Below are 115,343 nucleotides of genomic sequence, written 5' to 3' on the forward strand. Positions count from 1 at the left end.
GGAACCAGTTCGCCCCGGCCGATTTTTACCATTCCAGCCAGTTGCCCGGCATGGCCAATACATTCGACATGGCCTTCAGCCACGAGGTCATTTATTTGTTGCCGGATTTACACGCCCATGCCAAAGACATGGCGCAGGTTTTGAAGCCGGGCGGGGTGTATTACGCCGCAACCGGGTGCCATACGGATAACCCCCATTGGGCCGATTGGCACAAAGCGATCAGCGATTATTCGAATATTACCGTGCCGCATTACGCGTTGGATGATTACGCGAGCGCATTTGCCGCGAACGGGTTCGCGATCGAGGCCAAACAATTCCGCAGTGATGGGTTCATCGCGGTGGAGCCGGATGACACGGTGTATTACCCGAAGCTGATCGACAAACTGAATTATTACAGCCAGACGAAAATTCTGTTCCGCTTTGTAAAGGTATAGGGCCGATGAAAAACGCATTCCCGCACACAGGCATGGTTGATGCCGCCGATGGTTCAGGGTACCGGATTTATTTTGAATCCTATGGCCCCGCCGACGCGCCGGCCTTTGTCATGGTGCATGGAAATTCCGGGAATGTGTTTGATACGTCGAAATTGTCGATGTGGGATTTGTCATCCCAGCGTGTGATCATCATTCATGCGCGCGGCGTTGGCCTGTCGACCCCGGCGGGAAGCGTGAAGGAAAACCTGTATCCCAATCTGGCCGATGATATTGAAACCGTTCGCACCCATCTGGGTTTGGGTTCGGTCAGCCTGTTCGGCTGGTCCGCCGGGGCGGCTGTGTGTGCCATTTACGCCAATAAATATCCGCAAAATGTGCGCGACATCGTGTTTTACGGTGCGTTCATGGGCGGACGAAAAGAGCTGGAAAACTATTACCAGCGCAGCCAGCAACAATACCCTGATGGATGGAAAAAATTCTGCGCGAATTTCGGGCCGCAAGGCGCGTTTTTTGCCGTTCTATCCGCCAATACGTTCCTGCTGTGGGGAACGGCGCAGGAAAAACGCGATGTCGCATTGGCGTATGAACGCATTTTCGGCCCGTGCAATGCCAGTGGGGCTGATCTGGACCGTCTGGTCGCCAACCGCGTCGTTTTCGCCAATATGGTTGACCAGAATTTCGGTATTCCGTTCCGGGCCACACTTCCCGTTCCGCCAAACGCCAAATTCATTCGCGGGGCCAATGATTACATCGGCACGCCCACAGCCGGCGAAACCATCATAGACAATGCGGGCCATGATGTGCATGACCCGCATGTTCAGATGGTTTTGAAAGGCGTTTTGGCAGGCCTTAGCGCGCCAGCTTCGCCTGCACCTTCTCTACAACCGCCTCAGCCGTAATGCCGAAATGTTTGTAGAGGATTTCCGCCGGTGCGGATTCACCGAAGGTGGACATGCCGACGAAAATGCCATGCGGGCCGATCAAACGGTCCCACGGCATGCGGATGGCGGCTTCGACCGCGACCTTGATCGTGTCGTTGCAGACGAAGGACATGAAATATTCCTTGTCCTGTTCCATGAACAAATCCAGGCACGGGACAGACACGACGCGGGTCGGTGTTCCGGCGGCGTCCAGTTTTGCTTTTGCATCCATCGCAATTTCAACTTCGGACCCCGACGCGAAAATCGTGACCTTTGCATCCTTGGCATCGGCCAGAATATAGGCCCCGCGGGCGGAGAGGTTTTCATCCGTGTGCGTGGTGCGCAGGACTTTCAGGTTCTGGCGGGTCAGCGCCATGATGGACGGAGCAGTCTTTTTGTTGATCGCCAGTTCCCAGCATTCCGCTGTTTCCACACCGTCGCACGGACGGAACGTGTAGGTGTTCGGAATGGCGCGCAAGGCGGCCAGATGTTCCACCGCCTGGTGTGTCGGGCCATCTTCGCCAAGGCCGATGGAATCGTGCGTCATCACATGGATGACACGCTGTTTCATCAATGCGCCCAGACGAATGGACGGGCGGCAATAATCGGCGAAGGACAGGAATGTCCCGGCATACGGAATGATTCCGCCATGCAGGGCCATGCCGTTCATCATCGCGGCCATGCCGTGTTCGCGTACGCCGTAATGGATATATTGGCCGTTATAATGGCCGGGGGTGATGTTGGCGGGGCCTTTGATCTGGGTCATCACCGACCCCGTCAAATCCGCCGACCCACCGATCAGCTCGGCCACAGCCGGAACCAGTTTTTCCAGCACTTTGCCGGATGTTTTGCGGGTGGCGTCGGCTTTGGCATCGGCACTGAATTGTTTTTTCAGCTCATTAACCAGCGGGGCAATATCCTTGGATACATCACCAGCCAGCGTTTTAACGAACGCAGCCTTCTGGGCCGAGGCGTCCAGCCGTTCATTCCATGCAGCATAGTTGCTGGCACCACGGCGGCCAGCATCGCGCCATGCGGCCAGAACATCATCCGGAATTTCGAACGGAGCGTGCGGCCAGTTGAGGTTTTTACGCGCGCCCGCAATTTCATCGGTGCCCAACGGTGATCCATGGGATGATGATTTGTTTTCCTTCGTCGGTGCGCCAAAACCGATTTTTGTTTTGCAGCGGATAATGCTCGGCTTATCGGTTGTTTTGGCATGGGCGATGGCGTGTTCAATCGCGGCCATGTCGTGACCGTCAACCGTTTGCACATCCCAGTGATAGGATTCAAATCGTTTGGTTACATCATCGGAATAAGACAGCGATGTCGGGCCGTCAATCGAGATGCCGTTATCATCATACATAACGATCAGTTTGGAGAGTTTCAGGTGCCCGGCCAGTGCGCAGGCTTCGTGGCTGATCCCTTCCATCAAATCGCCGTCGGACGCGATAACATAGGTCCAGTGATTGACCAGATCATCGCCAAAGCGGGCGTTCAAAATCCGTTCGGCCATCGCAAAGCCCGGGGCGGTTGAAATACCCTGTCCCAGCGGGCCGGTGGTGATTTCAATGCCGGCGCTTGGCATCACTTCCGGGTGCCCGGCGGTAATGGCGTGCAACTGGCGGAAATTTTTGATCTGGTCCAACGTCATCTTCTCATACCCGAGGAGGTAGAGCAGGGCGTATTGCAACATCGACCCATGCCCGGCGGACAGGATGAAACGGTCGCGGTCGGCCCATTCCGGATGTTTGGCGTCAAAATTCATGAATTTGGTGAACAGCACCGTGGCCACATCGGCCATGCCCATCGGCATGCCGGGGTGGCCGGAATTGGCTTTCTCCACGGCATCCATGGCCAGGGCGCGAATGGCGTTGGACATGGTTTTCAAATCGGGGGCGGCATTGGTCATGATCTTGGCGCTCGTTTGGGTCATTGGGGCCTCGTTTGCTGAATTGTGGACATACAATGCCGGGGGGAAAGCCCCCGGTCAATAAGGTGTGTTTCCGCCATTTTTCACAGGCCTGTGGATGCAATTGTGGACAACGTCCGCCCGGTCTTGACCCGGCGGCTGGAAGGCTGATAATGGCCCGGTTTTCGGGTGTTGTATTACCGTTTTTTGAGACGATTTAGAGGGGCTTTCACGTGTCCACAGCGATCCTTAATGCTTTGAGTGGCCTTGACGATGTGATTGACCGGCTGGAGCAAAATATGGCTCGCCGGGAAAAGGAAACCAAAAGCGCCGTATCCAAAAAGTCCGGCCAGCCGGATTTGTTCAGCGTTCCGCAACCGCGGACCAGCGGCACCGTTGTCACGCTGGATTCCGCCGTTTTGGCACGCAAACTGGATGTGGCGATCAGCCGCGTCGAAGAATTGCTGAAAGAGGGTTAAGAACATGGCCGAGGTCAGCCTAGCCATTCATGGAAAAGCCTACGGCATCGCATGCGATGACGGGCAGGAAGCCCGCGTGCGTGAGCTGGGTAAGTATATTGACGCCCGCATGCGTGAAATCGCCTCCGCTGGCGCGGCGACCAACGAGCCGCATTTGCTGGTTCTGACGGCGCTGGTTCTGGCGGATGAGGTGTATGATCTGCGTGGCGCGCTGCAGGCCCAGATGGCCGCCCAGCACCAGCAAGAAATGGCCCATGCCGCCCAAATGGATTCCGAAGAAGAACGCCAAGTTGTTGATGCAATTAACCATTTGGCCGCCCGCATTGAATCCGTTGCGGCCCGGTTGCAGAAGATTTAAGCAAAAATACGAAAGCTGAACGTGTTATCCCGGGGAACGCCTGTGCGTTGATCCGGGATTTTTGCTATTGGGAGACTGTTTTATGAAGAAAATTATGGTTTTTACGGGATTTAACCTATAATCATAAGCAGGCAAAAGGACCGCTGGGGCTCTCGAACACACCTTAATCCCTCGGGCCGATAGTCTTTTCGCGCGGGTGCTGCCTCTGTCCGGACCGTGGTCTGGTTATGTGGTGCCCAACCTGGTGAGTTGGGCCAGTAGCGGATAAGATGCATGTGTACGGTTCGCCTGGCACCTTTTGCTCCTTTCTAATCATTTCCTGACGCCAGATTCCAGTTTATGACCGAAAACCCCAAGGACAGTATGCGCCGCGAAGCGAAGCGCCACCGTGACCGGATTGATCTGGTCGATGGCGATGCGGACCGGGCTGCCGATTTGTTCATGGAAACAATCGCGCCAAAACCGGACCAGATCGTCGCCCTGTACTGGCCCAAGGGGCGTGAATTCGATACATTGCCATTGATGGAACGGCTGCTGGCCGCGGGGATAATCTGTGCCTTGCCCGTGGTGGTAAAGGATGAATGGCTGTTGCGTTTTGTGGCGTGGAATGATGGTGATGCGCTGGCCGATGGTCCGTATGGATTGAAACAGCCACCCGTCGATGCCAATACGGTCTTTGTCGACCCGGATATTTTTATCGTGCCGTTGTTGGCCTTTGATCGGCGTGGAAATCGCCTGGGATATGGCGGCGGATATTACGATGAAACGCTCCGCCATTACCGTGCCATGAAAGACATTGTTGCGGTTGGGTATGGCTATGCGGAGCAGGCGGTGCTGTTCAACCTGCCCGCCGAAGACCATGATCAGAAACTGGATTACATGATTACGCCGCTCGGTGTGCAGCGGTTCACGGATTGAATACTTCATAGCCTTGTGGGAGGGCATCAACATATTCCCCCTCCCAGAGGGAGGGGGTTAGGGGGAGGGGATCGCATGTCGCCATAATTGGCGCGGCCTTATCCCCCCACCCCAACCCTCCCCCTTTAGGGGAGGGAGTAACGAAGAGAAAGAGAACATAATGCGTATTTTGTTTATCGGCGATGTGTATGGACGAACAGGGCGTGATGCGCTGGCCAAACATTTGCCAACATTGCGGGAAAAATTGAAGCCCGATGTTGTGATTGTGAACGGCGAAAACGCCGCGCATGGTATTGGGATTACCGAAGCCATCTGCAAAGAATTTTATGGTATCGGTGTGGATGTCATCACCACGGGCAACCATGTATGGGACCAGCGCGAAATTATTTCCTATATCGACCGCGACCCGAAATTGCTGCGCCCGTTGAATTTCCCAAAAGGCACGCCGGGCAAGGGGGCGTATAAACACACGCTGTCCGATGGTCGTTCCATTTTGATTGTGAACGCCATGGCGCGTATTTTCATGGACCCGCTGGATTGTCCGTTTGTGGCCATGAATGAATTGATCAATTCCTATCGCATGGGGCCGGGCGGTGTGAACGCCATCTTCCTCGATTTCCACGGTGAAGCGACCAGCGAAAAAATGGCCATGGGCCACCATTTGGATGGCCGTGTTTCAGTTGTTGTCGGCACGCACACCCATGTCCCAACGGCCGATGTACAAATTTTCAACGGTGGCACCGCCTATCAATCTGACGCGGGCATGACCGGCGATTACGACAGTGTGATTGGCGTGCGCAAAGACATTCCGATTGGTCGTTTCATCCGCAAAATGTACACGGAAAAATTCGCTCCAACCGATGGCGAAGCCACGGTGTGCGGATTATTTGTTGAGACGGACGATCGCAATGGATGGGCGAAAAATGCCGGTGCCGTGCGCATTGGCCCGCGGTTGAAGGAAGAAATTCCGGCGTTTTAACATGTTCGTCTTATCGGCGATCTACACCCGATTAATATAATCCAAATCCACCCCATATCGTTCCGGGTGCTTGTCAAAGTATCGGGCGCACGCATCGTTCAGAGCGTCGATCAATTCGCGCCCTTGTTTGCCACCATGTCCCGTAACACCGCCCAGGATAATCGCGCGGATGGTCGCGTGGAAAGCGGTGACGATTTCCATGGCGTCGGGGTCGGGGTTTTCGATGACTTCCAGGAATTGCACCAGACGGTCGGAAATGCTGGTGATCAAAGCATAATGAAACATGCCGCCATTGGCCTTTAACTGCATCACCGGATAGATGACGCCCGCGATCAATTCTTCCGGATCGTCGCTGGGTTTGCGGGCTTTGACGCGGTCAATGCCCTTCATCAGGGAGGCCAGATAAATTTCCGCCAGTGGCGCGAAATCAACCGCGTTGTTTTCCAGCAGGGTTTGCGCCTTGTCCAGAATGTCATCGCCAATCCCGCCCGTGCCGACTTTTTCCTTCAACAGGTTTGGCGGGCGGATAAACTCGGCCTTGCGGCGTTGGGGTTGGGAAAAATGCGGGGTGTTGGCGTTGTCGTCCATCATATGGGCCTTCCGCTGTTTAACGCTTAAATAAAATCAATATCTTCGGGACGTAAATTAAAACGGTCGCCTTTGCCCATGCCGGCACGTTCACGAATGCGGCGCAGGTTTTCGTGGGCGTCGCTCACTTGCTGCTGGCGCATGGATTGCATCAGAACGGCGCTTGGGCTGTCGGTATCGCGGCGGAACGGACCGGAATGAACACCGCCGGGTGCGACACGGTTGCGGCGGCGATCGGGGCCAAAGAAATTGCCGGAACGGACAAATTGACGCGGGCGTTCAATCACCTGCGCCAGACGTTTGTACAAATCGCGGGCGTTAAAAGGTTTCACCAAAAATTCGGTGACCCCCGCATCGCGCGCCTGTAGCACGCGGCGACGTTCGCTGAACCCTGTCATCAGGATCACGGGTACATATGGGTTCGGGCTTTTCGGATCGTTGCGGATCTTGCGGGTGAAGGCGATGCCGTCCACCGGTTTCATCATCCAGTCGGCGATGACCATGTCCGGGTTATATTTGCAAAATTGTTCAAAGCCGGATTCGCCGTTCGGGGCGCTGATCACCGTGCCGACACCAAAGGTGGTCAGCAGGGCCTTGGTAATTTCCAGCATCGGCTGGTTGTCTTCAACAACCAGAATGGTGATGCGGTTAAGCTGATACGTCATGATCTGACCGCTTGTCGTATGGTTTTTGCGTGAATGTGAAGATACCCGGCCCACTTCTCCCTTTATATTAAAGGGGTTAGCTTGCCAGAGATTTAACGATTACGGAAAACAGGAACGCGGCACACAAAAAATCGTACCACATTTGTGTGGGTTGGCAAACGTGCTATTCTGAAAGGGCCTTGCGAAAGGCGCGGGAATCCGGCATTTTTGGCCGTTTCCGGTGATCCGGATTCTCTTTTTGTTCACGGTCTAAAACCCCCAATACAAGATACGCACATGGCAGGTCATTCCCAGTTTAAAAACATCATGCACCGTAAAGGGCGTCAGGACGCCAAGCGGGCAAAGGTCTTCACAAAAATCGGGCGCGAAATCATTGTCGCGGTCAAGGGCGGTGGTTCCGACCCCGGCGCGAACCCGCGTTTGCGGGCGGCCATGTTGTGGGCGCGTGAAGAAAACATGCCGAACGACCGCATCAAACGCGCGATCGACAGTGCGATGGGCGTGGGCGCGGACGATAACTACGAAGAAATTCGTTACGAAGGTTACGGCCCCGGCGGTGTCGCCATTGTGGTTGAAGCCCTGACCAACAACCGCAACCGCACGGCGGGTGATGTGCGTGCCACATTCTCGAAATACGGCGGCAATTTGGGTGAAACCAATTCGGTCAGCTTTATGTTCGATCATGTCGGGCAAATTTTGTACCCGGCCAAAACAGCCAGTGCCGACGCCATGTTCGAAGCCGCCGTTGAATGCGGGGCCGACAATTGTGAAAGCACGGACGATGGCCATGAAATCACATGCCAGCCGGATGATTTTGCGGCTGTACGCGATGCGCTGGAAGAAAAACTGGGCGCGCCGGAGAAATCCGCCCTGGTTTGGAAACCCAATGTGATGGCGGAAGTGAGTGAAGAGCAGGCAAAAACATTGCTGAAACTTCTCGACGTGCTGGAAGATAATGATGACGTGCAAAACGTCACCACAAACTTCGAAGTATCCGACGAAATCATGGAACGGTTGCTCGCGTCTTAACCGGAAGGGGTCCCGCATGCGTATTTTGGGCATTGATCCGGGTTTGCAACGCACCGGGTGGGGCGTGATCGAGGCCGAGGGCAATCGCCTGCAATATATTGCGTGCGGAACCATCGCAACCACCCCAACCCTGTCCACCGCCGAACGTCTGGCGGAAATTGATGCAGGCTTGGTTGATGCCATCAACACATGGCAACCGGACACGGCCGCAATTGAAGAAACATTCGTCAATCGCAACCCGGCATCGGCGCTCAAACTGGGCGTGGCCCGTGGGGCCGCCATGGTGGTTCCGGCGCGGATGGGATTATCGGTGGGTGAATACCCCGCCAATCTGGTGAAAAAATCCGTGGTCGGCACCGGGCATGCAACGAAAGATCAGATCGGCATGATGATCCGCACATTGTTACCGTCCGCCGGTAAAATGGGCGCAGATGCGGCGGATGCGTTGGCGATTGCCATTTGCCATGCCCACCATTATTCCAGCCGCATGAAAATGGGCGGTATCATGAACGGAGGCGTACGATGATCGCGAAACTCAGCGGTATTCTGGATTCTGTTGCGCTTGATAGTTTGATTATCGATTGCGGTGGCGTGGGGTATCAGGTGTTTGCCAGTGGCCGCACCTTGTCCCGTGTGGGCCAGCCGGGTGATGTGGTCAGCGTGTTGATCGACACGCATGTACGCGAAGACCATATTCATCTGTTCGGTTTCTACGATGCCGCGGAACAGGCATGGTTCCGCCTTCTGACCAGTGTGCAGGGCGTTGGTGCGAAGGTTGCGCTGGCGATTTTGAGCGTCTGTCCGCCGGACAAGCTGGGTTACACAATCGCGGCGCAAGACGTCAGTGCATTGCGTCAGGCCGATGGTGTTGGCCCGAAACTGGCCACGCGCATTGCGACGGAATTAAAAGATAAAGCAGGCAAAGTCGATTTAACCCCGATGCGTGGCGCGGTGAAGGCACCATCCGTTAAAGCGGATAAGACGGCAAGCGATCAATCCGGTGTTGATGGCGATGCCGTATCGGCATTGGTCAATCTGGGGTATGGTCGTGCCGAAGCGTTTGCGGCCATTGCGCAATTGCGCGCCGCCGGAACGGCAAATGATAATAGCAGCCTGCAAGACCTGATCCGTCTGGCGTTGAAGGAGTTGTCGCAATCATGATGAAACAGGCAACTGAACGCAATCCGGACCTGGAAACCATCAAAACCGAAGCCGATGTTGAGGATGCTGCCATCCGCCCCGCACGGTTGGAAGATTTTGTTGGTCAGGACAAACTGAAAGACAATCTGCGCGTCTTTATCGAGGCGGCTAAAGGTCGGGGCGATGCACTGGACCACGTTCTGTTCTTTGGTCCGCCGGGTTTGGGTAAAACCACACTGGCGCAAATCGTGGCGCGGGAATTGGGCGTGGGGTTCCGCGCGACATCCGGCCCGGTGATTGCGCGTGCGGGCGATCTGGCCGCGATCCTGACCAATCTGGAACCGCATGATGTCTTGTTCATCGATGAAATTCATCGCCTGAATACGCATGTCGAAGAAGTTTTGTATCCGGCCATGGAAGACCGCAAACTTGATCTGGTAATCGGCGAGGGGCCAGCGGCCCGGTCGGTTCAGATTGACCTGCCGCCCTTTACTCTGATCGGTGCAACGACGCGCAGCGGAATGATTTCAAACCCGTTGCGGGATCGTTTCGGCATTCCGTTGCGTCTGGAATTTTACGAGGCGAAGGATTTGTGCCGCATCGTTGCGCGCACGGCGGGTATTTTGAATATGAATTTGGCCGATGATGGCGCGATGGAAATTGCGCGCCGTTCCCGTGGCACGCCGCGTATTGCCGGGCGCTTAACGCGTCGTGTGCGCGATTTTGCGCATGTGTCCGGGGCAGGGCGCATTGATGCGAAAGCGGCGGATGCCGCGCTTCAACGCCTTGATGTCGATGCGCAGGGCTTGGACGGGATGGACCGTCGTTACCTGACCTGCATTGCCGATAATTACGGTGGCGGTCCGGTTGGGGTTGATACGCTGGCCGCGGCGTTGTCGGATCAACGTGATGTGATCGAAGATGTAATCGAACCATATCTGATGCAACAGGGGTTCGTGCAACGCACACCGCGTGGGCGGATGTTGGCGGAGAAGGGGTATGCCTATCTCGGCCTGACACCGAAAAAGCCGTTGCAGGTTGATTTGTTGGACGAGGCTTAAACCATGGCCGCGCATGAAATCACCGCCCGTGTGTATTACGAAGACACCGATGCCGGGGGCGTCGTGTTTTACGGGAATTATATGAAATTTGCCGAACGCGGGCGGACGGAATTGCTCCGTGCTATCGGGTTTGAAAACAGCACATTGGCCCGGGATGCCGGGGTCTTGTTCGTCGTCCGCCGAATCACGGCGGAATATATGAAGCCCGCCCGGCTGGATGACCTTTTGACTATAAAAACCGCCTTAAAAAAGGTGAATAATGCCAGTTTTGAGATGTTTCAGTCGATTTTTTGCCAGAATCAGATGATATTCTCCATGGATGTAACGCTGGTGACCATCAATATGGATGGAAAACCAGTCCGCCTGCCTGATGACCTTCGGGATAAACTATCCAATTTTTCTGTTTAAGGATGAATGACGATGACACAAGCTGTCGAACGCGCTGTTGATGCAACCGCACTGGCCGGAACCACGGTTCACGATTTCACCATGTGGGGCATGTTTATGCAGGCCGATTTGGTGGTGAAGGCCGTAATGCTGGCGCTGATCTTCGCGTCGGTCTGGAGCTGGGCCATCATCCTTGAAAAACGCCACACGGTGAAAAACCTGAACCGACGCGCGGATCGGTTCGAAGATGCATTCTGGTCCGGCGAGCCGCTGGACAAGCTGTATCAACGCGTGAAAAAGGGCAAGCAAGACCCCGTTATCCGCACCTTCGCCGCCGGTATGGAGGAATGGCAAAACGGTGTTGCCATGGGCATGCCGGGCAAGGAAAGCGTGGCGGCCAGTTTGCGCCAGCGTGTTGAACGCGCGATGTCCGTGGCCATTAACCGTGAAATGAACCGCCTGGAACGCGGTATGACGTTTCTGGCCAACGTTGGTTCTACGGCGCCGTTCGTGGGGTTGTTCGGTACGGTCTGGGGGATCATGCACAGCTTTACCGCCATTGCCTCCAGCCAGAATACGTCGCTGGCCGTTGTGGCACCGGGTATTGCCGAAGCGTTGTTTGCAACGGCTTTGGGTCTTGTCGCTGCTATCCCTGCGGTTATTGCCTATAACAAGTTTACGAACGATCTTAATCGGTATGCGGACCGTCTGGATGCGTTTATGTCCGAATTTTCGGCCATTCTGTCCCGCCATTTGGATAGTTACGAGAATAGCCGCGGTGGGGTCGGCTCTCACGGAAAAAAGTCTGACTCTGACACGGAAGTGAAGGTGGCTTAACCATGGGTGCATCATTATCATCAGGTGGCGGCAGCCGGTCTGGGCGCCGCGGGCGGTCCTACCGCAAAATGTCGGACATCAACGTAACGCCGTTCGTTGACGTTATGCTGGTTCTGTTGATCGTTTTTATGGTTACGGCCCCGTTGCTGACCGCCGGGGTTCCGGTGGATTTGCCAAAATCCGAAGCCAAGCAGATCGCGGATGAAGATAACAAGCCGCTGGAAATTTCCGTGACGAAGGATGGAAAGCTTTTCGTCGGTGAAACGGAAGTTGAACGTGACCGTTTGATCCCGCTTTTGTCATCCATGACCAACAACGACCCGGACCGCCGGATTTTTATCCGTGGGGACCAGGGGTTGCCCTATGGGGACGTGATGGACGTGATCGGGTCGGTGAACAAGGCGGGTTTCCGCAAGGTCGCGCTGATCTCCAATCCGTCGAAATAAGTAATCGATTCACAATCTTGCCTTAAAACCGCCCTTTCTGGCGGGTAGTTATAACGACGATGAACGCAACCGCGCCAAACGATATGCTGACATCCGGGCCGCCGCCCAAATATGCGATGCATGCGCCGGATGAAAACCAAATGCCCGCCGGAATGAAATCCGCGCTGATCGGGTCTTTGGTCGTTCATCTTGTCGTTGTCGTTATTGGCACGATGGGATTGCCGTTTTTTAAAAAGGACTACACCGATTTATCGCCGCCCATCGCCATTGAAATGGTTGAGGTGGCCGATATCACCACGCGGACAAAACCCGTTGAGGATTCCAAGCCTGTCGAGAAAAAAGAACCCGCAAAAGAGCAGTTAAAGCCGCAACCGGATCGCACAAAACCGACCCCGCCGCCGCCCGCCGCCAACGATGATGCGCCCGATCGCCCGAAAGAGCCCAAGGCCCCGACGCCCGTGGAGGATTTGGCCGAGCCGGTGAAGAAAAAAGAAGAAAAGCCGAAGGAGCAGCCCAAGCCAAAGGCTGAGCCGAAAAAAGAACAGGTGAAGCCGAAACCGAAGCCGGTTGAAACCAAGGCCGACGCCAAACCGGTTGAGCAGGATGATGCCTTTAAATCGCTGCTGATCGACCTGGCAGAGAAAAAGCCGGAATCGACCGATAATACCGGCGACAAAGCCGCAGCAAACACAACGCCCATGCCTGATGTCCCAATTTCCGAACGCCTTACGATGCGTGAAGAAGATGCAATTTCCGACCAGTTGGGCAATTGTTGGAAGCTAATGGCTGGAGCGCGTTACGCCGAGAATCTTGTCGTTCAAGTGAAAATAACTATGAATCCGGATAAAACGGTGCAGGATGTTCGCATTGTTGACCAGCTTCGTTATAATACCGACTCATTCTTTCGGGCTGCTGCGGACAGCGTTGTACGCGCGGCTTATAGTCCAGAATGTAACCCGCTGACAATTTTGCCTGACGGCAAGCACAATCAGTGGAAAAATCTGAATGTGAATTTCGACCCTAGTGAAATGCTGATGTAACGAAAGTGGACAAAATGATCCGGAAAATATTCGCAGTTTTTTGTTTGGTTTTGATTGCTGTGATGGGATTTTCTTCTCAGTCACGGGCTGAGCTTGATTTGACCGTTAAGAAGGCAACAATTAGAAAAATTCCAATTGCGATTACCAACTTCAATCCGCAATTGCCGCAACATCAAAAAATTGCCACCGAAATGCCGGATATTATCCGTAGCAACCTCGGGTCTTCTGGTCTGTTCGAGCCAGTGAGCCAACAATCCTTCATCCAGACGCCGCAATCCATTGCGACGGATGGTGTTCGCTTCCCGGAATGGCGGGCTATCAATGCCGAGGTTCTGGTGACGGGATCGGTCAGCACGTCGCCGGATGGCAAGACGCGGGTTGAATTCCGGCTGTGGGATGTTGTGGGTCAGACGCAGATGGCGGGCATGGCCTATACCACCACGCCGCAAAACTGGCGCCGTATTGCTCACATCATTTCGGATGAGATTTACAAACGTCTGACAGGTGAAGATGCGTATTTCGATACCCGTATCGTATACGTGGCTGAATCCGGTCCGGCGAACAAACGCACCAAGCGTCTGGCGATCATGGATCAGGATGGTTACAACAACCATTATCTGACCGACGGCAGCTATATGGTTCTGACCCCGCGCTTCTCGCCGAACACGCAGACGGTGGCGTATCTGGCCTATTACAACAAAAAGCCGCGTGTTTATATTTACAACATCGACACGGGCCGTCAGGAAGTTCTGGGTGATTTCCCGGGCATGACCTTTGCGCCGCGCTTCTCGCCGGATGGGTCCAAGGTCATTATGTCGCTGGCCGAAAACGGGAACACGGAAATCTACACGATGGATTTGAAATCCCGCCGCACGCAACGCCTGACCAACAATGCCGCGATTGACACGGCCCCCAGCTTCTCGCCGGATGGTCAGCAAGTGGCATTTGAATCCGACCGTGGCGGCACACAGCAATTATATGTGATGAGCGCAAACGGGGGTGAGGCCAAACGCATTTCCTTCGGTGAAGGGCGTTACGCCAGCCCGGTCTGGTCCCCGCGTGGTGACTTGATCGCGTTCACGAAACTGTACAAAGGCCAGTTTTATATCGGCGTGATGCGTCCGGATGGTCAGGGTGAGCGTATCATCACCACGGCTTACCACGTTGAGGGGCCGAGCTGGTCCCCGAACGGCCGCGTTCTGACCTTCTTCAAAGAAAGTCCGATGAGCGGCGGCGGTAAAACGGCGCGTCTGTATACCATCGACATCACTGGATACAATGAACGTTTGTTGAAAACGCCGAGCGACGGGTCCGATCCGGCATGGTCGCCGTTGAACCCGTAAGGGATTGGATCAGATAAATAAAAAAAGGCCGGATTATTTCCGGCCTTTTTCTTTCAGTTGTCACTCCCGTTTTCGCGGGAATGACATGTTGGAGAGTGATGGGTATATGGATTAGGCGTTTGCAATATCCGAAAACGCCGCAATCACTGCGCGGTAGGTATCGCGTTTGAACGGGACGATCAGGTCGAGGATGTCGTCGAACGACACCCATTTCCATGCCTTAAATTCCGGGTCTGCTCCGTTGTGTCCGGTATGAATGACAATATCGGATTCTGTGCCCGTAAACCGCGCGGCAACCCAGGTTTGTTCCTGCCCACCATATTGGCCGTTCCACAGCTTGCCCAGCAAATGCGGGGGCAGTGTGTAGCGCAACGGGCGATCCATGATACGGAGGATGTCGGCTTTGTCCGTACCGATTTCTTCAACCATTTCGCGGTAAAACGCGACCTTGATATCTTCGCCATCGTCAATGCCGCCTTGGGGCATTTGCCATGCGCCGGGCGTGTCGATGCGCTCACCGACGAAGACTTTGCCTTCATCGTTAAACAGGGCAATGCCGACGCAAGGGCGAAACGGGAGGTTTGAGAAATCTTGGGTCATGTTTGTACGCTTTCTTTTTATTTTTTCTTTAATGTCATTCCCGCGAAAGCGCAAATCCATGGTGGCAATCCATCCCTCTGTATGGATTCCCGCTTTCGCGGGAATGACGATTGAGGGGCTGTTGCGGAATTTATTTTGCCATCCGCGTTGCCGCGGATAGGGGGGCCAGCACCAATCCCTTTTTCTGCAGCGTCGGGGCCCATTCGGCCAGCGCCTTCAACGTCAGGGGATTGGTATTCACAAAGCCAATCGCGGTTCCGTTATTGGCGGCGGTGCGTTCCAGTGATGTCAGGGCCGCGGCAATCGCGTCCGGCGTCAATGTATGGTCGATCCAGAGATTGGTCGACGCATAAGGCGCATCCATCCCCACGGCCATGGTGCGCGGAACATCGGTCGGTTGAATATCACCATCAACAAACCCCAAGCCGCGATGATAAATATCGTTGATCATTGGCCGCATATCGTTCAGCGATTTGATAAAGGCCGGTTCACGCCCCGTGACCACACCCACATATCCAGTGCCGCGTGACAACGCCCAATAAAGTTTGTTGAAATTCTGTTTTTCAATCGCGTTGATCAGCAATGTTTGCGGCCCCGGATCGCTTAACGGGTAATCCGCGCTTTCAACGGGCAGTTTCAGCCAGACTTCGTGCCCCGCTTCACGCGCGCGGTTCATCCATTGATCCGGCGCAGTGGCATAAGGGGTGATGGCCACGGAAATTTCGGGCGGAAGGTCTTTTAAAACCGATGCGCCCAGCGTTTCCGAAATACCCACATCATTAACAAGAATGGAAATAATCGGGGCACCCGATGCGCCGACAGGACGGAACGGCCGGCGATAAGCGTCAAAGGGACGTAAACGGTCGCCCTCGCGCACGATCGGCAGTTGACCGTCAGGCGTGACCTGGAACAATCCCTTGATGGGGGCCTTGGCCATGCCATTGGCCATGTATTCGACGGCGTTCCCGGCGACAGGTGGTTCGGCCTGTGTGGTTGTGTGATCGTCTGTTTGATGATCATCGGCCTCTACAACAGGGGCTGGATCTGTATGTGTATCAGTTGCCGTGTCTGTTCCAGCGGCGTGATCATCGTGAGGGGCATCCGTTGCATGCGTGGCGGGTTCCTCATGCGCGGTGGTGGCAGGCGGAGGAAGATTTGCGGGCCGCGCCGCGCGGACAATCACGGTTGTTTGTTGGGGTAACGTGGCGTTCAGCTTGGCCAGTTCCGCACGATCCTTCCACCATGCCCATCCGGCCACCAACGCATAGAGAACCACAACCACAGCCATGCCGCGCGCAAATGCACGGGGGAAACCCGATTTTCCGGTGGCTGTGGTTGTTGCAAAGGCCATGGTTGCTTTACGCCTTACTCTTTCTTCGCATCCGGTTTTGGTGTTTCGGTGACCGGATTGGCGGCAGGGGTGGCCCCTTCCAACCGCTGTTCATACAGCATGATGCCCTTCACCAGATCCAGCGCACGGGCCAGTTGGTAATCTTCCAACCCTTCGCTGGATGCATCCTTGGCATTCGGATCATCCTTTTTCTTCTGCGCGTCGGCTTCGGCTTTCAGATCGGCGGACAGGGACGATTCCGCCTCATCCTTTTTCAGGCCGTTATCCAGCGCACCGCGCAGGTCAGCCTCACCAAAGGATGATCCTTTGACGGTTTCCAGCTTGGCCTGTTCAATCGCGATGTCCGGTTCAATCCCGGTGGCCTGAATGGACCGGCCCGACGGTGTGTAATACCGTGCCGTCGTCAAACGCATCGCCCCATGACCCGGCAGCGGGATAACGGTTTGAACCGAACCCTTACCGAAGGATTTCGTGCCAACGACCAGCGCACGGCGGTGATCTTGCAACGCGCCGGAAACAATTTCCGATGCTGATGCAGACCCACCGTTGATCAGGATGACAATCGGTTTGCCATTGGCAATGTCGCCCGGTGTAGCGTTGTCACGTTTGGTGTTGGATTCATCGCGGCCACGGGTGGATACGATTTCGCCCTTGTCCAGGAACAGGTCGGACACGGAAATCGCCTGATCCAGCAAGCCGCCCGGGTTGTTGCGCAGGTCAAGGACGTAGCCTTTCAACTTGTCTCCGGTTTTGGCTTTGATTTCTTCAACCGCTGTGCGCACACCCGTTTCGGTGTTCTGGTTGAATGTGGTGATGCGGATATAGCCCAGCGATTCATCGTAGACTTTCCAGCGGACGGATTGGATTTTAATCACGTCACGCACGATGGTCAGCTTGATCGGCTCGGCGGCGCCTTCGCGGCGGATGGTCAGCTCAATCGGCGCGCCGACCTTGCCGCGCATTTTATCGACGGATTCATTCAGGCTGAGGCCCACAATGTTTTCACCGTCCAGATGCGTAATGTAATCCCCGGCCAGAACGCCCGCGCGGAAGGCGGGTGTATCGTCAATCGGGGATACAACCTTCACAACGCCGTTATCGGTGGTGACTTCAATCCCCAGGCCGCCAAATTCGCCGCGGGTCTGGACCTGCATGTCGCCGAAATCTTTTTCATCCAGATAATCGGAATGCGGATCAAGGTTGGTCAGCATGCCGTTAATGGCAAATTCAATCAGCTCTTCGTCCGTTTTCGGTTCAACATATTGCGCGCGCACGCGTTCAAACACATCACCGAACAGGTTCAGTTGTTTGTATGTGTCGCTGCTGTCCGGAACGGCGGTTTGTTTCGGGGCACCGGTGCCAGCGGTGCGGCCATCGTCGCTTGCGGGCTTTTCTTCAGTTTGCGAAGGCGCATCCGTGGCCGGGGCCGTATCTTGCGCCAGCGCGGGAACAGACAAACCGAGAAGGGCGAAAGCCGCAACAGAAAGAACAGACAGACGGGAGATCATTGAAGCAAGGTCCTTTTCAATGTGTTTACTTGTGTCTTAGCTGAGGCCCGGAATTTTTCGGGACGGATCAACGGGTTTGCCATCATGGCGTAATTCGTAATAAAGCGTGCCAGAACCACCGGATCCCATAGATCCCACAGGTTCTCCAGCGTTCAGGCGGCGTCCAACCACTGTATCAATTCTGGACATTCCTGCAACCAGACTGTGGTACCCTTTCTGGTGCTCGATGATGACCATATTACCGTAATTTTTGAATTGCCCGGTGAAGCGGACAATCCCGCCCATGGGCGCGGACACAACGGCACCGGGCCGGGTTTTTAACTTCAAACCTTCACTTTTTGCGCCGATATTATCGTTTTCCCCGAAATGGACCAGAATGGTGCCACTGGCCGGCATACGTCCGTCGCCAGCTTTCGGTAAATCACCGTCATTTTTGGGAGCGTTTTTACGGAAAGGCTTGGCGGCGCTGGCCTTGGCCTGCGCGGTGCGTTGTGCTGCGGCCTGTCGCTCGGCTTGCTGGATCTTGCTCATCAAATCCTGCAGGTTTTTGGCTTCGGTGGCCATGCGGGCGACGGCTTCGCTCTGGTCTTTGTAATCACTCTGGCTTTGGCGGTACAGGCTTTCGCGTTTGGCGAGCAGCGTTTTTAACTTGGCCTGTTTGTCCTTCAAATCGGCGGAGGCATCCTGTGCGATCTTGCGGTCTTTTTCCAACGATGTGCGCAGATCTTCGAGGTGGTTCAAATCGGCGGTGACCGTTTCAACGCGCGTGTTGATGGCGGGCAATATACCTTGTAACAACATCGCGCTTTGTGCGGTTTCCAGCGGTGCGCCGGGGCGCATAATCAATGTTTCCGTGGGCACGCGGCGAATGCGTTGCAGCGCCAGGATCAGCTCCGAAATCGACCCATAATCCTTTTCCAAACGGGATGTCAGCGCGTCTTTTTCCGCCTGTAATTTTTTGATCCGCGTTTCAATTTTGGTCATGGCGCTTTCCGCGGCCTGAACCTCGGCGGTGAGCGTGCTCATTTCATCGCGGGTGGATTTTAAATCATCTTCGGCAGATTCAGCTTTTTGCTTCATCTCCGCCGCGCGTGCTTCTTCCTGTTTCAGGCGCGTGTTGAGTTGGTCCAGCGCCTCGGCCTTGCGCCCCGGCATGGGTGCGGTTTCACTGCGTGCGGGCAGGGTGCCAGCCACGGATAAAAACAAAAGGACCATAACGGTCCCGGTGATGTGCTTCATAAGGCGGATCATCAGGGTACTTTTTCCGGGTCAGGATTCCCGGTGATAGGGGTGCCCGGCAATAATCTGCTGGGCCCGGTAAATCTGTTCGATCAGCATAACGCGGACCAGCATGTGGGGCCAAGTCTGAACACCAAAAGAAAGCAGAAAATCCGCAGATTTTCGCAGTTCATCCGACAGCCCGTCCGCGCCCCCGATAATAAAGCGGATCTTGGTCGTGCCGTCCGCCGACAGGCCTTCCAGCTTGCGGGCGAAATTCAGACTGCGCATGGCTTTGCCGCGTTCGTCCAGCATGATGGTGTAGGTGCCATCACGTGTGATTTTTTCGGAAATTTTGCGGTGTTCGTCGGCGGTGGATTTGCCGTCCAGTTCGATCAGGTTGATCTTCCATGCGCAGCGTTTCGCGTAATCGGCCCACAGGGCGGCAAACGGGTCTTGCTTCATACGCCCGACGGCAATGATATCAATATGGAACATATGTGCGCACACACGCCCGGCAGGCGGGCTGCTTATTTTTATGGATATATCCGGCGGCTGGTTTTAGATCAGCGCGCGGTGACCAGCGGGCTTGTCACGCCGCTGATTTGTGGTGTCGGTGTTGACCGCCACATTTTTTCGATGTTGTAGAAGCTGCGAACTTCCGGGCGGAATACGTGAACGATCACGTCCAGCGCATCAACAACAACCCAGTCGCCTTGCTTTTCACCTTCCATGCGCACGTCGTTGTGGCCAACACCTTTCAGACGTTCACGCAATTTCTCGCACGCCGCGGCAACGTGGCGCGAGGAGGTGCCGGATGCGACGATCATATAATCGGCGATCGCGGTCTGGTTACGCAGGTCAATGACTTCGATGTCCTGGATTTTGTCGCTATCCAGAGATTCAACAATCAGATCCCGCAGGGATTCCGGACTTTCTAGTCCATTTTCATAGTGCGTTAAAATGTACAGCCTCCTATGGGTTTATGTGAACAGCACCATAATAAAAAACGCCCGGGCGCGCAATCGGCTCCGCGCGTTCGGGCGTTGTTTTGTACCATGGCACATATGGACAGCAGGGCGTTTGATGACCTTCGCAAGCGTCAGCAACCCTCCTGTTCATATAGAGATGCAAAATGTGCTTTTCTCATACCCCCATTATAAGACGGATCAGGTAAAGCGTGCAAACCAAAGGTAAGAGTTTGGTTGATGCGGTGCATTAAGTTATTGAAATAACATATTGTTATTCTGTCTTATTTCGTATTTTTGTTGAGGATAGGTCGACCATGCGTGTGTGTAATAAATAGAACCGGTTCCGGGGCTCCAGCGGGGCCGATGTGGCAGAATCGGGCACGGTTCGGTTCCGAACCGGCAGACGGCGTAGCGGGGCGCGTTTGACCAGATCCAACGCCGGCGGGCGGGCCACATGGGCCGTGGCGACCAATTTCGGGATATCCCGCCAATGCCGCCAGGTGTGGATGGTCTGAACAATGTCAAATCCGGTCAGCAGGACAAAATCGGTTCGTTCAAAACGGGTTTTCAGCATCTCCAGCGTATCAATGGTGCGGGTCAGACCCAGATCGCCCTCCAACCCACAAACCACCATTTTGGGGTGCTGGGCGGTCATGGTGCGGCAGGCGGCGATGCGGGCGGCATAGCTCATCGTCTCGCCATTCGATTTATAGGGGTTTTGCGGCGTCACCATCCACCAGACATAATCCAGTTTCAGGGCCGCCAGCGCCACGCGCGCATTGTGAACATGGCCGGCATGGGGTGGATTGAACGACCCGCCCAATAACCCAACCCGCATCCCCGCCCAGCGGGGACCGTCCAGCAAATGCGGTTCGGTGATATAGGACATTTGCCGTGTGTTTCCTGTCGAGGCCAATGATGTAGAAATTTACCGCGTGCGGGCGCTGAATACCAATGAAAAACGGCGCGGAATAAACCCGCGCCGTTTTAAAAATCTGGGTGGTCGAACCTTAGTTCATATTCGACGGCAGGGTTTTAATCGCCTGGTCAACCAAACGGGCGTTACCAGCGTCATCCAAACGGTTGGCAATGATTTCCGCCGTGGCTTTAACGGCCAGTTCGGACGCATAGGCACGAATTTCGGCCTTGGCACTGTCTTCCATCCGTTTCAGGCGGTCGGTCAGTTGCTTTTCCTTGCGGTCGATCATTTCGTGCAGGTCAGTTTCGGCGGTTTTGCGGATCTCGGCGGCGTGGTTGCGCGCATTGGCAATAATCGCTTCGGCTTCGTTCTGGGCGTCGCGTTGTTTGCGCTGATACTGGGCCAGCAATTCCTGTGCTTCGACGCGCAGGTTTTCGGCGGTTTCAATATCGGTGCGGATTTGCGCAATCCGGCCATCCAGCTTGCCGAGGATTGCCGTTTTCGCGGATTTGAAGACCAGCACCACAAACAGGGTGAAGGAAATCAGAACCCAGAAATTTGTATCGTGTAACAATTGTTCCATGACGGCGCCCCTTACGCGGCTTTGGCCAGTTTGTTGACGACCGTTTTGGCCTGATCAATGTTGGTTTCAATCCCGACCAGTTTCTGGGCGGCGGCGGCGGCCACTTCGGCGGCAATGGTGTTCATTTCGTTCATTGCGTCCTGTTTCCCGGTGTTCAGGCGGGCGTCCAGAGCGGCAATTTCACGATCTGCTTTTTCTGCGGCTGCAGCCAGAGCGGCTTCGAAGTTTGCTTTGATGCCGGCTTCGGTTTCCAGGCTGATCCGGGCGGCTTCGGCGCGGGCGTGGTTCAGGCTGGCTTCATAAGCAGCTTGAACGGCTTCGGCTTCGTCCGTCAGGCGTTGGGCGGTGTTGCGGTCGCCCGAAACATGTTCGTTCCGGTTTTCGATCACGCTGGAAATCTTTGGCAGAACTCGGCGTGCGAACACCAAATACAGAACGGCAAAGGTCAACAGCATCCAGAAAACCTGGCTGCTGAAAGATGAGGGATCGAACTGTGGCAGGCCGCCGCTGCCGCCGCCATGGTCTGCACCATGTGCGGCATCGGTTGCAGCAAAAACGGTCCGGATGCCAAACATCATCGCGCATGCCAGAGCGGTCGCGGCGGTGCCCATCATCCAGATCATTTTTTCAAGCAAGGTACGTTGCATGCCAGTTCGATCCCTTATCAGAGTCCTTTAAACGCAGATCAATTCTTCGGTATTAGCCGAACAGGATGATCAGCGAGATCAGCAGGGCGAAAATCGCCAGAGCTTCGGTCAGAGCGAAGGTCAGGAAGAATTTCTTGTCCAGCAGTTCGGAAGCGCCCGGGTTACGGCCTACAGCTTCGTTGTAGGAGGAGAAGATCATGCCCAAGCCCAGACCAACACCGATAATCGGCATCAGAGCGAGTGCAGCGGCGATCAATTTTGCGGCTTCGAGTTCCATAGTCAGGTCTTCCTTCTTCTTGGTTTCAGTTGGTTACTTGTGGTTCCATTTACCCGTTGGGTCCGCCCATCTTAGTGGTGCAGATCAACGGTATCCTTCAGATAAATACAGCTCAGCACCGCGAACACATAAGCGTGGATCAAGGCCACCAACAGTTCGAACGCGGTCAGAACGGTATTAAATGCCATCGGCAACAGCCCCGGCAGAATGCCCTTGGCACCCAGTGCGGCAAACATGGCCACGCTGAAGCCAGCGAACACTTTCAACATCAAGTGACCGGCCATCATGTTTGCGAACAAACGAACGGACAGCGTCACCGGACGGATCAGGAACGAGATCAATTCAATCGGAATGATCAGCGGGAACAGCCACAGCGGAACACCCGGCGGCACGAACAGAGAGAAGAAGTGCATGCCATGACGGAACACGCCAATCAGCAGCACAGTCAAAAACACCAGAATGGCCAGCGCGCCCGTAACGATCAGGTGGCTGGTGTAGGTGAAGGAGTAAGGGATCAGACCCAGCAGGTTACCCATCAGAACAACAATGAACAGGGTAAAAATCAGCGGGAAATATTGACGGCCGGCGGACCCGATATTTTCGCGCACCATGTTCGCGACAAATTCGTAAACCATTTCGGCCATCGCCTGCGCACGGCTGGGAACCAGCGCTTTGCGTTTCATGCTCATGCTCAGGAACAGAGTCGAGACAACCGCACCAATCACCATCCACAGGGATGCGTTGGTAAAGGACAGATCAACCCCGCCGATTTCAATCGGAATGATTGGGGTTACTACAAACTGGTGAAGCGGATCGGCCACGGTTTAAACTCTCCGGTCCCATAATGGGGCTAATAGTTAGGCGATTCAGTCTTTTTCCGCGGGTTTTCTAACCGTTTTTTCGTCCTGATGCAACCTTGCAAATCCAACGGCGGCCCCGGCGTTCTGGGTTATACGGTAAACTTCCCAGAAACCGGTGAAAATACCGGCCAAAAGGAAGATAATCAGGAAAATGGGCTGGGTTTCCAGCCATTTATCCAAACCCCATCCAATCAGCCCCCCGGCCGCCATGCAGGTGACCAGTTCGGCCCCGGCGCGGACGCCGTTGCTCATATTATCGGCATCTTTGCGGATTCCGGCCTGGCGGGCTGATTCTGCGTCTTCCTTGGCCTTCATGTTGGCCAAGGTGTCGGACAGGGCTTTCAACCGTTCATGGTCGGGTTCGGTGTGGTTGTCGTTGCTCACGCGGCTTCATCCAGGAAGTCGAGCTGTTTGTTCAGATCGACCGAGACCAGTTGCGATACACCGCGTTCGGCCATGGTCACCCCGTACAGACGATCCATCCGCGCCATGGTCAGGCGGTGGTGGGTGATCAGGATGAAACGGGTTTCGCCCTTGGCCGCGAATTCGGTCAACACGTCACAGAAACGATCAACGTTGGCGTCATCCAGCGGGGCGTCCACCTCGTCCAGTACGCAGATCGGCGACGGGTTGGTCATGAAGATCGCGAAGATCAGCGCCGTGGCCGTCAATGTCTGTTCACCACCCGACAGCAGGGTCAGGGATTGCAGAACTTTACCCGGCGGCTGGGCGAAGATTTCCAGACCGGCTTGCAACGGGTCATCCGCTTCGATCAGGGACAAGTGCGCACTGCCACCACCAAACAGGCGGGTGAACATTTGCTGGAAGTATGTGTTGACCTGATTAAACGCGGTGTTCAGGCGTTCACGGGCTTCCTTGTTCAACGTGTTGATTGCAGAACGCAGTTCGTCGATGGCCTGGGCCAGATCGTCGCGTTCCTTCAGCATGGTGCCCAGTTCGGTTTCCAGCTCTTCGGCCTCAACATCAGCGCGCAGGTTGACCGGACCGATCATGTCACGGTCACGAACAGCCTTTTCACGTTCATGGCGCATTTGCTCCAGAACCGGCGGGTTTTCCGGATCGATCTCGGCCTGGGTGGACAGTTCTTCCGGTGTCATGTCGAACTGGTCGCGGATCTGCTGAATGATGGTTTCGATTTGTTGCTGACGCGCGGCAACGGTGGCCTGGGCGTGGGCCCGGCGTTCTTTTGCTTCGGTCAGATCGTTTTCAGCAGATTTCAGGGCCTTGTTCGTATCGTTCAAATCGGATTCAGCGGCGGCCAATTGGTCGCTGATCACGCTCTTTTCCGATTCAATTTCGGCGATACGGGACAGCAGGCGTTCCTTGATATCGCGGATTTCGCCCGGGCGCTGTTGCAGAGATTCAATTTTCTGCGTCAGCGTTTGTTCACGCTCGCTCAGTTCCGCCAGACGTTCGGTCGCGCGGGCGCAACGGTTTTGCAGGGATGTGCGTTCATATTCGATCGCCTGCAAACGGGATGCGCGGCGGGCATGTTCCTGACGCACCTGTTCCAGTTCACGAATGGCGTCGTGCATGGATTCACGCGCGGTTACCAATTCGGCACGCAGAGTTTCAATTTCTTCCTGCTGTGCGGCCATGGCCACTTCGTCGAATGTATCCAGTTCGCTGGCGTTTTCGGCGACGCGTTGTTCCAAAGCTTCGGAATCGATCCGGGCCTGGGACAAGGCTTCTTCCAGTTTTGCCAGTTCGGCCTGCAATGCGGATTGGGATTCAATCGCGCGGTTCAGTTCCGAACGCTTGATGCGAATATCCTGATCCGTGGATTGCAGGGTGTTTTGCGTTTCGCGGCGTTCGGTTTGCAGGGTTTCGACTTTGGCCTGAACCTCTTCAAACGCGATTTTTGCGGCGGCCAGTTCGGCTTCCAGTGGTGCAACCATCACGACCAGTTCGGCCAGACGGTTTTTCTGTTTCAACTGGATCGCATGGCGGTCGGCGGCGGTGGCCTTCATATACAGGCCGTCCCAACGCCAGTACGCACCGTCGCGGGACACCAAGGCCTGCCCCGGTTTCAGCTGTTGGCTGATCGCGTGGCCTTCGTCTTCACTTTCAACAACACCGATTTGTGACAGGGCCAGTTTTACAGCCGCCGGGGCCTTAATGTGTGGCTCCAGCGCGGACATGCCAGCGGGCAGGGCGGGCAGATCGGTGACGTTACGGATTTTCCAAACCACCGGTGCGCTTTCATCCAGCGATGCCATCAGCGCATCGCCCAAGGCTTTGGACAGGGCGGTTTCGAAACCTTCATCGGCGCTGATATCTTCCAGAACCGGTTTGAAATTGCCTTCGGCATAAGCCTCAACAATTTCGGTCAGTGTCGCGATTTCCGCGTCCAGCTTGCCTTTTTCGCGTTGCTTCTGTTGGAAGGTTTCGCGTGTGGTGTCCAGTTTGGAGCGGGATTCCGTCAGGTTGCTTTCCAGCGATTGCATCGCGGCGCGCAATGTTTCAGCCGTTTTTTCCAGGATTTCCAGCGCTTCACGCAACGGTGTTGCTTGGTCACCGGCGCGCAGGGTTTCCTGCTTTTCCGCCAGTTGGGTTTCAACGCGAGCCAGACGGTCACGCAGTTGTTCCAGACGGTTGCGGTCGGCATTGATCTGGTTTTCCAGGCTTTGGCGACGGGCGCGGACATCGGCAAATTGCTCGGTCAGCGTTTGCAGTTTTTCTTCCAGGCGGCTGACTTCGGCATCGCGTGCGTCTTTCTGCGCTTCTTTTTCCTGCAGCTTTGCGCCTTCATTTTCATGATCGGCTTTCAGCGTGGCTTCTTCGGCGTCCAGACGTTCGATGATCGTGGTGTTTTCGGTCAGCGTCGTGGTTTCGTGCGCGTGGTCCAACTGGGCTTGATCCAGTTGGGCCTTGGATTCACGAATTTCATTGGACAGGCGCTGCTCTTCGTCTTCCAGACGTTGCAGAGCCAGTTTCTGCGTCTGCAGGGAGGCTGCGAATTCAGCATCTTTCATGCGCAGATCGGGCAGGTCTTGCGACTGGCTGTTCTGCGTTTCGGTCAGGCCGGTCACAACCAGCAGGCGTTCAGCCACCAGGCTTTCGGCTTCGCCGTACACACGCTCAATCTCACGCAATTGGGAATAAGCGTTGCGGTAATCCAGCGTGGCGATCATCACTTCCAACTGGCGGATCTGGGTGGCCAGAGTGCGATATTTGCTGGCCTGACGCGCTTGTTTTTTCAGGCTGTTCAAGCGGGTATCCATACCGCCTAAAACGTCTTCAACGCGTTTCAGGTTGTTGTCGGTCGCGCGCAGGCGCAGTTCAGCCTCGTGGCGGCGGGCGTACAGACCCGTAATCCCAGCGGCTTCTTCCAGCAGGACGCGGCGTTCCGCCGGTTTTGCCGTGATCATCTGGGTCATCTTGCCCTGAGAGATCAGGAACGGGGATGACGCACCGGACATCATGTCCGCATACAGCAATTGCACGTCGCGCGCACGCACCGGCTTGCCGTTGATTTTATAGCTGGACCCATGGTCGCGCTCGATACGACGCACGACCTCGATCTCGTCACATTCCGCGTATTGCGGCGGGGCCGAACGATCGGAGTTGTCCAGAATAACGGTCACTTCAGCGAAAGAACGGCGCGGGCGGTTTGCGGTCCCGTTGAAAATCACGTCTTCCATGCTGCCGGACCCGCCGCGCATGCGTTTGGACGATGTTTCACCCATGGACCAGCGAATGGCTTCGACCAGGTTGGATTTACCGCACCCGTTCGGGCCAACAACGCCGGTCAAACCCTGAACGATATCAACGTCGGTTTTCTCAACGAAGGATTTAAAGCCGTTCATACGGACGCGTTTAAAATGAACCATGGGCCTGTTCTTTCCGTTTTTACAAAAACTGTTTTGTTACGCTGCTGATTATTTATTCAGCTCTTCAATCTTCTTGGCAAAGCTGTCGATGGCTTGCGCCCCGGTCATGCTGTCGGCCCCGTCATTGAAAATGAAGCTGGGGGTCGAGCTGACCTGATATTTTTCGGCTTTGGCTTGCATCGTATTGGCGATGTGTTCTTTCAATTTGTCATTGGCCAGGCAGGCATCAAACGACTCATCGCTCATCCCGGCCAGTTTGGCGCTCTGGCGCAGGACTTTTGTCGGGTCCTGGCTAAAGGCCCATTGTTCCTGGGTTTTGAACAGCAGGCTGAGGAATGTGAAATACCGTTCACCAGGCATGCAGCGGGCCACCATTGAAGCCTGCAAAGCGGGGGCGTTCAGCGGAAAATCGGTGAAGGTGAAATATACAATACCTGTGTCGATGAATTTTTCTTTCAGAGCCGCGAATGTATCATTGTGAAAATGTGCGCAATGGCTGCATGTCAGGGACGCAAACTCTTCCAGTTTCACGGGGGCATCGGGGTTACCCAGTGTGCGCTGAGCGAACGGGTCGCTGCTGACGGCGTATTCTTTCGTGTCAGCTTTTTCTTCCGTCGCGGCGGCGGCCGGAGCAACTTCCGTCAGGTCCGTGATGACATCTGTTTCAGCCGTGATGGATGTGTCGACATTGCTCATCTTGTTTTTGAACAATGCAAAGGACCCGCCAGCCAGAATAACGGCGGCCAAGATCAGAACAACGAACAGAGTTTTGTTATTGACGGTCATTGTATGCGCCCCATAACGCGTGACAGCCCCGGGTGAGGGGTTTGCCATAAAAGTTGCCATCGATGTGTAAACAGGAATGCCGCTAAAATCAAGGTTTATGACCAATTTGTCAATGAATCCGCGCCTTTTGGATGTGTTTATCCACAAAAGATGCCCGGTTTATCGGCCTGTGGTCCTGGCACAGTAAAAAACCCTGCGTGCGGCAGGGTTTTTGAAATTTTTTCTTATTATATCAATGTGTTAGTTTTTCTTCTGATCCACGATGACCATATCAACACGGTCGGTGTCCGGGGCATCCGGGTTGATACCCAGAGCACGGACATCCATCCGGGATGGGTCAATGCCATTTTCCATCATCCAGGCCCGAACATTCAGGGCGCGGGACAGGGCGGTGCGGCGGGAACCGGATTGGCTGTTATCAACCGGGCTGGCAAAGGCCACGATTTGAACCCGCAGGTCAGAATTGCCCTTCATACGGCTCAACACGTCACCCATGCTTTCGGCCAGCACGTCGTCAGAAACGGTTCCCACCCCTTTGTCGTAGGACAGGCTGACGGGGGTGGCATTGCCGATGGTGTCAGTGGCAATGGTCGACAGGGACGTTTCTTCAACAACAGCGTCTTCGGCGCTATCGCCCTTGGCGGCGGGTTCAATGCTGTTCAGGTCAACCGTGGCCATCTGGTCTTCGGCGACGGGCTTGCGGCCGGGGCGTGGCGCATCCGGACGTTCCGCCAACGCTACGATGGTTTCTTCTGCGTGATCTGCCGATACGTCTGTGCGTTTTTGTTCCGGCTCGTCCATCATCGGTTCCGGGGCAACCGGGGCGGTCACAACCGGCGGGCGCGGTGGAATGTTCAGCGTGCGCGGTTTTTCCGCAGGCGCGGCTACCGGGGCTTCGGACGTAACAATCGCTTGTTCAGCGTGCGGCTCGTCAATGGTGGCATCGTTTTGGGCCATCTGCATGGCTTCGCGTTCTGCGGCCGCTTCTTTCTCACGCTCTTTCGGGCGGAAGATGAAACCGCGCTGTACCACCGGCATTTGGTCATAGGCTGTGCCGTATGGACGAGCGGAATTATTCTTCATCATGGCCCCGGTACCCGCAGCCGTTTCAATGTTGTTCAAGGCAACGGCGATATCTTCGGCAGACATGTCGACAACCTGACGGGCCAGGGGATCACTGCCCAGATCGGCCACGCTTAATGTTGGGGCCGGTATCGCGCCGCCGCTGTAGGATGCAGTTGCTTTGTAAGTGGGGGTGGCTTGTTCGAATTCTTCATCGCCTGTCGTTCGTGTGGCAACACGGTAAACTTCGCCCGCCTGATAGGTGCGGCGTGCGCGTTCCACAAATTCAATCGATGCGTTTTGGATGGCCGGTCGGCGTCCCGGGACGGGGGCGTCAATCGCGACCTTTTCAGCGACAGCTTCGTCTGTTTCGCCTGCGGCCGGGGCAATGGCGGCCATATCGGCGGCGCTATTATCCACGGGCTCTTCTTCGGCTTTTGCTGTAACGGTCAGCTTTTCCGCCGGGATCGGCGCGTTCTTTGCTATCTTTTGAACTTTGACGATGCGGGTTTTAATCGGCTCGGCTTTTGGTGCAACCGTTTCGGCCAGAATCTCTTCCGGTTGCGCTTCCGACTCTGGCGTTTTGCTCAGGATAATCGGTGCGGGTTTTGTTTCTTCCGGTTCAACAGCTTTCACGGCGACTGTTGCGACAACAGGGGCATCCGGTTTTTTCTCCGGTGCCGGTTCCTGCGCTGGTGCAGCGGCCACGGTGGCAACGGGCGATGCCGGAACCGGCGGGACGGACGGGTCCGTCGACTGAACTTTGGACAGCGTAATTGTATCCGACGCAATGCGGCCCGTTTGCATCAACACACGGTCAATGCCCGGTGAATCGGTTTTACCCTTCATGCTGATCGGGAATGACGTCGTTGCGCCAACATCCGGTGCGCGCGGCGCATTGGCGGGCATGTTTTCGATTTGCGCGATAACTTTTTCCGCTTCCGGCGGCAGCGGTGGCGGCTCGGCCTTTACAATTTCCGGGGCGGCCTTTGGCTGGGTCTTTTGTGGTTTCGGCGCGATAATCGCGGTGTAGCCGTCGGGGTTGGTGCTGACGGTGCCTTGCTTTGGCGCGCTGGCCGCCACGACGACATCACGAATTTCAACCTGCGGCTTTTGCGCCAATTGCTGAGGCTGCGGCGCGGAAATGGGTTTTGATGGAACCGTTTTGACCGCCGGTTCACGCGGGGTCACAACCGTCGCGATTTCGCTTTTTGGCGCGGCTTTTGGTACTTCGATTTTCGGGGCCGCTGCCTGTGCCAGTGTTTTTGCGGGCGGCGTTGCGATCGTGGAGGTTGACGTGACCGCAACCGCCTCGGGTGCTGTCAGGAGGCCAGAAACGGCGGTGTTTTTCCCCGGATGTGTTTTAGAGGACACTTCAATTGTTGCGGGTGTATCCAAAACAGGCGCAACGGATTGCGGTTTGGCCTGAACTTTTTGAACGGGCACGGCGCGCGGTTCAACAACGGGAGTGTTCAACACGCCCAGATCAATTTCCACACCATCGGTCCGTGGCACCGGAATATTGGGCATAATGGTGCTTGGCGGCACGGCGGCAACGGGGCGAACCTGTTGTTCTTTCACCGGGTTTTGTGCGACCGGTTGGGATGGTGCCGATAGAACCGCACCCACATTGCTGGGCACGGCAATGGCCGGGCCTGTCATTGACGGGCCAGTCATTGAAGGGGCTGTGATCGGTGCTTCTGTCGGTTTGGTTTTTGCGGGGATCCCGGATGAACCTGACTGCATTTGTTCGAAGGCCTGCATCGTCAATTCATCGGCGGACAGCGTGCCCTCGGCGGCCATGACCTGCGAACCATACCCGACCGTGCCGAGGGCGATGGCTGTCCCCGTCATCAGTGTCAGTATGGTGCGCGATAATGTCATAGCGGTAATCCCTGTAAAAAATTTATTCTTTTATGCAGTCTTTAGGCGCGGAATGCGGCGTTATTCGTTCGCCGCATTCGCCAGTATTTTGCGCAGTGTTTCAAACAGCGAGTCATTGGTGGCCAGAACATCGCCGTCATAAACCGGGCTGCCCTTGCCAGAGTTTTTAACGGTGCCAATAAACCCACCGGCTTCTTTAACAATCAACGCGCCCGCGGCCACGTCCCACGGTTTCAGATCCGCTTCCCAATAGCCTTCGAACCGTCCAGCGGCGACATAGGCCAAATCCAGCGCCGCCGCACCGTTACGGCGGAAACCCGCCGTTTGCGACAGAATAGCGTTCAACTGGCGCAGATAGGCCGGGCGATCACCACGGGTCAGGGCCGGGGCCCCGCCAGCAATAACCGACAGGGTCAGATCACGGCGGCCGGAAACGCGCAGGCGTTTATTCCGCATGAATGCACCGCCGCCTTTTTCCGCGCGGAACATTTCGTCCTTCACCGGGTCATAAATAATCCCGGCGACGATTTCGCCGCGCGTTTCCAAGCCGATTGAAATGGCCCAGTGCGGTAAACCGTGCAGGAAGTTGTTGGTGCCATCCAGCGGATCAATGATGAAACGGTTTTCACCATCACGGCCTTTGACCTCGCCGCCTTCTTCCATCAGGAAAGAGAAATCAGGGCGGGCCTTGGACAGTTCTTCGTAAATAATGGATTCAGCACGACGGTCGGCGGCGGATACGAAATCGGCCGGACCTTTCATCGACACTTGCAATTGTTCGACTTCGCCAAAATCGCGAAGCAGGGAACGGGCCGCTTTTTCTGCAGCCCGGAGCATGACATTGACGTTTGGCGATAGGGCCATGGTTTTACTCTCTTTATATCTGTCTGGTAATGAGAACGAGGTTTGTCCCTGTTACGTTTTTTGTCTGCTCTCGTATTTCGATAAGGCGGATTCTTATACCCTAGGTTTGGCGGTCTTGTAAAATTGAAGTTCCAAGCCGGGCCAACCGTTCTTTTATGTCAGGATCCTCTACTTTTTCAAGGAGTTGATTGAGTTCCAGATGCTGGGTCGCCGACAAAGGTTTGCGCGGGCGCAGGGCGGCGGCGCGTTTCTTTCTATCCTGTTCGCTGACCACCAGGGGAACGAAGCGGATGGCCGCGACCATCTGTTCGCCGAAAATCTGGTTAATTCGCTCTAAAATCAAGTCTTTACGGTAGTGGAGCAGGGTGGCGTCCGCCGATCCCGCAGCGATATCCAGTGACACTTCGGCATGTTTCTGGTTGGGGACTTTCCGGAATCTCAATTCCGCCGGATGGCAACGATCGGCCACATCCGCGCCGACAATGTCGGCCCAGTGCGTGACAAGGCGGCCCAGCATGATATATTTCCGGCTGAAAATTTTGCCGGTCACCTTGGGGATCGCTTCTGAAAGCTGACGGAGACTCATGCCATCGACTATGCCGATCCAACGCCCTTCGCACAAGAAAAAGGAGCGGGCGCAAACCGACCTTTTCCGGGCACAAATGCTGGCCTGGTACGATGCCCATGCGCGGGTTCTGCCGTGGCGGGTAAAGCCCGGTTTTACGGCAAATCCGTATCATGTCTGGCTGTCCGAAGTGATGTTACAGCAGACCACGGTTCAGGCGGTTATCCCCTATTTCGGAAAATTTGTGGATAAGTGGCTGACCGTTCATGATCTGGCAACGGCTCCGTCGGAGGAGGTCATGACCGCCTGGGCCGGGCTTGGCTACTATGCCCGCGCCAGAAATTTGCATAAATGCGCTCAGGTTGTTTCACGTGAAAACAAAGGGAAATTTCCTAATTCATTGGAAGAATTGAAAAAACTTCCGGGTATTGGGGATTACACGGCGGCGGCCATCGCCGCGATTGCCTTTGACCTGCCCGCAACGGTTATTGATGGGAATGTCGATCGCGTGATCAGCCGATACTTTGCTGTGACCGACCCATTGCCCGGTTCAAAACCGGAAATCCGGGCCCTGGCCGCCGGGTTGGCGGAGGGACGAACGGATCGTCCGGGGGATTTTGCCCAATCGATGATGGATCTGGGGGCCACAATCTGCATCCCCAAAACGCCCCGCTGTGATTTATGTCCGGTACGGGACGGTTGTGCGGGCCGCGCGCAGGGCATCGCCGCGGAATTGCCCGCCAAGGCGCCAAAGAAAGCCCAACCGCAACGCTGGGGGCTGATTTATTGGATTACCAATCAGGACGGTGATGCGGTCTTGCTCGAACGGCGTCCGGAAACCGGGATGCTGGGTGGGATGGTTGGCTTGCCAACCACGCAATGGCTGGATCGGCCGGTTATAAAAGGGCGGAAAAAGCCCGATATTACGGATTATGTCGCCGACCGCTACCCGGGGCTGGAGCGGATGCAGGATAATCCTGGGACCATTCGCCACACGTTTACCCATTTTGATCTGGATCTGGTCGGGGTTGCGTGTCGGGCTGAAAAGAATTTTTCCCTTGATGTTGGCCAATTCTGGCACCCCTTGGTTGATATCGCCGATATTGGGTTTCCAACCCTGTTTAAAAAGTTCGTAAATCTTTGTATTCTAAAATAATTCTGTCATCCTTGGCGGGGTGTGCAGGTTTTTAGAGGGGATTTTATAATGTTTTTTCAAAACTCTGGTTTGGGTATGCAAACCTGTCTGCTCGCGATACCGGCGTTGTTTATGATGGCAATGTCGTCCAACGGGGCCATCGCGCAAGATGCTGCGGTGCCAGCCGCTGAGGCTCCGGTCGTTGCGGTGGATCCGCTCATTGGGGATGACGGTAAGCTGAAGCCTGTTGTTGATGAATACGTCCCCATGACCATTGAAAATCTGTCCAAAATGTACTGGGCAGTGGCCTTGCCAAATATTGATAGCGATGACGACGTGGATAACTATTTGCTGATCAATGAATGCGAGATGTATACCAAGTTTTACCACAATGATTTTGAATGGCAGGAAATTCGGCGCGTTACGCGCGATTACATACAGAAAAATATCGCTAAATTTCCTCAGACGTTCGAAGTCATAATGCCCATTTATTTGGATCGTTATGATATTGGGGCAGAAAGGTTCTTGATTGAGCCAGAGGCGCAGTTTGTGAACGTGTCACGATTGGATACACGTTACAACAACGTCAGTGAGGATATTTGCGGTGTTAAGTCTACAATTGAAAATTATCCCAGAAACCTGGTTTTGAATTTCAATCTTCCATTCAATCTGAAGGATATTCCTGTAAAGCCTGAGGTGGCAGAATTCTATATGCAGGAATCTTTACGACAATACGAGGGATTGCCCAATAAATTAAAGATTATGACCTATGAGCGCGTTGCTTTTGTGCGTTTGAAGGTGACAATGTTGCAGTTTAAAGAGTTCACTAGGGTTGGTAATGGCCCCTTAAAAGGCGTCTTTTTTGCTCGTGTTGATGGCTACGATATATTTGCCGATCAGAATAAGCGCTTGTTGATGTACTCAGAAAGCTTTTCGAACGGTAAAGGTACGCGTCGTCGTGCAAAACAGAGTGAGACTTCTGAGGGTGGCTTAATTCTGCCTTCTGAAGATAAAGGCTTACTTAAGCCTACCATCGTTGAATAATCACTGCAACGTCCGTGCCTCGGTCCCGGTCGTATCCGGGCGCTTGGCCAGTTCCGTGCGCAGTTTTTGGCGCAAATTGTCGATGGGTTGGTAATTCTTGCCATCGCGGTAATGCCAATAGGTCCAGCCGTTACAGGACGGCGCACCTTGCGCTGCGGCACCCATGCGGTGGATGGATCCGCGTTGCTGGCCGCCATCGGCGGTATCGGTAATTAAATTACCATCCGCGCCAACCTTGGCCGTGTGTTCGTGTTTCGGGTCGGTCAAGACCGCGCCGGGTTTCAACAAGCCACGTTCAATCAACCAGCCAAACGGAATCCGTTGTTCTTCACGCTTGGAGACAGTTTGCAGCAGGTCGTTGTCGATTTCCGCCTTGGTTTCGGCAATCCGTTTGGTTGCGGCCTTGATGTAAGAATCTTCGCGGTCGATCCCGATCCAGTTGCGTTTCATCTTCTTGGCCACGGCACCCGTCGTTCCGGTGCCAAAGAACGGGTCCAGAACCGTATCGCCGGGCAGGGTCGAGGCCATCAGGACGCGGTAGAGCAGGGCTTCCGGCTTCTGGGTCGGGTGGGCCTTTTCGCCGTTATCGTCCTTCAACCGTTCGCCCCCGGTGCAGAGCGGCAGGAACCAGTCACTGCGCATTTGCACATCTTCGTTCAAGGCCTTCATCGCGTCATAGTTAAAGCGGTATTTGGATTTTTCGGATTTCGCGGCCCAGATCAGGGTTTCGTGCGCGTTGGTAAAGCGGCGGCCCCGGAAATTAGGCATCGGGTTGGCCTTGCGCCAGACAATGTCGTTCAACACCCAGAACCCCAGATCCTGCAGAATGGCGCCCAGGCGGAAGATGTTATGATAACTGCCAATGACCCAGATTGACCCGTCATCGGTCAGCAAATCGCGCGCAGCCGAGAGCCATTCTCTTGTGAAATCATCATAGGCTTTCAGGCTAGAGAATTGATCCCAATGGTCATCACAGGCATCGACCTTGGAATTATCTGGGCGGTGCAATTCGCCACCCAATTGCAGGTTATACGGAGGGTCGGCAAAGATCATATCCACCGATCCCTTGGGCAAAGACCGCATAATTTCCGCGCAATCGCCTTTCTGAATGGTGTTCAGGGGCAATTTACCGTTCGATTCCAAGGGCTTTTTTGTTGTTTTTGCTTTGGTGGTCGAGCTTTTGCCGGAGGTCGTTGTTGTTTTCTTTGTCGCCATGATGTCCTGCCAAGGGGGAACTGATTTATCCACAGAATCATGAATCATTGGCGATTCACCGTCAAGCATAAAATTCGATTCAATATGTAGAGTCAGTGTGTTATGGCAGAGTCTTGAGGTGAAAACAAAGGAGGAACAGACTCGGATTTCCGTGGTTTTTGAGTCTGTTAGGCCGCGTGCCCCAGCGCCTTTTTAATCGGCGCAAAACTTGTGCGGTGGTGGGGGGTGACGCCGTGTTTTTCGATGGCGTCCATGTGAATGGCGGTGCCGTAGCCGGCGTTTTTGCTCCATCCATAAACGGGGTATTGGGCGCACAGGTCGGCCATGATCCGGTCCCGCGTGACCTTAGCCAGAATGCTGGCGGCGGCGATAGACCGGCTTTTTGAATCGCCCTTCACCACGGTTTGAATGGTGGCAGGCAGTTTTGGTTTCTGGTTGCCATCGACCAAGGCCAGCCAATCCGCGGTGCCCCCGGCCAGATCAAATGCCTTACTCATCGCATGCAAACTGGCGCGCAGGATGTTCATCTGGTCAATATCGGCCACGCTGGCCTCGGCAATGCCGCACACGCAATGGGTTTGGATCAGGTCGAACAGGGTATCCCGCTTCTTCGCGCTCAGCTTCTTGCTGTCATTCACTTCCGCCCAGAACGGCAAATCCCGCACGGTGGCCGGCACATAGACGCAGGCCGCCACAACCGGACCAGCCAGCGGGCCGCGCCCGGCTTCGTCCAGCCCGCAAACCGGGCCGTTGAAACCATCTTCCAGATCGAATGAACAGGACATGGGTTAAGGTTTACGGTGGATTTCCGGGGGTGAACAGGGGCTGGGGCGAATTTTTCTTGCCCCTTGTGGATAGGGCTGGCATGGTCCATTTTTGTTTTCATAAGGTTAAATTGATGGTTTTCAGCACGCGCGCCTTCACCATTCCCGATGAATTGCAACGCGACCTTGCCGCCGCCACGGGGGCGGGCATGACGGCCGTTTTGCATGCGCATGCCGGGCGGTTGGGCGACTATGACGCGGTGAAGGAATGGTATAAGCGCTTGTCCCGCGAATTTAACTGGGTCGGGGCGACGTTGATGTTCAACGTGGTGAAGGATTACCACGACCGCGAAATGAGCGGCGATGCCCGATACCGCCAGACCATCACCATCAAGGATGGGCAGGCGGCGGCCTATAGCCGGTTTTTGCATTTATCCCGCGACACCCAAACCCGCCGCATGGATTGCACCAAGGTTGAGGAAACCATTATTGCCGACCCGGCGGACCTGCGCGATTTGGCGTTGTTCCGATTTATGTATGATGACATCACCGCCGCATCTGCCGCCATGGGCCGGGCGCGGGTGATAACGGAATTGGGCGTCGGATTGGCGCAACGTAAATTCCGTGTGACGGCGAAACAGGCGGATCAAGGCGATGAACGCGCACAAAGCCTGCTCAACCGCGACTGGATTGCGGTGACGTTGAAATTTGTTGAACGGATGGGATTCACGCCCACGGATGTGATTGTGCCGGATACGGATTCCCCCGACGCCACACCACAATTGCGTATTTCACGCGAAACCGGTGTGCGCGATGCATTGCCCTTGCCGCCTTATGTCGCGGATAAGCGCATTTGCGTGCCGTATGATGGCGGGCGCGGGTTGGATGTGTTGCGGGATTATTTGCAAACACAGAAGACGAAATTCATTCATCCATAATTGCGTCATCCCGGCGAAAGCCGGGATCTTCCAGCCATAAGGGACGAAGACCCCGGCTTTCGCCGGGGTGACGTTTTGGGACGTTGGTTATTTCAACGTTTTACTGACAATTTCAAATACGTCTGGCGACAAATTGTCCTGTGCCAAAATCTGTTCCAATGCCGCTTTCATCTTCGCCTGACGATCCGGGGTGTAACGGCGCCATTCACGCAAGGGGCCGAGCAGGCGCGCGGCGATTTGCGGGTTTTTGGTGTTCAGGGCGATGATGGCATCACGCAGGATGTCGTATCCGCGCCCGTCTTTCGCATGGAAGCACACCGGGTTGTTCATGGCAAAGGCCGCGAACAAGGACCGTACACGGTTCGGGTTCAGCAGGGTGAAGGCCGGATGATCCTTCAGCGTCGCAATGCGGTCCAGTGTAGACGGGATCGGGGCCGAGGCCTGCAGGCTGAACCATTTATCGATGACCAGCGGGTATTGTTCAAACCGTTTGAAGAAGTCAGCAAAGACCGCATCGCGATCCGCACCATCGGTTTCCGCCAGAACGGACAGGGCCGCAACGCGATCGGTCATGTTGTTGGCGGATTCATATTGCTGGCGCGCCAGTGAAACTGGCGGGTTCGGGCCGTTCATCAGCAGGCGCAGGCACACGTTTTTCAAAGCCCGGCGTCCGGCGGATTCCGCATCATTGCTGTAGGTCGTGGGCGTGTTGCAGGAATCGTAAATCGCCTGAATCTGATCACGGTATCGGGCGGCCAGATCGTGCAGGACGCGGCGGCGCACCGTGAAGATCGGGTCCGGATCAACGATTTTGCGTTGCTGCGCGATAATCGCCAGATCGGGCAGGGACAAGGCCCGTGCCATCAAGGCACAATCGGCATTGCCCGCATTCGCTTGGTCCAGCATCAGCCCGTACGAGTCAATGAACGCCGGGTCCGTCACGGCCGCGCCGCCGGATTCAACCGTATCAATCATACGGCCCATCATGCGCAGGGCCAAAATTTGCCCCGATTCCCAACGGTTGAACCCGTCCGAGTCGTGCACCATCAGGAAGCGGTAATCATTATCGCTCAGGTTCGTATGCAGTTTCACCGGGGCCGAAAAACCGCGCAGGATTGATGGCACGGGCTGAACCGCAACGTTTTTGAACGTGAATGTTTGTTTGGCGTCTTTCAGTTCCAACAATTGCTGGTCCAGATCATGCCCGTTGGGGCCGACCAACCCAACCATGACCGGAATGTGCATCGGTTTTTTATCCGGTTGGCCCGGTGTTGGCGGCACGGTTTGCGACAGGGTTAGGCTGTAGGTCTTGGCCGTTGCATCGTAATGGCCTTCGGCGGTGACATCGGGTGTCCCGGCCTGGCTGTACCAGAGTTTGAATTGCGACAGATCAACCCCGGATGAATCCTGCATACATTGCAGGAAATCATCACACGTTACGGCCATGCCGTCATAACGGTCGAAATACAAATCGGTGGCCTTGCGGTACGCGTCGGCGCCGAGCAGGGTATGCTGCATCCGAATAACCTCGGCACCCTTTTCATAGACGGTCAGAGTGTAGAAGTTATTGATTTCAATGTAATTGTCCGGCCGGATCGGGTGGGCCATGGGGCCTGCATCTTCCGGGAACTGCATATTGCGCAGGCGGACAACATCATCAATGCGTTTTACGCCGCGCGAATTCATATCGGCGGTAAATTCCTGATCCCGGAAAACGGTCAGGCCTTCCTTCAGCGACAATTGGAACCAGTCACGGCATGTCACACGGTTGCCGGTCCAGTTGTGGAAATATTCGTGGGCGATCACGCCTTCGACTCGTTCAAAATCCATATCGGTGGCAGTTTCGGGACGGGCGAGGACGAGGGCGGTGTTGAAAATGTTCAACGATGTGTTTTCCATCGCGCCCATGTTGAAATCGCTGACCGCAACGATGTTGAAACGGTCGAGCTGGTATTCGCGGCCATAGGTCTTTTCATCCCATTCCATCGAACGTTTCAGGGATTCCATCGCCCAGTCACATTGGTTTTCATCACCTTCGCGGACATAGATGCGCAGGTCGACAATGCGGCCCGACATGGTGGTAAAGGAATCGCGGATATGCACCAAATCGCCAGCGACCAACGCAAACAGGTAGCAGGGTTTCGGGAACGGATCGTTCCAAACCGCGTAATGGCGGCCATCGCCGCAATCGCCTTCCTCAATCAAATTGCCGTTGGACAGCAGGACAGGGCAGGTTTTCTTGTCGCCCTCGACCCGGGTTGTGAAAATGGTCATTACGTCCGGGCGGTCTGGGAAATAGGTGATGGTGCGGAACCCTTCGGCTTCACACTGGGTGCAATAATTCCCGCCGGACATATATAACCCTTCCAGCGCGGTGTTTTCCTCCGGGCAGATTTCGGTTTCGATCACGGTGGTGAATGAATCGCCGGGATACGGAATGGACAGGGTTTTATCATCCACCGTGTAATCGGTTGTGGCGGTGCCATTGATGGCCATAGAAACCAGCTTCAAACGTTCACCATTCAGTACCAGCGGTTCGGTACCATCATGGTTCTTGGTGAAACGCGTCGTGGTTTTTACCAGCGTCTTGCCCGCAAAAATCCGGATATCCAGATGAACGTCGACCACCTTGTATTTCGGCGGCTGGTAATCTTTCAGGAGGATGGTTTTGGGGGTGTCGGTGCGCATGATGAGAGGCCTTTGGAAGGAGTAAGAATCTGCGCAACACTATAATACGTTCGTCACCCCGGCGAAAGCCGGGGTCTTCATCCATAATGGCGGAAGATCCCGGCTCCATTGATTTTTGGCGACAGGATGACGTCTTGAAAAGGCGATGAAGTTACTGCCCGTCGGCGTTGGGGCCGCTGTAGACTTCCGGTTTATATCCGGTTTCGCGTTCTTCCTCTTCCTTGCGGTACGCGCGGATGGCGGCGCTGAGGGCGAAGAGGACGTCGCGGACGCCTTCACCGGAAACGGCGGAAATCTGGTGAATTTTCTGGTCGCCGACAACGGCCTGCAATTGTTTCGCCTGATCCGCGGACATTTCCGGGCCCATGGCTTCGCATTTGTTCAGGGCGATAATTTCGGCTTTGTCCGCCAGCCCGCCGCCATAGGCTTCGAGTTCTGCGCGAATAGTCTGGTATGCGGCAACAACGTCATCCTGTGTCACATCAATGATGTGCAGCAGGACGGCCGTGCGTTCAACGTGGCCGAGGAAGCGTGTGCCAAGGCCGTGCCCTTCGTGCGCGCCCTCGATCAGGCCGGGAATGTCGGCCAGAACAAATTCAGTGTTATCAGCGGATCGCACCACGCCCAGATTGGGGTGCAGTGTGGTGAACGGATAATCGGCGATTTTCGGTTTTGCGGCTGTGGTTGCGGCCAAAAATGTTGATTTTCCAGCATTCGGCAAACCGACCAGCCCCGCATCGGCAATCAGCTTCAGACGCAGCCAGACGGCGCGTTCCTCACCGGGCCAGCCGGGGGTGAATTTCCGTGGGGCTTGGTTGGTGGAGCTTTTGAAGTGGGCATTCCCAAATCCGCCATCGCCGCCGCGCATAAACACAACGCGCTCGCCTGCGACGGTGAAGTCGGCCAGAACGGTTTCCTTGTCTTCGTCCAATACCTGGGTGCCGACGGGAACGCGGACGACAATGTCCTTGCCGCCGGCGCCGGTACGGTCACGGCCTTGGCCATGGTGGCCGCGTTCGGCTTTAAAGTGCTGGGTGTAACGGAAATCGATCAGCGTGTTCAGGTCTTTTACGCATTCGAAAATGACGTCGCCGCCCTTGCCGCCGTCGCCGCCGTTGGGGCCGCCCATTTCGACGAATTTCTCACGGTGAAAGCTGACGCATCCGGGTCCGCCGGCGCCGCTTTGCAGATAGATTTTTGCTTCGTCGAGAAATTTCATCGTTTTTACTTTTCGTTTTGCAAAGAAAAGGGGGAAAGGTTTACGACCTTCCCCCCTCTAAAAAATTTAGGGCTGCGCCTTATTCAGCGGCGGCAGCGGCAGAAGCGTCGTTTGCCGGGACGATGTTCACCATGCGACGGCCGGAACGACCGTGGCTGAACAGAACTTCGCCATCAACCAGCGCGAACAGCGTGTGGTCAACACCGATGCCAACGTTTTTGCCAGGGAAGTATTCAGTGCCGCGCTGACGAACAATGATGTTGCCAGCCAGAACGGATTCGCCGCCGTAGCGTTTTACGCCCAAACGACGACCAGCGGAGTCACGACCGTTCCGGGAACTACCGCCTGCTTTCTTGTGTGCCATTTTATAATCCTCTTAAAGCGCGTTGTTCTTTGCGTGCGAAGCCGAATTAAGCGGCTTTCACGTCTGTGATCTGGATCAGGGTCAGCTCTTGGCGATGACCTTTGCGACGACGATAGTTCTGGCGGCGCTTTTTCTTGAAAATGACAACCTTGTCGCCACGGATCTGCTCGATCACTTTAGCGATTACGGTGGCTTTCTTTCCGCCATCGGCGAACAGAACGTCGTCCTTTTCAAAGGTCACGGTTTCGCCGGCCTTCGCATCGATTTTCTCGATCTCGATCTTGTTGTCTTTGGCAACGCGGTACTGTTTACCGCCGGTGCGGATCACTGCAAACATGGTATTAATCCTTGGTTTTCTATCCGGATTTAGAGGTGCGAAATATACATGCCGGTGTGGTTCTGTCAAGTAAATGTATCGCACTTTCTTATCTTTTATCGGCTTGGGGTGGTTTATAGCACAAGCCTCTCTTTTTATTAAGTATTTTTATGCATGATAAGAGGCGTGAGGACCTCTATGCCAGCCGCAGTTCATGAGCAAAATCAAAGTCTTATCCTTGTTTACGGGGATACGCCGGACCATCAGATGGGCCGGATTTTGTGGTCGCAGTTGAGCGGACAGGACGTAAAAATAGAATTTCCCCAGACAATTCAAGAGCTTGATGCTCATGCGCCCAAGGCGGTTTTGATCGTGGTTGTGATCGGGCCAAACGGTGAACATGCGGATCTGGCCCGCCGGTTTACATCGCGTCCGGAAATTCCGGCGGAAATCATGGGAATCGACCCCCAATCCGATGTTCCGGACCGGATGCGGCATTTGGGGGCTGGGTTTGACACTATTTTTAACCTGGAGATGACGACCTGGGTTGATTTTCGTAACATATTGATTGTAAAGCTGGAAAAGGGGCGCGTGCGCCAGAAAAATGCGTTCCAGCGCGATGAATACCGGCGATTCCGCGCCTCCCTGGCGGCCAGCCCGGATGCCTTTATCGTTTTTGATAATGAAAAACGCCTGTTTTTTGTCAGCGACCATTACAAGCGATTCTATGGCCCCTATGCCAGCCGTTTGGTGCGGGGTTTGCCGGTGGCGGACGCATTTAATCTGGCGTTTGAATTTCATGGCCTGACCCCCGACCACCCGATTTATGAATTATCGGCAGCTTTCTGGCTGAATCTGGAGGGGCAGATTGAGTTTCCATTGCCCGATGGGCGGATCTGGCGCTGTACCGCGACGCCGTTGCCGGATGATCAGGGCACAATTATTACCACGACCGATGTGACCGATTATCGGGCCCAGCAGAAAGAATTACGTGAAAAGACCGAGGAGTTGTCCGAGGCTCTGGAAAAAGAACAGGCGGCCAGCGCCCTGCAGAAACAATTTATCGGCATGGTCAGCCACGAATTTCGTACGCCGCTGACCATCATTGATGGGCATGCCCAGATTTTGCAACGGCGGGCGGATCAGCTCGACGCTGACACCATCCGCAACCGCACCAAAACAATTCGCAGTGCGGTATCACGTCTGGTCAACATGATGGAAAGCGTCTTGTCGTCCAGCCTGTTGACGACCGGGACGTTGGAGCCGTATCCGGAAGATTTCGATTTATCCGCGCTGTTGCATGAATTATGTGATGAGCAGGCAGCATTGGCCAGCACGCATACAATTTCATGCGATGTCACCGGGTTGCCCGCAACCGTGCGGCAGGATCGCAAGATGATGACGCTGGTTTGCACCAATATTCTGGCCAATGCGGTGAAGTTTTCAAAGAATGATCCGGCAATCACGGTGACGGCTCGCATGGCCGGGAATGATATTGAAATCACCATTCAGGATAACGGCGTCGGAATTCCGGAGGCTGAGATTGATAAGATCTTTGACCGGTATTATCGGGCCAGCACGGCGTCGGGAATTCCCGGGACGGGCATTGGCCTGTCACTGGTGCGCGATCTGGTCCGGTTGATGGGCGGGTGCATTCAAGTTGAAAGCGCCATCGGGCAGGGTACAATGATGAAAATTATAGTCCCTGACTTAAACAGTGGGAGTGCGGTTTAATCATGCCATCTGGTTCCTTTTCATCTTTTCCATCCCGGTCCCGTGGCACCATTCTGGTGGTTGAGGACGAACGCGATTTGGTCGCCCTGTTGCAGGATGAATTATCCATGCAGGGGTACAAGGTCGTGGCCGCCGAAAACGGGAGTGAAGGGCTGGAATTATTGCAGGTGCATGAACCCGATTTGATTATCTGTGACCGCATGATGCCCTCCATGAGCGGGAGCGAGCTTCTGGCCCGGATCCGGGGCGTGTTCCCGCAATATCGGGATGTCCCCTTTATTTTCCTGACCGCCCTGAACGATCAGCGGGACCGGGATGAGGTTGTTGACCTGAAACCCTACGCCTATCTGGGCAAACCGGTGGATTTCGATCAGTTGCAAAAAACCGTTGAGGGGGCTCTGGCCACCCGGCTGTAAGGCTGGGGTAGGGTTGGCATGCACTTATAGAGAGGGGTGCCATGCGTTTTTGGATGGTGCGCCGCCATATTGATTGCACAATTTCATGGTTTTCTGTGGCTCAACAATAAGAAAACCATTTCGACGGTAAACAGAGCACATCATGGAAACAATACCAGCCTGGGCCTATGAGCTTGTAACCTCCGCTATTTTTATAGCGGGCGTTTTTGTTGCGCGCACATTGTTGATCCGGGTGATCCGCCGCCAGTCCGAGATTTTGAGCAAGGAACAACGTCGCTGGATCAACCGCATCCGTAACGGGGCGTGGGTTCTGGTTCTGATCGGGTTGATGATGATCTGGTCCACCCAGATTCATACCTTTGCCCTGTCTATTACCGCTTTTGCCGTGGCTTTGGTCGTTGCAACCAAGGAAATGATCCTGTGTCTGATGGGGTCGTTGTTCCGGGTGAGCACGCAACCTTATAAAGTGGGCGACTGGGTGATCATTGATAATGTCCGTGGCGAGGTCATGGATATTGATGCCTTTACAACCAAGGTGCAGGAAATTGAGGCGGGCCAGACCGGATACCAGTTCACGGGCAAGGTTATTGCCATCCCGAACGGTAAATTGTTCACCGCAACAGTTGAAAACGCCAATTTTTCTAAAAACTACATGTTTCAGGATTTGTCCGTGACGGTTCCGGCCAACACCGATGATCCGGCAATTTTATTGCCCTTGTTCCGTGAGGTGATCGAGAAGCACACCGCGCCGGGGCGTGAAGACGCACAGAAATATATTCGCCGTGTAGAACGCAAAAGCGGTGTGGATTTACCCGATGCCGACCCACAGATCAGCCTGAAAACCAGTGATCTGGGCCATGTGGCATACAAAGCCAAAATTTTCACGCAAACAAAAACAGCCAGCGACGTTGCCGCATTGATAACCGCGGACTTCTTGTCGCTGGTTTATCAACGCAAGCAAATTGCGGAAGGCGTGAAAACTGCAGAGCAAAACGCGAATGTGGCGAAAGCCGGCGAAAAGACGGCATAAATGCAGGCACATTGTGGCCTTATAAAAAACTATCCAGCATTTTAAGGATTTCACGGATGCAAGATCGGAATGATTCATCGCATCCTGCACACGCCTTGGCATAGTTGTATGTCTAAACCATAGAAAACCCCAAGTTTGAATGCTGGCACAGCGGTTGCAAGCCTCACCCTGAGATCATTCGTTTTGAGTTTGAAACCAGGGGCGTAAAAATGGCAAGCGATACCACAATTACAACTGCCAACAATCCCGAACCGGCATTAGGCGCGGATAATAGTTTTTTTGAATTTCAATCCGATATACCCGCGTCTGCGCTGAAGGCGGATTTGTATGCGGCTGATGATATTGATGGTGTGACCGAGGGGTTGTCTGGTTCCGGTAACCTCAATTACATGATTGCGCAAACGCAGCAAACCAATGATGCGGCGATGACCAGCGATCCGTTCAGCAATAAATCCATTACAGATTTGTTTGATGATGTTCCGGGTTTGGCCGGGAATCAGGCCGGTGCTGGCGGTGATGCCGCCGGGGCCGGGGCGATCCCGGGATTTGGCGGTGATGACGCGGATTCCGCCCTGGCCTTTTTGGTGAACCCGCAAGGTGCCAATGATCCGTTGCTCAATGGCGGCGGTGGTGGCGGCGAAGGCAATTACGCATCCAATGTCGGCGCGTTGGGTGCATCTTTTTATGACACCAATGGCGGTGGTGAAACGTTCAATAACATTCAAACTGCCGAAAATGGCCTTGATGGCAATGATGGTGAAGACGGCGATGATGGTGATGATGGCGACGACGGTGATGATGGCGATGATGGGGATGATGGCGATCCACCAGATAATCCGCCGCCCCCGGGCCCGGATGGTGACGTTGACCTAACCACGGATGTGGATTCGGACATCATTGATGTTGATCTGGATGCCAATCTGGACCCGCTGGAATATGTCTTGGGTGACATTGATATCGATATTGATGCCATTCTGGGCGATGTCCTGGATTTTGATGACGGCATTTTGCCTGATCCTTCCGTTATTATTGACTCTGTGATCGGTGGAATTGAGCTGATCCCAGTGGAGTTGGGCCCGGTTTTGGATCCGGTTGAAGATCTGTTGGGTGGCATTATTGATGATGTGAACCCGATCCTTGATACATTGTTGGGCGACATGTTGCCCGTGAATGTAATCGATCTGCTGGATGGATTGCTTGGCAGCACAGAAGGGGATCGTGACCTGTTTGTTGATCTGGGCCTGGATGCTCTGGGGCTTGGATTGGAAGGGCTTGATATCCTGAGCAATCTGGCAATCGACGTTCCGCTGGATGTGGTGGAAGGATTGCTGGGTGACATTGATATCGGTTTGGATGTTGATGGCGTGATTGATGGCTTGTTGACCGGATCGGCGCTGGATATTCCGGATCTGACACTCGGTTTGATCACGGCGGGTGATATTTTACCCGATCTGGATACAACATTATTGTCCACCAATGCATTGACGGAACCTTTGGCTCCGTTGCTGGATCCAATTCTGGATGCAACAGCCCCGTTGTCCGATGGTGTCAATGGAATTACCACCGGTTTGCTGGAGGCTTTGAGCGAATCCGTTGGCGATCCACTGCAAAACGTTACGGGTGGCCTGCTGGATAACGATTTGACCGGCGGTGTGCTGGAAACGGCCGGCGGTTTGACCGAAACGCTGAATGAAACGCTCGGTGATGGCTTGCTGGATCCGGTCGGCGATGTTCTGGGTGATGTCACGGGTGGTTTGAGCGATGCCGTGACGGAGGCTCTGGGTGATACACCGCTGGATGGATTGCTTGGCGATCTGACAGGTGGTGAAGATGGCGTCGGTGGCATTATCGGAGATCTTGCCGGAGGCACATTGCTGGAAGGCACAGGTCTGGATGATCTGACAGATGGCCTCTTGGGCGATGACGGCCCTGTTGGCGATATTCTTGAAAATGCATTGGGCGGTGACTTGCTGGGCGGTGATGAAGGAATCACGGGCCATGTTGGTGATGCCCTCGGTGACCTGCTGGCTGGTGGTGATAACGGCGGGCTGGACAATATTGTCGATGGTGTCATCGGTGATGACGGCCTGATCGGCGGTATTGGTGGCGATCTGCTGGATGATAGCCCGTTGGATGATCTGCTCGGTGGCGCGGATGGCGTCGGCGGTGTTGTCGAAGATATTTTGGGTGGCGATCTGGGCGATGGCCTGGGTGGCGACTTGCTGGGCGACCTGCTTGATGGTGGTGCTGGCGGTATCGTTGATGATGTCATCGGCGGCGACCTTGGTGACGGTCTGGGTGGTGATCTGCTCGGTGATCTTCTTGGTGGCGATATTGGTGGCGATGACCCGGTGGGAGGCATCATTGGCGACGATGGCTTGCTGGGTGGCCTGGCCGGTGACGACGGATTATTGGGCGGATTGCTGAATAATCCAGACCCGGAATCCGGTGATGCGGATACAGATTTGGGCATCAATACAGGCCTGAATCTGGGCGGCATGGATGATATTGCGGTTGATGCCGTTTTGGACCCGGTTGAAAACATCATCGGTGATGTGGATATCGGCGTTGATATCGAAGATGTCGTTGATGATCTGACCAGTGGGAATATCGGTGGTATTACCGACGATCTGCTGGGAACAATCGAAAACGCAATCGATCTGGAAATCGACCTGTTTAACCCGGAACCGGATCAGGATAGTGGCGTTGATGCTGATATTGCTGGTCTGGCGGGTGATCTGCTTGGTGGTGACCTTCTGGGTGATCTTGGTGGTGATGGTGGCGGCCTGTGGCCCGAAGCCAGCATCGGCGACGGTCTGCTGGATGGTGCCTTGGGTGGTGGTTTGCTGGACGGCGCCCTTGGCGGCGGCCTGTTGCCGGAACCCGAGGGTATTGTGGCCGATGGTCTTGGAATGCTGGGCGGCGTTCTGGGCGGCGGCGAGGAATCGTCCGGTGGCGGATTGCTCGGCGGCCTCTTTGGCTAAGTAAAACGTGTGTAACTGAAGTATCTCAAAATTCATCAATCGGCGGAGGATTCGCATGCGCGATTCACTCGATATTCAGGCAGGCCTGTTTCCTGGGCGCTATGCCATCAGCACGTTGGTTATTCCAACATTGTGCATCAATATTCTGTCTTTGGCTCTGCCGTTCCTGACGTTGCAGGTTTATGACCGGATTTTGCCGAACCCGGATGGGGGAACATTACCCGTCCTGATCGCCGGTATTCTGGTGGCGATTATGCTGGAAACCGTCCTGCGCATGGGCCGGGCCTATGTCATGGGGTGGAGTTCTGCATCCTTTGAACACCGTACATCCGTTGCTGCCATTCGCCAGATGATGAATGCGGAGCTTGCGGCTGTGAACCAGATGGGAACAGGGGAAGCGTTAAACCGCTTGTCGGCAGTCGGAAAAATTAAAGATTTCCAGAATGGCAGTATTCTGGTGACTTTCATTGATGCGTTGTTCATTCCGGTTTATTTGGCCGCAATTGTTTATATTGCAGGTGGTTTGGTTCTGATCCCGATTACTATTCTTACGCTGTTTATCGTATCGTCGATTTTTCACGGCGTACGTTTGAAAACGGCTCTGCATGACCGCGAGGAAGATGACGATGCACGTTATAACTTCCTGATTGAAACGTTACAGGGCATTCACACACTGAAATCCTTTGCGCTGGAGAAGGTCTTTCAGCGCCGCTATGAAAAAATTCAATATAATACGACACTGGCCAACTATGCCGTAACCGAAGAAACGGCCAAATCTTTTAACAGTGCCAATGTTTTTGCCAGCCTGATCGTGGCCGCGGTGATTGCGGGTGGGGCATGGATGGTGGTAACCGGGCGTATGTCGTCCGGCGGTATGATTGCCGCTATTCTGCTCTCAGGTCGTTTGATGTTACCGGCCCAGAAAGTTCTGAGCCTGTGGATCCGGTATCAGGACTTTCAGGTTGCGCGCGATAAAATCAATACATTATTGCACATGCCGCAAGTTGCCCGTGACCAAGATGCGGAAACGCCGATGTCCCTGGGTATCGTTGAGCTGCGCTCTGTTGGATTTCGTTATACGGATGCATCGCCGTGGTTGTTCCGCGATGTTGATTTGGCCCTGCACCCGGGGCAGGCGATCCGGATTTCCGGTGCACATGGTGCTGGTAAAACGGCTCTGCTGAAGTTGATTGTCGGTCTTTATCGTCCGCAGGAAGGTGAAGTTCTGGTTGATGGCATTCACCCATCCGTGTTTCCCGATGGCCATTTGTTGAGCCACATTGGATATATTCCGACCAAAGGCACGTTATTCCGTGGACGCATTCGCGACAATTTGACCCGGTTCGGCATGGTGCCGGAATCCGATGTGCGGGCTGTGACAGCCATGCTTGGGATCGACCGTGATGTTGCTGGCCTGCCAAAGGGGTTTGATACGTGGGTTGAAGGCACGGAAAATGACGTTCTTCCCCCAGGTTTACGCCAACGTATTGCGATTGCCCGTGCTTTGGCGGGGCACCCGAAAGTGATTTTGTTCGACGATGCCGACCGTAACCTGGACCGTGATGGATACCGTGCCGTGCACGCCATGTTGGGTCGTTTGAAACACAAGGCCGCCATCATCGTCGTCAGCGATGACCGCAATATGACATCTCTGTGCGATCGGCATTACCGTTTGGACGTCAATGGGCTGATCCCGCAAATGGATGAACACACATCACTTTATGATTTGGAGTTACGCGCATGACATCGGCTTCGAAAATCACAGGCATGATGGCCGCGCCACAGCGGTCAAAAACCCGGTACAGCGATATTAACGACGGGCAGATCAAATCGACGTCGGAGATTGCCGCGCTGGATGGTTTAATGCAGCGTTTGCAGGAAACAACATGGTCCGGACAAAATCGCGGTGTGCACCAGGGGCCATGGGAACGGTCATTGTGCATGACGTTGCTGGCCATTGATCCGGATATTAAATTCCACCGTATTGCGGAATCGTTGTCCGCTCCGGAACGTCAAATGGACCGTGTTGATTTTATGAATACGATGGCCAATTTGGGTTTCCGGGCCAGCACGTTTGAAACGTCCATCAATAATGTCGATGATCGTGTGAAGCCATGCCTGTTTGTTCCTGACGGCGAAATGGAAATGCCGTTCGTTATTTTACCAGGCAGTCGTATTTACGACGGCGAACAGCATCGCATGAAGGATACAAACGGTAAACGTGGTGGAATAAACGGCAAAGCTATCAAATTTACGCCGTATGATGAATCGTTTGAATATACATCGAAATTTATGCGCAAGGGCACGGGCCATAGCTGGTTCCGGGCATTGCTGACACGCTTTTCCGGGACGATCTGGCAGATTTTGGCGACCGGAATTGTATTAAACCTGATTGCGCTGTCTACGCCGTTATTCATTATGATGGTTTATGATCGCGTTGTATCGGCACACGCGTTGGAAACATTACCAATGTTGACCGCTGGCGTGATGATTGCGATCGCGGCGGAATGGATGTTGCGGACCATTCGGTCCCATGGTCTGTCATGGCTGGGTGGGCGGTTGGACAATATTGTCAGCAACCGGATTTTTGAACATTTGATGAATTTGTCGCCGTCTTATATCGAACGGGCCCCGATCCCGTCACAAGTGGCCCGTATCAAAACATTTGAATCTGTCCGGGATTTCTTTTCCGGTTCTGCTTTCCTGTCGGTTCTGGAAATGCCGTTTATGCTGATTGCCCTTTTGGCTATTGCATTTATTGCGGGTCCGTTGGCGTTGGTGCCTGTGTTTATGATGGTCCTATACGCCGCACTGGCCTATATCACGTGGCAGCGCGTGAGGGTGGTCATCCGTCTGGCCGCAAAAGCCAGTTCGGCGCGCCAGCAATTTGCATTGGATACGTTTGACAAGCTGGAAGATATTCGCGCCAACGGTCTGCAAAATATCTGGGTTGAAAAATTCCGTGATCTGTCCGGACGCGAAGCCATGGCGCAGTTTAAACTGGCCTGGGCCGGGAATATCGGCGAAACGCTGGGCCATGCTATTACAATTTTGTCGGCCGTTGCCGTTGTGTATTTCGGCACGCACCTGATCTGGGATGGCGTCATGACCACCGGCGCGTTGGTGGCCAGCATGATCCTGGTCTGGCGTGTTCTGACGCCGTTCTACAGCCTGTGCACAATGGTTCCGCGTCTCGAACAATTGCGTAACAGCATACGCCAGATTAACACCCTGGTTGATATTGATACAGAAGATCAGGCCAACCGTAATTCTGCCCGCCCGGGCCATATGCGTGGCCGTGTGACCTTCATCAATGCTGGCCTGAAATATGAGCAAGACCAAAATCCGGTTTTTGCGGGTCTGACTTTTGACGTTAAACCGGGCGAAATCTGCGCCATTACGGGTGAAAATGGTGCCGGGAAAACCTCGGTCCTGAAACTGATCAAGAAAATGTACATTCCGCAGGCCGGCAGTATCCGGATCGACGGATTTGACATTCGCCAGCTGGATTACGGTGATTTGCGCCGTAACATTGCCTACGTTCCGCAAACGCCTGAATTTTTCTATGGTTCAATTGCCGACAATATCCGTTTTGCCAACCCGCTGGCGACGGATAAGGAGATCAATATGGCTTTGGAACAGGCGGGCATTCTGGGCGATGTACAGAATTTGCACAGCGGCCTGAACACCAAGATTGGCCAAGGTCCCGATGCAATCAGCCTGCCATCCGCCATGGCGATCCGCCTGGGTCTGGTCCGTGCCTATCTGCACGAAGCCCCGATCCTGCTGATTGATGAATTGCCGAACTCGCTTCTGAATGATGAAGCTGGCCAGTTTCTGCACGAAACCATTATTCGCGCACATGGCCACCAGACCGTTTTCATGGTGACCTATCGCCGTGACTATCTTGAAATGGCGGATACGATTGTTCTGCTGCGTCGTGGTTTACAGCCACAGGCAGGGGCGGGTCCGATCATGATGGAACGTTTGAAAAAAATGCAATGGTAACCGAGGAGGGAACCATGATGGATAAATCAGTGATGAAAAAATCTACCATTCAACAGCCACAACTGCGCTTTCTGGCCCAGTCCGTACGGTTGGAGGAGGAAATCAACCCCCGCCTGATCCGTCTGACATCCGGTGCAATTGCGCTGTGCATTGGCGCATTTATCGTGTGGGCCAGCTTGACCAACGTCAATGAAATTGCCCGGACGCCGGGTGAGATTATTCCCGCCGGGATGCAGAAAGTTGTCCAGCATTTAGAAGGCGGAATTATCAAGGACATCAACGTCAAAGATGGCGATGTTGTCAAAGCCGGGCAAACTTTATTGGTTTTGGAAGAAACCGGTGTGCAGGAAGATTTAAACCGGGCGCTCACCCATGGTACGTATTTGGCCGCGCAGAAGGAATTGTTGCAGGCCTTTGTTGATGGCCGCGACCCGGATTTTTCGAAATTGGGTGATGTTCCACCGGAAATGATCACAGAGCAACAGAATGTTTTCAAAAGCACGGCCGAATCCCGTTTAAAAGAACGCAAGATTTTACAGGATCAGGTCGCGCAGAAAGAACAGAGTATCAAATCCCTGCAGGCACGGCAGGCGGCGATTGGCCAGAATTTGAAGCTGGCGCAGGATATGTATGATCGCCGTCAGGGATTATACCGCAACGGATATATTTCCCACATCAGCTTCCTGCAAACGGAACAGGAACTGAACACGCTGAAAGGTGAACGCAGTCAGGTCAACAGCCAGATTGAAGAAGCCAAGGCCACGTTGCAGGAATATCAAGGTCGTCTGCAATCGCTGGAGGCACGCAACCGTGATGATGCATATCAACGATTGAACGCGTTGGAAAATGAGATCAAGCAAAATGCGGAAGTTACAGATCGTTTGCAAAATCGTCGCAATCGGTTGGAAGTGACTGCGCCTGTTGATGGTTTGGTCAAGGGGCTGAGTGTCAATACGATTGGCGCCGTCGTTGGACCCGGCCAATCCTTGATGGAAATTGTCCCGGTGAATGACGATCTGTTGGTCGAAATTCGGATTCCGCCCCAATATGCCGGTCACCTGACCTTGGGCCAGGACGTGCAAGTGAAGGTCAGTTCTTATGATTTCTCTCGCTATGGTGCTGTACCGGGTAAATTAACCTACTTGTCCCCGACGACTTTTGTTGGTGAACGAGGCGAGCGTTTTTACCGCGGCCACGTGGCATTAGACCGCAACTTCGTTGGTGGCAAAGGTCAGGAAAGTAACAAGATCATCCCGGGTATGACCGTGATGGCGGATATTGTGACGGGCCGTAAAACCGTTATGCAATATCTGATGAAACCGATCCATACATCACTGATGACCGCTTTTTCTGAGCGTTAATCGTAGAAAACAGGAGACGCAATCATGGGAATGACTCTACAGGATCTGGAAGATGCAGCAAGTGCACCAAGCGCTACGCGTTCTGTCCTGATCGTTGATGATGATCGTATTTCATTAAAATTCTTGGACCATCAGGTACAGGCCATGGGGTATCGCACTGTTTTGGCCAGCGATGGGCATGAGGCTCTGACCATTTTGCAACATTCGCCCGATGCGTTTGGCGCGATCCTGCTGGACCGGATCATGCCGCACATTGACGGTATGACAGTGATGCAGAAAATTAAGGATAATCCGCGTCTGCGTGACATTCCCGTTGTCATGCAAACCAGTGCGAAAAGTCCGGAAGAGATCGAAGAAGGCATAGGTTCCGGTGTATTCCATTACCTGACCAAGCCGATTAATATTGATATGTTGCGTGTAACGCTACGGTCGGCTATGCGAACCTTTGAAACACACAGTACGAACAAGCAGGCCCGTACAAATTCAACGGCTGGGTTTGGCATGTTGCAGAGTGCGCAGTTTAATGTCCGTACGCCAGAGGAGGCCAAAGTTTTGGCCGCCTTTCTGTCCGAATGTTTCCCAGAACCTGAGCGTGTGTTACAGGGTATTGAGGCGCTTTTGTTCAATGCCATTGAGCACGGAAATCTAGAGATTGGCGGGCCGGCTAAAGCAGAATTGAGCCAAAGTGGTGCGCTGCGTCGGGAAATTGAACAGCGCCTGAGCGATCCACGATTTGCCAGCAAGGCTGTTGAAGTCACGCTGACACGCAAAGACGGTGGCGTTTATGTTGTTGTGAGTGACCAGGGTGAAGGATTCAACTGGCGTGATCATTTAAAAATCGACCCGGTTCATGCTGGCAATCGCTTTGGTCGCGGAATTGCCATGGCGGGGTCCGTGTGTTTTGACAAATTGATGTATAACGACAAAGGCAACAAAGCGGTGGCCTATGTCGCAGACGGTTCTGCGTTAAACTGGTGATTTAATTGCGATAACACTGCGTTTTCTGATTAAACACTGCTTGATTTTTCTATTCCGGGTTATAAATGACTGGCGGAGTGCCTGTGTATGGCGCACCGCCAGTCGCGTTTTATACGTTTCGCGTTTAACATTTTTAGAGCCGGATGTCTGATGTCTGCAAAAAAGGCTGTTTTTGCTGTTGTTTCTGTTTTGCTGGTGGCGGCTGTTACGTCGGCCTATTTTGTAAATGAATATATTACCAAGCCTGAGCAAGGCCCTGTGGCTGCTGGCAATGGGGCTATGCAGGCCGTTGCCGTGGAGGCAGAGGCCCCAACCATCGGGTCGATCAATCGGACAATTGAAGCTGTTGGCACATTGATCTCGGATGAATCTGTAGTCCTCAGTCCCGAACTGGCCGGGCGTGTCAGTGAAATTTCGTTTAACGAAGGCGAGGCGGTAACGATCGGCCAGTCCTTGATCAAGTTGGACGCGGCCGTCAATGCGGCTGAGCTGGCAGAGGCGGAGGCCGCGTTGGCTTTGAGCGTTGCCAACCATAGCCGGGCAGAACGCTTGTTCAAAAGCGGGAGCGGAACAGAGCGTGCGCGTGACGAAGCGCTGTCGGCGATGAATGCGGACAAGGCACGTGTCGATTTGGCCAAGGCGCGCCTGGATAAAATGGATATCAAAGCCCCGTTTAATGGTGTTGCCGGATTGCGCAATGTCAGTGTCGGGGATTACGTCACGCCGGGGCAGTCCCTGACCAATATTGAAAAAATTGATGTTCTGAAAGTCGATTTTCGCATTCCCGAGGTGTATTTGGGGTCCCTGCGCCAGGGGCAAAAAATCAATGTCCGTGTGGATGCGTTTGCGGGACAGGTTTTTGATGGTGAAGTGTTTGCCGTCAATCCGCGCATTGATGAATCTGGTCGTAGCATTATTCTGCGTGCGCGGTTGGATAATGATGAAATGATTTTGCGACCAGGGTTGTTTGCCAGGGTTAATTTGATCGTTGAAAATCGTGATAATGCCCTGATGATCCCGGAACAGGCCTTGTGGCCGCAGGGCAACCAACAGGCCGTTTATACCATTGTTGATAACAAACCTGTTCTGGTCACCGTTCAAACCGGATTGCGTCGTAATGGCATGGTCGAAATTACCGAAGGTTTGAGCGCCAGCGACATGGTTGTGACCGCCGGACAAATGAAAATTCGTCCGAATTCGTCAGTAACGATTATTCCCACCAACGCTGCCGCAGGGGAATAAGTTATGAACCTGCCCGCATTGTGTATTAATCGTCCGGTTTTTGCCACGGTGATGAGCCTGATGCTCGTCCTGATTGGCTTGATCTCTTATGACCGTTTGACGGTCCGGGAATATCCGAACATTGACGAACCCATCGTAACGGTATCCACCACTTATGGCGGGGCGTCGGCAGAAATTATCGAAAGCCAGATTACCCAGCCCTTGGAAGATTCCCTGTCCGGGATTGAAGGTATTCAATACATCACCTCGGTCAGCCGGGAAGAACGCAGCCAGATCACCGTGACGTTTCAGGTCGACCGCGATGTTGACGTGGCCGCCAACGATGTCCGTGACCGTGTCAGCCGGGCGCGCAACGATTTGCCCGATGATGTTGATGAACCCGTGATTGCAAAGGTTGAGGCCGACGCCCAGCCCATCATCTATCTGGCATTTTCCAGCGATCGCATGAGTTCGTTGGATGTGTCCGATTACGTCGATCGTAATGTGAAGGATCGTTTGCAAATCATCCCCGGTGTGGCTGAGGCCAATATTCTGGGGGAACGCCGTTATTCCATGCGCCTGTGGTTGGATCGGGCACGGTTGGCGGCGTATAATATCACGGTTCAGGATGTTGAAAATGCCCTGCGCCAGCAGAATATTGAAATTCCGGCCGGACGTATTGAAAGCGTTGAGCGGGAATATACGGTTTTAAGTGAAACCGACCTGCGCACCGTGCAGCAATTTGAAAACATGATCCTGCGACAGGATAGCGGTTATCTCGTGCGCTTGCGCGATGTGGCGCGGGTGGAATTGGGGCCGGAAGATGAACGCCGCATCACCCGTTTCAACGGTGAAAGCGCGGTGGCGATTGGTATTGTCAAACAATCTGTCGCCAACCCGTTGGAGGTTTCCCAAGCGCTGCGCACCCTGTTGCCTGAACTGGAAACGCAATTGCCCGAAGGCATGCGCGTGGCCATTGCCTATGATTCATCAATTTTTATCGAGGAGTCCATCAAGGCCGTTTACCACACCATTGGTGAAGCCGTGGTTTTGGTCGCCTTGGTCGTGTTTTTCTTCCTGCGCACTGGTCGGGCGACGATTATTCCATTGGTGACCATCCCCGTGTCCCTGATTGGGGCCATGGCGATGATGTATGTGTTTGGGTTCTCCATCAACACGCTGACCCTGCTGGCCATGGTTTTGGCCATCGGCCTGGTGGTGGATGATGCGATTGTTATGCTGGAGAATATTTATCGCCATATTGAAATGGGAAAAAAGCCCATCGAGGCGGCGATGCAGGGCAGCAAGGAAATCGTTTTCGCCATTGTCGCCATGACCATTACACTGGCGACCGTATATGCACCGATTGGTTTTATGGAGGGGCGAACCGGGCGGCTGTTTACTGAATTTGCGCTCACTTTGGCGGGGGCCGTTCTGGTTTCCGGGTTTGTGGCCCTGACCCTGACGCCGATGATGTGTTCGCGCATGTTAAAGCATGAAGAAAAGCACAGCTGGTTTTACCGGTTCTCGGAAAACCTTCTCAATGGTTTGACCAATGCTTATAAAAGATCACTTGAGGCCGTTTTAAATGTACGTCCTCTGGTGATTGTTGTGGGCTTGGCTGTGGCCGGGCTGGCGGGGTGGTTGTTCACGCAAATCCCGTCGGAATTGTCCCCAACCGAGGACCGCGGCAATATCGTAGCAATTGCGTCGGCCCCCGAAGGGGCATCGATTGAATATACCGATCGCTATGTCCGGCAGATGGAAGAACTGGCCAATACGTTGCCGGAAGTTAATCGCGTTTTTGCCGTTGTCGGGTTCCCGCAAGTATCCAACGGACGCATGTTTATCCGGATGGAAGATTGGGCGGATCGGGATCGGTCGCAACAGGACATGGCCGCCGAACTGGCCCCGAAAATGCGCCAAATTCCCGGTGTCATGGCGTTTCCAACCAATCCACCATCATTGGGGCAACGGGCCGGGACAAAGCCGGTTCAGGTTGTTGTGATGTCAACGGATACGTATCAGGAAATCAACGCGCTGGCGGAACAGATTATTGATCGCGTTGCCGACCATCCGTCGATGTCAGGGATTGAAACCGACCTGAAACTGAATAAACCGCAATTGCGTGTGGATGTTGATCGTGACAAATCCGCCGATCTGGGGATTGATGCCGCGACATTGGGGCGCACCATGGAAACCATGCTGGGCGGGCGGCAGGTGACACGGTTTAAACGCGAAGGCAAACAATATGATGTAATTTTGCAAGTGGCCGACGTGGATCGTAAAAACCCGCAGGATATTACGAATATCTACGTCCGGGGGCAGGGCGGCGATATGGTGCCATTATCCAACCTAATCACCGTTCAGGAATCCGTCGCGCCGCGTGAGCTTAATCACTTCAATAAATTGCGGGCGGTTACGATTACCGCCAACGTCAATGACGGATATACATTGGGCGAAGCGCTGGCCGTAATTGAAAAGGCCGCAAACGACGTTCTGCCCGCCAGTGCGCAACTGGATTACAACGGCATATCGCGTGAGTTTAAGGAAAGCAGTTCCAGCCTGTACGTTACCTTTGTGCTGGCGCTGTTCTTTATCTATCTGGTTTTGGCGGCACAGTTTGAAAGTTTCCGCGATCCGTTCATCATCATGCTGACCGTTCCATTATCCATGACCGGGGCATTGTTGGCGTTGTATTTCACCAATGGGACATTGAACGTGTATAGCCAGATTGGTCTTGTGACGCTGATTGGATTGATTACCAAGCACGGTATTTTAATCGTCGAATTTGCCAACCAGGCACAAGAAGCAGGGAAACGCCGGGCCGAGGCGGTTGTTGATGCGGCCATCCAGCGTCTACGCCCGATTTTGATGACGACGGGCGCCATGGTTCTGGGGGCATTGCCTTTAGCGCTGGCCAGCGGGGCCGGGGCGGAAAGCCGTCAATCCATCGGATGGGTCATTGTCGGCGGGTTGTTGGTGGGAACGTTGTTTACGCTTTACGTCATTCCCACCGTGTACACGTATTTGTCCAGCCGGAAATGGACGCACGCAGCCAATACGGATGCTGCCCCCATCGCGGCGGAATGATCAATCACCTGTATTCGCGTTTATCAGGTCCGATGCCCGTTTAACGCCTTCGGCAAAATTATGCGTCAGGATCAGGTCCGGGTAATGCTGGAACAGTTTCATGCGGACCATGATTTTCATGGGTTCTGGCTGGATCCCCGTCAAAATCACGCGGATATTGGCGCGATGACAGCGACGGATAAATTCCTCCAGCGCAGTTTCACCGCTGGAATCAATCATCGGCACCTGTCCCATGCGCAGGATGAATATTTTTGGCTTCACAATCATCTGGTCCAGAACATCCAGAAGACGGGATGAAACGCCAAAGAATAATGGCCCACGCAGTTGGTAAGCCTCGACACCATGCGGCAAATGGGATCGCATATCGTAATGTTGATCTTCATGGCGAACCAGATCGGCCACATCGGATTCAACCAGCGTAATATGCGTCTGCATTTCAAAGGCATGGGTCATGCGCACCATAAACAATATGGCCGCCATGATCACGCCCACCTCAATCGCCACGGTTAAATCCACCGCAACGGTCAGGGCAAAGGTGATCAGCAACACGGCCTTATCCCCCCATGGGGATTTCAGCAGGTGAATGAATTTTTCATGTTCGCTCATGTTCCAGGCGACGATAACAAGGACCGAGGCCAGCACGGCCAGCGGAATGTACGACGCCAGCGGTGCCAGAAACAGGATAAAGCCCAGTACAAAAATGGCGTGCAACATACCGGATATGGGCGATTTTGCGCCGGACCGGATGTTGGTGGCCGTGCGGGCAATGGCACCGGTCGCGGGCATGCCGCCGAACAACGCGCTGGCGCAGTTGGCAACACCTTGCCCCACCAATTCACAATTCGATTTATGCCGCCGCCCGGTCATGCCATCGGCCACAACGGCAGACAACAGGGATTCAACCCCCGCCAGAAAGGCAATGGTCAGGGCAGAGGGGATCAATTCTGTTACACGGGCCGCCGTAATCCCATCGGGCCATGACGGTGCGGGGATGGTATTGGGAATGCCGCCAAAGACAGAACCGATGGTCGGCACATCCATTTTTGTGAAATAGACAAGGGCAGAAGCCAGAACGACAGCAACCAAAAAACCCGGAATTTTCGGCGCAAACCGGCGCAGGCCGATAATGGTGGCAAGGCCGAGCCCGGCAATCAGAACACTGCCCTGCATCATTGTGTCGCGCGCGTGCCAGAACGCTGCGACTTTCTCAAAAAACTCACCCGGGACATGATCCATCTGTAACCCCAGCAGATCTTTGATCTGGCTGGTGAAGATGATCACGGCAATACCGGCCGTAAAACCGGTGATCACGGGTTGCGGAATATATTTAATCCATGTGCCCAGCCGCGCCAATCCAGCAACAACCAGAATGGCCCCGGCCATCAATGTGGCGATAACCAATCCGTCATATCCAAATTTTTCAATGACATTGTAAATAACAACAACGAACGCCCCAGTGGGACCACCAATCTGAAACCGGCTGCCGCCCAGGGCGGAAATCAGGAAGCCGGCAACGATCAGGGTAATCAACCCTTTGTCCGGCGTGGTGCCGGAGGCAATACCCAATGCCATGGCCAACGGCAAGGCCACGATGGCCACAGTCAGCCCCGCAAGCACATCATCACGCAAATCCGCCGCGCGGTATTCCTGTCGCAGAACGACGAACAATTTAGGGATATAAAGATGCCACCATTTAGGGGTGGCCGACGCGGCGACGGGTGCGGACATGGCGGAAGACTCCTTCTATGCGCCAGCATAGGACCGCCAAACCAGTTTTTAAAGGGGGTATTACGCGCGGGCGTATTGAACGGGCAAACTGACCGCGTCGGCGTGGCCCAGCGTTTTTGCGGCATTGACCGGCCAATAAGGATTGCGCAATAATTCGCGCCCCATCAGGATCAGGTCGGCTTTGCCTTCGCGTATGATTGCGTCGGCCTGCTCTGGCGTTGTGATCAACCCAACGGCAGCGGACATTATGCCGCCCTTGTTCCGGACGGCGTCGGCCAAAGGAACCTGATATCCTGGCCCAACCGGATAATGTTGCGCATGACCGGACCGCAGACCGCCCGATGAACAATCGACCAGATCAATCCCGGCGGATTTTAATTTTTTGGCCAGGGCGACGGAATCTTCAACGGTCCAACCGCCTTCAACCCAGTCGCTCGCGGAAATGCGAACGGTCAGGGGCAAATGGTCGGGCCATGCGGTTTGAACGGCGGCCACAACCTCCATCAACGCGCGGCAACGATTGTCAAACGATCCGCCATATTGATCGTCGCGCGTGTTGGTCAGGGGCGAGAGGAAAGAATGCAGCAAATACCCATGCGCCGCATGAATTTCCAGCCATTCATATCCGGCCGTAACCGCACGCGCGGCGGAATCACGGAACGCATTTACAATAGTGGTGATTTCCGCATGATTGAGTGCGTGGGGAATTTTGTTCTGATGACCGCCAAAGGCGTCGTTGGTGGGGCCAACAACATCCCATCCGCCTTCGTTATTACCCAGATGATGACCGCCGTCCCATGGAACGGCGGAACTGGCCTTGCGTCCGGCGTGGGCAATTTGAATGCCGGGTATGGCACCATGGCGTTTAATCATCGCGTTGATGCGGGCCAGCGGTTCGATCTGGCTATCCTTCCACAATCCGGCACAAGACGGGGTAATGCGCCCTTCCGGTGTTACGCCCGTGGCTTCGGCAATCACCAACCCCACGCCACCAATTGCGCGCGTGGCCAGATGCGCCAGATGCCAGTCATTGGCATGGCCATCCACCGACGAATATTGGCACATGGGCGAAACGCCAATGCGGTTGCGCAGGGTAACGGATTTAATCGTCAGCGGGTCAAACAGGTGGGGCATTATGATCATCACATTTCATGCACACGCCACGGATTTCCATGGAGGTGGCGAGGGGTTTAAAACCAACCCCTTTAAAATGTGAGTCTTTGAGGATCTTTTCAAGGGCTGGAATCTGCATTTCCTGCACATCGCCACAGGATTGGCATATGGCAAATTGCGCGCTGTGTTCATGCCCATGTCCGTCACAGCACAAAACATAAGCGTTCAGGCTCTCAATCCGGTGGATCAGATGAACAGATTCAAGAAATTCCAAGGCCCGATAAACCGTGGGTGGCTTTGTACCCTCCGGCATCAGGCGCAGAATGTCATAAGCCCCAACCGGTTTATCGGCTTTGGCAATCACCGAAAAAACGTCACACCGTGGAACCGTTAAGCGTGCCCCAAGTTCCGCGCATATGGTTTCCAGTTTTTTCGATACACTGCACGCCATGATTATGCCGCCTGTTTCTGCTGTTCATTCCGCCAGGCCAGCATGCCGCCACCCAGACCGAACGCCTTGTACCCGCGTGATTGCAGATAGGCGGCATAGCGCGCCGTTTTTTCACCAACAGGGCAGGCGAGCAGGATCGGGCGGTCTTTCGCAAACGGGTCCGCCGCATCGATCATCGGCTCCAGCAATTCCCATGGAATGTTGATGGAACCGGGAATGGACATCATTTTGAATGCCAGATTTCCACGGACGTCGATAATCAATGGATTTTGTTCGGCAATCCACGCATTGGCCTGCGCCGCCGGAATGGCGAACTGGTCATTGGCGGTGGCATATTCAAACGCTTGCAGACTACCCGGCTTTTGTTTTTGGTTAAACAAATGTGGGCGGCGTTGCCGGACATAATCCGTGTACCATTCACCGCGATCGCAAACAATGAACACGGCGGATTTGCGTTCGCTCAGGCTTTCGTCGATGGTGCGTAGATATTTCAGCGCACCGAGATAGCTCGCGCCACTGGTCGGGCCGCACATGATGGCGCATTTTTTGACCAGATCCATCATGGCATCAACGGCTTCGCCGGAATCAACATAAACGAAATCAGCATAGTGTTCTTTGGTGAACAATCCGGATTCCCACATTTGATCCATCGACCGAATGCCGGGAATAAAATCATTCTTGCTGGCGCAAATACCAATGGTTTTCAGATCAGCACTGCCTTCATCACGGATGCGGCGTGCGGCCCCCAATGTGGAACCGGATGTGCCCAAACCGCCAAAGAAGTAATCAACCCGGCCCAGATCATCGGCAATTTCCTTACCTGTTGTCTGGTAATGAATATCCGGATTTTTCGGGTTGGTGAATTGCGACGGGAAATAGGCCTTTTCCGGGTCGTCCTTCACTGCTTTTTCGATCAGGAATTGGGGATCGTTCGGGTCGTTCGGGTCGAAACATTCACTGCCCCCCAGAACTTCCTCAATCTCCGCGCCCAGCATGCGGATGATATCCTTCACGCCATCTACTTTGGCCAGATACGTGATGAGTTTCGTTTCCACACCATAGGTGCTGGCGATCAGTTGCAGGGCCTTGGCCGTGTTACCGGATGAGTTTTCGTAAATGGTTTGCCCTTTGGCCTGAATATCCGCGATATCGTCGCGGATCATACCCCACGCCACGCGGTCTTTCACGGAACCGAACGGGTTCATCATTTCCATTTTGGCATACAGGTCGATATTTTTCAGGCCATGCACCTCCGCCGGAATTTTCAGCAAAGGGGTGTTGCCGATCATATCGGTAATACGGTCATAAATCATGATTAGTACGCTCCAATTTTCAGGGCGAGGGGGTTGTACAGATCGTCGCGGAACCAGCGGAAACCGGATTCCGTTTCAACAACGGCAATTTTTTCGGCTATGCGTTGTTGCAAAACATGGGTTTCGGCAAAATCCATCTGATACGCGGCGGTGTTGATAAACGCCACAACATCACCCGTTTCCGGGACAAAGTCCGGGAAGGTTTTGTGGTACTGGATCATGTCGTGGGTCAGGCAGAGGTTGCCCACATACATAACCCCGTTATCCGCCGGTTTACGGTTCTGGTTGCGGTATAAAACAACCGGGTCCGTCATCAATTTCAATTGCGTGGCGTTCAGGTTGGTGCGGTTCATGTCCAGAACCACCAATTGTTCACCCATCATGGATTGTTTGTTCAAATTGACGCGGGACAGGGTGATGCCACATTGGTCCAGCAATGCCCGGCCCGGTTCGACATACAAATCCATCAAACTGTCGGACAAGATGCGGGACAGAGATTGCCCGTCAAACAGCGGCAATGGTGCATCAATGACCGAAGCCAGATCCGCCGGGCCGTCATCCTTGTGATAGTGTTCCATAAAGTTTGGCGCGCCCTTAAGAACGCCACCTTCGTTACGGAATCCAAGACCGGAATCGTTCCATGTCAGGCTGTCGCGCTGACCAAGGACGGAGGCTTTTAGTTCCTCAACATACGCGTTCCATTCATCCTGGGATGCGGCATAGCGAATGCGATAGCCGCCGCCAATATCAATCCCGCGCGGGGACAAACCACGATTCATGCATTCGAATGTTAATTGCAGGATGGTTTCAATGGCCGGCGGGCGGCGAATATAATCGCCCGCGTTGAAATGGAAACTGAACCCGTGGAAATCCAAAACGTCCTTGTGCGCGACCAGATAATCGATAATCGCCGGGGCGTGCTCGACATTGTTGGCGAATGCACTGTCCTGTGCCGTAAATTTTACGCGATCGGGCTTAAACCCATCCAGCCGGACAAGAATGCGGGCTTTCTTACCCGCAGGCAGAAGCGATTGCATGGCGATAATTTGCGCCATTTCCGTCATATTATCGACGTTAATTAAAACGTCCTGTTGCAGGCAGAGGGACAAGTAATCGGAATTTTTCGGGCCTGTGGCCTCGATTCGTGATGGGTGAAATCCGGAGGCCAGGGCGTTTTTCAATTCCCCTTCGGATGAAACATCCAATCCCACATTGGTCAGGGCCGCACGTTTTTTCAGTGCGGCGGATTTGTTCGGTTTGGATGTGTAAAAAATCCGTCCCTGCAATTGCCGGTCATCATAAACTTTCTGGAACGATGCAATTGTATCGGCAATGTGGTCCGGGAACATGATGTTCAGCGGCGACCCAATACCATCAACCAGCGAGAACACCAGGTCCTGATCGGCCAAAAACCGCTCAATCATCGGGTGAATGGCGGCCCGCACGCGGGGGCGTGCGCGGTCGATTGCGGACCCCAGTATTTGATCAGCCAGACAGAGGTTGTCTTTACGGACTGCATTGGTCATTTTATGCCACCTTGGTGATTTTGAAATCCGGGTCGATCTGGTTCATGACATCGCCATAACCCTGCTGCACCCATTTCTTTTCATTCAATTTTGTATGCAGGGCATGCAGCATCGCCATACGGTCATGGGCGGACAGAACAGGTTTGGACGCGGCCAGCATGATTTTTTCCATCGCACCCGCAACATTACCCGTGACAAAATCGGCCGTAATCGCATCGCCACGTTGGCGCAGTTTTTTCAATGCTGATGTGTGCGGCAGAACGGCAATCGGCGTCATGCCGGTGGCCTTCACGATAAATTCAATATCGGACTCATCTTCGATTTTGTTGGCGACCAGATGGATCAAGCCATCAATGCCGGATTCGCGGGCCAGTTCCATATACAGACGGCACACTTCGGCCGATTCCGGCGTGGGTTCGGCGATCAGGACGATGGCATCAAATTGAAGATGCATGGAATAGGCGAACGCATCGGTGCCCGCCACCATGTCGCAGACAACCCAGTCGTTATCGTTATCCAGCGCAATGTGGGACAGCAGGTTTTCGGCCACGAACAAATGGCTGTGGTAACAGGTCTGGCCAATACCGCCCTTGTCATACGTGCCCACACTCATCAAATTCAGGCTGGGCGCATCATTGATACGCACGGAATAGGGCGCCAGCGCCGCATCATCCACGGAACGCACCAGATTGGAGCCTTCGCCCGGCGGTGTGGTGGGCAGGAATTTCGAAATGTCGGTCACGCGGGGATTCGTGCCCTTGATATAATTGCGAATAACATCGGCCACATCGGGGTTGGCCATCAACTTATCCATGGCAACATCAACCCCCAGCAACCCGGACAGGTTCATGTTCACATCGGCATCGATCGCCAGAACATTGCGTTTTTGTACCGCGTTCATGTAACGGGTGAACAATGCGGATGTTGTACTTTTCCCCGAACCACCTTTACCGGCGAATGCGATTTTCATGTTATGCGGCTCCTTGCATTTTTTGAATGGTTTGGACGGCGTTGATAATCATATCCGCGGCGCGGACAATCTCCATCTCCGTCGTAAAACGCCCGAATGACAAGCGCATGGACTCTCGTGCGGGTTGATCGGCACCAGTCATGGCGCGGATAACATGCGAAATATACCCCGTGCGCGTGGCATTGCAGGCGGAAGACGGGCTGAACGCCAGGTCGGGCAGGGCGGCCAGCATATCTTCGTTCGTAATTCCCGGTATGCGGATATTGATGATGTTAGCCGCGCGCCATTTTGAATCAGAATGGCCGTTAATAACCAAATCTGGCAACGTTCCTTTTAATTTTTTCAGAAACAATGTGCGCAAGGACTCCATTTTTGCCAGATCGTCGGCCAGTTCGATGTGAACCAGCTCCGCCGCCTGTCCGAATCCGGCACACAATTCCGTGGCCACGGTTCCGGCCCGCATTCCGCCTTCATACATGCTGCCGAAGAGAAGTGGTTTTATATGCGCACGAACATTCGGCGCGATGTACAACGCGCCCATACCCTTGGGCCCATAAATTTTATGCGATGACAGTGTGACCAGATCAGGATTGCCGCATTCTGCCAGAGTGAAGTTCATTTTGCCAACGGCTTGAGCGGCATCGGAATGGAAAATGACATCTTTGGGCAAAATGGCACGAATTTCGGCCAATGGTTGAATGGTGCCGACTTCGTTGTTCAGAGCCTGTACAGATACCAATCCCGTTTGCGGGGTGATAGCGGCGGCAACCATGTTACCTTCGATCATGCCGCATGGCTTGGGTTGAATGTAGGTTACAGTGAAGCCGCGCTTTTCAATCTCCGCCATCGGGCCCAAAACGGATTTATGCTCGACCGCTGTGGTGATGATGTGCGTTTTACCAGTTGCGCGCAGATAATCTAGAATACCGAACAACGCCATGTTGTTGGATTCGGTTGCACCCGATGTGAAGACCAAAGAGTCTTTTTTGGTGCCAATACAATCCGCCACTTGTTCACGGGCCAGATCAATATGGCTGGCGGCTTTCATGCCGAACGCATGGATGCGGGCACCGGCATTGCCAAAATCGTTATGCATGCAATCATCCATCACCGCGTGAACCCGGGGGTCCAGCGGGGTGGAGGCGCCGTAATCCATATAGATGGGATCGGTCATAATTTTGAAATCCGCCAAGGGGGCCATGGGCCCGGAACTGTTACTGAGTAACACTGTTATAAAGTAACAATCCCGGGCGTCAAGCTTTGAAATTCAACTGAAATCTACGGGCGCGGTGACGTGCACATCGTTGATTCATCAGTCAATTTTTTCCATTCATCTGCGGGCAAACCCGGATTTTGCATGGGGTGCTGTTGATGATGGTTGTCGTGATTATGGTGGTGGTCATGATCGCCGCCCCCATGGTGGTCGTGTCCACCTGTTAAGGACATGCCGGCGGCAATACCAAAGGCCAGGGCCGCAGAGCAGCCCAGTTTCCATGCGGAGCTTTTCACGCCACGCCATTTATCAATGCCATAGGTCACCGCGGTCGCAATAACTGGCGCTGTCAGCATCATAACACCCGCCATGGTCCCAGCGGACACAGCCGTGCCGGAGGCGGCGGCAATGGCCGGAATGGCGATGCAACCAACGTGCGACACCGCGGCCCCACCCGCACCACCGCCAACGCACATGGCGCAGCTTTTAAACGCATTGCGCAGACCGCTGGGAATGCGTTCATAAATCCCAACCAAAGCCGGGTGAGCGGATTGATGGGCTTCGGCAAAAATTTGCATGGTGGTCGTTTCAAACCGACGGGCCAGTGCCTTCATGGTTTCCGGGTTGTTATGCATGAAGGTATCGGCCGCAGCGCGAAGGGCTTCAAATTCCGGTTTGTGCGCCTGGGCCTTCAGATGCAGAGGCACAGCGGCATAGCCGGGCGCGGTATAACCATCAAACAATTCAACCGTGGCTTCATCCAGAAAATCCGTATTTTTCACCGGATCTTTCGGCAAATTCAGCCCCTTGGTACTGATGTTATGCTTATAGGATGCAATATCCATGGCGCGGCGCAGGGATTCCATATCCTCATCAGCCGTTTCACGGTGCCAGTTCATATTGCTCTGTGCCACGGCGATGCGGGCTTTGTCGGTGGCCAGTTCATATTTGCTGTATCCGTCGCATCCAAACATGGATGGCATGGATTGCTCGATGCGGAAAGTCGACAACGCAACCAGCGCAACGGCATAGCGTGCCGGGTCAAAAATACCATTAACCGGATTTGTGGCGATGTCGCGGGCCACAGTTTTGTGAAATTTGCACATAGTGATAGCTCTTTCGTTTGTGATGTTTGATGGTGTTTTTCAATCAAACGAAAGACGGCGGCGCGCGTGATGACGCACGGGCGATGGCGTTGCGGTCCCGGATATGGTCGGACCAAAAATCAACAAAAATGGAATAGGGGGCTTGCGCCGCGACGAATGTAATAGGTGGTGGAACATCACCGGCCAGGACAGGAGCAAAGGGGCAATGTTCCCCGGCCTGATTATGGTCTTCGTCATTGATGGGCTGGCCATGCGCATCCACCGTAATGGTTTGCGTGCCAAAGCCAGAGCAAATGACCATGGTAAACGTGCCATCGTCCCGGTCCCCGGGCATATAGCCGACCGGGATCATCGCGCGCGCAAAAATCGCCAAAACCACAAGGGTTACGGACAATATTTTGATCCAGTGTTTTACTGAGGGCGCAAACGTCATGGGGCGCAGGATATCGGATCAGGGGATGGGATGCAAAAAAAGAAAAACTATTATAATTCAATATGTTAATATGTATTTTTATCAGAATGACCGGTTGCGGTCACAATATATACATTGCGGCGCTGGCGTGACAAAATACGTCCCTTCATAAATAAAACCGCATACGGAATCACGCCATGCCGGACGAAACGAACCCAATCACACAAACAAATGCGCGCCGATGGGCGGACCGTTCCCTGTTTTTGCCTGCATCCATGGCGCGCTGGCTTTTGGTTTTCTTGTTTATTGCGGGTGTCTATTTCTTTCACGGCTTTATTGTTCCGGCATTAACCGCTTTGGTCATTTCGGTTGCGACGTGGCCGCTTTATAAAAAACTGCTGCAATCGCTCAATTATCATAAATCGCTGTCGGCGACGATCGCCTTGCTGGTCGCCATCGTGTTTCTGGTCGTGCCGCTCGGTGTCCTGACATCGTATGCAATCAAAGAGATTACGATCTGGCTGGCATGGGCGGTTGAAGCCAACGCAAAGGGGGCCGCTGTGCCCGATTGGATTGCCTCCTTGCCTGTCGTGGGTGATTGGCTGGCGCAGCAATGGGATTTGTATATTGGCCATCCCGGCATGATCGGGACATTTGTACAACAAATCAGCGGATCAAATGTCGGTTCAATCTATAGCGGCGTGTTAACTGCCAGTGGCAGCCTTCTACACATTTTACTGACCTTGATCTTTATTCTCATTACTTTGTTTTTTATCTACCGCGATGGTCTGTCGTTTGTTGATCAACTGGACCGCATTGGTGAATATGTGTTTCCGGAGCGCTGGACCCGCATCTCACGCATCGTGCCGATGGCCATTAACTCAACTGTTGTTGGAATGGGCATCATTGCAATTGGCGAGGGGATCGTTCTGGGTACCGCATATTGGATTGCGGGCGTACCGTCGCCGGTTATGCTGGGGGTTTTGACGGGCATTATGGCCATGGTTCCCGGCGGGGCGCCGTTATGTTTTACCCTGGTTTCAACATATCTGGTCGCCAGCGGTGCCCCGTTGGAAGGGATGTTGTTGTTTGCATGGGGGGCGTCCGAGCTGTTCTTTGTTGATAAATTCCTGCGCCCTCATCTTGTTGGCGGGCCGATCCGCCTGCCATTCCTGCCCACATTTTTCGGCCTGATCGGTGGCGTAAAAACGATGGGATTTGTCGGCCTTTTCATCGGCCCAGCACTTATGGCATTGATTATATCGATCTGGCGCGAGGCCATTGACGAGCTGAGCAAAAAAAATGACGTCAGCGAAGGGCTGAAACAACACCCATGAATCGTTACGGTTTCATTCTTTTCCTTCTATTTGCGCTGATCCTATCCGGTTGTATGTCACCGGATGCGGAAGCACCGCGCGGAACCGAGGCAGAACTGGAAAAAGAACGCCGGACGCAGATTGAAATGGTTTTCAATACCAATCTGGAAGAAGAACGCAGGATCCTGAGCATCGCATATCCGATTTTTAAGGCGAATGTCGATATTTGTCCGGTTTTTGGTTATGCAACAGGCTTGTATGTATGGAATAAATATAATTTCGAGCGGAAAAACCGATCAATTGCCAAACGTACATTTAACATTGGCGAAACGCTCCAGATCAAACACATCATGCCGGACAGCCCCGCAGAGCGCGCTGGATTGCAAATCGGCGACAGGCTGGTCAGCTTGAACGGCAAAGATATAAACAAGGGGCGATATGCTGAGCGTGATTATTACAAGGATTTAAGAAGTATATACCGCGATGAAAAGATCAACTTGGTTGTACAACGCGGCGTGAACATGATCCCCATATCCATGGTGCGCGATAAAATTTGCGGCTATGGAATAAAGTACAGTCAAAAAATGGAAATTAACGCTTTCGCCGATGGCTATGCCGTGTATATGCAGCGCGGAATGTATAGATTTATTGAAAGTGATGAAGAGTTGGCCACCGTAATCGGCCACGAACTCGCCCATAATTCCATGTTGCATATTGACAAATTTAAATGGAATTCAAGCATTCCGATCATTGCCGGAATTGCCGCAGAGTTGGCGAACGCTTTTTATGGAACCGATATTGATACCGATTCAATTGATACCCTGCAGGGCTATACACGTTTGATTTATGCGCCGTCATTCGAACGGGAAGCAGATTATGTCGGTTTGTATATGATCGCGCGGGCAGGTTTTGATACGTCAAAATCCGCCAATTTCTGGCGTCGCATGTCGGCAGAACATGCGGGTGAATCCGGTGTTGATGTCGAATTTTTAAATTCACACCCATCAAATCCCGATCGTTTTATATCGCTAGAAAAAGCACACAAAGAAATCATGCATAAAAAACGACACAGTTTACCGCTATTGCCTAAAATGGAGGAGGGTAAAACATTACCGCTTGTCGAGACTCCCTATGTTCGCAAAGGTGGAATGCGCTAAGTAAAAAAGCCGGAGATGTCTCCGGCTTTTTTACTTTTTTCTTTAAGCAATCACATCGGTCGCGCACCGGCACGGACTCGCGTTGCATGCTGCACCACTTTGGAGACTTCCAACGGGTTGGCGTCATTACGCAGGATATGACCAAAGGTTAATATTCCCGTCACAGCGCCGGAGCCATTGGTGACGATCAGGCGGCTGACATTGTTTTCACGCATCAGATCGGCGGCTTCTTCAAGGCTATCGTTCTCACCACAGGTGTAAAGAACGCGTGTCATATAATTCACGACTTTTTCCTTGGATGTATCTTTGCCGTTGGCGACGGCGCGAATAACAATGTCGCGATCTGTGATGATCCCGGTGATATTATCCTTTGTGCCGACGGGCAATATACCGCAATCTATGGCGATCATTTTTATTGATGCGTCTTTCAGGCTGGTTTCCGGAGATATGATAACCGGGTTGGCGGTCATTATCTCTTTGACTGTTGTGGATCTCATAACTGATCTCCTTCCATTCAAAAATGATGGGATGTCAGATTGAATCTGGCGTGGATATATAAATAAACGCTAATAAACATGCGCTCAAATGAGAGGTAGGTGCAATGCACAGTGCTTCAAGAGATAGATAAAAAGCCGCATATTTATTGATGTTTTTCAACGGATTTGGCCTGTTTTAAGGGGATGTTAGCCTTTTGGCGATACGGTGGGCATTGAAAAAAACAGAGTCTCACCAAGAGAACAATAAGGAAGAGCGCCTATGGCGGGGGTCAATAAGCAACAGGCGGAGCAGGCCATCACGGCCACGCTGTCCCAAAAACAACCCATGACATGGCAACAGGTTTATGACCTGCAAAGCAATTTGCGTGCGCTGGATTATGCGCCGGGCCGATCGGACGGTGATTTTGGTTCCCTGACCAGCAAGGCCGTTATGCGCTTCTATAACGATCATCCGGATCTTGCCGCAGATGCGGGGTCTCAGGTGCGCGCTTATCTGTCCCAAAATGGTCATGCTTCGGAATTAAAGGCGCTGGCCGACAAAAACCGGCCACAACCGCAGAATAACCTTTCACAAACATTTGAACAGTCCGCGCAATCCACCAATAAGTTGGATAGTCTGATTTCTAACGCAAATCCCCTGAATAAAGCGCAGATAAAATCAATTCAGAGCGATTTGAACGCACAAGGCATTCAGGTTGGTATTGATGATGGAATTCTGGGCCCGAAAACAGCCAGCGGGATTGTTCAACATCTGACAAAAAATCCGGCTCTGATCGATACGATGAGCGCGGATCTAATGCGCGATTTAATGCGCAATGGGCAAAGCGACGCACTGGTCGCGATCACAAAAAATTCTCCCGCAATCCAGGCCCGTATTGGCGACATGATCAAGGCCAACCCAGATCTGGCCACCACGACCGACCATGCAATGGTCAGCGATTTGCAAACATTATTGATTGCGGGCGGGCACGGAGCGGGCGGCATTGACGGTGTTGTCGGCAGCCAGACCATAGGTGCCGTAGATCGTTATATGGCGGCCAGTGGTGAAAAAATCGATTTGGTTCGGTCCGAACCAAAAGCCGCAGGCCCAATCAAGGGGGCGGCGGACTGGCTGGCCCCTGCATCGCGTCCGGTTTTGGGGGATAATGGATTTGGTGTCGCCAATGCCACAATTGAACGCGCATGGGCCAATGTGTCACGCACACAGGTGCCTCACGGTGCAGAATTCACCCCGGTGGGTCTGCAAAATCCTGGCCGTCCGCTGGTCGTGATTGATCTGGGGCATGGCGAAGATGTAAAACGCAATAACAAGCTGGACGACGGTGCCATATCGACCCATACCCATGGGCCGCATATGCAAAGCGGATTGAGCGAAACAGAAGTGGTCGATTCATTGGCCAAACCCCTGGCCGCGCGCTTGCAGGAACAGGGATATGACGTTGCCTTTACCCGCAACCCCGGCGAACAATTCCGACTGGAGGGGGATAAGGGCCAGACATTGCACAAACGTCCGGAATTTGCCCACGCACTGGCCCGCGAAATGGGGGCATCCGATGTCATGTTTGTCAGTCTGCACGCCAACAGCGCCAGCAACCCATCCGCCAATGGGTCTGATGTTTATATCAATGGCGGAAACCGCGTTGCGACCTCGCCGGATTCCCAAGCCTTGGCCGGTAAAATTGCCGGCTCATACCATTTAACCCCGGAACAAAGCACAGACATTCACGCTGCTGATCTGGGCGTCTTGCGCCATTTTGAAAAGGGCGCACCGGCAACGGGGCATCATGCGGCCGTTCTTCTGGAGGTTGGATTCCTCAGTAATCCAAACGACGCCAAAAATCTGGCTGCGATGACGCAAAATCCAGACCATCACGCCCGCCAGATTGCCGATGGTATTGTGGCTTATGGGGCCGAAGCCGGATTGAAACCTCAGCCGTTAATGGCCAGCCAGTCCGCGTACAGCGCCGCCTTCAACATGGCGCACAACAACACGCTGGGTCCGGATCAGGCCGTTCCGCCGACGCCGGAACGCGCGCCCCAATTGGCCGCCCAGGGGATCGGGCTTTAACCCAGATTTAAAGCAGAGATGGGGGCAGGGACAGCAACCCCGCCACATCGCTTTCCAGATAGCTTTCCGGTTTCATAAAACGCGTTTTCACGCCGCCGCGTAAATCATAAACCGGTTCCAGCCGGGTGCGCGTGGCCAAAATGCCAATCGGCGCATTCACAACATCGGCGGCGGCGTATAAGTTCTGTGTGATACGGAATTGGATTTCATCCAATGGTGTATCCGGATTTTTGTTCATCTGTGTTGTGCGATAACATTCAATAACACGGGAAAATTCTGCGGCCCGGTTACGGACAGACATTTCATGAAACAATTCCGGCCACAGGGTTCGCAAACCGTCGCCATGGTTGAAATTCCTTTTCGTTTTTTGCCCCGACACCATTTCATAACTTAATTTTTCAACATCCAGGAAGTATTGCTCCAGAAACGCCAGCGTGATTGCGGGCGTGTTCTGATGGTCCGGGTCATTGTGCTGGAATTGCTGGGCCAGTTTTTCAACAATCCTGCGCGGTGGGCGGGTATCGCCGGTTAATAACGGCCATGCAATATCAAAATCCGCCATAATCGTCGCATTCAACGTTGCCCTGGCCCCATCGCGGTGAATTTTGTGCGCGCGATATAGATGGTGCAAGCCATCACCGTATTTTTCCGGGTTCCGACTGGCGCGGCCATGGTCGCGCACGCTGAGCATCGCCTCAACCAAACCCAGAACGGAAAAAATTGGTAGGCACGCATGCGCCGTCAACCGTTCACCGGAAATGGCCCGCCCCTGCAACGCCTTGGGGGCAACGCCGACGGCTTCGCGCGGGGTAATGCCGGGGCTGACCATTTTCTCGCCGCGCTTGGCCGGGCGGGAGCTGGCATTACCGGCCTTCATGGCCAGCCATGGCGCATGGACCAATAATTCATCAATGGCGGTATTTTTCTGCGTTAATGCATCAAAGGCGCGGCCCGCGGCTTGCGCGTACAGCCACGCATCATATTGCCCGTGGTGACGGTTCAGGCCGGGGCGGGATACAGGGTCGGGCATTTCGCCGTAAATGCCCGCCTTGCTGTACAGGTTTTGCGCGGCCAGCGCCTCCATCGTGCCGACGGCAACGGGGCCGGGACAGAACAAAACATTTTGCTGGTGCCCCTGAACGGTCAGGGTGGATGGGCCAATATCCGTCGCCCGCGCATCCGCCGCCGCCCGACCATGCACGGCCGGAATTTCGGTGACCCGGCCCCCACCGCGTTGTAACGCATGTCCGCCGCCATTCATGATGCTGGGCAAAACATGGCGCAAATCGCGGTATTTCCGCCGCATTTTTTCTGCCACGCGGTAAACGTCAATCGCCGCTTCGTATTGGGCATATTCGGCTTCGCCGCGTCCGTCTTGCCGCGTGGTGTCGCTTTTGGCGATCATCACCAACAACCGCCCGCGCGCGGCGACATGGGCGCGGAATGTTTCGTTATCCAGTAATGTTTCCAGCGTATTGCCCAGATTCATCAAATCATGCACGGATTCCGATAACATGGTCAGGTCAATGCGCGCCCCATCATCCGCCACCACATTGCCGGTGATTTTCAGCAACAGCAACGCCGCCAGCGCATGGGCCGGGTGCGTTGTTTCCGCAATAATCAATTTTTCACACATATCGGGGTTTTGCCCGATCACCCGCAACCGCCCGACAATCATTGCGGATTCTTCGTCCGGCAAATCGGTGATGGCGGCCATGCGATCCAGCACATTCGCATCACGCAACCACGCCGCCAATTTCAACTGGATATGATCCAGCCCCATCACCGCAATATCCTGTTCATTTTCCACCCCGGATAAAACGGCCAGATGTTTTACGGCGGTCAAAATATCAACTGCGTTGTGCCGAATATCAATCGTGCCAAACCCAAAACCGAAACAATGCAACAGATAACGGAAATCCTGAATCTGCGCCTGTACAGCAATGTCGGGACAGTGTGTGATGATGGATTGAATTGTCTGGCACACGGAATCAATCCGGGTTTGCGGTCCGGCCTGCGCCAATTCATCACCCAAATGTTTCAGGGCCTGCATCGTGGGCGCGTGGTCGGTGTGGATGGATTGCAGAGTCAATTTATAACGATCCGCAATCGCCTGACGGTGCAGGGTAATACCGTCCGCCAATATCTGCGCCGTTAATGCCGGGTTGCCATCGGCGTCCCCCAATGTCCACGAACAGGGCACGATCAATGCCCGGGTGATATTCACACCCTGGGCGGCGTACCCATGATCGGCCAGCGCCTTGATAAACAAATCCCGGTGCGCCAAGGCGGAATCGTAAATGGAATTCAGGGTGTTGATACTCTCCCGCGCTTCATCCAATGGTGTTTTGCGGTCGCCGACAATCGGCGTTTGATAAAGATGGAGCAGGGCATCATGCAAATCATCCGGCGTGGCGGATGGGTCCACAATCACGCGTGCCACATCGGTTTGCGCGATGGTGTAATCCACGGTGGTTGGGTTGGTGGGGTGGCCGGTAATGCTGAACCATGCCACGGCGTTATCATCCAAAAACTGCTGCACCTGTTCCGGGGCGACGCCTTCCTCGCGAAAACGCCGTATGACAAAATCAATCGACCCGGCGGTGGTGGTTTGAATTTTGTTATGCGCCTGCACCACCGTGGTGGTCGCCAATGTCCGCGCCAGCCGGGCCAGATGGTTGATCTTCGCATCATGTTCGGCCAGCTTTAATTGCTGATCGGCGCTTAATCCGTCCCACAACGCGATGTAATCGCGCATGCGCGTGGTTTTATCCTCGCCGTGCTGAATATCCTTGCGCGCCTTAATCAACGCAAAACCATCGGGGTCCTGCGCCGCGATCATGTCCATATACCGCCGGGTGAGCAAACGCTCCATCCGGCGGGTGTATGATTTGTCCTGAATGGGGGTATCTGTCTGATTATTCATGGTTTCTCCAGCGTACCAGAATAAAGTTATAGCAAAATAAAAAACGGGCCACCGTATGACATGGCCCGTCTGTTCCACCCAAAAACTGGCCGTTTCCTCAGGTTCCCTGCAGGATTTCCCCGCTGGTGCGCATCGCCTTTTTCATGATCTGGCGCCGCCACACCACATACAACGCAAACCCCCAATCCCCCGCCATCAGGAAGAACGGATAGGCCACCGTGTGCACCGTAAATTCCGGCACGGCCAGCAGGGCAAAGAAATACCGCAACCCCGCCCAGAAATACGACACCGGCGGCTCCCCCCACGGGTCATTCCACGATTTGCGAATGGTGGGATAGTAACTGAGGATATCAATCACCATCAACGCGATGATCGCAAAGAACGGATTTTGCGTGCCCATCCACACCGGAATAACGGCCAGCGCGCCGATAAACGCCAACCAATCCGACCGCGTAATATTTTTCTCCCCCACGAACAGGGACAAAAACGCAATCAACAGACACGTGACCGAAACAAACACCAACGCCCAAACCGACGCCCCGCCATCCAACGTGAATTGCGCATACGCACCAATCCCCACCATGATGCCCCAGTTCAGCCAACTGAACACATGCGGGCGGGTTTCCTTCTTATAGATGGAATGGAAATACGTCGCATACCGGATCAGCGAGACCAGGATGGCCAGGCTGAGGAACAGGATTTCGCGGGAGAGGGGGAGGTCTGGGGGCATATGATTTTTTTTGCTTATTGAGGACTAGGTCTTACCAGTCGGTTGTTATTTTATTATGCCCAAATGTGAATTTAAAAGGTTCACCTTTATTTGTTTTTCCGAATCCTACACCACTAGTCCCGTTAGAAGTGAAGTTAAAAGTTCCATGTCGACCATCCTCACACTCAAAAGTTCCAGAACCCGACACTCGAGAGTCTGCGTACTGAAATTTACCCATGCAGTTAATTCCAGACTCAGTCACCATGGACAGGGTCCCGCTTCCATTCATATGACCCGTTGCTTGGCCTAAGAATTTTTCTTGCCCTTTATTAAAGTCGCCTTGAACAGGGAGGGTAAGCGAGCAGCCTGTAAGTAGAAGGAGTGAAGTACAGGTTGCAAAAAATTTAATCATGGAGATCTCCAAAGCAAAAACTCTATTGTAGCCGTCGGGTGGGATTACTTTGCCTGCGGGCTTTGCCCTTGTCAAAGTTGCAATTTTCTAAATTCGCTACCGCTCATTAAGCAAATTGTCGAACCATGGGTTCGTTCACCGCACGCCACACCGCCATTAAAAAAGCCCCCATGGCGGGGGCTTTTTTAATGGCGGAGAGGGTGGGATTCGAACCCACGGAGGGCGTGAACCCTCGCTGGTTTTCAAGACCAGAGCCTTAAACCACTCGACCACCTCTCCGTGACCATTATTCGACTGTGGTTTGATTGCAGGCATATTTAAGGTTTTGGATAAGCCATGTCCAGCCCCCAATCGCGCTTGGTCAACAGGGAAGGGGGGTGGTAGCCTCGAACCCATGACATTCTGGCTTTCAAAAATCCTGTGGGCGGTGATCAGCCCGATGAATATGGCCGCCATCCTGTTGGTTTTCGGGGTGGGGTTGGGGCCGTTTTTTCGGCGGGTCGGGTATGGGTTTTGTGCCTGTGCGTTGGCCATTATTGTGGTTTTTGGGGTTTTGCCGACGGGGTCGAACCTGGTCGTCTGGCTGGAACGGCAAATTCCGGCCCCGGCCAGCCTGCCCGATGATGTGACGGGCATTCTGGTGTTGGGCGGGATGTTTGAAACGCGCCTGTATAATGAAGTGTCCGGGCCGCAATTGAATGAGAATGTGGATCGCGCGCTCAAGGCTATGGAAATTGGGCGCAAATACCCGCAGGCCAAAATTGTGTTCAGCGGCGGCACCGGGTTCCTGACCGACAATGCCCGGACCGAGGATATGGACATCGCCGATTTTCTGGCGCGGCAGGGCTATCCGCTGGACAATGTGATTTTCGAAAATCAATCCCGCAATACTTATGAAAATATTCTGGACAGCAAAGAGCTGATCCAGCCGGGCATTGGCGAGCGATGGATCCTGATCACATCGGCCTATCATATGCCGCGGGCCATGGCGGTGATTGAGGAATTGGGCTGGGGCACGGTCATTATTCCGGTGCCGGTCGATTACCGGACCAATGGCCAATATCGCATCGCACCACGGCGTCTGGATGTTCTGGGTGAACTCTATCGGTCGACGATTGCTATAAAAGAAATCATAGGATTAAATGCGTATAGATTCTTGGGGAGAGCATAAACCAATCATGCGCAAAATTTTGTCGTATTTCGCTTTGTCTTTGTCACTGTCCGGCATGTTCGCGGGCAGCGCGCTGGCGCAGGGGGCAAGCTTTCCCGACTGGCTGCGCAATTTCAAAAGCGAAGCCGCGCGCGAAGGCGTGTCGCAACAGACCATTGATGCCGTCTTGGGCGGGATCAGCCCGATCCAGCGCGTCATCGACCTGGACCGCAAACAGCCCGAGGGCAAAATCGGTTTCGCCAAATACAAATCCAACGTCATCACCCAAGGCCGCATTGATGAGGGGCGCAGCCTGTTGCGCCAGCATTGGAACGACCTGAAACGCATTGAAAGCCAATATGGCGTGCCGCCGCAATATGTGGTCGCGCTGTGGGGCATGGAAACCAGCTATGGTAAAAACACGGGCGGGTTTGATGTTGTTGACGCGCTGGCCACACTGGCATGGGAAGGGCGCCGGGCGGAGTTTTTCAAGAAAGAATTGCTGGATGCCCTGAAAATCATCGACCAGGGCCACACCAGCGCCGATAACATGCGCGGGTCATGGGCCGGGGCCATGGGGCAATGCCAATTTATGCCGTCCAGCTTCCGCAACTTTGCCGTCGATTATAACGGTGACGGGCGCAAGGATATTTGGGGTACGCGCGCCGATGTGTTTGCATCCGCCGCGAATTACCTGTCGAAAAGCGGGTGGAAACATGACGAGCGTTGGGGCCGCAAGGTGTCGGCACCGGCTGGTCTGCCCAAGGGTTTGGAAACACGCAAAAGCATATCCGAATGGGCGCGATTGGGTGTGAAACAGGTCGATGGTTCACCCCTGCCGAAATCGGATACCATCATGGCCTCGCTGGTCGTGCCGGAAGGCGGAAATGGCGAAGCGTATCTGGCGTATGACAATTACCGCGTGATCATGAAATGGAACCGTTCGATTTATTTCGCAACGTCCGTTGGCCTGTTGGCTGATCTGATTGCCAAGGGTGCGCCGACGCACCTGAACCCATAATCATCGAAAGTGAAACGAGTCCAAGGCTAATGAAAAAGTTTTTCCTGCTGGTTGTTGCATCGCTGTTCCTGTCCGCCTGTACCGAAATGGAATATGCGTCGCACCTGACGAAGCAAGCGATGGGCCCGGATGGACAATACGCATCAAACACTGGCGGCAGTGTCGGGCACACCAAACTGCCCGATGGAAAGACGCATGAAGGTCTGTACAAGGTTGGCAAGCCGTACAAGATCGAAGGGCAGTGGTATTACCCAAAGGAAACCTATAGCCATGTGGAAACGGGTATCGCGTCATGGTACGGCCCCGGTTTCGATGGCAAACGCACGGCCAGCGGTGAAATTTTCAACAGTGATGAATTGACCGCCGCGCACCGCACGTTGCAAATGCCCTCGCTGGTACGTGTCACCAATCTGGATAATGGTAAAGCGGTTATTGTCCGCGTGAATGATCGTGGCCCATATAAGCGGGGCCGCGTCATCGACCTGTCAAAACGCGCCGCCGATTTGCTGGGCTTCCGCAATCTGGGCACGGCCAAGGTGAAAATTGAATTGCTGCCGGAGGAAAGCCTGATGGCCGCCAACATGGCGAAGCAGGGACAAAGCACCAAGGGCATCGAACTGGCTGCGAATAATGGCAAGCTGTCGGCACCAACGGCGCAGCGCGGCAGTGTCCAGACCGCATCGCTGAACAACGACACATCCATCGTCGGTCGTCCGGCCAGTGTTGAAAGCGAAGTTTTACCGCCGGGCCATACCGATGCCACGGGCCGGTATCTGCCTGACCCGATTGTGACCCAGATGCCCGTCACCCGCACCGGAATTTATGTACAGGCCGGGGCCTTTACCGTGCGTGAAAATGCGGAAAACCTGAAAAACACGCTCGGCTCGCTGGGGTCCGTTTCGGTTCACACGGCCAATGTGAAGGGGCAGCAATTCTACCGCGTCCGTATCGGCCCGGTCGCCGATGTCACCGCCGCGGATAAAATGCTGAACACCGTGGTCGGCATGGGGCATAACAATGCCCTGATCGTGGTGGACTAAACGTCCCGGATAATCACAAAAAATCCTTGTAAATCCGGGGTAAACCCGTTGATTTTCGGGCTGTTTCGGGGTCTTATGGGGCCTTGAAACACGCCTCACCCCTCTTCGACCTTTGGGAAGATCACGATGACCAAGATTAAGTCCTTGATTCTAACAGTTTTAATCGCTGTTTTCGCCCTGCCGATGGCCGCGATGGCCCAGCCGGATGACAAGCTGGACAGCGCATCATCTTTTGATATGCAAAAACTGATGAACCGGGCCATTTCCGGCAATCTGAACGACCAGACGACGGCGAAACAGGCGATTATCATCGATTATGACACCGGCATGGTCCTGATGGAGAAGGACGCGGACGCCCAAATGCCGACCGCGTCGATGAGCAAGACCATGACCCTGCACATGGTGTTCAAGGCGTTGAAAGAGGGCAAAATCGCCCTCGATACCATGTTACCGGTCAGTGAGAAGGCTTGGAAAATGCAAGGCTCCAAAATGTGGGTCGAGCTGGGCAAATCCGTATCGGTTGAAGATCTGATCCGCGGCGTGGCCATTCAATCCGGTAACGATGCCACCATCGTTCTGGCCGAAGGCCTGGCCGGGACGGAGGAAGCCTTCGCCACCATGATGAACGAAGAAGCCAAACGCATCGGCATGATGAACAGCAATTTCACCAATGCCAGCGGCTGGCCCGACCCGAACCATTATTCAACGGCACGCGACCTGGCCATTCTGGCGGTTGATACCATTCGCAACTATCCGGAATACTACCCGTATTATGCTGAACTGGAATTCACCTATCACAATATCCGTCAGGCCAACCGCAACCCGATCCTGACCCAAAATCTGGGCGCAGACGGAATTAAAACGGGCCACACGGAAGAAGCGGGCTATGGCCTCATGGCGTCTGCCGTGCGTGATGGTCGCCGCATTGTGCTGGTGATCAACGGTTTGGACAGCATGGCCGCCCGTGCGCAGGAATCGGCCCGTCTGGTGGCCTGGGCACAGAGCACGTTTGAAAACGTTTCCCTGTTCAAAGCCGGAGATGTCGTAGAAGAAGCCGAAGTTGTCATGGGCCAATCCGCCACGGTTCCGCTGGTGGTGGAAGAGGGGATTAAAATCACCCTGAAAAAAGCCATGCGCAACGATCTGAAGGTCAGCGTCCTGTACAAGGGGCCGTTGCAGGCTCCTGTGAAAAAGGGCGACGTTGTTGGCTCTTTGAAAGTCGAAGCCCCGGGCTTGCACCCGTTTGAGGTGCCGCTGGTTGCTGGTGCGGATGTGGCCGAACTGGGCCTGTTTGCCAAGACGATTGAGAAGGCGAAAGTGATGATCGGACAGAAAAAAGCATCTGCGCCGACCCAAGCCGAGCCGGTTGTAAAAAGCGCCGCCGAACCGGTTGCGCAATAACAATCAATGGCACGCGGATTGTTCATTACACTGGAAGGTGGCGAAGGATCGGGAAAATCGACCCAGATCCGCCTTCTGGCTGAACATCTGACGGCGCTTGGCCATGATGTTGTGACCACCCGCGAACCCGGCGGCACACCGGAAGCGGAAAAAATCCGCCACCTTCTGGTTCACCGCGACGGGGGGGATTGGACCCCGATTGCGGAAACATTCCTGTTGTTCGCCGCACGATCCATGCACACGGAAACCTTGATTAAACCGGCGCTGGCCGCGGGCAAGATTGTGATTTCCGACCGCTTTGCGGATTCCACACGCGCCTATCAGGCCTATGCCGGTGGGTTGGCCTTGGATACGGTGGAGCAGATTAACACACTGGCGCTTGGTGATTTTAAACCGGACCTGACCATCATTCTTGATATGCCCGCCGCCGATGGTTTGGCGCGGGCGGGAAAACGTCTGTCGGATGATAATTCCGGCGAAGACCGTTTTGAAAAAAAGGGCATTGCCTTCCACGAAAAACTGCGTGACGGATATCTGGCGATTGCCAAGGCTGAACCGAACCGCTGTATCGTCATCAACGCGGCGCAAGACATTCAATCGGTTGCCGCCACCATCGCATCCTGTGTCACGCAAAAGGTGGCCGCATGATGTTCGATGATTTTGACGATCTGGACGATTTACAGGACGAAGACGGCGCATCTGGCACGGATACGGCCGAGGGTGTTGATCTGCCTGAACCGCGCCTGAACATGGAATGTTTCGGGCATGATGATATTGAACGCCAAATGCTGGAACTGTTCAACGCGGGCCGCATGCCGCATGGTTTGGTGTTCGCCGGACCAAAGGGCATTGGCAAGGCCACGTTCGCGTACCGTCTGGCCCGCTTCCTGCTGAAACATGGCAAGGCTGATGCGGCGGATGCGGGGCCGTCCTTGTTCGGTGATCCGCTACCGGCAACGCCAACTGTGCATGACACATTAAACGTCGATGCCGAGGACCAGGTGGTCCGATTGATTTCATCGGGCGGTCATCCGGATTTGCTGACCATCGAACGTGCGGTTGATGAAAAAACCGGCGCGCGCAAAGAGGGCGTCAGTGTTGATGACGCACGCAAGGTCACCCCGTTCCTGCACATGACGGCCTCCATGGGCGGATGGCGCGTGGTTATTCTGGACGATGCGGACACCATGAACCGCAACAGTCAGAACGCCATCCTGAAGATTCTGGAAGAACCGCCATCAAACACCGTTTTGATTTTGATTGCGCACCGCCCCGGCGCATTGATCCCAACCATTCGGTCGCGAACGCGTTTTATTGAATTTAACACGCTGAACGACGATCTGATGGCGCGACTTCTGACCCGCGTGAAGCCGGATTTACGCAGTGATGAATGCGACGTTCTATGTGCCATTGCCCAAGGCTCTATCGGACAGGCTCTCAATCTGATGGATGAAGAGGGGCTGAAGGCGATGGATCGCCTGGTCGCGGTCTTGCAAAACTGGCCCAATCTGGATTGGAAAGACATCCACCATGTCGCCGATTATTTCGGGCAAAAAGGCCAGGAAAACGCGCAACAGAGTTTTCAGGACATTCTGTTGTGGATCGTATCCACGATGGTCAAGGCACGTGCGCGCGGTGTAAAGGGCGAGGGCGGATTGCCCCGCGCTTTGTCCGCGCCTGTCTTTGGCCAAATTCTGCGCCATTACAATGTTGAACAATGGGTCGGCATTCATGACGCGCTGATCTGTCATTTCGCAACTGTTAAATACGGGACGCTGGACCGCCGTTATGCGGCGTTCGGGGCCTTTTCAATTCTCTCCGGAGCTGAGCAAAAATGAGCAAGAATTTTTACATCACAACCGCCATCGCTTACGCCAACGGCGCGCCACATTTGGGGCATGCGTACGAAGCCATTTTAACGGATGTTATGGCGCGATTTAAGCGTCTGGATGGATACAACACGTTCTTCATGACCGGTATGGATGAACACGGGGAAAAGGTTGCAACGACCGCTGAAAAAAACGGCATGTCCCCCCGCGCCTTTACCGACACAATTGCCGAAAAATTCACCGCGCTGGATGATCGCATGAATGTGTCGTACGACCGTTTCATCCGCACGACGGAAGAAGCGCATTACAAAGCATCCCAGACATTGTGGGAAGAAATTGCCAAAAACGGCGATATCTACGTCGATGCCTATGCCGGATGGTATTCCGTTCGCGACGAATCCTATTTCGGCGAAGATGAATTAACCACCGATGGCGCGGGCAAAAAATTTGCGCCCTCCGGTGCCGAAGTGGTGTGGAAGGAAGAGCCCAGCTATTTCTTCCGCTTGTCTGCCTACACACAAAAACTTCTGGATTTGTATGAATCGAACCCCGATTTCATCGAACCGGCCAGCCGCCGCAATGAAATTCTGGCGTTCGTGAAACAGGAAGGGGGGTTAAAAGACCTCTCCATCTCCCGCACCACGTTTGACTGGGGCGTGCCCGTTCCGAACGACCCGAAACATGTGATGTATGTATGGCTGGACGCGCTGACCAACTACATCACGGGTATTGGTTACCCCGACACGAGCAGTGAAAATTACAAAAACTTCTGGCCCGCCGACGTGCATGTGATTGGCAAGGATATCACCCGGTTCCACGCCATTTACTGGCCTGCGTTTTTGATGGCCGCCAAATTGCCGTTGCCGAAGAAGATCTTCGCCCATGGGTTTATCAATGTTGATGGACAAAAAATGTCAAAATCACTCGGGAACGTGGTGTCGCCGGGTGACTTGCTGGATATGTATGGCGTTGATCAAACCCGTTATTTCCTGATGCGTGAAATCCCGCACGGGCAAGACGGAAATTTCAGCCATGAACAGGCGGTCCTGCGGATTAACAGCGACCTTGCCAACTCCCTTGGCAACCTGGCGCAACGCACCTTGTCCCAGATCGCCAAAAATTGTGGCGGAGCGGTTCCAGCCCCCGGCCCATTGACGGACGAAGACCGCGAATTACTTGAGTCGGCACAGGTGAAGATGATTGAATCCGTGCGCGGTGAATTTGAAAAATTCCACATCCATCGCGCGATCGAAGACATCATGCGCGTGGCCTATGACGCCAACGCCTATATCGACAAACAGGCGCCGTGGGCATTGAAGAAGACAGACGTTCCGCGCATGGAAACGGTTTTGTATGTCCTGGCCGAGGTTATTCGGTGTCTGGCCATCATTATGCAGCCGATCACGCCGGAAGCGGCCGCAAAAATGCTGGATCAACTGTCTATTCCGGCGAATGCGCGTGGATTTGATACATTGAACGCCGCCCATGCGATCAAGGCGGGCACGACATTGCCGGCCCCGACCGGTGTCTTCCCGCGTATGGCCACGGAAACGGAAACCGCAAAACAAGCGAACGCGTAATATGTATATCGATTCCCACTGCCATTTGAATCATAACCGCCTGTTGAATATCGGCGGACCGGATCAGGTGATTGCAAATGCCAATGCGGCGGGCGTCGATGGCATGCTGAGCATTTGCTGCCGTATCTCGGATGAATTTCCGCAAATTCTGGATCTGGTGTCCAACCGGAAAAACATCTGGTGCACGATTGCCACGCACCCGCACGAAGCCAGCGACCCGGCGGAAAAAGCCGTGACGCAGTCCGATCTGGTGTCCATGGCGAAATCGCACCCGAAAATTATCGGCATCGGTGAAAGCGGCCTCGATTACTTCTACGAACACGCCACGCGTGAGGATCAGCAGAATTCGTTCCGCAAACATTTGCGCGCCTGCATTGAAACCAACCTTCCCGTTGTCGTTCACGCCCGCGATGCCGATGATGATATTATCCGTATCATTCGGGAAGAGGGGGCCGGGACCAATTTAACCGGCGTCATGCACTGTTTTTCCTCCACCCGAAAAATGGGTGAAGAGGCACTGGAATGCGGGTTTTACATCTCATTCTCCGGCATCGTGACATTCAATAAATCACAAGAATTGCGCGACTTTGCGCGCGACGTTCCGCTGGATCGGATTTTGATCGAAACTGATGCGCCATATCTGGCGCCGGAACCATTCCGTGGAAAGATTAACGAGCCGGCCTTGGTTGTTCATACGGCGCGCACTGTGGCCGACACGCACAAAATTTCCGCGCGCGATCTGGCCGCGAAATCACGTGAGAATTTTTTCAGACTGTTTCCACGTGCGCTGGATACATTTGTGGCCGATGGTACCGCCGCATGAGCAAAAAAGTTAAATTAACCATTTTGGGATGTGGCAATTCCGCCGGCGTGCCGGAAATCGGCAATCATTGGGGCGCATGCGATCCGAATGAACCACGCAACCGCCGCACACGCGCCAGCATTGCGTTACAGGACGATCAAACAACGTTTATCGTTGATACGGGCCCGGATTTTCGTGAACAGCTCAACCGCGAAAATATCACGCATGTGGACGGTATTTTCTATACCCATGCGCACAGCGACCATATTGGCGGCATCGACGAATTGCGCGTGTTCAGCAAACGCACGAAATCTATGATTCCGCTCTATGGCGATCAAAAAACCATCGATGAAGTTCGCTATCGTTTTGAATACATGTTCAACGACATTGATGATGGTTTATATCCGGCCGTGTGCAGCACGCATGCATTTCACGACCACGAATACGGCCAGATCAAGCATTTTGGAACAATCCCGGCGATCCCGTTTATACAGGACCATGGATTCCGCCAATCACTGGGCATCCGGGTTGGTGATCTGGCGTATTCAACGGACATGGTAAATTTGGACGAAGCCGCGCTGGAAACACTCAAAGGCGTCCGTGTCTGGATCGCCGATGCGGCTGGATACAAAATGCCGAAAAACTATGTGCATGCGACACTGACGCAGGTTTTTAAACTGAATGAAGTTATTCGCGCTGAACAAGTCTACATCACACACATGGCCGCGTTCATGGATTACAAAACATTGTGTGAAGAATTGCCGCCGGGTTACGCGCCGGCCTATGATGGCCTGACGCTGGAAACGATTGTGGATGATTGATTACGGATCTGCTGATAAACGGTAAGAAACGCTTTATACAAGAACCACATAAGCACCCTTTTCTTACCCTATGTTTTATTTTCCATAATATACATTATCACATCATTATCCGTCATATTTCCCAGCTTTAAGCCTAATAAAAAACGCCCCGCAACATGTCTGCGGGACGCTTTCATTTGGCACGCGGTACGCCGCGCCGCCTTACTTTTTCGTCTTCTTGATGCTCTCACTGATCATCGCAACCGCATTTGATGTTGTCTGCGAATTGGTTGAGATGTCTTTGACGATGATGCTTTGCTCCTCAATCGCACTGGCGACGCCAGCCACATAGCCATTCACCGAATCCGCGGATTCTATAATTGCGTGTACGGCATTTGCGACTTGGCTGGAAATTTGCTGAACCTTTGAAATTTCTTGCGCAATATCGTCTGTGGCTGACGCCGTTTGCGTGGCCAGGTTTTTGACTTCACTGGCCACGACGGAAAATCCTTTTCCGGCTTCACCGGCCCGTGCAGCTTCAATCGTTGCGTTCAAGGCCAGCAGATTAACCTGTTCGGCAATGTCCTTGATCAGGTTCACGATCTCTTCCATATCGCGCATCGTCGAAACCAGATTTTCGCTGGATTCTTTGGAGGCTTGTACTTTATTGACAATATCCTCTGTGGCCTGCTTCGAACGGGCCATATTTGTCGATATTTCGTTGATTGAATGGGATAATTCTTCCGTTGCACGCGCAACACTGCTGACATTTACACCGGTTTGATCGGTCAAATTGATCATATCGGTTACATCGGTGGCATATTTAACCACTTTGAACGGCTTTCCGTTCAGGTCGAACACAGGGTTATACGATGCCTGAATCCAAACTTCGTCACCATTCTTTGTAATCCGCTTGAACACGCGCGCATCAAAATTTCCGGCACGTAAATTATCCCAGAATTTTTTATACTCTGCGCTTTCAACCTGCGCCTTATCGACAAACATCGCATGATGTTTTCCGCGAATCTCGTTCATGGTATATCCCATGAAATTCAGGAAAATATCATTGGCCTGAATAATGGTTCCATCCATATTGAAATGGATTACGGCCTGGGATTTATTGATGGCTTCAATCTGGCCTTGATAATCCGCATTGCTCAATTTTGCATCTGTTACATCAACGGCAAATTTAACAACTTTGAACGGCTTTCCATGCTCGTCCAAAATGGGGTTGTACGTGGCATTGATCCAAAATTCGCGCCCGCCTTTTCCAATGCGCTTATACTCACCCGATTGATATTCACCGCGCCGCAACGCATTCCAAAATTCTTTGTATTCTTGGCTGGCCGCGTGTTCAGGTGTGGCAAACATTGAATGATGTTTGCCCACAATCTCGTTTAAATCGCTATATCCGGATGCACGCAGAAAATGGTCGTTTGCGGCTAGGATCGTACCGTTCATATCAAATTCAATGACGGCCTGTGATTTTCGAATGGCGTGCATTTGGCCACGGAATTCAGCATCGATATGTTTTTGCTTTTCCGCCTGCTCGGCCAAAGACCGCTCACGCAACAGGCCATCACGGAGAACATTGACGGAGCGAGCCATATCCCCGACTTCGTTACCGTAATCGAGGTATGGCACATTCTCAGACAGTTGTCCCTGCGCCAACGTTCTGAGATAAGAACACAGCCCGCGCAAGGGCCCCCTCAGCGAGTTTTGAACGAAGAAGAACGAGAACACCAGCGCAAACAAAACCCCGATAACGGATGAATTGATCAGCAACGCTTTCACTTTTCCCCGAACGGATTCAATGTGCTCGTACGTCTTTACAATATCGGCTTCGTTCTTTGCGGCGAATTCAACCAATGATTTGTTGAACGCCTGGCGGTTATTTCGGTTTTGGTCGTTATCACCATAAACGCGGGCCGCCGCGGCACCCTCTTCCATGCCTAAACGCACGACTTCTGATCTGAATTTAACAAAATCGTCGGCAGATTTTTTTAATGCGGCAAAGGCGTCTTTATCCTCTGGCTTAATAATTTTTTCCCATTCGGATACCGTGCTCTGGATGACAGAAAGGTTTTTTGTGAGCGGCTTTGCAAATTTCTCAACTTCCGCAGGATCGCGCGCCATATAAACACCGCGCGAATCCATCACAACCGCATAAACCAACCCGTTTATTTTTTCGCTGTATTGCGCTCTAGCTGATGCATTCTGAATGCTGGACGTTGCATGCTGATACTGACTTAACCCGTAATATCCCAGACCAGCCAGCCCGAGCGCCAGCGCCGAAAGGAACAGAACCAACCCGATAATTTTGTGTACAACGGAAATGTTTTTGAACACGGTCATGATGATGCCAATCCACACAGAGAATTACGCCATTAGGACAGGTTAGAATTGCAACCTTATACAATCCTTACGATGCGCTTTTCCTCTTTAAGGAATTGGATATTCTGTTTTAGAAAACAAGAGATTAGCTCCTGTATAAAATTACCAATCGTATGCGGAAATAAAATTGCCGAAACCTCTATAACATCTTAAAATATAAACGTTTCTTTACGATTATCTCATATAGTCAACATACGAAGCATCGATCTCAACTGGGCATGGGGCATGAACAAAAACCGCACAGCATTGTTTCAGGATTTGATCGCCGTGACCCGCATGGATCTCGACATGAAACATGCGGCGGGCGCTGTGTCTGATCACGATGCGCAGATTGCTGGCGAACTGCTCGCGGCGCTGGCGGCTGGGCGGTACCATTTTATTGCTGAAACATGGCACAATAATCACGATGAAAGCGCGGATCTGGTTACCTATCCGGCCGAATTGTTGCTGCGGGCTTATACGGTTGATGGAACGGCGATCAAGCCGCTGGAACCCATCACCATCTTGTCCCGTTCCGGCCTGCAATCGAATTTTGATCAAGCTTTGATTTTGGCGGGCCTTGATCAGGCCCTGTCCCAGGGTTTGCATCCCGTATCCATTAACACCTCGGCCCGTAACGTTTCAAACCCCAGCTTCTGGTATGACGTCTGCGATATGCTGAGTGATGATTTCACGCCCGAGGAAATCCACGGCCAGCTTACGCTGGAAGTGACCGAGGACGATCTGGCCGACAGCCCATGCCGTGACATTCTCCTCGCTATGAAGCGGCAATTTGGGTGCAGCTTTGCCATTGATGATTTTTACCATGACTATGTCGAAAATAGCGGCCACCATGGAATTGGCAGCCGTGATTGGTTACGGCTGGATAATCTGCGCGACATCGTTGATTACGTTAAAATTGACGGCGTGACGGTTGAGGCCGCACTGGATAGGGATAGCCCCTTTAATCTGGCTGACCTGGTGGACCGGATCAAACATATCGTTCCCGACGTTAAAATCGTTCTGGAGCGGATCAAGAATGCGGATCAGGCCCACGCATTCAATGCGGTCAGTGATGCCGTTCAGGGACTGCACCTCACCCATGATCGCGACACGTTCCGGCGCGAGCTGTTTATCGCGGCGCGAAACTTTCCCCCGCGCCCGGAAAACCTGTAGTTTTTATTTTCATATCCCCCTTACCGGTTTTATTTGCCCGGCACTTCTGACATAGTGCCCGTCGTGAACGAACGCACACGAAGGATTCCTGAACGATGACCGCCAACACCCCGCACGATCCCTGCCCCTCGATGAAGGAATTGATTGCCGTTATGGCAAAATTGCGCGACCCCAATGGTGGTTGCCCGTGGGATCTGGTGCAGAATTTTGAAACCATCGCGCCCTATACGATCGAAGAAGCCTATGAGGTCGCCGAGGCGATCAACACCAACGACATGAAGTCGTTGCAGGAGGAATTGGGCGATTTGCTGATGCAGGTGGTTTATCACGCCCAAATGGCGTCCGAGGCGGGTCATTTCACATTCGAAGATGTCGTGGCCGGTATCACCGCCAAAATGATCCACCGCCACCCGCACGTGTTTGGCGAGGCCAAGGCTGCCGATGCCAAGGATGTCGAAAAACGCATATGGGAAGACCAGAAGGACAAGGAAAAAGGCCCCCGCGACAGCATTCTGGATGACGTTCCCCATGCCCTGCCCGCTTTGATGCGTGGACAAAAGCTGGCCAAACGTGCGGCGCGCGTCGGGTTTGAATGGCCCGAGGCGGTTCATGTTCTGGACAAGCTGGAAGAAGAAATCGCCGAACTGCGTGAAGCGCTGGCCGGTAAAAACCAGGCCGAGATTCAGGACGAGCTGGGCGATATGATGTTCTGCCTGATGAATTTTGGGCGCATGCTGGACCTGGATGCCGAAGAAACATTGCGCAAAACAAATGATAAATTTGAGCGCCGTTTCAGAGGGATAGAGCGCGATCTTAAAGCAATGAATAAAGAATTTTCTGACACGAATCTGGAGGAAATGGAGGCGCTGTGGCAGGCGCAAAAACGCATCACGGGCTAGGTTTTACCCGGGCAGCGCAGTACCGTTTTTCGACTGCAATACAATGCGTTATTGCCTTTTCTTCATATTCATCTTGACGGGCGGCAATATCAAAAAATTGCAGCAGATGACCCGATGCAGGATGGAGTTTTTCAGTGATAAACGCCTGCTCAGCCCCGTCTTCATGATTATATTTATCACGATCATCACCGGCATAATCCGGAGCGCAGAAAATATCTCCAGCCACTCCTTCGATCAGAACACCGTGCGCCAGATCCGCACGGCCAGCATCTGGAATAATACCAATACCCCCCGCAGGATCATTCGAGGCCAGAAACACCGGCAAAACAGCGGCGCCGTTTTTCTTGTACAGCGCACTTAGGGACTCGGTATAGCCATACCCATCACTGCGGCAGCCCAACAAATGGTGCGCACCAATATTCTGCACCATGACGTTGATGTGATGATCCTGCATAAAGGCCAGACCACGTTTCGCCATCACCCAATTGCGCACAGCCATACCGCTTGTGCTGACGGCGTCGCTGACATATTCATCGTCGCGCGCATAGATCAGCGCTCCCGCCTGAACCAGCTGATCGGTCATATCAAGCATCGTTTCGTTGAGCGAGAAATCCCGGGCCGCATCGTTGAAAATCGTTGGAATATCATTGTGATACAGGAAGGCATTAAAATTCTTCTCCGCCACCGGGGCCCATTCCGGGCGCATACACACAATGGATGCCGCCAAAGATGCGGTTCCGCGCGGATCAAACGGGATCAGGGTGTCGTAATACCCATCACCATGACTGACATCCAGCCCCATGGCTTCGGTCATCATATGGGCAAGCGCGTTGCTGGGGCGTTCCATCGCCTGGGCGAAGACGGTTCCCCGGTCGTGCAATGTCGCAGCGACCAGATGTTGTAATTCCAAATGCGCCGACATGTTATGCGTTTCGCCAATCAGGATGACGAGCGGAACATCATCCGGCAATGCGGCCCGCATCTGTGCGGCCGCCCCCACAATAATGTTGGCCGCCGGACGCAAATCATACGGGTTGGCGGAGCAATTGATGTAATGCGCCGCAATGCCATCACGGGCCGACTTGATGGTTGTTTCGGAAAACGGATCAAACGGGCTCATGCACACAGGCTCGCTTTATGGCGCAGGCGGCTCTCATGGTGCTGCTTGACGATACGGTTGCAATGGTCGCGGATGGAATCGATATGCCGCCCCATGTCGCGTTCGGTGTCAAAAAACTGTGTTAATTGGCCAGAATTACCATGCAGTTTTTCGATAATAAATGCACGCTCCGCACCATCATCATGGCTCTCCGCTCTGAATTCATCATCGGCAAGCCCCTGAATCAGAACACCGTTTTTCAGGTGTGGCAAACGCTGTTCGGGGATCGTATGGACCCCACCATCGTGGTCGGATGTAGTGATAAAGACTGGAAGAACCGCCGCCCCGGCCGCTTGATAAGCCTGCATCAAGGACTGAACGGGGGCATCAAATCCCCCATATTTTTGCCCCAACACGTGCGCCCTGCCCGTATTTTGCACGATCGTATCCATCCCATGGCTGGCCGCGAACGCGACGCCGCGCACGGCCATGTTCTGGTTGCGTACACCAATTCCACCCGGGCCATAAATGTGGATGCCGTTCTTCTTGGTGATGTGACATGCCTGCGCCGCGGCAACATTGAATGGGTTATGCATGTCCAAATAACCATCACCCTGATCATTAAAATCACGGGCAGCATCATTGAAAATACAGGGAATTTTGTTTTCGTAGCAAAACGCCATCAAATTGGTTTGCGCCGCCGGTGCATCGCTGGCTTCGACGCATCGTGTCATGTGGGACAATAACCCACCAACACCATCCACATCCAAATCCAGAATATCTTCGCTGTTCAGTGGGCCCAATTCCGGCATGTTTGTCGTGATAAGCTGCGCCAACGTGTTGGCGCTTAATTCATATCCCATGCAAAAACGCTGGCCCTGTGCCTGCATCTTCGCGGCAACCATGTGCTGTAATTCAATATGGGCGGAACATGTGTGCTTTTCACCCATCAAGATGACCAGCGGCGTTCCTGGCGCTAACTCGGCCCGCATACGGCCGGCGGCTTCGATGATCAGGTCGGCGGCGGGGCGCAAATCATAGGGGTTGGCGGAGCAATCAATTGTATATCCCGCACATTCATCTTTCGCCTGAAAGATGGAGGCATTCGATGATGCATTGATTGTGCTTGCGACCATTGTAAATCCCGCTAAACGCTTACGCAGTAAAGCAGAACTATACCGTTTTAATTGTCATAATGCAATATTTTACAGCGCCAAGAATGTTATGCGCTTAATCATATAATATTATTTATTTTCCGTATTTTAGGATAATATCTTCAAGTATTGGTTTAATGAAAATCGCGTCAATTTGGTGCAAAAGCGCATCATGGCTCGCCACAATCAGCCCACCGAAATCATCGGACGGGTGGTAAACGGATGAATCCCATTTGGCGATGACGCCGCCGGCCTCGGTCACGGCCAGCACCCCGGCCAGATGGTCCCAGGGCTTGATCCGGCTATAGACACCGAAATCGGCCTTGCCCGTGGCCAGATTGATATATTCATGCGCGGCGCAGCTGAGGGAATAAAATTGCTTTACCTTGTCGCGCTGGTCTTCCAGATGGGCCCGCATTTCTTTTGGAAAATATTTCTTCCCAATATGGCCCGTGGCGTTGATCGCGTCATTCCTGTTGGTCAGGTTCAGGCGGCGGCCCTCAAAATATGCGCCCGCCCCCTTTTCCATCGTCATGGTTCGCTCACCCAGAATGTCATAAATCCACCCGGCGCGAATTTCGCCGTCCATGACGCATGCCAACATCACCGCAAATTCGCGTTTGCCATGAACAAAATTATACGTGCCATCGACCGGATCAACGACCCAGACCATCCGCCCCGCGTCCTTCAACGGTGCCAATGTGGCTTTGCCGGATGAAATGCTTTCCTCACCAATCACAATGGAACCGGGATACAGATCGGGCAGAATACGGACCAGCGCTTCCTCGGCCTCGGTATCGGCAATGGTGACCAGGTCGTTGGGGCCGGATTTGGTATCAATCTGCCCGCTGGTCAGCGCGTTGTAACGCGGCAGGATATAGGTCGCGGCCACATCGACCAGAACGTCAGAAATTTTATCAATATCAATGGATTGAGTCATGCTCGGCCCCGCGTTCAATATCCCCGCAAAAACGCGGATCCATGGTGTATCGGCACAATGGTAGAGGATTCCCGCTTTCGCGGGAATGCCGATTATGAGGATTTACGCGGCGTGTTTCCCGAACCGCTCCGCAAAGCGCCCTTGATCCGCCGGGTCAATTTCGACGCGCATGGTGATCATGGCGTCTTCACCGTCCACACGCTCGATAATGTTGCACCGGGCATAGAGCCAGGCCAGCGCCTCGCCCTCGGCCGGGTGCAGGCTATAGGTCACAATGTTTCGCCCGTGGGCGAGCATGCGCGAAATCATCTGCAACAAATCATCAATCCCCTCACCCGTCAGGGCAGAGATCGCGACCGTGTTTTCAACATGTTCGCGTGCTTCGCGCAGGATGCCGGGGCGGTTTTCCTCGGCAATCGCATCCATTTTGTTCAAAACCTCAACCACGCGGCGGTCGGATGCGTATTCAATCCCCAAATCGTGCAGGATGGAAACAACGTCATTTTTCTGGGCCGCGCGGTCATGGCGGGACATATCGCGCACATGAATAATGACATCGGCATATTGCACCTGTTCCAGCGTAGCGCGGAACGATGCGACCAAGTGTGTGGGCAGATCGGCGATAAAACCAACCGTATCGGCCAGAATGATTTCATTCCCATCCGCCAGTTTCACCCGGCGCATGGTCGGGTCCAGTGTGGCGAAGGGCAAATCCTCAGCAAACACATTCGCCCCTGTCAGGCGGTTGAACAGGGTCGATTTCCCGGCGTTGGTATACCCCACCAGCGACACAACCGGGAACGGTACCTTTTCCCGGCCTTTGCGTTGCAGGTCGCGGGTTCGGCTGATCTGTTCCAGATCGCGTTTCAATTGGGTGATGCGGTCCGTCACCAAACGACGGTCGATTTCCAGCTGGGTTTCACCCGGTCCCCCGGTTTTCCCCATACCGCCCCGTTGGCGTTCAAGGTGGGACCAGGATTTAACCAGGCGTGATTTCTGGTATTCCAGCGCGGCCAATTGGACCTGAATCTTCCCCTCGCGCGTTTGTGCGCGGGCACCGAAAATTTCCAGGATCAAACCGGTCCGGTCAATAACCTTGACCTTCCATTCCTGTTCCAGGTTGCGTTGTTGCACCGGGCTGAGCGCGTGATTGACGAACACCACATCGGGTTTCAGCACTTCGACCTGGGCGGCGATCATCTCGCGCGTGCCTTTGCCAAACAATGCGCCGGCGTCAATTTTGCGCACGGGAACAACGCGGGATTCGCAAACATCCATAAAAATGGCGTGGATCAGCCCGACGGCTTCTTCCAACGCATCTTCCGGGTCGCGATCATGGCGCGCAAAAGACCCCGGCAATGTCGGGTGCAGAACGATTGCCGTTCCTGGCCCTTCATCATCCGGGGTCTGTTGTGAATCACTCATGTTTTAAAACTTAAACGTCCTGATCTTCGCCGGCTTCATACAGGCTCAGCGGGCCGCCCGGCATAATCGTGGAAATTGCGTGTTTATAAACCAGCTGGATGTGCGCATCACGGCGCAGCAGCAGGCTGAAATTGTCAAACCAGGTTACAACACCCTGCAACTTAACGCCGTTGACCAGAAAAACGGTCACGGTCATCTTTTCTTTGCGGATTTTGTTAAGGAAGACATCCTGCACGTTCTGATTCTTTTCACCCATCATTTTTTCCTTTTTTATTTTTCATATTTCATTAACGGCCAGATGGCTGGAATTACTTAGCGAATGCACAATGCCGAAACAAGGGGCAGACTTGAAAAAACCTAAAATTAACGCAAAATTACAAACATAAACTCACAGATTTTGCTTCAACAGGGTCAGCAATCCTTGGTTATCGCCAACGATATGGGTCGGCGGGTTATTTTGGGCCGCGGAATCGTGCCGTCCATCAAACCGCAGGAACACCGACGCACACCCCGCATCCCGGCTGCACAGCAGGTCCGATTCCGTATCCCCAATATACCATATGTTCGGCCCGGCCTTTAATCCGGCCTGGTTCAGCGCCAGAATCAGCGGATCCGGTGCCGGTTTATCGCGCCCGGCTTCGCCCGCCCCAACAACCGAGGCGAAATATTTGCTCCACCCCAGATGATCAATTTCCTTCATCAATACGGCATGGCGTTTGTTGCTGACCACGCCCATCGGCACACCGGCGGCGGCCAGATGTGCCAAAACTTCGCCCGCGCCATTCATCGGGGCAATGTGCGCCAGATGCAGCTTCTCAACATTTTCGTACCAGATTTTGAACGCTTCATCCGAACGATCACCATACAGGCGCGGAAATAATTCGCGGGCGGAATATTTCAGATTGTCGAAAAACTGGTCATCGCTAAACGGCGGTTGACCAAAATGGTTTTGCAATCGCGCATACATTTCACGCAACAGCGGGATTGTATCCACCAGCGTGCCATCCCAGTCGAAAAAGACACCCGCCGGGCGCGATGCTGGCGTAAAATTCTGCGTCAATGTGTCACCCATTTTTATCGTTCAACCCCGAAACCCATTTCAATTGCGCCCCGCGCAACCCATCGGCATAGGCCCGATATTCATCATACAGCCGCCGCGCCACAGGCCCCGGCGTTCCCGTGCCGATCACATGATCATCCAGCTTCACAATCGGCACGATCAGGGCGGCCGCGCCAGTGCTGAACGCTTCGTCGGCCTTGTACGCTTCATCCGGCGTAAAGGGGCGTTCTTCAACCGTCATTTGCAGGTCGTTGGCAATTTTCATCAATGCCGTGCGCGTCACACCGCGCAGGATGGAATGGCTGGGCGGGCGGGTGATAATACGCCCACCCTTCACAATCCATGCGTTGGATGCCGCACCTTCGCTAATCATTCCATCATCATCGACCAGCCAGGCTTCCGCCCCGCCGCGGGCATAAGCACTTTGGCGGGCCAGAACCTGCGGCAACAGGGCAACGCTTTTTACATCACGGCGTTTCCAGCGAATATCCGGCACGGTGAATGCGCTGACACCCTTTTCACATTTGTTGGTTTTTTCAAAATTGAACGGGCGGGTAATTACCACAATCGATGGCGCAACATGGGCCGCCGGGAAAATGAAATCGCGTTTTGCCTGCCCGCGCGTCACCTGAATATAAACAGTTGCAGATTTCAGGTGATTGCGGCGCAGAAGTTCACGCATCACCATTTGCAACGTCCGGCGCGGCATGGGCATATCGATGTCCAATTCGGCCAGTGACCGTTCCAACCGGTCCAAATGACCCTGTTCATCCGCTAGGTGACCGTGGATGCAGGCAATAACCTCATACACCCCATCGGCAAATTGGAATCCACGGTCCTCCACATGCACGTTGGCGTGCGCGTGGGCAACATACGAACCATTCACATAGGAAACGCGTGGCATTCTTTTCTATCAACCTTAAAACAGGTCCACATGAACCAGGAACAATTTTTCAACCTTGCGCGCCTGCGCCTGTGTCGCCAGAACAATGACATGGTCCCCGGACCGGATTTTTAAATCCGGGTGCGGCATCAACACATCATCACCGCGCACAATCGCGCCAATCAAAACATCGCGTGGCAATTTAATGCGTCCAACTTCCGTGTTCACAATGCTGGATGTATCGGACACTTCGGCCTCGATCACCTCGGCAAACCCGTCGCGCAGGCTGTGCAGGGCCTTGATCCGGCCACGGCGCACGTGTTGCATGATGGAGGCCACAGTGATCGCGCGCGGCGTCACCATCGCGTCAATGTCCAGGAATTTGATCAGCGGCGTATAGCTGACCTTGTTCACCAGCGAAATAACACGCTCGCATCCCGCCTGCTTCGCCAGCAGGGCCGCCAGAATATTGGTTTCATCATCATCCGTCACGGCCACCATGGTTTCGGTGTTGGCCATGTCGGCATCTTCCAGCGTTTTGGGCTCCAGCCCGTCGCCGTGCATAATCGAAATACCGCGCAATTGTTCGGACAACGTCATGGCGCGTGCCAGATTGTGTTCAATGACCCGGATGCGGGTTTGCGGGCTTTGTTCCTGTAAAATCCGGGTCAGGTACATGCCAATATTGCCGCCCCCCAGAACCGTTACGTGGCGCGCCTCTTTTTCCTGGTGGCCAAAGGCGGCCATGGCGCGCTTTAAATGGTCTGTATCGGCGAAGAAATAAACTTCATCCCCCGCATACATCTGATCATTTTCGTTGGGGATGATCGCCTGTTGCCCGCGGATAATGGCAACCACTTTCAATGACAGGCTGGGGAACAGACTGCTTAACTGTTTCAGCGGCGTGTTGATGACCGGGCAATTCTCCCCGCACATCACGCCAACCAAATGCACGCGCCCTTCGGCCAGACGCATGACGTTGGTCGTCCCCGGAACGCGCAGGCGTTCACAGATGGCGTGCGCCACCTCCATCTCAGGGGAAATAATCACGTCAATCGGCATATGCGCCCGTGTGAACAAATTCGACCATTCCGGTTTCATATAGGCGCGGTCGCGGACACGGGCGATTTTTTTCGGGACGTTGAACAGGGAATGCGCAACTTGGCACGCCACCATGTTGACCTCGTCCGACTGGGTCACGGCAATCATCAAATCAACATCCGCGGCACCGGCGGCGGATAGAATGTCAGGATTCGATGCGTGGCCAACAATGCCGTTGGCGTCCAGCGTCTCGTTCACCTTGGCCACCAGATCGGGCTGGATATCAATGACGGTCACATCATTGTCTTCGCGCGACAGATACGCCGCAATGTTATATCCGACCTGACCGGCCCCACAGATGATGACACGCATGATGATTTAATTCCAAAGGCAGGGATTTTGTTTAGGCTGTTTTCTTCTGACCTGATGCGTGAGCGGAGGCTTCATCCCCTTCAGACACCCCATCAGCCGCATCGCCGTCATTGTGCTTCTCTGACGTTGAAATGCCAAGCAGTTTCAGCTTGCGGTGCAGGGCCGAACGCTCCATCCCGATAAACTGCGCGGTTTTGGAGATGTTGCCATGGAACCGCTCGACCTGGGCTTCCAGATAGTCTTTTTCAAACTGTTCCCGGGCATCACGCAGGGGCATCAGGACCAGTTCCCGGCTGAGCGCCGCGCGCTCGCCATCACCCCCCATATCGGCCCCGGTAATTTCGGGCGGCAGGTGGTCCGGGCGCACGGCTTCGTCGGCCCCTGCCCCGGACATGATCATAACCCATTCCATAACATTACGAAGCTGACGGATATTCCCCGGCCAGTGATAGGCCTGCAACGTCATCACCGCGGCTTCGGACAAAATCCGGCGCGGCAGGGAATTGGCATCGGCATATTGGTCCATAAAGGCGGCGGCCAGATCGGGAATATCGGCCACGCGGTCGCGCAAGGGCGGCATTTGTACGGGCACGACGTTCAGGCGGTAATACAAATCCTGGCGGAAGCTGCCCTCCTCCATCGCGCGGTTCAAATCGCGGTTGGTTGAGGCCAGAATACGCACATCGACATGCACCGGGTCTTTTCCGCCAACGCGGGTGACTTTCTGGTCCTGCAGGGCGCGAACGATTTTGCCCTGGGTTTCCAGCGGCATATCGGCGACTTCGTCCAGCAGCAATGTGCCGCCATTGGCCTGTTCCAGCACGCCAACCTTGCCCGGTTCGCCGTGGATACCGTCAATCGAGCCAAACAATTCAATTTCCAACCGTTCCGGCAACAAGGTGGCGCAGTTCAGCGCCATAAATGGCCCGGTGTTGCGTTCCGACAAACGGTGGATCAGCCGTGCGGCCAGTTCCTTGCCCGTTCCCGGTTCACCGGTAATCAGAACGCGGCTGTTGGTTGGGCCAACGCGTTCCAGAACATGGCGCAGCTGGCTGACCACGCTGGAGGCTCCGGTTAAATCCGTCGGGGTTGATGTTTTACGGCGCAGAGCCTCGTTCTCTTTTTTCAGCTCGGCATTTTCCAACGCCCGGTCGATCATCAACAACAGGCGGTCGGATTTGAACGGCTTTTCAATAAAATCATAGGCGCCCAGCTTGATGGCATTCACAGCCGTTTCAATGGTGCCGTGGCCGCTGATCATAATGACGGGCAGATGCGGGTGGTCGGCCTTCAGCTTGGTCAGGATGTTCATCCCGTCATGTTCGCTGTTCTGCAGCCAGATATCCAAAACGACCAGCGACGGCACGCGCGCGGCAACGGCCTCATACGCCTGTTGCGCGTTCCCGGCCTGGCGGGTCGAGAATCCTTCGTCCTCCAGAATGCCTTGGATCAGCATCCGGATGTCGGCTTCGTCATCAATGATTAAAATATCCGCAGACATTGCGATTCCATTACCAAATAAAGCGGCAGTTTATCAATCATCCGGACACGGCATCAAGCGGGACAATCTGTTCGTCCCCCGCCATCATATCATCAGCCGCAAGGTCGAATACCAGTGTCATCGTCGCCCCACCCAGGTCATTCCACCCCGGCGTGGCCCGGATCGTGTCCGTCGTGCCGATAATCAGGCGACCACCATGGTCCTCCATAATCTTCTTCACAATGGCCAGCCCCAGCCCCGTGCCTTTTTCCCGGTGCGTGACATACGGGTCCGTCAGGCGGGCATTGTCCTCGCCCTTGGGCAATCCGGCACCATTATCGCTGACCATCACCATCACCGTACCATCGGCGCGGTTTTGGTGCAGGCACAATTCAACATGGCCCGGGGCGTCAATTTCAACGCCTTGGCTGATTCCATTTTTCTGTCGTGTTTCAATGGCATCAATCGCGTTTTGAAGAATATTGGTGAAGACTTGGCGCACCTGCTGTGCATCGGCCTCCATCCACACAGGATTGGCGGAAATTGATCGCAGGTCAAAGCCGGTATGGGTGAATTTTATGTCCGGATGCGCCTGTTGCTGCAGGATCATCGTGTCGCGCAACAGGGTCAGCAGGTTCTCCCGTTTCATCACCGGGTCCGGCATCCGGGCAAAGGCCGAAAATTCATTCACCATGCGCCCGATATCGCCCACATGGTGGATAATGGTATCGGTGCATTGGGCAAAGATATCAGGATCTTCGGTAATTTGTTTCAGATACCGCTTCTTCAATCGTTCCGCCGAAAGCTGGATCGGCGTCAGCGGGTTTTTGATTTCATGCGCAATGCGGCGGGCCACATCCGCCCATGCCGCTTTACGCTGGGCGGATTGCAGGGCGGTCATGTCATCAAAGGTCAAAACCGCGCCACGGTCTTCATCCCCGATCAGGTCGATGGCAATGCGGACCAGGAACGTACGGCGGTTACCATCCACGTCGATGAAGGGGATTTCGCCTTGGGTAATCTTGCCCGGTTTTTGATGCGCCTGATCCAGCAAGGGTTGGATTTCGGGGACGATATCGCCAATGGCGCGGCTGACCAGCCGTTCATCCTTGTCCCCGAACAAATCCGCCGCCGATGAATTGGCCAGCGTAATCTTGCCCATCCGGTCCACACCGATAATCCCGGCGGACACCCCGGCCAGAACCGTTTCGGTGAAACGGCGGCGCTGGTCCAGTTTCCGGTTGGCCATAATCAGCTCATCACGCTGATCCTGAATCTGGCTGGTCATACGGTTGAACGCGCGGGCCAGAACTTCGAATTCGTCCAGATTGTCGGATTCCGTCAAACGAACGGTCAAATCGCCCGCCCGCACCCGGTCCGCGGCATTGACCAGCGACCCGATCGGCGTCACCAATTGCCGCGCCAGCACCAGGCCAAACCACATGGCCGCCAACAGAAGCAGCAAACCAACGACAACAAACATCATCATCATCTTGATTTGCAGGTCGCCCCGCTGGGCTTCCAATTGGTCATATTCCTTCACCGCCCGCAACGTGGCATCCAGCCGGGATCGCACCAGCGGGTCAACCATGCGGCCCACGAACAAATACGTATCAATAAAGCTGTTCAGCTGGACCAGCGCCCGCACCCGGTCATCATCGCGAGTGCCCATCACGGCCACTTCGCCCTGACGGGCTTGCTCCATCACATATTGCGGGATGTTTTCAAATTGCAGGGAGAAATTCATCCCCGATGACGCAATCACGCGGCCCGACCCATCAAAAATCAAAACTTCGGACAGGTTCCGCAGGAAGGATTGCGTTTGCACCAGCTGGTCAAACCCCGCCGGGTTATGCGCGGCCATATCCGCGGCCCGGTCAAGGTCGCTGGCCATGGCCAAAATGTCGGCGCGGACAACTTGCTGGTGTTCTTCCATATAGGCTTCGGCGAAGGCCTGCGACTGGGTGACCGCATTCTGCACCTTCTCACTGAACCATCCCTGCACCCCGTAATAGAAGAACACGGCGGAAAACACGGCCATGATAATGGCGGGAATGGCGGCCAAAAGGCTGAAGATCATGACCAGACGGCCATGCAGGCGCGCGCCCGGAACGCCACGGCGGCGACCGCTCCACAATCCCGCAATCCGGCGACCAATCAGCGTGGCCAAGACAAGAAGAATAACCAGATCCAGGTTGAGCAGCCAGAAGATGGTGCGTGGATCATTCCCAAACGGCGGCGTTTCAGTCAGTGCGGCATAGGTCGCAACACCTGCCGCCACCGCCGCAATGCTCAGAACCAGTGCGGCCAGCGTTCCCACGCGGGAATAGCGCCGCTCGAGAATATTCAAGCGCCGCCAGAAACGGTTTGTTACGCTGTTCGATAACAAGGATGATTTCACGCGTTCAATTATCCGCTATAAAGGCCAGAGTCTGACGCCATCAATAAATCGCCTGAAATATCCCCCTATTTGGCGGGAAAGGCAAGCCCGGAAACGCTATGGAAAGCATGAATAAACCGCAGAAAAACGCCGATTTTACCCCCCTGCCATTCACCCTAATCGTGGTGGCGGCGGGCACAGGAACCCGCATTGGCGGTGAAATTCCAAAACAATATCAACGTATTAATGGCAAAACCCTCCTGCGCCACACGCTGGACCGGGCGTTGAAATTGCCGGGTTTGCGCGATATTCGTGTGGTTATCAATGCCGATCATTCTGACCCGTATCATGATGCGGTTCATGGCCTGAATCTGCCCCCACCCATCATCGGCGGAAACAGCCGAAAAGAAAGCGTTTATAACGGGATAAAATCCATTACCGAAGCGGGCCCGAAAGACGTCATTTTAATCCACGATGCGGCCCGCCCGTTCCTGGATACCGAAAGCATTCTGGCCCTTGTGCATAAGGCCCATGAAAGCGGCGCGGCCACGCTGGCTGTGCCCGTGGCGGATACGGTGGCGCGTGATAATAACGAATCTCTTGATCATATCGTCGATCGTTCTGGTCTGTGGGCGATCCAGACGCCGCAGGCTTTTCACTACGACCTGATCAAACGCGCCCACGACCAATTCCAGACGACCGATCATTTCACCGACGACACGGGGTTGGTCGCAGCCTTGGGGCAAACGGTTCACATCGTGCCCGGCACGCGGCAGAATTTTAAAATCACAACAGCGGATGATATGACAATGGCAAAGGCACTTCTGTCCCAGCCCATGGAAACACGAACCGGGTTCGGGTTTGATGTTCACGCCCTGACGGCCCCCGGGGCCGGATCGGGTCTGATCCATCTGGGCGGTGTGGCGATTCCACATAATCGTTCACTGATCGGGCATTCGGATGCCGATGTGGGTTTGCACGCCTTGACCGATGCCATTTTATCCACCATCGCTGCCGGGGATATCGGCACCCATTTCCCGCCATCTGATCCACAATGGAAAGGTGCAGACAGCACTATTTTCCTGAAAAAATCAGTTGACCTTATACATGAAAAAAATGGCGTAATCACCTTGCTTGATTTAACTTTCCTGTGCGAAGAACCCAAGATTGGCCCGCACCGTGAAGCGATGCAGGGTTGCATCCACCGTGTCACCGGCGTAGCCAAACATCGCATCAGCATCAAGGCCACCACCACCGAAAAACTGGGCTTCACTGGCCGTGGTGAGGGGATTGCGGCCCAGGCCATCGCCACCGTACAATTCCCGGCAGAGGATATTTGATTCATGCCCCCATTGATGCCCGCAAAACTGAATTACCGCGACCCCGCCACATGGGTGGCCACATGGGGCGGTTCTGGCCTGTTGAAACCGGCCCCCGGAACATGGGGCACGTTGGGGGGATTACCGTTTGGCATCCTGTTTCTGGTTCTGGGCGGGCCGACGGTTTTGGCGCTGGCCGCCATCGCCCTGTTCCCCGTCGGCCTGTGGGCCACACGCCGGGTTGAGGCGATGACCGGTGACCATGATTCCGGGTTTATCGTTGTCGATGAAGTTGTCGGGATCTGGATCACCCTGCTCTTTGCTGCGGCCACGCCGCTTTCGGTTATGCTGGCCTTTGGCCTGTTCCGCGCGTTTGATGCGTTGAAACCATGGCCCGTGTCGCATTTCGATAAAAACGTCCCCGGCGCCATGGGTGTGATGCTGGACGATGTTGCCGCCGGGTTGATGGCTGGGCTTTGCTTACTGGGGTTACGCTATGTTGGAATTGCTTGAAACCGTTTCTGCACAATTGGTGCAGAAGAAGCTCATGCTGGCCACCGCAGAATCCTGCACCGGTGGGATGATCGGAGCCGTGATGACGGATCGTCCAGGATCTTCAGCTTTTTATGCCGGTGGCTTCATAACCTACAGCAACGATCTGAAGACCCGGCTGCTGGACGTACCTGAACCGATGTTGACCCAGTACGGGGCCGTCAGTGCCGCCGTCGCCCAAGCCATGGCGCAAGGCGTGTTGGCGAAAACGAATGCCGATATTGCAATCTCCGTGACCGGCATCGCCGGGCCGGATGGCGGCAGTACGGATAAACCTGTCGGGCTGGTCTATATCGGCTATGGCCTGAAAGGCGGGCCCATCAGCGTATCAAAACACAATTTCGACGGCGATCGCGGCGCTGTCCGTCGGCAGACGGTTGAGGCCACCTTGCGTCACATACTGAAATTGGTCGAGGTTTTATAATGAGTACATCTGAACGCATCACATTTATCACTGGCGGGGATAAGCGATATTTCCCCATGATTCTGGAATTGATCCATTCCATTCGTCGCTTTCCACAAAGCGCGGGCATTGATATTTGCGTGATTGATGCCGGCCTGACCCCGGAACAGGTTCGCCACCTGCAAAACGGTTTGGTGCAAAAGGTGGTGAGCCCGGATTGGCCAGGACCATTGGCCGCGCGCCAGGGAAAGCTCAAAGGACAAGACCATTTAAAGGCCTGCGTGGCGCGTCCTTTTATCCCGCAACATTTCCCGGGCTATGACATTTACATCTGGCTGGATGGTGATGTCTGGGTCCAGGACTGGTCCGCGATTGAGGTTCTGATCACGGGCGCACGACGCGATGCCATCACAATCTGCCCAGAGGTCGATCGTGCCTATGGCAAGGTAACCAAAATTGGCTGGATCGGGCCCATGCCGTGGCGCCCGCGCAGCTTCCTTTACAGCAACGGGAAAAAGGCATTTTCTGGAAAAATTGCGCGGTCCCTGTACCCGTGGCCGGGCGTCAATGCGGGCGTCTTTTCCATGCGCGCCGCCGTCCCCTATTGGGCCCGCTGGCAGGAATTGATTGTGAAGGCCCTGCGCAAAGGGAAAATTTTTACGGCGGAACAATTAACGCTGGGCATGATGATTTACCTGGAGAACGCCAAGGTCGAGTTTTTACCATCCGTCTATAACTGGATTTGTGCGTTCCATCCGGTGTGGGACGAAAAGACGCAGTCTTTCGTTGAACCTTATTTACCGCACCAGAAAATCGGAATTGTGCATTTATGCGCGATGGATGACATGCGCCGGGACCGTTTGGCCACTGTGGATACGAAAACGACGGATGGGCGCATTGTGCCCATGTCATATCGTTATCCGTTTTTTGACGGGATTGCAGAATCCGACGATGTGGCACGCGCCGCGTAAAGGGCGCCGGCACGATCTTCAAACGCACCAACCATGCGTTTGACGGCCTCGTGGAAGAACACGGTGATCAGTTTTTGCAACATCGGATTTTTGAATTCAAAATCAACGAAGAAATCAATGGTGCAGGTTCCATCCGCGTTGCGTTCAAACCGCCATTGATTGTTCAAATGCCGCATCGGACCCTTCATGTATTCCACATGAATTGTATCTGGGCGGGTCATGGTCACGCGGGATGAAAAGGCCTCGCGCACCATTTTGTAACCGATGATCAAATCGGCATAAATCACGTCGGCCCCATCCGCGCCCTTTTCCCGCTTGGTGATCCGGCTGGCAATGCACCAGGGCAGGAATTGCGGATACAGATCCACCTTGGCGACCAGATCAAACATCTGTTCCGGTGTGTAGGGTAAAATTCGGCGTTCTGCGTGGGTTGGCATTGATAAAATTACTCGGCCGCAGGTGCAACAATCTGCTTGGCAGCCAGCTTTTCTTCCCGCGCCGCTTTCAAACGCGCGAAATCTTCGCCCGCATGGTGTGATGAGCGGGTCAGCGGCGAAGCCGATACCATCAGGAACCCTTTGGCCCGGGCCATACGCTCCAACCCTTCGAATTCTTCCGGCGTCCAGAATTTTTCGACCGGAGCATGTTTCGGCGTGGGTTGCAGATATTGGCCAATGGTAATGAAATCAATATCGGCGGCGCGCATGTCATCCATCACCTGCGCCACCTCTTCCTTCGTTTCACCCAAACCAACCATCAGGCCGGATTTGGTGAAAATCGACGGATCGACATCCTTCACCCGTTGCAACAGGCGTAGGGAGCGGAAATAGCGCGCACCCGGGCGAACCGTCGGGTACAAACGCGGCACGGTTTCAAGGTTGTGGTTAAACACATCCGGCTTTGCACCAATCACCGCATCGATGGATGCGATGTTGCCACGAAAATCACCGGGCAGAATTTCCACCGTTGTATCCGGTGATTTAAACCGGATCGCACCAATGGTTTTCACAAAGTGATCAGCGCCACAATCATCCAGATCGTCGCGGTCAACGGATGTGATAACGACATGTTTGAGGCCCATCTGCTCAACAGCCACACCAACGCGCAGCGGTTCGTATTTATCCAGTTCCTCCGGCTTGCCCGTGGCAACGTTACAAAACGCGCAAGCCCGCGTGCAGACCTCGCCCATAATCATGAAGGTCGCGTGTTTTTTGTTCCAGCATTCACCAATATTCGGGCACCCGGCTTCTTCGCACACGGTGGTCAGTTTCTGGCCACGGACGATGTCCAGCGTGTCTTTATACACGGTGCCCTGTGGTGCGCGAACGCGCAGCCAATCGGGCTTTTTCCCCATTGGGCGGTCTTCGTTCTTTTGCTTTTCCGGGTGGCGTTTGGCGCGATCCAGCAGGTCGGGATTATAGGTCACAGCACCACCTCATTCAGTTTCAAACGGCAGATTTCTTCGGATTGGCAATTATCAATCAGCAACTTTTTATGTTTCGCCAGCGCGGCATAAACATACCAGAGCCCACCATGCGCCACGACCAGAACGCGGCCCGCATGTTGACCCGCCGCGTATTTCAAATTGTCGATGGTTCGTTTTTCAAACGCATCCATGGTTTCGCCGCCGGGCGGGTTCAGGCGGTCGGTGAAATAATCCCCTACTTCGTCCCATCGTGTGCCGGACCATTCACCCAAATTCCATTCGCGCAGACCTTCGACCACCTCAACCGGCTTGGAATGTCCCTTCAGGATCAGTTCGGCCGTTTGCTGGGCCCGGGTCATCGGGCTGACGAACACGGTATCGACCTGTTCGATAAATTCCTGCTGCGTTTCGTTGAAGGCGCGCGCCTGGGCCATGCCTGTTTCATTCAACGGCACATCCCATTCACCGCCCGCATTCAGGCGGTTCAAATTGGCATCGGTTTGGCCATGACGGATGAAAAACAGCATGTCGGATCCTGTACGCTTGAAATCAGCAAAGACCATAGGATTCTGGGTGCCTTTTGTCAAAGAATCCAAGGGATTTTGGCCAAAGCTTCCATCACATTCAAAGTTATGATAAATAAGCAGAAATTCCAAAAAAGAATGATTTTACAGGGACTTCAATGATCGCACTGGTGCCCGTTTTACAATCCATTGAAAAAAACCTGTCCCGCGACTTGTTGTCACGCGCCTGGGCGAAAATGGTTGCGCCCGACGCCCCGGCCGTATCCGGCCACTGCGCCGTTGCGGCTGAAGCTTTGTACCATTTGCTGGGCGGCGCACAGGCGGGGTTAATGCCCTGCGTTTGCAAATATCATTGGGCGGACGACGGCACCATGGTCACGGGCCGCGGGCCGAATGCAAAATTGGATGAAACCCATTGGTGGGTCCGATTACCCCGGAACGGCGTGCGTGGCGCAGGCCGTGTGATTGATCCAACCGCAGATCAGTACAGCCATCCATTCCCGTATGATCGGGGCACAGGGCGGCATTTCATGGCACCGCATGGCGGCCCATCCAAACGCGCGTCCATTTTGATCGCACGTGTCCGCGCCGATTTGGGGGATGAAACGCTGATCATGATACGCAACGCCATGGTCATGGCATATAAACGCAGCCAGATGACTTACGGCTTCAACGCATCCTGAAGGCTGATGATTTTCAGTTGCTTATTCTGCACATAGGGCTGGAACACAGGCAGATTAATCACATCACCAATTGTTCCCTTTGGCGCACGGCCCGGAACTGGTGTACCAATACCGGCAACAAGATCGGCCACAACGCGAACATGCGCCCCGCGCTGCAGATACCCCATCATGGCGTCATGAACGCAAAAATCCGAAGCAACCCCGATCATGGTGACTTCAACGTCACCCTGCCCCAGCTTGACCACGCGGCGCATAAATTCATCGCGCAATTCACCGGTTTGAAGAACCTGACGGTCACGGGTTACGTGATAGAGGTTATCATAGGCTTGTTCTTCCGCGTCCGTGTCGAAGAACATTTGAGCGCGATCGGAAATCGGATTTTTCTGCCACATGTCGAACGTGTTTTTCGCCATATAATAAACCGGCATCCGTTGCGCCAGTTCAGCATCATTGACGACCAGTTCCCATCCTTGCGCGCCATAGGGACAGTGAATATCCGGAAAATCGGCCTTTTCCGGGCTGTTTTGATATTCGCACGGAAAATGGGTGTCGTATTTGATCAGCGCCAGATCATAAAGACCGCGCGGGATGGACCGGAAAAAATCATTGGTCCGCTCAATCAACGGCTCGGCATTCGGAACATAGAGCCCACCATTCGACTTCATAAAATCGAACTGCATATCAACAACATCAAGAATACGCGTCGCCATGGTGAAACCCCTTTTATGTTTTTTAGATATGGATAACCTTTCCATACGCCGCCAGAACACTCTCATGAATCGCTTCCGACAATGTCGGGTGCGGGAAGATGGTGTGCATGAAATCCAGTTCCGTGGCTTCCATTGTCTTGCCCACAACGAAGGCATGGATCAGTTCGGTCACTTCCGGACCCACCATATGTGCGCCCAGCAATTCACCGGTTTTCGCATCAAACACGGTTTTCACCAACCCATCGGAATCACCCAGGGCGATGGCCTTGCCGTTGCCGATGAAGGGGAATTTCCCGACTTTGACGGTGTAACCAGCTTCTTTTGCTTTGGCTTCGGTCAAGCCAACGGATGCCACATGCGGATGGCAATAGGTGCAGCCGGGGATATTTTCACGCTTGATCGGATGAACATCTTTTTCACCAGCGATTTTTTCAACGCATACCACGCCTTCGTGTGATGCCTTGTGCGCCAGCCACGGGGCACCGGCCACATCGCCAATCGCATAAACGCCGGGTTCAGCGGTGCGCAGATATCCGTCGGTGACGATCTGGCCGCGTTCGGTTTTCACCTTGGTGTTTTCCAAACCAATATTTTCAATGTTGGCAACAATACCAACGGCCATGATCACGCGATCAACGGTGATCTTTTCAACCTTGCCACCCACTTCGATATGGGCGGTTACGTTGTCCTTACCCTTCTCAAGCTTCGTCACTTTGACACCGGTCATGATCTTCATGCCCTGCTTTTCAAAAGATTTGCGCGCGATGGCGGAGATTTCTTCATCTTCCACCGGCATCACACGGTCCATCACCTCGGCCACGGTGACGTCGGCACCCAGCGTACGGAAGAAGCTGGCAAATTCGATACCAATGGCGCCGGATCCCACAACAAGCAGGGATTTCGGCATCACATCCGGCACCAGCGCTTCACGATAAGTCCAGACGAGCTTTCCATCAGGCTCCAGCCCGGGCAGAACACGCGCCCGTGCACCGGTGGCAATGATGATGTGTTTGGCGGACAGGGTGTCGGTGATTTTCTTGTCTTTCTCAACCGTGACTTTACCTTTGCCGGCCAGCTTGCCCCAGCCATCGAACACGGTGATCTTGTTCTTTTTCATCAGGTGGCCAATGCCACCAGAAAGCTGTTTAGACACCGCACGGGATCGATCGACGATTTTTTTCAAATCGAATGATACGCCCGTCGCCGACAGACCAAAATCATTGGCATGATTCATCAGGTGATAAACTTCGGCAGAACGCAACAAGGCCTTGGTCGGGATACACCCCCAGTTCAAACAGATACCGCCCAGATGGTTGGCTTCAATAATCGCGGTTTTCATTCCCAGCTGGGCCGCGCGAATAGCCGCAACGTACCCCCCCGGACCGCTTCCAATTACAACAACATCAAACGCGTGTTCAGCCATTTTATTACCCTTGGAATTTCAGAATGATGCCCCACGAAATACCATGTTTTTCAGCGGGTTGTCCATGTTCGAAAATTTGTAACAGAACTGTAACCAAAAAGCTGGTGTAACCGCCTTGAAATACTGGGAAAATAATAAAATATCCTTCCGATTGGCAAATTTAATGAATTTTGACCGGGGTCCCCTATGCGTTTTTTAAGCAACCTGAAAATCAAAACCAAGATTTTGATGATTATCCTTTTGGCGGTGCTGGGCAATCTGGCGATTGTTTATGCCAATGCCGACGCCACCCGAACAATGTTGCAAAATGAACGCACATTAAAGACCCGCCACCTGACGGAAGCGGCCTATACACTGATTGAAAAATCATATGCGGATTTCAAGGCTGGTGCGCTAACCGAGGACGAAGCAAAGTCGGCCGTGCTGGAAACGCTCAAAGCCCTGCGCTATGAAACCAACGATTACTTCTGGGTCAACACGCCGGAACCACGCGTGGTTATGCACCCGATGATCCCGAAAATTGTCGGCATCGACCTGGCGGCGGAGAACCCGAAACTGCACACCCTCTTTTCTGAAATGTCTGTGGCTGCAAAATCGACGGACAAGGGCGGTGCCTATAACTATCTCTGGCAGAAGCCGGGCGCTGATCAGGATCAACTCTTCCCGAAAGTATCCTATGTGAAGTATTTCGCACCATGGAATTGGGTTGTAGGCACCGGGATTTATATTGACGATGTTCAGGCCGCCTTTCGTCACAACCTGATCGAGGGGCTGATAACTGCGGCGATGGTCATGGCTGTCATTATCCTTTTATCCATGCTGATTTCGGCGGACTTGTCCAAGCCGATGAAGAAGCTCAGCAACGATTTGAAAGAATTGGCGTCCGGCAATATCAATGTTGAAAGTGAATATGGCGGCCGTAAGGACGAAGTCGGCGATATCGCCCGTGCTTTCAACGTGTTTAAACAAAACACCATCGAAAAATACCGTCTGGAAGCTGAACAGAAGGAAAATGAACGCCGTCAGGCCGAAGAGAAAAAGGCCCTGATGCTGAAAATGGCGGATTCATTCGATGAACGCGTTGGTAAGATCGTTGAATCCGTCGGCCATGCCGCTTCGGATTTGCAGATGATGGCGGGCAGCCTGTCCAGCGCAATCGAAGAAACCACACAGCAAAGCCAGCATGTGGCCGATTCATCCAATCGCGCATCATCCAACGTGGCCACCGTTGCCGCCGCGACGGAAGAATTAAGCGTGTCGATTCAGGAAATTTCATCCAATATCCTGACCACATCAAGCGCGGCCCGGACATGCGCATCCTATGCCGAGCAATCACAGGCCAAGCTGGACTCGCTGCAAGCCGCGATCAGCGAAATTGACGCCGTTGTGCAGACCATTAACGCCGTGGCCGAACAAACCAACCTGCTCGCTCTGAATGCGACAATTGAGGCCTCACGTGCAGGTGATGCTGGCAAGGGATTCTCGGTCGTTGCCAGTGAAGTAAAAACGCTGGCCAACCAGACCCGCAACATGACCAACGAAATTTCCAGCCGCGTCGAACATGTGAAGAACAGCGCGATGGAAACCGTTGAAACGGTCAAGGCCATCATCAGCGGCGTCAACGAAGTAGACGGCCAAACCGCCCATATCGCCGCCGCCGTTGAGGAACAAACCACCGCGACGCAGGAAATCAGCCGGAATATTCAGATCGCATCCGAAAGCACGAACACGGTGTCGACCAGCATCGAAGAGGTCAAAGTCGCCACGGAACACAGTGCCCAGTCGACAAGCCAGCTAAAAGAATCCTCCGACATGCTGGCGATGCAGGCGGATATGCTGAAAAAATCGGTAAACGAATTTCTGGACCAGATCCGAAATGGTTAAACAAAAAGCCGCCCATCAACGGGCGGCTTTTTTATAACATGACACAGTGATTAAATCTGTGGGCCGTTGATTTTCTGCGCCTTGATAAAATGAACGGCGCTGACCGTTACTTCCTGTAATTTTTCCGCTTCTTTGGTCAAATCGCCGCGCAAATCCAGCGTTAATTTCACGTGGTCATCACAGACCAGATTGGCGACTGCACGACCATTATAAGCCTCCATCACGTGGAGTACCGTTTTGACGGCGTCATTCATCTCGGCCACTTTGCCGCGCGCATCCAGCGTAATCCGATAAAACGGGTCGCCATCGGCCAGCTTGTGATTAAGACCTTCCGCTTTTTCTTCATCAGAAATAATCAGCGCGGCCTTGGTGATACCCAGCTTGATGGAACGGACGGTTTTTTCATCAAGTCCGCTTTCCAGCGCATCGTGGAAACGCGATGCCAGCGTGATGGCGCCAAAGCGATCATCCGCGGTCATGTTGATGGTGTCTAAACCTTCGAATTCGGAACGAACCAATCCCATTGTCTAATTCCCCGCCTGTTTTTATCTGTATGTTTGTTTCATTATTGATAACTGAAGCATAAGAAAAATGCAAAAAGAACCCGACCAAAGGGTCAGGTTCTTGGAATTTTCGTTCTATTACAGTGCGGTAACTACGCCACGGCGCGCAGGCCACGCAATTCGGCCATGCTGGCCAGCGGGTTGTCGCCCGTGCGCAGATTTTCGCCCAGAACCGCCACAAAATCGGCATCGTTCAACAAGTCGAACTTCTCTGTATCAATCGTGCGGATACGCGCACCGCGTTCCGCCGCGCGTACCGCATGGTTGGCCAGGTGCCCTTCCAGATCGCGGATGAAATCCAGCGTTACACCCTTTTCATGGTCGCGGTTGCGGGCACGAATACGGGCCATTTGTGTTTCCGGCGAACAGGTCAAATACAGGTACAAATCCGCCTGCCCTTCTTTTTCCTCCAGAAAATCAATCGTCTCCAGCGCCAGACGTTGCGCTTCATCTTTCAGGAACAGACTGGCATAGGCGCGATCGGTGACAACCGAGAAATCAAACACGGTGACGCGGTCGGCCTGTGTGCTTTGGCGGATGGTGAAGAAGTTGCCGAGATAGAAAGACAATTGCGAATAAAACCCGTAAGACGCCGGATCGGCATAAGCCAGGTTCAGATATGGGTTGTTGGCCAGATTTTCATTCACACAATGAATACCAAGGCGGGTGAACGCATTGCACAGCGTTGTTTTCCCGACACCCATGCCGCCAATAATTTCTACACGCATTGTTTTACTCTCCCCGTTAAACATTCTGTTTATTCAGCCGCGATTGCATCTTCATACAGAGGCAAATCGACGTCCATTGGGCGTTTCTGCCCGAGAACTTTTTCAACACTCATATCAAACATACCGGCAATATGCCGTGCCAGCGTTTCGGCATAGGCCGTGTTGCCGGGGAAATAAACGGCTTCGGTATCAATATCCATCACGGCGTCACCATCGGCGCGGGCGCGTTCGACCAGGTCGTTCATTTCGCGTTGCAGGGATGTCACGTAATCCAGCGTCACACCCTTTTCATGGTCGCGGTTGCGGCCACGGATGCGTTTCATCTGCGCTTCCGGTGAACAT

106 protein-coding genes, 1 tRNA gene and 1 pseudogene (2 of these 108 cut by a window edge) are annotated in these 115,343 nt (G+C 53.9%); 48 read left to right on the forward strand and 60 right to left on the reverse strand.

The window, feature by feature from the left end; translation table 11 throughout:
- Together A11S_RS05370 and A11S_RS05375 are read left to right on the forward strand one after the other, a co-directional pair.
- A protein-coding gene (locus tag A11S_RS05370) for a class I SAM-dependent methyltransferase (RefSeq protein ID WP_015467478.1) crosses the window boundary here: on the forward strand, positions 1–434 show its 3' portion. It extends 265 nt beyond the left edge of the window; 434 of the gene's 699 nt are visible here — the last part of the coding sequence; its start codon lies off the left edge, out of view; its stop codon occupies positions 432–434.
- A 5-nt stretch (positions 435–439) separates the two neighbouring features.
- Positions 440–1,333, forward strand: coding sequence for an alpha/beta hydrolase (locus A11S_RS05375; protein WP_015467479.1), 894 nt, complete (start codon positions 440–442; stop codon positions 1,331–1,333).
- On the opposite strand, the gene tkt is transcribed toward A11S_RS05375, so the two are convergent.
- Positions 1,284–3,290: a transketolase gene (gene tkt, locus A11S_RS05380; protein WP_015467480.1), complete on the reverse strand. Its 2,007-nt coding sequence runs from the start codon at positions 3,288–3,290 to the stop codon at positions 1,284–1,286. The two genes, A11S_RS05375 and tkt, sit on opposite strands and share 50 nt — an antisense overlap.
- A 209-nt stretch (positions 3,291–3,499) precedes the next feature.
- Between tkt and A11S_RS05385 the strand changes: the two genes are divergently transcribed.
- From A11S_RS05385 to A11S_RS05400, 4 genes are all read left to right on the forward strand, one after another.
- Entirely contained in the window at positions 3,500–3,745 is a 246-nt protein-coding gene (locus tag A11S_RS05385) for a hypothetical protein (protein WP_235068275.1), read from the forward strand.
- A 4-nt stretch (positions 3,746–3,749) separates the two neighbouring features.
- Positions 3,750–4,103 (forward strand): cell division protein ZapA, encoded by a 354-nt coding sequence (gene zapA, locus A11S_RS05390; RefSeq protein ID WP_015467482.1) that lies wholly within the window; start codon positions 3,750–3,752, stop codon positions 4,101–4,103.
- 339 nt (positions 4,104–4,442) lie between these two features.
- Positions 4,443–5,021 carry a 5-formyltetrahydrofolate cyclo-ligase gene (locus tag A11S_RS05395; protein ID WP_235068286.1) on the forward strand — a complete coding sequence of 193 codons (579 nt, stop codon included), beginning with the start codon at positions 4,443–4,445 and terminating at the stop codon, positions 5,019–5,021.
- Positions 5,022–5,181: 160 nt separating this feature from the next.
- A complete protein-coding gene (locus tag A11S_RS05400; protein ID WP_015467484.1) occupies positions 5,182–6,000 on the forward strand; it encodes a TIGR00282 family metallophosphoesterase in 819 nt (272 codons plus the stop codon).
- 21 nt (positions 6,001–6,021) lie between these two features.
- Here A11S_RS05400 and A11S_RS05405 read toward each other — a convergent pair whose 3' ends face one another.
- Both A11S_RS05405 and A11S_RS05410 read right to left on the reverse strand, forming a co-directional pair.
- Positions 6,022–6,591 carry a hypothetical protein gene (locus A11S_RS05405; RefSeq protein ID WP_015467485.1) on the reverse strand — a complete coding sequence of 190 codons (570 nt, stop codon included), beginning with the start codon at positions 6,589–6,591 and terminating at the stop codon, positions 6,022–6,024.
- A 23-nt stretch (positions 6,592–6,614) separates the two neighbouring features.
- Positions 6,615–7,253: a response regulator gene (locus A11S_RS05410; RefSeq protein WP_015467486.1), complete on the reverse strand. Its 639-nt coding sequence runs from the start codon at positions 7,251–7,253 to the stop codon at positions 6,615–6,617.
- A 276-nt stretch (positions 7,254–7,529) separates the two neighbouring features.
- On the opposite strand from A11S_RS05410, the gene A11S_RS05415 reads away from it, so the two are divergent.
- The 9 genes from A11S_RS05415 to tolB are packed head-to-tail and all read left to right on the forward strand — an operon-like array spanning position 7,530 to position 14,536.
- Positions 7,530–8,282, forward strand: a complete 753-nt coding sequence (locus A11S_RS05415) for a YebC/PmpR family DNA-binding transcriptional regulator (RefSeq protein ID WP_015467487.1) — start codon at positions 7,530–7,532, stop codon at positions 8,280–8,282.
- 16 nt (positions 8,283–8,298) lie between these two features.
- The gene (ruvC, locus tag A11S_RS05420) at positions 8,299–8,808 is read left to right on the forward strand and encodes a crossover junction endodeoxyribonuclease RuvC (RefSeq protein WP_015467488.1); all 510 of its coding nucleotides are present in this window, start codon (positions 8,299–8,301) and stop codon (positions 8,806–8,808) included.
- Positions 8,805–9,443: a Holliday junction branch migration protein RuvA gene (gene ruvA, locus A11S_RS05425; protein WP_015467489.1), complete on the forward strand. Its 639-nt coding sequence runs from the start codon at positions 8,805–8,807 to the stop codon at positions 9,441–9,443. The genes ruvC and ruvA overlap by 4 nt, the downstream gene beginning before the upstream one ends.
- A complete protein-coding gene (gene ruvB / locus A11S_RS05430; RefSeq protein ID WP_015467490.1) occupies positions 9,440–10,483 on the forward strand; it encodes a Holliday junction branch migration DNA helicase RuvB in 1,044 nt (347 codons plus the stop codon). Before ruvA ends, ruvB begins: the two co-directional genes overlap by 4 nt.
- 3 nt (positions 10,484–10,486) lie before the next feature.
- Positions 10,487–10,891 carry a tol-pal system-associated acyl-CoA thioesterase gene (gene ybgC, locus A11S_RS05435; protein ID WP_015467491.1) on the forward strand — a complete coding sequence of 135 codons (405 nt, stop codon included), beginning with the start codon at positions 10,487–10,489 and terminating at the stop codon, positions 10,889–10,891.
- Positions 10,892–10,903: 12 nt separating this feature from the next.
- A complete protein-coding gene (gene tolQ / locus A11S_RS05440; RefSeq protein ID WP_014102729.1) occupies positions 10,904–11,707 on the forward strand; it encodes a protein TolQ in 804 nt (267 codons plus the stop codon).
- 2 nt (positions 11,708–11,709) lie between these two features.
- Positions 11,710–12,153 (forward strand): protein TolR, encoded by a 444-nt coding sequence (gene tolR, locus A11S_RS05445; protein WP_015467493.1) that lies wholly within the window; start codon positions 11,710–11,712, stop codon positions 12,151–12,153.
- A 59-nt stretch (positions 12,154–12,212) separates the two neighbouring features.
- On the forward strand, positions 12,213–13,193 hold the full coding sequence (locus A11S_RS05450) for a hypothetical protein (RefSeq protein ID WP_015467494.1): 981 nt from the start codon (positions 12,213–12,215) through the stop codon (positions 13,191–13,193).
- A gap of 14 nt (positions 13,194–13,207) precedes the next feature.
- Entirely contained in the window at positions 13,208–14,536 is a 1,329-nt protein-coding gene (gene tolB, locus A11S_RS05455) for a Tol-Pal system beta propeller repeat protein TolB (protein WP_015467495.1), read from the forward strand.
- A gap of 111 nt (positions 14,537–14,647) precedes the next feature.
- On the opposite strand, the gene A11S_RS05460 is transcribed toward tolB, so the two are convergent.
- The 18 genes and pseudogenes from A11S_RS05460 to A11S_RS05540 form a co-directional block, all read right to left on the reverse strand.
- On the reverse strand, positions 14,648–15,136 hold the full coding sequence (locus tag A11S_RS05460) for an RNA pyrophosphohydrolase (protein ID WP_041803002.1): 489 nt from the start codon (positions 15,134–15,136) through the stop codon (positions 14,648–14,650).
- Positions 15,137–15,266: 130 nt separating this feature from the next.
- Positions 15,267–16,085, reverse strand: a complete 819-nt coding sequence (locus A11S_RS05465; protein ID WP_407716439.1) for a divergent polysaccharide deacetylase family protein — start codon at positions 16,083–16,085, stop codon at positions 15,267–15,269.
- Between the two features lie 168 nt (positions 16,086–16,253).
- A pseudogene (locus tag A11S_RS12250) lies at positions 16,254–16,421 on the reverse strand (divergent polysaccharide deacetylase family protein); the annotation flags it as partial.
- An 80-nt stretch (positions 16,422–16,501) separates the two neighbouring features.
- Entirely contained in the window at positions 16,502–17,995 is a 1,494-nt protein-coding gene (locus tag A11S_RS05470; protein ID WP_015467498.1) for a S41 family peptidase, read from the reverse strand.
- A gap of 36 nt (positions 17,996–18,031) precedes the next feature.
- Positions 18,032–19,246, reverse strand: a complete 1,215-nt coding sequence (locus A11S_RS05475) for a murein hydrolase activator EnvC family protein (protein ID WP_041802508.1) — start codon at positions 19,244–19,246, stop codon at positions 18,032–18,034.
- Positions 19,247–19,264: 18 nt separating this feature from the next.
- Positions 19,265–19,711, reverse strand: a complete 447-nt coding sequence (locus A11S_RS05480) for a 23S rRNA (pseudouridine(1915)-N(3))-methyltransferase RlmH (RefSeq protein ID WP_015467500.1) — start codon at positions 19,709–19,711, stop codon at positions 19,265–19,267.
- A gap of 68 nt (positions 19,712–19,779) precedes the next feature.
- Positions 19,780–20,184 (reverse strand): ribosome silencing factor, encoded by a 405-nt coding sequence (gene rsfS, locus A11S_RS05485; RefSeq protein ID WP_081604761.1) that lies wholly within the window; start codon positions 20,182–20,184, stop codon positions 19,780–19,782.
- Between the two features lie 271 nt (positions 20,185–20,455).
- Complete coding sequence (locus A11S_RS05490) at positions 20,456–21,073, reverse strand: nicotinate-nucleotide adenylyltransferase (RefSeq protein WP_015467502.1); 618 nt, start codon at positions 21,071–21,073, stop codon at positions 20,456–20,458.
- A gap of 121 nt (positions 21,074–21,194) precedes the next feature.
- The gene (locus tag A11S_RS05495; protein ID WP_015467503.1) at positions 21,195–21,686 is read right to left on the reverse strand and encodes a F0F1 ATP synthase subunit B family protein; all 492 of its coding nucleotides are present in this window, start codon (positions 21,684–21,686) and stop codon (positions 21,195–21,197) included.
- 11 nt (positions 21,687–21,697) lie between these two features.
- A complete protein-coding gene (locus A11S_RS05500) occupies positions 21,698–22,333 on the reverse strand; it encodes a F0F1 ATP synthase subunit B family protein (RefSeq protein ID WP_015467504.1) in 636 nt (211 codons plus the stop codon).
- A 52-nt stretch (positions 22,334–22,385) separates the two neighbouring features.
- Positions 22,386–22,610, reverse strand: a complete 225-nt coding sequence (locus A11S_RS05505) for an ATP synthase subunit C family protein (protein WP_014102742.1) — start codon at positions 22,608–22,610, stop codon at positions 22,386–22,388.
- Positions 22,611–22,681: 71 nt separating this feature from the next.
- Complete coding sequence (locus A11S_RS05510; RefSeq protein WP_015467505.1) at positions 22,682–23,431, reverse strand: F0F1 ATP synthase subunit A; 750 nt, start codon at positions 23,429–23,431, stop codon at positions 22,682–22,684.
- 45 nt (positions 23,432–23,476) lie between these two features.
- Entirely contained in the window at positions 23,477–23,854 is a 378-nt protein-coding gene (locus tag A11S_RS05515; protein ID WP_015467506.1) for an AtpZ/AtpI family protein, read from the reverse strand.
- Positions 23,851–27,324: a chromosome segregation protein SMC gene (smc, locus tag A11S_RS05520; RefSeq protein WP_015467507.1), complete on the reverse strand. Its 3,474-nt coding sequence runs from the start codon at positions 27,322–27,324 to the stop codon at positions 23,851–23,853. The genes A11S_RS05515 and smc overlap by 4 nt, the downstream gene beginning before the upstream one ends.
- 48 nt (positions 27,325–27,372) lie before the next feature.
- On the reverse strand, positions 27,373–28,110 hold the full coding sequence (locus A11S_RS05525) for a DsbA family protein (protein ID WP_015467508.1): 738 nt from the start codon (positions 28,108–28,110) through the stop codon (positions 27,373–27,375).
- Between the two features lie 240 nt (positions 28,111–28,350).
- Positions 28,351–31,056: a nicotinate-nucleotide--dimethylbenzimidazole phosphoribosyltransferase gene (locus A11S_RS05530; RefSeq protein WP_015467509.1), complete on the reverse strand. Its 2,706-nt coding sequence runs from the start codon at positions 31,054–31,056 to the stop codon at positions 28,351–28,353.
- Positions 31,057–31,116: 60 nt separating this feature from the next.
- Entirely contained in the window at positions 31,117–31,920 is an 804-nt protein-coding gene (locus A11S_RS05535; RefSeq protein ID WP_015467510.1) for an inositol monophosphatase family protein, read from the reverse strand.
- Between the two features lie 100 nt (positions 31,921–32,020).
- Entirely contained in the window at positions 32,021–32,506 is a 486-nt protein-coding gene (locus A11S_RS05540) for a DUF721 domain-containing protein (protein WP_081604762.1), read from the reverse strand.
- On the opposite strand from A11S_RS05540, the gene mutY reads away from it, so the two are divergent.
- Both mutY and A11S_RS05550 read left to right on the forward strand, forming a co-directional pair.
- Positions 32,505–33,641 carry an A/G-specific adenine glycosylase gene (gene mutY / locus A11S_RS05545; protein ID WP_015467512.1) on the forward strand — a complete coding sequence of 379 codons (1,137 nt, stop codon included), beginning with the start codon at positions 32,505–32,507 and terminating at the stop codon, positions 33,639–33,641. The two genes, A11S_RS05540 and mutY, sit on opposite strands and share 2 nt — an antisense overlap.
- A gap of 48 nt (positions 33,642–33,689) precedes the next feature.
- On the forward strand, positions 33,690–34,664 hold the full coding sequence (locus A11S_RS05550; protein WP_015467513.1) for a DUF4852 domain-containing protein: 975 nt from the start codon (positions 33,690–33,692) through the stop codon (positions 34,662–34,664).
- On the opposite strand, the gene A11S_RS05555 is transcribed toward A11S_RS05550, so the two are convergent.
- Both A11S_RS05555 and A11S_RS05560 read right to left on the reverse strand, forming a co-directional pair.
- Positions 34,665–35,879, reverse strand: coding sequence for a site-specific DNA-methyltransferase (locus A11S_RS05555; protein WP_015467514.1), 1,215 nt, complete (start codon positions 35,877–35,879; stop codon positions 34,665–34,667).
- Between the two features lie 167 nt (positions 35,880–36,046).
- Positions 36,047–36,664 carry a ribonuclease HII gene (locus A11S_RS05560; protein ID WP_015467515.1) on the reverse strand — a complete coding sequence of 206 codons (618 nt, stop codon included), beginning with the start codon at positions 36,662–36,664 and terminating at the stop codon, positions 36,047–36,049.
- Positions 36,665–36,777: 113 nt separating this feature from the next.
- Here A11S_RS05560 and A11S_RS05565 point away from each other — a divergent pair, with 113 nt between their 5' ends.
- Positions 36,778–37,581 (forward strand): hypothetical protein, encoded by an 804-nt coding sequence (locus tag A11S_RS05565; protein WP_015467516.1) that lies wholly within the window; start codon positions 36,778–36,780, stop codon positions 37,579–37,581.
- Positions 37,582–37,668: 87 nt separating this feature from the next.
- On the opposite strand, the gene pepN is transcribed toward A11S_RS05565, so the two are convergent.
- From pepN to rplU, 4 genes are all read right to left on the reverse strand, one after another.
- Positions 37,669–40,269 carry an aminopeptidase N gene (gene pepN / locus A11S_RS05570; protein ID WP_015467517.1) on the reverse strand — a complete coding sequence of 867 codons (2,601 nt, stop codon included), beginning with the start codon at positions 40,267–40,269 and terminating at the stop codon, positions 37,669–37,671.
- 151 nt (positions 40,270–40,420) lie between these two features.
- Entirely contained in the window at positions 40,421–41,488 is a 1,068-nt protein-coding gene (gene obgE / locus A11S_RS05575) for a GTPase ObgE (RefSeq protein WP_015467518.1), read from the reverse strand.
- A 79-nt stretch (positions 41,489–41,567) separates the two neighbouring features.
- Entirely contained in the window at positions 41,568–41,852 is a 285-nt protein-coding gene (gene rpmA, locus A11S_RS05580) for a 50S ribosomal protein L27 (protein ID WP_015467519.1), read from the reverse strand.
- 46 nt (positions 41,853–41,898) lie between these two features.
- A complete protein-coding gene (gene rplU / locus A11S_RS05585; protein WP_014102759.1) occupies positions 41,899–42,189 on the reverse strand; it encodes a 50S ribosomal protein L21 in 291 nt (96 codons plus the stop codon).
- Positions 42,190–42,366: 177 nt separating this feature from the next.
- Here rplU and A11S_RS05590 point away from each other — a divergent pair, with 177 nt between their 5' ends.
- The 10 genes from A11S_RS05590 (at position 42,367) to A11S_RS05635 (ending at position 58,993) form a co-directional block, all read left to right on the forward strand.
- A complete protein-coding gene (locus tag A11S_RS05590) occupies positions 42,367–43,902 on the forward strand; it encodes a PAS domain-containing sensor histidine kinase (protein WP_041802510.1) in 1,536 nt (511 codons plus the stop codon).
- A gap of 2 nt (positions 43,903–43,904) precedes the next feature.
- Positions 43,905–44,318: a response regulator gene (locus A11S_RS05595; protein ID WP_015467521.1), complete on the forward strand. Its 414-nt coding sequence runs from the start codon at positions 43,905–43,907 to the stop codon at positions 44,316–44,318.
- 142 nt (positions 44,319–44,460) lie between these two features.
- Positions 44,461–45,348 (forward strand): mechanosensitive ion channel family protein, encoded by an 888-nt coding sequence (locus tag A11S_RS05600; protein WP_015467523.1) that lies wholly within the window; start codon positions 44,461–44,463, stop codon positions 45,346–45,348.
- A 209-nt stretch (positions 45,349–45,557) separates the two neighbouring features.
- A complete protein-coding gene (locus A11S_RS05605; protein ID WP_015467524.1) occupies positions 45,558–48,332 on the forward strand; it encodes a hypothetical protein in 2,775 nt (924 codons plus the stop codon).
- A gap of 55 nt (positions 48,333–48,387) precedes the next feature.
- Positions 48,388–50,076: a peptidase domain-containing ABC transporter gene (locus A11S_RS05610; protein WP_015467525.1), complete on the forward strand. Its 1,689-nt coding sequence runs from the start codon at positions 48,388–48,390 to the stop codon at positions 50,074–50,076.
- Positions 50,073–52,340 (forward strand): peptidase domain-containing ABC transporter, encoded by a 2,268-nt coding sequence (locus tag A11S_RS05615; RefSeq protein ID WP_015467526.1) that lies wholly within the window; start codon positions 50,073–50,075, stop codon positions 52,338–52,340. The genes A11S_RS05610 and A11S_RS05615 overlap by 4 nt, the downstream gene beginning before the upstream one ends.
- Positions 52,341–52,354: 14 nt before the next feature.
- Positions 52,355–53,701: an HlyD family type I secretion periplasmic adaptor subunit gene (locus A11S_RS05620; RefSeq protein ID WP_015467527.1), complete on the forward strand. Its 1,347-nt coding sequence runs from the start codon at positions 52,355–52,357 to the stop codon at positions 53,699–53,701.
- A gap of 24 nt (positions 53,702–53,725) precedes the next feature.
- The gene (locus tag A11S_RS05625; RefSeq protein WP_015467528.1) at positions 53,726–54,679 is read left to right on the forward strand and encodes a response regulator; all 954 of its coding nucleotides are present in this window, start codon (positions 53,726–53,728) and stop codon (positions 54,677–54,679) included.
- A 150-nt stretch (positions 54,680–54,829) separates the two neighbouring features.
- Complete coding sequence (locus A11S_RS05630; RefSeq protein WP_041802512.1) at positions 54,830–55,921, forward strand: efflux RND transporter periplasmic adaptor subunit; 1,092 nt, start codon at positions 54,830–54,832, stop codon at positions 55,919–55,921.
- Between the two features lie 3 nt (positions 55,922–55,924).
- Positions 55,925–58,993, forward strand: coding sequence for an efflux RND transporter permease subunit (locus A11S_RS05635; RefSeq protein ID WP_015467531.1), 3,069 nt, complete (start codon positions 55,925–55,927; stop codon positions 58,991–58,993).
- Here the strand turns inward: A11S_RS05635 and A11S_RS05640 are convergent, their stop codons facing one another.
- The 9 genes from A11S_RS05640 to A11S_RS05680 all read right to left on the reverse strand — a co-directional run bounded on the left by A11S_RS05640 (position 58,994) and on the right by A11S_RS05680 (position 68,807).
- Positions 58,994–60,721 (reverse strand): SulP family inorganic anion transporter, encoded by a 1,728-nt coding sequence (locus tag A11S_RS05640; RefSeq protein WP_015467532.1) that lies wholly within the window; start codon positions 60,719–60,721, stop codon positions 58,994–58,996. It abuts the gene before it with no gap.
- A 60-nt stretch (positions 60,722–60,781) separates the two neighbouring features.
- A complete protein-coding gene (locus A11S_RS05645; protein WP_015467533.1) occupies positions 60,782–61,855 on the reverse strand; it encodes an NADH:flavin oxidoreductase/NADH oxidase in 1,074 nt (357 codons plus the stop codon).
- Positions 61,839–62,285, reverse strand: coding sequence for a Fur family transcriptional regulator (locus A11S_RS05650; RefSeq protein WP_015467534.1), 447 nt, complete (start codon positions 62,283–62,285; stop codon positions 61,839–61,841). Before A11S_RS05650 ends, A11S_RS05645 begins: the two co-directional genes overlap by 17 nt.
- Before the next feature lie 2 nt (positions 62,286–62,287).
- Entirely contained in the window at positions 62,288–63,598 is a 1,311-nt protein-coding gene (locus tag A11S_RS05655; RefSeq protein WP_015467535.1) for a pyridoxal-phosphate dependent enzyme, read from the reverse strand.
- Between the two features lie 2 nt (positions 63,599–63,600).
- The gene (locus A11S_RS05660) at positions 63,601–65,124 is read right to left on the reverse strand and encodes a type III PLP-dependent enzyme domain-containing protein (RefSeq protein ID WP_015467536.1); all 1,524 of its coding nucleotides are present in this window, start codon (positions 65,122–65,124) and stop codon (positions 63,601–63,603) included.
- A gap of 1 nt (position 65,125) precedes the next feature.
- Positions 65,126–66,094, reverse strand: a complete 969-nt coding sequence (locus tag A11S_RS05665; protein ID WP_015467537.1) for an ATP-binding protein — start codon at positions 66,092–66,094, stop codon at positions 65,126–65,128.
- Between the two features lies 1 nt (position 66,095).
- Positions 66,096–67,268: a cysteine desulfurase family protein gene (locus A11S_RS05670; RefSeq protein ID WP_041803008.1), complete on the reverse strand. Its 1,173-nt coding sequence runs from the start codon at positions 67,266–67,268 to the stop codon at positions 66,096–66,098.
- A gap of 104 nt (positions 67,269–67,372) precedes the next feature.
- A complete protein-coding gene (locus A11S_RS05675) occupies positions 67,373–68,413 on the reverse strand; it encodes a hypothetical protein (protein WP_015467539.1) in 1,041 nt (346 codons plus the stop codon).
- A gap of 43 nt (positions 68,414–68,456) precedes the next feature.
- Positions 68,457–68,807 carry a DUF2946 family protein gene (locus A11S_RS05680; RefSeq protein ID WP_015467540.1) on the reverse strand — a complete coding sequence of 117 codons (351 nt, stop codon included), beginning with the start codon at positions 68,805–68,807 and terminating at the stop codon, positions 68,457–68,459.
- Between the two features lie 215 nt (positions 68,808–69,022).
- On the opposite strand from A11S_RS05680, the gene A11S_RS05685 reads away from it, so the two are divergent.
- Both A11S_RS05685 and A11S_RS05690 read left to right on the forward strand, forming a co-directional pair.
- Positions 69,023–70,162 carry an AI-2E family transporter gene (locus A11S_RS05685; RefSeq protein ID WP_015467542.1) on the forward strand — a complete coding sequence of 380 codons (1,140 nt, stop codon included), beginning with the start codon at positions 69,023–69,025 and terminating at the stop codon, positions 70,160–70,162.
- Entirely contained in the window at positions 70,159–71,298 is a 1,140-nt protein-coding gene (locus A11S_RS05690) for a M48 family metalloprotease (RefSeq protein ID WP_041802515.1), read from the forward strand. The genes A11S_RS05685 and A11S_RS05690 overlap by 4 nt, the downstream gene beginning before the upstream one ends.
- 50 nt (positions 71,299–71,348) lie before the next feature.
- On the opposite strand, the gene A11S_RS05695 is transcribed toward A11S_RS05690, so the two are convergent.
- Positions 71,349–71,795, reverse strand: coding sequence for a CBS domain-containing protein (locus A11S_RS05695; RefSeq protein ID WP_235068306.1), 447 nt, complete (start codon positions 71,793–71,795; stop codon positions 71,349–71,351).
- Positions 71,796–72,054: 259 nt separating this feature from the next.
- Here A11S_RS05695 and A11S_RS05700 point away from each other — a divergent pair, with 259 nt between their 5' ends.
- Positions 72,055–73,863, forward strand: coding sequence for an N-acetylmuramoyl-L-alanine amidase (locus tag A11S_RS05700; RefSeq protein ID WP_015467545.1), 1,809 nt, complete (start codon positions 72,055–72,057; stop codon positions 73,861–73,863).
- A gap of 7 nt (positions 73,864–73,870) precedes the next feature.
- On the opposite strand, the gene A11S_RS05705 is transcribed toward A11S_RS05700, so the two are convergent.
- The 4 genes from A11S_RS05705 to A11S_RS05715 all read right to left on the reverse strand — a co-directional run bounded on the left by A11S_RS05705 (position 73,871) and on the right by A11S_RS05715 (position 78,189).
- Positions 73,871–76,789, reverse strand: a complete 2,919-nt coding sequence (locus A11S_RS05705; protein WP_015467546.1) for a phosphoenolpyruvate carboxylase — start codon at positions 76,787–76,789, stop codon at positions 73,871–73,873.
- A gap of 97 nt (positions 76,790–76,886) precedes the next feature.
- Positions 76,887–77,519, reverse strand: a complete 633-nt coding sequence (locus tag A11S_RS05710) for a hypothetical protein (RefSeq protein ID WP_015467547.1) — start codon at positions 77,517–77,519, stop codon at positions 76,887–76,889.
- Between the two features lie 31 nt (positions 77,520–77,550).
- The gene (locus A11S_RS11890; RefSeq protein WP_148285111.1) at positions 77,551–77,910 is read right to left on the reverse strand and encodes a hypothetical protein; all 360 of its coding nucleotides are present in this window, start codon (positions 77,908–77,910) and stop codon (positions 77,551–77,553) included.
- Between the two features lie 189 nt (positions 77,911–78,099).
- Positions 78,100–78,189 (reverse strand) — tRNA-Ser (locus A11S_RS05715).
- 115 nt (positions 78,190–78,304) lie between these two features.
- Between A11S_RS05715 and A11S_RS05720 the strand changes: the two genes are divergently transcribed.
- The 9 genes from A11S_RS05720 to A11S_RS05760 all read left to right on the forward strand — a co-directional run bounded on the left by A11S_RS05720 (position 78,305) and on the right by A11S_RS05760 (position 87,554).
- Complete coding sequence (locus A11S_RS05720; protein ID WP_015467548.1) at positions 78,305–79,081, forward strand: YdcF family protein; 777 nt, start codon at positions 78,305–78,307, stop codon at positions 79,079–79,081.
- 7 nt (positions 79,082–79,088) lie between these two features.
- The gene (locus A11S_RS05725) at positions 79,089–80,081 is read left to right on the forward strand and encodes a lytic murein transglycosylase (protein WP_041802518.1); all 993 of its coding nucleotides are present in this window, start codon (positions 79,089–79,091) and stop codon (positions 80,079–80,081) included.
- Positions 80,082–80,110: 29 nt separating this feature from the next.
- A complete protein-coding gene (locus A11S_RS05730; protein WP_015467550.1) occupies positions 80,111–81,121 on the forward strand; it encodes a septal ring lytic transglycosylase RlpA family protein in 1,011 nt (336 codons plus the stop codon).
- 126 nt (positions 81,122–81,247) lie between these two features.
- Positions 81,248–82,522: a D-alanyl-D-alanine carboxypeptidase family protein gene (locus tag A11S_RS05735; RefSeq protein WP_015467551.1), complete on the forward strand. Its 1,275-nt coding sequence runs from the start codon at positions 81,248–81,250 to the stop codon at positions 82,520–82,522.
- Positions 82,523–82,528: 6 nt separating this feature from the next.
- On the forward strand, positions 82,529–83,170 hold the full coding sequence (gene tmk / locus A11S_RS05740; protein ID WP_015467552.1) for a dTMP kinase: 642 nt from the start codon (positions 82,529–82,531) through the stop codon (positions 83,168–83,170).
- Entirely contained in the window at positions 83,167–84,360 is a 1,194-nt protein-coding gene (locus A11S_RS05745; RefSeq protein WP_015467553.1) for a DNA polymerase III subunit delta', read from the forward strand. The genes tmk and A11S_RS05745 overlap by 4 nt, the downstream gene beginning before the upstream one ends.
- On the forward strand, positions 84,357–85,931 hold the full coding sequence (metG, locus tag A11S_RS05750) for a methionine--tRNA ligase (RefSeq protein WP_015467554.1): 1,575 nt from the start codon (positions 84,357–84,359) through the stop codon (positions 85,929–85,931). The genes A11S_RS05745 and metG overlap by 4 nt, the downstream gene beginning before the upstream one ends.
- 1 nt (position 85,932) lies before the next feature.
- Complete coding sequence (locus A11S_RS05755) at positions 85,933–86,754, forward strand: TatD family hydrolase (protein WP_015467555.1); 822 nt, start codon at positions 85,933–85,935, stop codon at positions 86,752–86,754.
- Positions 86,751–87,554, forward strand: coding sequence for an MBL fold metallo-hydrolase (locus A11S_RS05760; protein WP_015467556.1), 804 nt, complete (start codon positions 86,751–86,753; stop codon positions 87,552–87,554). Before A11S_RS05755 ends, A11S_RS05760 begins: the two co-directional genes overlap by 4 nt.
- Positions 87,555–87,755: 201 nt before the next feature.
- Here the strand turns inward: A11S_RS05760 and A11S_RS05765 are convergent, their stop codons facing one another.
- Positions 87,756–89,906: a PAS domain-containing protein gene (locus A11S_RS05765; RefSeq protein ID WP_015467557.1), complete on the reverse strand. Its 2,151-nt coding sequence runs from the start codon at positions 89,904–89,906 to the stop codon at positions 87,756–87,758.
- 246 nt (positions 89,907–90,152) lie between these two features.
- Between A11S_RS05765 and A11S_RS05770 the strand changes: the two genes are divergently transcribed.
- Positions 90,153–91,082: an EAL domain-containing protein gene (locus A11S_RS05770; protein WP_015467558.1), complete on the forward strand. Its 930-nt coding sequence runs from the start codon at positions 90,153–90,155 to the stop codon at positions 91,080–91,082.
- A gap of 95 nt (positions 91,083–91,177) precedes the next feature.
- Positions 91,178–91,981: a nucleoside triphosphate pyrophosphohydrolase gene (gene mazG, locus A11S_RS05775; RefSeq protein WP_015467559.1), complete on the forward strand. Its 804-nt coding sequence runs from the start codon at positions 91,178–91,180 to the stop codon at positions 91,979–91,981.
- Here the strand turns inward: mazG and A11S_RS05780 are convergent.
- The 10 genes from A11S_RS05780 to A11S_RS05825 all read right to left on the reverse strand — a co-directional run bounded on the left by A11S_RS05780 (position 91,971) and on the right by A11S_RS05825 (position 103,836).
- Positions 91,971–93,101: a hypothetical protein gene (locus tag A11S_RS05780; RefSeq protein WP_015467560.1), complete on the reverse strand. Its 1,131-nt coding sequence runs from the start codon at positions 93,099–93,101 to the stop codon at positions 91,971–91,973. The genes mazG and A11S_RS05780 overlap by 11 nt on opposite strands.
- The gene (locus A11S_RS05785) at positions 93,098–94,216 is read right to left on the reverse strand and encodes a hypothetical protein (RefSeq protein WP_015467561.1); all 1,119 of its coding nucleotides are present in this window, start codon (positions 94,214–94,216) and stop codon (positions 93,098–93,100) included. Before A11S_RS05785 ends, A11S_RS05780 begins: the two co-directional genes overlap by 4 nt.
- Positions 94,217–94,328: 112 nt before the next feature.
- The gene (locus tag A11S_RS05790; protein ID WP_015467562.1) at positions 94,329–95,174 is read right to left on the reverse strand and encodes an inositol monophosphatase family protein; all 846 of its coding nucleotides are present in this window, start codon (positions 95,172–95,174) and stop codon (positions 94,329–94,331) included.
- 102 nt (positions 95,175–95,276) lie between these two features.
- Positions 95,277–96,599 carry a GTPase HflX gene (gene hflX / locus A11S_RS05795; protein WP_015467563.1) on the reverse strand — a complete coding sequence of 441 codons (1,323 nt, stop codon included), beginning with the start codon at positions 96,597–96,599 and terminating at the stop codon, positions 95,277–95,279.
- Positions 96,600–96,609: 10 nt separating this feature from the next.
- Positions 96,610–96,858: an RNA chaperone Hfq gene (gene hfq / locus A11S_RS05800; RefSeq protein WP_015467564.1), complete on the reverse strand. Its 249-nt coding sequence runs from the start codon at positions 96,856–96,858 to the stop codon at positions 96,610–96,612.
- Between the two features lie 129 nt (positions 96,859–96,987).
- The gene (locus A11S_RS05805; protein WP_015467565.1) at positions 96,988–97,671 is read right to left on the reverse strand and encodes an HAD family hydrolase; all 684 of its coding nucleotides are present in this window, start codon (positions 97,669–97,671) and stop codon (positions 96,988–96,990) included.
- Positions 97,664–98,563, reverse strand: a complete 900-nt coding sequence (locus A11S_RS05810; RefSeq protein ID WP_015467566.1) for a D-amino-acid transaminase — start codon at positions 98,561–98,563, stop codon at positions 97,664–97,666. The genes A11S_RS05805 and A11S_RS05810 overlap by 8 nt, the downstream gene beginning before the upstream one ends.
- Positions 98,564–98,578: 15 nt before the next feature.
- Positions 98,579–99,955 carry a Trk system potassium transporter TrkA gene (trkA, locus tag A11S_RS05815; RefSeq protein ID WP_015467567.1) on the reverse strand — a complete coding sequence of 459 codons (1,377 nt, stop codon included), beginning with the start codon at positions 99,953–99,955 and terminating at the stop codon, positions 98,579–98,581.
- A 31-nt stretch (positions 99,956–99,986) separates the two neighbouring features.
- Positions 99,987–101,456, reverse strand: a complete 1,470-nt coding sequence (gene ntrX / locus A11S_RS05820; RefSeq protein ID WP_015467568.1) for a nitrogen assimilation response regulator NtrX — start codon at positions 101,454–101,456, stop codon at positions 99,987–99,989.
- Positions 101,457–101,493: 37 nt separating this feature from the next.
- A complete protein-coding gene (locus A11S_RS05825) occupies positions 101,494–103,836 on the reverse strand; it encodes a sensor histidine kinase NtrY-like (protein WP_235067393.1) in 2,343 nt (780 codons plus the stop codon).
- 98 nt (positions 103,837–103,934) lie between these two features.
- Between A11S_RS05825 and A11S_RS05830 the strand changes: the two genes are divergently transcribed.
- The 4 genes from A11S_RS05830 to A11S_RS05845 are packed head-to-tail and all read left to right on the forward strand — an operon-like array spanning position 103,935 to position 107,060.
- Positions 103,935–105,155, forward strand: coding sequence for a bifunctional 2-C-methyl-D-erythritol 4-phosphate cytidylyltransferase/2-C-methyl-D-erythritol 2,4-cyclodiphosphate synthase (locus tag A11S_RS05830; protein WP_015467570.1), 1,221 nt, complete (start codon positions 103,935–103,937; stop codon positions 105,153–105,155).
- Between the two features lie 3 nt (positions 105,156–105,158).
- Entirely contained in the window at positions 105,159–105,647 is a 489-nt protein-coding gene (locus tag A11S_RS05835; RefSeq protein ID WP_015467571.1) for a phosphatidylglycerophosphatase A family protein, read from the forward strand.
- A complete protein-coding gene (locus A11S_RS05840; protein ID WP_015467572.1) occupies positions 105,631–106,110 on the forward strand; it encodes a CinA family protein in 480 nt (159 codons plus the stop codon). The genes A11S_RS05835 and A11S_RS05840 overlap by 17 nt, the downstream gene beginning before the upstream one ends.
- Positions 106,110–107,060 (forward strand): glycosyltransferase family protein, encoded by a 951-nt coding sequence (locus A11S_RS05845; RefSeq protein WP_235067395.1) that lies wholly within the window; start codon positions 106,110–106,112, stop codon positions 107,058–107,060. Before A11S_RS05840 ends, A11S_RS05845 begins: the two co-directional genes overlap by 1 nt.
- Here A11S_RS05845 and A11S_RS05850 read toward each other — a convergent pair.
- From A11S_RS05850 to A11S_RS05860, 3 genes are read right to left on the reverse strand one after another with little or no spacing between them, the layout of a single operon-like run.
- Complete coding sequence (locus A11S_RS05850; RefSeq protein ID WP_041802521.1) at positions 107,006–107,497, reverse strand: type II toxin-antitoxin system RatA family toxin; 492 nt, start codon at positions 107,495–107,497, stop codon at positions 107,006–107,008. The genes A11S_RS05845 and A11S_RS05850 overlap by 55 nt on opposite strands.
- A gap of 8 nt (positions 107,498–107,505) precedes the next feature.
- On the reverse strand, positions 107,506–108,486 hold the full coding sequence (gene lipA, locus A11S_RS05855) for a lipoyl synthase (RefSeq protein WP_015467574.1): 981 nt from the start codon (positions 108,484–108,486) through the stop codon (positions 107,506–107,508).
- A complete protein-coding gene (locus A11S_RS05860; RefSeq protein ID WP_015467575.1) occupies positions 108,483–109,013 on the reverse strand; it encodes a histidine phosphatase family protein in 531 nt (176 codons plus the stop codon). Before A11S_RS05860 ends, lipA begins: the two co-directional genes overlap by 4 nt.
- 155 nt (positions 109,014–109,168) lie before the next feature.
- On the opposite strand from A11S_RS05860, the gene A11S_RS05865 reads away from it, so the two are divergent.
- On the forward strand, positions 109,169–109,693 hold the full coding sequence (locus A11S_RS05865) for a hypothetical protein (RefSeq protein WP_015467577.1): 525 nt from the start codon (positions 109,169–109,171) through the stop codon (positions 109,691–109,693).
- On the opposite strand, the gene A11S_RS05870 is transcribed toward A11S_RS05865, so the two are convergent.
- Positions 109,672–110,403, reverse strand: coding sequence for a cysteine hydrolase family protein (locus A11S_RS05870; RefSeq protein ID WP_015467578.1), 732 nt, complete (start codon positions 110,401–110,403; stop codon positions 109,672–109,674). The genes A11S_RS05865 and A11S_RS05870 overlap by 22 nt on opposite strands.
- Positions 110,404–110,425: 22 nt before the next feature.
- A complete protein-coding gene (gene lpdA / locus A11S_RS05875; RefSeq protein WP_015467579.1) occupies positions 110,426–111,826 on the reverse strand; it encodes a dihydrolipoyl dehydrogenase in 1,401 nt (466 codons plus the stop codon).
- Between the two features lie 186 nt (positions 111,827–112,012).
- Between lpdA and A11S_RS05880 the strand changes: the two genes are divergently transcribed.
- Complete coding sequence (locus tag A11S_RS05880) at positions 112,013–113,710, forward strand: methyl-accepting chemotaxis protein (protein ID WP_015467580.1); 1,698 nt, start codon at positions 112,013–112,015, stop codon at positions 113,708–113,710.
- Positions 113,711–113,760: 50 nt separating this feature from the next.
- Here A11S_RS05880 and A11S_RS05885 read toward each other — a convergent pair whose 3' ends face one another.
- From A11S_RS05885 to A11S_RS05895, 3 genes are all read right to left on the reverse strand, one after another.
- The gene (locus A11S_RS05885; protein ID WP_015467581.1) at positions 113,761–114,234 is read right to left on the reverse strand and encodes a hypothetical protein; all 474 of its coding nucleotides are present in this window, start codon (positions 114,232–114,234) and stop codon (positions 113,761–113,763) included.
- A 131-nt stretch (positions 114,235–114,365) separates the two neighbouring features.
- The gene (locus A11S_RS05890; RefSeq protein WP_015467582.1) at positions 114,366–115,001 is read right to left on the reverse strand and encodes a deoxynucleoside kinase; all 636 of its coding nucleotides are present in this window, start codon (positions 114,999–115,001) and stop codon (positions 114,366–114,368) included.
- Between the two features lie 29 nt (positions 115,002–115,030).
- Positions 115,031–115,343: the end of a deoxynucleoside kinase gene (locus A11S_RS05895; protein WP_015467583.1), read on the reverse strand. Its footprint extends 368 nt past the window's final position; 313 of the gene's 681 nt are visible here — the last part of the coding sequence; the start codon falls outside the window, past its right edge; the stop codon is at positions 115,031–115,033.

It is taken from the genome of Micavibrio aeruginosavorus EPB (assembly GCF_000348745.1).
Taxonomy (GTDB): Bacteria; Pseudomonadota; Alphaproteobacteria; order Micavibrionales; family Micavibrionaceae; genus Micavibrio; species Micavibrio aeruginosavorus_A.

Excerpts from the sequence above, each read along its gene's own strand:
- A11S_RS05835 (WP_015467571.1), top strand. The coding sequence starts at position 105,159 with ATGCCCCCATTGATGCCCGCAAAACTGAATTACCGCGACCCCGCCACA.
- A11S_RS05590 (WP_041802510.1), top strand. The coding sequence starts at position 42,367 with ATGCCAGCCGCAGTTCATGAGCAAAATCAAAGTCTTATCCTTGTTTAC.
- hflX (WP_015467563.1), bottom strand. The coding sequence starts at position 96,599 with ATGAGTGATTCACAACAGACCCCGGATGATGAAGGGCCAGGAACGGCA.
- hfq (WP_015467564.1), bottom strand. The coding sequence starts at position 96,858 with ATGATGGGTGAAAAGAATCAGAACGTGCAGGATGTCTTCCTTAACAAA.
- tolQ (WP_014102729.1), top strand. The coding sequence starts at position 10,904 with ATGACACAAGCTGTCGAACGCGCTGTTGATGCAACCGCACTGGCCGGA.
- A11S_RS05475 (WP_041802508.1), bottom strand. The coding sequence starts at position 19,246 with ATGATCCGCCTTATGAAGCACATCACCGGGACCGTTATGGTCCTTTTG.
- A11S_RS05405 (WP_015467485.1), bottom strand. The coding sequence starts at position 6,591 with ATGATGGACGACAACGCCAACACCCCGCATTTTTCCCAACCCCAACGC.
- ruvB (WP_015467490.1), top strand. The coding sequence starts at position 9,440 with ATGATGAAACAGGCAACTGAACGCAATCCGGACCTGGAAACCATCAAA.
- ruvC (WP_015467488.1), top strand. The coding sequence starts at position 8,299 with ATGCGTATTTTGGGCATTGATCCGGGTTTGCAACGCACCGGGTGGGGC.
- A11S_RS05595 (WP_015467521.1), top strand. The coding sequence starts at position 43,905 with ATGCCATCTGGTTCCTTTTCATCTTTTCCATCCCGGTCCCGTGGCACC.
- A11S_RS05655 (WP_015467535.1), bottom strand. The coding sequence starts at position 63,598 with ATGATTTATGACCGTATTACCGATATGATCGGCAACACCCCTTTGCTG.
- lpdA (WP_015467579.1), bottom strand. The coding sequence starts at position 111,826 with ATGGCTGAACACGCGTTTGATGTTGTTGTAATTGGAAGCGGTCCGGGG.
- A11S_RS05670 (WP_041803008.1), bottom strand. The coding sequence starts at position 67,268 with ATGACCGATCCCATCTATATGGATTACGGCGCCTCCACCCCGCTGGAC.
- A11S_RS05870 (WP_015467578.1), bottom strand. The coding sequence starts at position 110,403 with ATGGCGACGCGTATTCTTGATGTTGTTGATATGCAGTTCGATTTTATG.
- A11S_RS05565 (WP_015467516.1), top strand. The coding sequence starts at position 36,778 with ATGGTTTTCAGCACGCGCGCCTTCACCATTCCCGATGAATTGCAACGC.
- mutY (WP_015467512.1), top strand. The coding sequence starts at position 32,505 with ATGCCATCGACTATGCCGATCCAACGCCCTTCGCACAAGAAAAAGGAG.
- A11S_RS05450 (WP_015467494.1), top strand. The coding sequence starts at position 12,213 with ATGAACGCAACCGCGCCAAACGATATGCTGACATCCGGGCCGCCGCCC.
- tolB (WP_015467495.1), top strand. The coding sequence starts at position 13,208 with ATGATCCGGAAAATATTCGCAGTTTTTTGTTTGGTTTTGATTGCTGTG.
- smc (WP_015467507.1), bottom strand. The coding sequence starts at position 27,324 with ATGGTTCATTTTAAACGCGTCCGTATGAACGGCTTTAAATCCTTCGTT.
- rpmA (WP_015467519.1), bottom strand. The coding sequence starts at position 41,852 with ATGGCACACAAGAAAGCAGGCGGTAGTTCCCGGAACGGTCGTGACTCC.
- A11S_RS05790 (WP_015467562.1), bottom strand. The coding sequence starts at position 95,174 with ATGACTCAATCCATTGATATTGATAAAATTTCTGACGTTCTGGTCGAT.
- A11S_RS05525 (WP_015467508.1), bottom strand. The coding sequence starts at position 28,110 with ATGACCGTCAATAACAAAACTCTGTTCGTTGTTCTGATCTTGGCCGCC.
- A11S_RS05720 (WP_015467548.1), top strand. The coding sequence starts at position 78,305 with ATGACATTCTGGCTTTCAAAAATCCTGTGGGCGGTGATCAGCCCGATG.
- A11S_RS05505 (WP_014102742.1), bottom strand. The coding sequence starts at position 22,610 with ATGGAACTCGAAGCCGCAAAATTGATCGCCGCTGCACTCGCTCTGATG.
- mazG (WP_015467559.1), top strand. The coding sequence starts at position 91,178 with ATGACCGCCAACACCCCGCACGATCCCTGCCCCTCGATGAAGGAATTG.
- A11S_RS05840 (WP_015467572.1), top strand. The coding sequence starts at position 105,631 with ATGTTGGAATTGCTTGAAACCGTTTCTGCACAATTGGTGCAGAAGAAG.
- A11S_RS05770 (WP_015467558.1), top strand. The coding sequence starts at position 90,153 with ATGAACAAAAACCGCACAGCATTGTTTCAGGATTTGATCGCCGTGACC.
- A11S_RS05705 (WP_015467546.1), bottom strand. The coding sequence starts at position 76,789 with ATGAATAATCAGACAGATACCCCCATTCAGGACAAATCATACACCCGC.
- A11S_RS11890 (WP_148285111.1), bottom strand. The coding sequence starts at position 77,910 with ATGATTAAATTTTTTGCAACCTGTACTTCACTCCTTCTACTTACAGGC.
- A11S_RS05890 (WP_015467582.1), bottom strand. The coding sequence starts at position 115,001 with ATGCGTGTAGAAATTATTGGCGGCATGGGTGTCGGGAAAACAACGCTG.
- A11S_RS05745 (WP_015467553.1), top strand. The coding sequence starts at position 83,167 with ATGATGTTCGATGATTTTGACGATCTGGACGATTTACAGGACGAAGAC.
- A11S_RS05630 (WP_041802512.1), top strand. The coding sequence starts at position 54,830 with ATGTCTGCAAAAAAGGCTGTTTTTGCTGTTGTTTCTGTTTTGCTGGTG.
- A11S_RS05465 (WP_407716439.1), bottom strand. The coding sequence starts at position 16,085 with ATGGCCAATGGCATGGCCAAGGCCCCCATCAAGGGATTGTTCCAGGTC.
- tolR (WP_015467493.1), top strand. The coding sequence starts at position 11,710 with ATGGGTGCATCATTATCATCAGGTGGCGGCAGCCGGTCTGGGCGCCGC.
- ybgC (WP_015467491.1), top strand. The coding sequence starts at position 10,487 with ATGGCCGCGCATGAAATCACCGCCCGTGTGTATTACGAAGACACCGAT.
- A11S_RS05395 (WP_235068286.1), top strand. The coding sequence starts at position 4,443 with ATGACCGAAAACCCCAAGGACAGTATGCGCCGCGAAGCGAAGCGCCAC.
- A11S_RS05645 (WP_015467533.1), bottom strand. The coding sequence starts at position 61,855 with ATGCCCCACCTGTTTGACCCGCTGACGATTAAATCCGTTACCCTGCGC.
- A11S_RS05400 (WP_015467484.1), top strand. The coding sequence starts at position 5,182 with ATGCGTATTTTGTTTATCGGCGATGTGTATGGACGAACAGGGCGTGAT.
- A11S_RS05535 (WP_015467510.1), bottom strand. The coding sequence starts at position 31,920 with ATGGCCCTATCGCCAAACGTCAATGTCATGCTCCGGGCTGCAGAAAAA.
- A11S_RS05625 (WP_015467528.1), top strand. The coding sequence starts at position 53,726 with ATGGGAATGACTCTACAGGATCTGGAAGATGCAGCAAGTGCACCAAGC.
- A11S_RS05755 (WP_015467555.1), top strand. The coding sequence starts at position 85,933 with ATGTATATCGATTCCCACTGCCATTTGAATCATAACCGCCTGTTGAAT.
- A11S_RS05560 (WP_015467515.1), bottom strand. The coding sequence starts at position 36,664 with ATGTCCTGTTCATTCGATCTGGAAGATGGTTTCAACGGCCCGGTTTGC.
- A11S_RS05600 (WP_015467523.1), top strand. The coding sequence starts at position 44,461 with ATGGAAACAATACCAGCCTGGGCCTATGAGCTTGTAACCTCCGCTATT.
- A11S_RS05760 (WP_015467556.1), top strand. The coding sequence starts at position 86,751 with ATGAGCAAAAAAGTTAAATTAACCATTTTGGGATGTGGCAATTCCGCC.
- pepN (WP_015467517.1), bottom strand. The coding sequence starts at position 40,269 with ATGCGCACCGACACCCCCAAAACCATCCTCCTGAAAGATTACCAGCCG.
- A11S_RS05730 (WP_015467550.1), top strand. The coding sequence starts at position 80,111 with ATGAAAAAGTTTTTCCTGCTGGTTGTTGCATCGCTGTTCCTGTCCGCC.
- tmk (WP_015467552.1), top strand. The coding sequence starts at position 82,529 with ATGGCACGCGGATTGTTCATTACACTGGAAGGTGGCGAAGGATCGGGA.
- zapA (WP_015467482.1), top strand. The coding sequence starts at position 3,750 with ATGGCCGAGGTCAGCCTAGCCATTCATGGAAAAGCCTACGGCATCGCA.
- A11S_RS05865 (WP_015467577.1), top strand. The coding sequence starts at position 109,169 with ATGATCGCACTGGTGCCCGTTTTACAATCCATTGAAAAAAACCTGTCC.
- trkA (WP_015467567.1), bottom strand. The coding sequence starts at position 99,955 with ATGCGTGTCATCATCTGTGGGGCCGGTCAGGTCGGATATAACATTGCG.
- A11S_RS05700 (WP_015467545.1), top strand. The coding sequence starts at position 72,055 with ATGGCGGGGGTCAATAAGCAACAGGCGGAGCAGGCCATCACGGCCACG.
- A11S_RS05785 (WP_015467561.1), bottom strand. The coding sequence starts at position 94,216 with ATGGTCGCAAGCACAATCAATGCATCATCGAATGCCTCCATCTTTCAG.
- metG (WP_015467554.1), top strand. The coding sequence starts at position 84,357 with ATGAGCAAGAATTTTTACATCACAACCGCCATCGCTTACGCCAACGGC.
- A11S_RS05685 (WP_015467542.1), top strand. The coding sequence starts at position 69,023 with ATGCCGGACGAAACGAACCCAATCACACAAACAAATGCGCGCCGATGG.
- A11S_RS05780 (WP_015467560.1), bottom strand. The coding sequence starts at position 93,101 with ATGAGCCCGTTTGATCCGTTTTCCGAAACAACCATCAAGTCGGCCCGT.
- A11S_RS05880 (WP_015467580.1), top strand. The coding sequence starts at position 112,013 with ATGCGTTTTTTAAGCAACCTGAAAATCAAAACCAAGATTTTGATGATT.
- A11S_RS05665 (WP_015467537.1), bottom strand. The coding sequence starts at position 66,094 with ATGAAAATCGCATTCGCCGGTAAAGGTGGTTCGGGGAAAAGTACAACA.
- A11S_RS05490 (WP_015467502.1), bottom strand. The coding sequence starts at position 21,073 with ATGTCCTATATCACCGAACCGCATTTGCTGGACGGTCCCCGCTGGGCG.
- A11S_RS05470 (WP_015467498.1), bottom strand. The coding sequence starts at position 17,995 with ATGATCTCCCGTCTGTCTGTTCTTTCTGTTGCGGCTTTCGCCCTTCTC.
- A11S_RS05500 (WP_015467504.1), bottom strand. The coding sequence starts at position 22,333 with ATGCAACGTACCTTGCTTGAAAAAATGATCTGGATGATGGGCACCGCC.
- A11S_RS05845 (WP_235067395.1), top strand. The coding sequence starts at position 106,110 with ATGAGTACATCTGAACGCATCACATTTATCACTGGCGGGGATAAGCGA.
- A11S_RS05860 (WP_015467575.1), bottom strand. The coding sequence starts at position 109,013 with ATGCTGTTTTTCATCCGTCATGGCCAAACCGATGCCAATTTGAACCGC.
- A11S_RS05615 (WP_015467526.1), top strand. The coding sequence starts at position 50,073 with ATGACATCGGCTTCGAAAATCACAGGCATGATGGCCGCGCCACAGCGG.
- A11S_RS05810 (WP_015467566.1), bottom strand. The coding sequence starts at position 98,563 with ATGCCACGCGTTTCCTATGTGAATGGTTCGTATGTTGCCCACGCGCAC.
- A11S_RS05695 (WP_235068306.1), bottom strand. The coding sequence starts at position 71,795 with ATGAGATCCACAACAGTCAAAGAGATAATGACCGCCAACCCGGTTATC.
- A11S_RS05805 (WP_015467565.1), bottom strand. The coding sequence starts at position 97,671 with ATGGGTGACACATTGACGCAGAATTTTACGCCAGCATCGCGCCCGGCG.
- ntrX (WP_015467568.1), bottom strand. The coding sequence starts at position 101,456 with ATGTCTGCGGATATTTTAATCATTGATGACGAAGCCGACATCCGGATG.
- A11S_RS05635 (WP_015467531.1), top strand. The coding sequence starts at position 55,925 with ATGAACCTGCCCGCATTGTGTATTAATCGTCCGGTTTTTGCCACGGTG.
- A11S_RS05460 (WP_041803002.1), bottom strand. The coding sequence starts at position 15,136 with ATGACCCAAGATTTCTCAAACCTCCCGTTTCGCCCTTGCGTCGGCATT.
- A11S_RS05885 (WP_015467581.1), bottom strand. The coding sequence starts at position 114,234 with ATGGGATTGGTTCGTTCCGAATTCGAAGGTTTAGACACCATCAACATG.
- rplU (WP_014102759.1), bottom strand. The coding sequence starts at position 42,189 with ATGTTTGCAGTGATCCGCACCGGCGGTAAACAGTACCGCGTTGCCAAA.
- A11S_RS05540 (WP_081604762.1), bottom strand. The coding sequence starts at position 32,506 with ATGAGTCTCCGTCAGCTTTCAGAAGCGATCCCCAAGGTGACCGGCAAA.
- A11S_RS05710 (WP_015467547.1), bottom strand. The coding sequence starts at position 77,519 with ATGCCCCCAGACCTCCCCCTCTCCCGCGAAATCCTGTTCCTCAGCCTG.
- A11S_RS05550 (WP_015467513.1), top strand. The coding sequence starts at position 33,690 with ATGTTTTTTCAAAACTCTGGTTTGGGTATGCAAACCTGTCTGCTCGCG.
- A11S_RS05690 (WP_041802515.1), top strand. The coding sequence starts at position 70,159 with ATGAATCGTTACGGTTTCATTCTTTTCCTTCTATTTGCGCTGATCCTA.
- A11S_RS05495 (WP_015467503.1), bottom strand. The coding sequence starts at position 21,686 with ATGGAACAATTGTTACACGATACAAATTTCTGGGTTCTGATTTCCTTC.
- A11S_RS05850 (WP_041802521.1), bottom strand. The coding sequence starts at position 107,497 with ATGCCAACCCACGCAGAACGCCGAATTTTACCCTACACACCGGAACAG.
- A11S_RS05555 (WP_015467514.1), bottom strand. The coding sequence starts at position 35,879 with ATGGCGACAAAGAAAACAACAACGACCTCCGGCAAAAGCTCGACCACC.
- A11S_RS05650 (WP_015467534.1), bottom strand. The coding sequence starts at position 62,285 with ATGGCGTGCAGTGTATCGAAAAAACTGGAAACCATATGCGCGGAACTT.
- ruvA (WP_015467489.1), top strand. The coding sequence starts at position 8,805 with ATGATCGCGAAACTCAGCGGTATTCTGGATTCTGTTGCGCTTGATAGT.
- obgE (WP_015467518.1), bottom strand. The coding sequence starts at position 41,488 with ATGAAATTTCTCGACGAAGCAAAAATCTATCTGCAAAGCGGCGCCGGC.
- A11S_RS05530 (WP_015467509.1), bottom strand. The coding sequence starts at position 31,056 with ATGACATTATCGCGCACCATACTGACACTGATGACGGGGACAGCCATC.
- A11S_RS05660 (WP_015467536.1), bottom strand. The coding sequence starts at position 65,124 with ATGACCAATGCAGTCCGTAAAGACAACCTCTGTCTGGCTGATCAAATA.
- A11S_RS05620 (WP_015467527.1), top strand. The coding sequence starts at position 52,355 with ATGATGGATAAATCAGTGATGAAAAAATCTACCATTCAACAGCCACAA.
- A11S_RS05725 (WP_041802518.1), top strand. The coding sequence starts at position 79,089 with ATGCGCAAAATTTTGTCGTATTTCGCTTTGTCTTTGTCACTGTCCGGC.
- A11S_RS05735 (WP_015467551.1), top strand. The coding sequence starts at position 81,248 with ATGACCAAGATTAAGTCCTTGATTCTAACAGTTTTAATCGCTGTTTTC.
- tkt (WP_015467480.1), bottom strand. The coding sequence starts at position 3,290 with ATGACCCAAACGAGCGCCAAGATCATGACCAATGCCGCCCCCGATTTG.
- A11S_RS05410 (WP_015467486.1), bottom strand. The coding sequence starts at position 7,253 with ATGACGTATCAGCTTAACCGCATCACCATTCTGGTTGTTGAAGACAAC.
- A11S_RS05830 (WP_015467570.1), top strand. The coding sequence starts at position 103,935 with ATGGAAAGCATGAATAAACCGCAGAAAAACGCCGATTTTACCCCCCTG.
- A11S_RS05480 (WP_015467500.1), bottom strand. The coding sequence starts at position 19,711 with ATGTTCCATATTGATATCATTGCCGTCGGGCGTATGAAGCAAGACCCG.
- A11S_RS05605 (WP_015467524.1), top strand. The coding sequence starts at position 45,558 with ATGGCAAGCGATACCACAATTACAACTGCCAACAATCCCGAACCGGCA.
- A11S_RS05610 (WP_015467525.1), top strand. The coding sequence starts at position 48,388 with ATGCGCGATTCACTCGATATTCAGGCAGGCCTGTTTCCTGGGCGCTAT.
- A11S_RS05640 (WP_015467532.1), bottom strand. The coding sequence starts at position 60,721 with ATGTCCGCACCCGTCGCCGCGTCGGCCACCCCTAAATGGTGGCATCTT.
- A11S_RS05375 (WP_015467479.1), top strand. The coding sequence starts at position 440 with ATGAAAAACGCATTCCCGCACACAGGCATGGTTGATGCCGCCGATGGT.
- A11S_RS05675 (WP_015467539.1), bottom strand. The coding sequence starts at position 68,413 with ATGTGCAAATTTCACAAAACTGTGGCCCGCGACATCGCCACAAATCCG.
- A11S_RS05415 (WP_015467487.1), top strand. The coding sequence starts at position 7,530 with ATGGCAGGTCATTCCCAGTTTAAAAACATCATGCACCGTAAAGGGCGT.